The following is an 83,504-nucleotide window of genomic DNA, read 5'->3' on the forward strand; positions in this document are numbered from 1 at the left end:
GACTTTCGAAATCGATCCGTCCGCTTTCGTTTGATAGGCGATGCCGTCAAGCAGGATCAGTTCCCCTTCAAAATCATGGAAAGTCCCGATTCCGATATCCCCATGCTTCAATAGTTCTTCAAATGTCAGGGTTCCATCGAATACCCCCGCCATCAGGTCCCCCATCGTCTGATGCTGATACAACGTACTTTCGCCCATCTGCTCCCGCCCCTTCTGTGCCCTTACGTAATCATTTGTTATTTTGACTTATCTCATGATAGCCCATTATATCACAGCGGGAAGGCGCCAAACAATGAGGGCCGCCCCAAAACCGGGACAGCCCTCCATTCATACTATATTACGCTAATTTTGTTTCCAGATAGTCAACCAAAACATCTTTCGGATGGTAGCCTGTCAGTTTTTCAACCGGTTTTCCGTCTTTGAACAGGACCATTGTCGGAATGCTCATGATGCCGAATTGTGAAGCCGTCGCTTGGTTATCGTCGATGTTCAATTTGACGATTTTCACTTTGTTGTCCATCTCTTCTTCGATTTCTTCCAAAACGGGTCCGAGCATGCGGCAAGGTCCGCACCAAGGCGCCCAAAAATCCATCAACGTCAAACCATCTTGTACTTCACTCTGCCATGTTGTGTCTGTTACTTGTGTGCTCATTCTTTATCTATCCTTCCTTAAACTGTATATTTTTGCTTTAATTTCTTATCAACAAAACGTATTATACCCCACCCGGTATTATTAGTAAATATAAATGTATCGAAAGCAAGATGATTGACAATCCCTCTTAACAGGCATAATATAGTTAGGGCACGAACTATATGGGTGGTGAAAAATAATGAGCAACACAGACTTGCTGGGATTCCGGATCAGATCGCTTTGGCAACAAATAAAACGTCTCATGAATAGGCACTTGACCGAAAATGATGGTTATGGTTTGACCGGCATGCAATTTGCGATCGTTTCCTACATCGCCAAAGAATCCGCAACGCGGGATGTCTTTCAGAAAGATCTCGAGCAGAAATTCGACATCCGCAAATCGACCGTCACTGGCATCCTGAATACAATGGAAAGGGATGGCTTATTGCTGAGGGAAACCGTTCCTTACGACGCCAGACTGCGGAAAATGATGCTGACGGATAAAGCTTTGCAAGCAAAAAAAAATTCGGAACAAGTGATTGATACCGTGGAGAGCCAATTGTCCAAAGGTTTAACTGAAGAAGAAATCACCACTTTTTTGAGCATTCTCGAAAAAATCTCGAAAAACGCAGAAAGCTGATTGCCTCAACCATTTCAAAAGTCCCCCACTAATTATTTACGGAAAGGATTAACGCTATGATAAAAAAACTCATGGGCAGCATACGCGAGTATAAAAAGGATTCGATCCTTGCCCCTATATATGTCACTTTGGAAGTCGTCTTGGAAGTGCTTATCCCTTATCTAATGTCTATGATCATCGATAAAGGGATCGGAGAAGGAGATATGCCCTTCATCATCCGAATCGGTTTGATTCTAATCGTCTCCACGCTCTTTTCATTAGGGTTCGGAGTCCTGTCCGGTTTGCATGCGGCAAAAGCTTCGGCCGGATTCGCTAAAAATATCCGCAAGGACATGTACTACAACATCCAGGATTTCTCATTTTCGAATATCGATCAGTTTTCGACATCCAGTCTGATCACCCGTCTGACGACGGACATCACGAATGTCCAGAACTCTTACCAGATGATCATCCGAATCATGGTCCGGGCGCCGCTTATGCTCGTATTCTCATTGCTGATGGCTCTGAGCATCAACAGTGAACTCGGGATGGTCTTCCTTGGCGCGATCCCGTTCCTGGGCTTCGGTCTCTACCTGATCATGTCACAAGCCTTCCCGATTTTCCAGAAAGTGTTCCGCACCTATGACAAGCTGAACCGTGTCGTCCAGGAAAATCTTTATGGAATCCGGGTCGTCAAGTCCTTTGTGCGTGAAGAGCACGAAACCGAGAAATTCAAATCCGTCTCCAAAAAAATCTACACTGATTTCACTAAAGCCGAAAAAATCTTGGCCTTCAACAGCCCTTTGATGCAGTTCACGATGTACGCAAGCATTTTGACGTTGTCTCTATTGGGTGCACGCATGATCGTCTCCGGTTCGATGACGACAGGTCAACTGATGAGCCTGATCACATACGCTTCCCAAATTCTGATGAGTCTGATGATGATTTCGATGGTATTCGTCATGGTCACCATCTCCCGCGCTTCAGCGGAACGGATTGTGGAAGTGCTGAGCGAGGACAGCGACCTGAAGAACAACAGCAATCCGATCACGTTCATTCCTGACGGTTCGGTCTCCTTCGAGCAGGTGGACTTCAGTTACACCAACGATCCGAAGAAACTCGCCCTGAAAAATGTCAGTTTTTCCGTCAAACCAGGGGAGACGGTCGGCATCATCGGCGGTACCGGCAGTGCCAAAACTTCTCTGGTCCACCTCATCCCGCGTCTGTATGATGCCACTGGTGGTACGGTGAAAGTCGGCGGCATCGATGTACGCGATTATGATATGCAGACATTGCGCGGCGAAGTTGCAATGGTGCTCCAAAAAAACATCCTGTTCTCGGGAACGATCAAAGACAATCTGCGCTGGGGCAATCCTGCCGCTACCGATGAAGAGCTGATGCGTGCCGCCCGACAGGCTCAGGCCGATGAATTCATCCAACGCCTTCCCGATGGCTACGACACTTATATTGAAGAAGGCGGCACAAACGTCTCCGGTGGCCAAAGACAACGGCTCTGCATCGCGCGTGCTTTGGTCAAGCAACCGAAAATCCTGATTCTCGATGATTCGACCAGTGCCGTGGATACGCGGACAGATTCCTTGATCCGGACCGCTTTCAAGGAAGAAATCCCGAACACAACCAAATTCATCATCGCCCAGCGCGTCTCTTCCGTTCAGGATGCCGACAAAATCATCGTGATGGAGAGCGGCAGCGTCAATGGCATCGGAACGCACGATGAATTGCTGGCAACAAACACCATTTACCAAGAAGTGTACTATTCACAAACGAAAGGGGGAAAAATTGCTGATGAAGCCTAATCAACCAAAACGGCGCGGAGCCAAAGATGCCGGCAAAACGACAAAACGCCTCCTGTCCTATATTTCCAAAGGCCACAAATTCACCTTTAGCCTTGTATTGATCTGTATCCTCGTCAGTGCCCTTGCCAATGTCGCAGGCTCGCTTTTCCTGAAGACGCTGATCGATGAGTATATCACGCCTTTACTGGGCGTAACCAATCCGGTCTTCACCAGCATGTACCGGGCGATCGCGATGATGGCCGGTATTTACATGATTGGTGTCGTGGCGACGTATGTCTACAACATCCTGATGGTTTCCATTTCCCAAGGGATCCAGAAAAAGATCCGCGATGAGCTGTTCGCGCATATGCAGACCTTGCCGATCAAATATTTCGATACGCATGCGCATGGCGATGTCATGAGCCGCTATACCAATGACATCGATACTTTGCGCCAGATGTTGTCGCAAAGTATCCCGATGGCCTTTTCTTCCTTGGTTACGATCATCAGTGTATTCGCTGCGATGCTCGCAGTCAGCCTGCCATTGACGCTCATCGTCGTCCTTATGATAGCCTTGTCGATCACCGTCACGAAGACAATCGGCGGAAAAAGCTCTGTCAACTTCGTCAATCAGCAGCAGACGCTCGGTAAAGTAAACGGCTATATCGAGGAAATGATGCATGGTCAGAAAGAAGTTAAAGTTTTCGGACGCGAAACAGAATCCAAAGAGCGTTTCGACAAACTCAACGACGAATTGCGCGAAAGCGCGACGAACGCAAACATCTACGCGAATATCCTGATGCCGATTCTGGGGAATCTGGGATACCTGCAATATGCTCTGATCGCCATGTTCGGAGGAGCCATGGCTGTCTCAGGCATCGGCGGCCTGACCTTGGGGGCGATCGCTTCCTTCCTGCAGTTGAGCCGTTCCTTCACGATGCCGGTCAACCAGATTTCCCAACAAGTTTCATCGATCGTGATGGCTTTGGCAGGCGCTGAGCGGATCTTCGAACTGATGGATGAAAAGCCTGAATTGGATGAAGGCACCGTAACTTTGGTGAATGCAACCATGGTCGGTGATGAATTGAAGGAGGCCGAAAACCATACCGGACTTTGGGCATGGAAAGTGCCTCAGTCCGACGGGTCGGTCCGTTATACGCAGCTGACCGGTGATGTCCGATTCTTTGACGTCGACTTCTCCTACAATCCCGACAAACAGATTCTGCATGACATCAGCCTCTATGCCCATCCCGGTGAAAAAGTCGCTTTTGTGGGATCGACAGGTGCCGGCAAGACGACAATCACGAACCTGATCAATCGTTTCTACGATATCCAGGATGGAAAAATCGTTTATGACGGCATCGACATCGCAGACATCAAGAAAAATGACCTGCGCCGTTCCCTTGGTATCGTATTGCAGGACACCAACCTCTTTACCGGAACGATTCTGGAAAACATCCGTTACGGCAATCTGCAGGCTTCCGATGAAGAAATCTATGCCGCTGCGCGCTTGGCGAATGCCGATGACTTCATCTCTCGTCTGCCGCAAGGCTATCAGACGGTCATTGCCGGCGACGGCGAAGGGCTTTCCCAAGGGCAGAAACAATTGCTTTCGATTGCCCGTGCGGCTGTTGCCGATCCTCCCGTCATGATACTGGATGAAGCGACTTCCAGCATCGATACGCGGACGGAATCGATCGTCCAGCGCGGCATGGATGCGTTGATGCAAGGACGCACCGTTTTCGTCATCGCCCACCGCTTGTCCACGATCCAGAATGCGGATGTGATCATGCTGATGGAGCAAGGCCAGATCATCGAACGCGGCGATCATGAGAAATTGATAGGCGAACAAGGAAAATATTATCAGCTTTATACCGGAGCATTCGAGCTGGAATAAGCTTTGAAATCAAAACACCCCGCAGAATGGCGCTTCCGACCGGAGCGTCCATTCTGCGGGGTATTTTTGTATGCAGTCGATTTTTATTTTAATGCTGCCAGGGTCGACGCGTGGTAAAATGTTCACGAAGGATGCTTCATCCACCAAGCTTCTGCCGATTGCCAGTCCGAAAGAAAGAGGTCCTTGCGATGACTGAAAAGAGAGTTGTCCCATCCAATGCATTCGTCACCCGTTCCTTTGTTGCCGGCATCCCATTCGTTCTGTTGTTCGGCGGCCTCTCCCATTTCGCATTCGCATGGTTCGGAGAAGCAAGCTGGGCAGCACCTTTCGTCCCCGTGAATGAGAGTGTCTGGGAACACCTGAAAATGAGTTACTGGTCCACCTTCCTGTGGTTTTTCCTCATTTTCCTCTTTTTCGGTAAAACGCACCGGCTTTCGACATCCCGCTGGTTGTGGGCGGGGATCGTGTCCATGCTGTTCTGCCCACTCCTCATCGTCACCGGATTCTACACACTCAAAGGCGCTTTCGACATCGAATCCCTTTTCACTGACGGGATGCTGTTCTTTATCGGTATCATCAGCGGCCAACTGCTGGCTTCCCGCGCCTATCGCTTTGTCGAGCCTGGCCGCCTGTGGCTTGGAATGGCAGCTGTGCTCTGGCTTCTTTTCGCGATTGCCTTTGCTTTATTCAGTTTCCTGCCACCCGCCTTGCCGCTCTTTCTGGATACACCGACCGGAAGCTACGGGTTTTAGATTGCTCAGAAAGCGATACGGTTACGGGTTGGCTGCGTTCATCCCCCAAAAAATAACTATTAAAAACAGTAAAGAGCGTAAAAGCCCTCGCAGAGGATGGCTTTTACGCTCTTTTAATACAGGATATCGTTGCTGATCGTCGAATAGAACAGTTCCTTAATCCGGGCCGGATCCTTTGTCTGGCCCAGGATCCACATCAGTTTGCATAAGACCGCTTCCGTTATCATATCGTAGGCTTCCAAAATATTGACCCGGGATTTCAGTTCGTGTCCGACTTTGTAGATTTCCATGTCACTGCCTTCATTAGGAACCTGTGTCGTCATGACAACCGTCTTCCCTTGGCCGATCCAGTGATTGATGACCTCGAAATACCCGTACTCCGGTGCCGAAGGGATGCCCCCCACTCCATAGCTTTCGATAATGATTGCATCGTTCCGCTCAAGCATGTAAGAAAGAATGTCCGAATCCACTCCCGGCGTCAGCTTGAACAACGCGACCTTCGCATCGAGACTGTCATAGAAATGCGGTGCTTGCGCTTTTTCTTTTGTGATGTAAGAAATCACACGTCCATCCTGGATAATCGCCAAATAAGGGTAATTGATGCTGGAAAAAGCTTGGAAGCTCTTGGAATGCGTCTTTCTTGCCCGTGTTCCGAGGATGACCTTCCCGTTGAAGACGATCTGGACACCGCTGGCGGAATCGGATGATGCGTACAGGAAACTGTCGAAGAGATTCGTCTTCGAATCGGTAATTTCCATATTGATCGGTTTTTGGGCACCGGTAATGATGATCGGTTTGGGGGAATCCTGGATCATATAGGACAACGCGGCAGCCGTATAGGCCATCGTGTCGGTTCCATGGGTGACGACAAACCCGTCGTATTGTTCATACTTTTCCCGGATGGTATCCGTCATCAGCACCCAGATATCAGGCGCGATGTTGGTGCTGTCGATATTGCAGATCTGCAGGGTATCGACTTCGCATATTTCTGAGATACCGGGAATAAAGGCCAATATCTCTTCGGATGTCAGTTGGGGATCGAGCCCATTCGGAGTTATTTTGGAGGCGATCGTACCGCCCGTTCCGATCATTAATATTTTTTTCTTAGTCACACATTCACCTGCTTGATCATTATTTTTTTCATGGTTTTCTGCGTCTGGTGGTCAATAAACCACGACCGGCGTACCGACAGAATACGTATTGTAAAGCGTTTGGACCGCATAGTAAGGGGTATTGACGCAGCCGTGCGATCCAAAATAAAGATAAAGGTCGCCACCGAAGCCTTGGGTTTGCCAAGAGGCGTCATGCAAGCCGTAAGCATTCCCCAAAAACGGAATCCAATATTGGACAGGTGACTCGTAATCTTCTCCGACCAAGACACTCGGCGATTCCTTGTATGGTTGGATCGCGAACAGTCCTCTCGGCGTCGGCATCGAAGGTCGTCCGGTTATGACCGGAGCATTGACGATCTGTTGGTTGCCGATGTAGGCCCAGACACGCTGGTAGGCGATGCTGATGATAATATAACTGGAGCCGACATGATAGTTGGTGCCGGCATTCGTCCGGAAGGTGCCATCCTGGACCGTCCAATCGGGTCCCGTCGGATAGGTTGGGACAGGCGGGACAACCGGAACGGGCGGCGGTTTCGGTACGTATTTCATGAAGGCAACAGCCGTGTTTCCTGGTGCTTGTCCGTCTTTTTGAACCAATTGCATCTGGACGGCGCTGACTTCATAGTCGTAGCCTTGTGTTCCTGCTGTTTCGCCATTCTTGGCCCAATCCAACCAGCCCACGCCGGGCACATGGACCTGATAATAAATATCATAGTGCGCAGCCAGTTCATCCGTCAACTGCATTTCGATCCGCTCGATGCGTTGCCCTGTTCCTGGCAGTCCGGCTTCCAATCCGTCTTGTGTCCATTCAAACCAACCGTTTTCACTTGTGGCGGCGCGATAGGAAACCGAGCCCGGATAGGGTTGCGAGTCCAATTTCGCCTGCAAGCCTTCCAACGATTGCGAGGAATCCGGGGAGCCGCTTTGCGCCGGATTGAGGACCGGCTCCTGCCAGCCCGAATCTGTCAGATAGCTGCTGTAAGACAGGACCGGTTCGGTGCGTTTGATGAAGCCCTGCTCACGTTTGCCTAAAAACGTCTGTTCCTTGTTCATCAAAACGATTTCGACCCCTTCGATCGGATAGCGGAAACCGTCCGTTCCGGCTGTCTCGCCGTTTCCGGCCCAATCCAACCAACCGAATCGGCTCGTTTGGACCCGGTAATAAAGATTGTATTGAGCCGCCAAAGCACCCGTAAGCTTGAGTTGCACAGCCTCGATTGCTTCGCCGGCCCCTGTCGTTCCCGATGTCCCGCCGTTTTTGGCATAACCTGACCAACCGCTGTCCTGACGATAAGTTCGATAAGAAACGCTGCCTGCTTCGGCCAAATGGGTCAAGCGAACCTGGATGGCTTCGAGCGGCAAAGCCGCCCCACCACTGATTGCGCCTTCTTGGGTTTCGGACTGCCAGCCGCTGTCCTGTAAGTAAGTCGTATAAACTAATTCAGCATTGCCGGCCGTTGGCATTGAAGGCTGGCTAACCAGTGTCCTTGATAGGGCAGCAACGCTTCTTGTCTGTAATATGACATGATCCTTGCCGGTTTCGGCAAGCGTCACATCCAGATTTATGTACGCTGGATCGTAAAGATTCAGCAAACTTTGTTGGACAATAGCACCGTTCTCCAACGAATATGCTGGAGCCGCGATGCGGGCGGGGGCTAATCCGGCAACAATGAACAACCCCAGCAGAATAAACAAAATGTTCCTTCTCATGGTAATCCCTCCCGGCAGGACCGTAAGCGACAGGAAATGGGGGTCCATTCGTAATCGCTCTCTTTCCTCCATTATACCAAACAATACCCCGTTAAAAAAAACACAAGCAGTCAAAAGACCCGTATAACTGCCAAAAGTTCAGGGTCGCCTCAAAATGAAGCGACCCCAAACTTTTTCTAAGTCATTCTACTGTTCTCTTTTCCGGAAGGCCAGCACCATCCCGATCTGAAAATAGCTGTAGTCGTCCCCCAGCTTTTCCTTGAGTGGTTTCAGGTGCTGATCCTCGGCTTCTTCAATCGCTCTGGCGATGGCTTCTGCCTGTTCAGCTGTGACGAAATCCGTCAAATGCATTTCATAGGCCGGCAGCTCGGCCAACTGGCGGAAATGGTTTTCGATGGTCATCCGCGCCAATCCTCGGATGGCGATGATCTCTTCAACCGTTTTGCCTTCTTGATACAGGCGATAGGTCTCCTCAAAGGTGGTGCCGGCGTAATTCTTCTGCGCCGGTTTCGGGCGTTTTTCCGCGGTTTCCGGATTTCCTGCCAGCTCTTTATGCTCCGATAGTTTTTGTTTCAGGATCGCTTCGGCATCAGGGAATTCCTTCAAATAATCGGAAATGACACCCATGAAGACTTCGCCATAGCGCTCCAACTTCGTTTCGCCTACCCCTGACAAACGCAAGAAGCCGTCATCATCAGTCGGAAAGTTGCGGGCCATCTCATGCAGCGTGCTGTCCGAAAAGACGATATAGGAAGGGATCCCATGCTCGTTCGCCATTTCCGTACGCACACTGCGCAGACGGTCGAACAACTCGGTATCGTAAAAGCCGCCTCCGCTCTGTTTGGCGGTGCCCCTGCCGGTCTCGACCGCATAGGACATCCCAACTTTTTTCCCTTCCTTCAGGACTTCCAACGCTTTTGGGGTGACCTGGATCAACGGATACTGATCGCCCGTCACCTGCAGGTATTCATCAGCGATCAATACCCCGATCATTTCGCGGATTTCACCATCATTATAGGCGCTCATCAGTCCGTAGGTCTTCAACTTATCCAGCCCGAAATCGGTGATGCCCTTCTGTTTGCTCCCAGTCAGGATGCCGATGATTTTCTGGACGCCGTAACGTCCGCGCACCCGCACGACGCAGGACAGGATTTTTTGGGCTTCTTCGGTGATGTCTATCTGTTCCGTGCGGCGCAGGCAGTTGGAGCAATGCTGGCAATTCAGCTCGGCTGTCGTTTCGCCGAAATATTCCAGGATGTAGCGGCGCAGGCATTGGTTCGTGTAACAGTAATTGATCATCTTGTTCAATTTATTGGTCGCTTCGCTGTCATTCGTCTTGCTGTTCAGCAACTGGTTGATGATGATATCCTGCGTCGAAAACAGCAGGATGACACGCGCTTCCTCTCCGTCACGCCCCGCCCTTCCGGCTTCTTGGTAATAGCTTTCGATGTTTTTGGGCATGTTGTAGTGGTAAACGGTCCGCACATTGCTTTTGTCGATCCCCATGCCGAAAGCATTCGTAGCGACCATGATCGGTTTGCGGTCGAACAGGAAATCATCCTGGTTCCGCTGGCGCTCGTGTTCCGGCAGCCCTGCATGGTAAAGCGTCACGGCAAAGCCTTTTTGTTCCAATTTCTTCTGGACCGATTCCACATTTTTTCTGGTCGAACAATAGATGATGCTCGCTTCCTTCGGGTTGAGGTCCTTCACGAGGAACTTGAACTTGTCGGCGGGCTTTTCCACGCTGAAGGCCAAATTGCTGCGGTCGAAACCGGTCACCAACCGGAACGGATGCTGCAGGCGCAATTGGACCAGGATATCGTCCTGGACCGGTTCGGTTGCTGTGGCGGTGAAGGCGGCAACCATCGGACGTCTGTCGAACAGATCATACAGCCGGGCCACGCCTTGGTAGGCAGGACGGAAATCGCTGCCCCATTGCGAGATACAGTGGGCCTCATCGACCACCAGCAACGGCACCTTCACAAAGCGCAGAGCATTCATGAATGACTCGTTGTCTATCCGTTCCGGCGCGATGTAGAGCAGTTTGAGCTGGCCGGAGCGCATATCATCCATCAATTGCAGGAACTCTTCTCTGGAGAGCGTGCTGTTCAGGTATGCCGCGGGAATTCCCATTTCCCGCAAACTGTCTACCTGATCCTTCATTAAGGACACCAACGGGGAAACGACGATCGTCATGCCGTCCAGCAGCAACGCCGGCAGTTGGTAGCAGAGCGACTTTCCTCCGCTCGTCGGCATGATTCCGAGCACGTCCTTCCCTTGCAGGGTATTCGTGATCAATTCCTCTTGGCCTTCCCGGAAACTGTCATATCCGAAATATTTTTTTAGCGTACCGTACAGTAATTCTTTATCTACCACTTGCACCCATCCTTAACTGTTTATCTTTTCCCGTTAACCGAATATTCCTGAATGGCCTTACCTTCACTCAAGAAAGCCATGGCAAACCGTCAGAAATGACCCCCTCATCATATCACATCCGCGGCCTATTTTTTCACAGAAAAATAGTGCGGCGCGCACCTGAGCAAATCCCCTACTAATAAAATATGCAGATTATCCGCTTATGTTTTGACGTGTGGTATATAATTGTAGGGTGAACACGTCATGACCCACAGGAGTGAAAAATATGGAACAGGAATTATCAAATGAACTATTTATCTGCGGGGGGTGCAACGCAAAGATCGGCCCCGGCGTTCTGGGAGACCTACTAAGCCAATTTCCGAAACAGGAGAATCCGAATTTTTTGGTCGGTTTCGACTCGTCCGATGATGCGGCTGTGTTCCGGATAGACGCCGAAACGGCCATGATCCAGACGTTGGACTTCTTTCCCGCAATGGTGGCGGATGCCTCTCTTTTCGGGGAAATCGCCGCAGCCAACGCCTTGAGCGATGTATTTGCGATGGGCGGTGAAGTGTTGACTGCTATGAACATCGTCTGCTGGCCCGAAACAAAAAGCACCGATACACTCGGAAAAATTTTGGCGGGTGGCTTCAAGAAGGTCCAGGAGGCAGGCGGCGTTTTGGTCGGCGGACATTCGATCCATGACCCCCAGCCCAAATATGGTCTCTCGGTATTGGGAAGAGTCCATCCCGACCGGATCTACCGGAATGACACGTGCGTCCCGGGAGATGTCCTGCTGCTGACGAAACCGTTGGGGACCGGCATCATCACAACGGCCTACAGCGCCGGGGAAATGGCGCAAGAAGCCTTCAATCAGGCCGTCGTCTCGATGACGACGCTGAACCGTTATGCGGCGGAAGTCCTGAAAAAGTATACCATCCACAGCTGCACGGATATCACCGGTTTCGGCCTGTTGGGCCATCTGTCGGAAATGGTCAGCAATCGCTGTTCTGCGACTGTCTACGCCGATAGCGTACCTTGCCTGAGCGGAGCCTATCAGGGAGCAAAGGAATTCCTGATCACAGCCGGCGGGCAGCGCAACCGAAACCACTTGGAAGCCGATGTGGACTTCCAGATTGATGACTATGCCTTGGAGGAAATCCTCTTCGATCCGCAGACATCCGGCGGCCTGCTGGTGAGCGTCCCTGTCGAAGAAGCGGCCGCTCTGCTTGCCGAAATCGAAGCATTGGGATTGCCCTGCGGCATCATCGGCGAAGTGACCGAAAAGGACGCCAAGAAGATCATCGTGGTCCATTGAGCAACGAATTACAAAAATATGATTTAACCAGGAGGAAAAGAGCATGAAAAAAATAGATGCAGTCGGACAAGCTTGTCCGATGCCGGTCATTTTGACCAAACGGGCTTTGAAGGAGAGCAACGGGGAAACGGTGCTTATCAGTGTGGACAACGAGATCGCGACGCAGAACCTTGCCAAGATGGCGGAGCAGCTGAAACTTTCCGTCCAAATCGAAAAAATCAACAATTCCCTTTATGAAGTCCAGCTTTCGGATCCGAATTTCGGCAACGAATCACACACCGCCGAACACACTGTGCTTCCGGAGCAAGCCGCCGACACAGTCGCATCATCCGGAGTAAGTTATGTCGTCGTATTGAACAGCGACTTCATCGGCAACGGCAGCGAGGAATTGGGCCGTACACTGATGAAAAGCTTCCTTTTTTCCCTGACCGAACAGGAAGTCCTGCCTGACAAAGTATTGTGTTACAATGCCGGCGCGCTGCTAACGACTGAGGGATCGGCCGTGTTGAACGACCTAAAAGCGCTGGAGGAAGACGGCGTCGAGGTCCTCACGTGCGGCATCTGCGGGGAATTCTATGGCGTGAAGGACAAATTGGCGGTCGGCACTTACACAAATATGTACCGCATCGTTGAAATCCTGCGCACCGCCAAGACCGTATCGCCATGATCGACCGCAAACATTACGGCATCGTCGCGTTTCCGACTTCCCAGGCCGCTGCAGCCGCCGAAGTTGTTGTCCTGGATGCCGGTCGGGAATGCCGGTTGATCCCCATGCCGGAACAGATTTCGGCCGGATGTGGTCTTGTGCTGCAGACGCACCTCTACGAACTGAACGCTGTCCGCTTGTTGCTGTCCGAGCGTTCGATTTCCAATGATGGCTGCTACGAAGTTCGTTTTGAGAACCGGAAAAAATCCGTGGAGGCATGGCATGACTGAACTCTATTATTTCGACAACAGCGCAACCACACTGAAAAAACCGTCCATGGTGGCTGAAGCTGTCTATCACGCCATCGCCGATGGTCAGCTCGGCAACCCGGCCCGCGGCAGCCATACCGCTTCCCTGAATGCTTTGCGTTTGACGGAGATATTACGCAAAAAAACGGCTGCCCTATTCGGTGTGCCGGATGCGGCAAACGTCGCTTTCACAGCCAACGCCACCGCATCGTTGAACATGGTCCTGAAGGGTCTGCTGACGCCAGCAGACCACATCATCACAACCGTGACGGAGCACAATGCCGTCCTGCGTCCGCTTTACCAACTTGAAGAACAAGGAGGTGCCTTATCATTTGTAGGAGTCGATGAACTTGGCACGCTCCGCTATCCCGATTTCGAACGCCTGTTGCGGCCCGATACCCGTGCAGTCGTGGTCAACCATGCTTCGAATGTCACCGGCAATGCCGTAGATCTGGAATTGATCGGCAGCTTTTGCCGGGAGCACGACCTGGTTTTCATCGTCGATGCTTCCCAGAGCGCAGGCGTCTTCGCCATCGATGTAGTGAAGCAGCACATCGATATCCTCTGCTTCACCGGCCATAAAGGACTTTATGGCCCGCAAGGAACCGGGGGCATCTGCCTCGGAGACAGGCCCTTGGAATTCGGGCCGGTGTTCACCGGCGGCAGCGGCTTCCATTCTTTCGACAAGCAATACCCGACAGAGATGCCGACTTTGTTCGAGCCGGGCACCCAGAATGTTCATGGCTTGGCGGGCCTTTCCGCTGGTTTGGATTACATCAGCCAGAAAGGGCTGGCAGCAATCACTAAGCACCTGCAGGAACTGACTTTCCGCTTTCATGAACAGATCAAGGACATCCCGGGAATCATTCTCTACGGAAGTTTCGCTGAAAACATGGAACGCGCGCCGGTCGTTTCGCTGAATCTGGAGGGCTGGTCCTCAGGCGACCTCAGCGATGCGCTCTTCATGGATTACGCGATTGCGGTTCGCCCGGGCGCCCATTGCGCACCGCTCATCCATCAAGCTCTCGGAACAGAAAAAAGCGGCATGGTCCGCTTCAGCTTCTCCAGCTTCAATACGATGGAGGAAATCGACTACGCAGCCAAGGCGCTGCGGATTTTGGCGGAAGAAGAATAAAAATAAAACAGAGCAGCCACCCGCTTTCCACGGGCAGTTGCTCTGTTTTATTTTTTTGTAATCAAGCGTTACATTGCTTCATCCATTCCAGAATGGCTTCGGCCGTTGCTGCGGCGTCTTCGTTCCGAAAGATGGTGGAAAATTCCTTTTTGTTGAAGTTGTAGCGGGGATCATAGTATTTCATCAACAGATCCGCGATGACCGCGTCGAAATCATGCTGGCGCACCTGTTCCTTGTAACCCTCGACACGCGCTTCATTCAGGTAAGGTTTCAAACGGTCAAGCGCTGCGAGGAGCTCTGTTTCATTGCTGTGGAGATAATCCTTTTTGATCTGTCCGATTCGGTAATCCAATGAAGCCTCGATGTTCAGGTTTATGCCTTTGTGCATCGCATCAATCAACGAAGGCGGCAATACGGCCTGTCCGATTCGCTTGCTTTCGCCTTCAGTAAAGACGATCAGCGGTTCCTGCCAGCCAACGGTGCTCTCGACCAACAGACTTTCGAACATTTTTTGGTTATGCGGCTGTTTCTTCTTAAGGCCGACACCTCCAAAGACGGATCCTCTGTTGTTGGCGCAGGCTTCCAGATCCAACACATTGGCTCCACGCTTCTTCAGTTCCTCCAGGATCGCTGTTTTCCCGGTCCCGGTATTGCCGAAAAGGGTCACAAACTGGACCTTTTCGAACAACACTGGGATCAGGCTATTGATCGTGCTGCGGTAGTTTTTGTAGCCGCCTTCCATCCGGTAAACATTCATCCCCAAGGATTTGAGCAGGGAAAAAATCGAATTGCTGCGGAATCCCCCCCTGCTGCAGAAGATGACGACTTGGTCGTAGGCTTTTGTATACTCTTGGAAAAGGCTGAACATCTCAGGCAATCTCGGAGAAATGGCTCGGATGCCGTGCTTTTTCGCTTCATCGATTTTGCCGGAAACATAAAGCGTCCCCACTGTTTTACGGTCCTCATCATCCAGGACGGGTATGTTTATGGCGCCCGGTATGGTTGCCTTCGCAAATTCGGAAGGACTCCTGACGTCCACATATAAAATCGATTTGTCTCCGCGTTGCTGTTCTATTTCTTCATATGTTATAACTGGTTTCAATTGGTTCACCACTTTCTGTTTCTCAGTATAGCCCCTGTCGGACAGGAATGCCACCTGAAATCTTGAAGGAAGCGCATGAAAACGACCCAAAAAGCTCCTCATTTAGCGGAGACATGTGGGTCGTTGCGCATTCAATCGTTCAATTTTTCTGCAGCTATTTCTTTGCTTTATGCACTTTCAACGCTTTGCCTTTGACGGTGCGGTTCTGCATCTCAGAAATCACAAAGGGACCTTTGCCGTTTAGAATTTCGATGTAGGTCACATTTTCCTGGATCGTGATGATGCCGATATCATCCGCATCGATGCCGGGAATATTGGTCAGCGTGCCGACGAAATCGATGGCGCGCAATTTTTTCTTCTTGCCGCCATTGAAATAGACTTTGGTGATGTCCTTGTTCAATTCCCGGTTGCGTGCCTGTTTGATGACGGGGCGTTCCTGCAGTTTCTTTTCGAAAGTCGCTTTGTGATGCTGCACGAAGCGGGCGCTCGGCGGATTAATTTCGGTGATGTCCTGCTGAGCGAAGTCTTTCACTGCCTGCCAGCTTCTTTCCTCATTAGGCGTAACTAAGGTCAAGGCTATCCCGGTTTTACCGGCACGGCCAGTCCTGCCGGTACGGTGGATGAAGCTCTCTTTCTCCTCGGGGACATCATAATTGACGACATGTGTCACATTATCGACGTCAATCCCGCGCGCAGCCACATCCGTAGCCACCAAATAACGCAGCCTCCCTTTGCGGAAATCTTCCATGACGGCTGTGCGGTCATCCTGCACCATACCGCCGTGCATCTTATCAATCGGCAAACCGGCTTTGCTCAAGAATGTGTACAGTCCGTTTACGGCTTCCTGCGTATTGCAGAAGATGATGCAGCTGTCAGGATTCTCAACGGTCAGCAGATCCAATAATTGTTTGGGTTTGCCCGACTCTTGAACACGGATGAAGGATTGCAGAATCTTCGGCTTGGATGCCTCGTCGCTTTCCATTTTCACCGATACGCGGTCATGCTTCATATAGAAGCTGGCCAAACGCACCACTTCATTTGGCATTGTCGCGGAGAACAGCAATGTTTGTCTTTGTTTCGGAAGGAAATCGATGATGGCTTCCACTTGCTCAATGAAGCCCATATTCAGCATCTCATCCGCTTCATCAAGGACCAGGTAGCGTATCTTGTCAAATTTCATTGTCCCTTTTTGCAGATGATCCAATACCCTGCCCGGAGTTCCGACGACGATATGGCTTTTCTGTCTCAATTCCGATTTTTGCGTATCGAAGGAAGTCTTGCCGAAGACAGCAGTAGCCTTGATCCGCTTCAGTCGTCCGATGTTGGTGATGTCCTCTTTCACCTGCAAAGCCAGCTCCCTTGTCGGAACCAAAATTAGCGCCTGCGGACGGTTTTCTTCCCAACTCACACTTTCGCACAACGGTACGCCGAAACTGACTGTCTTGCCGCTGCCAGTCTGCGATTCCACAATGATATCTTTGCCCTTTAAGGTCATTGGGATGACCTCTTGTTGTACTTGCGTCGGTTTGAAATAACGCAATGCCTTTAGTGCTGTAACGATTTCTTCGCTGATTGCGAAGTCTTCAAATGTTGTATAATTCATCTTGTCCTACCTTCACTTTTGATTTGTCGTCTCAGTATAACAGGAAAACATTAATAAATCCGCGTTTTTGTGAAAACGAGTGTCCGGGACGGAATTAAAAACGGAACTGGATCGGAATCCCGCAAAGGGTTCCGCTTCCAGTTCCACCATCACCGTTTGCGCCAGTTCACTCTTCGCAGAACAGCCTGATCCGCTCAATTGCTTGCTGCGCCACTTCATCTCGTTTTTCTTGGTAAACTTCCTTGTCGAACGTATTATTCTTATCCACATATGGAATATTCTGTATGCTTTCCAAGTTTAAGGTCGTTCCGCCTTCTTCCGCTTTGGCCGTGTAATTTTGCCGTACGAAAGAATCTTCGGCTGGATCGACCGTATCGACCCGGATGGCTGCGCGCATGACGAACTCCTCAGGGAACAGTTCCGCCTGCTGCACTTCGATGTTCACCGGAACCATTTTCCCGAACATGTCGTATTCTGCCTTGTAGACACTGGACAGGCCGCCATCCCCGCTGATCTGCTTGACGATTTTCAGGCCCTGATGAATGTCTCCCCAGTTGCCCACATTTGCGGCGTATTGCCATACCTTTCCCAGTGGTGCTTCGATAAAAATACTTTTCTTGATGTGGCTTTTGATGTAGTCCATTTTATTCATCCTTCCTGCTGATTGAACGTACTGCCTTAATATGCAACTGTGATAGCGTTATCTTTATCTTCATTATAATAAAATAAATTCCCTTATACAAACTTAGCTCGCTAAACTTCGAAAACCACTCTTGGCAAGAACACCATTCTTTGTTAAACTGTTCGGGACAGTTCGTAACCATCCTGTCGTAAAATAAAACTAGGGTAATAGAATCATGCAATCAAAACGCAGGAATGTTTTTTGAGTTGGCTTGTTCTCTCCTTAGAGACAACCTTCTCGGCATCCGTGCGTCTTTTTTTGTGCATATTCTTGTAAGGCGTTGAAAAAAATATTAGGAGGTGGACCGATGCAAAAAACATTCACAAAAACACAAAAATTGACTTTCTCAGCAATGTATATCGCTATGTACATCGTCATCATGGCTCTGACGCAATCTTTCGCTTTTGGACAATATCAAATCCGCATCGCCACAACTCTTTACGCCCTAGCTTATTTTAACCCGTTTCTGATCATCCCGGCTGGTCTCGCCAATCTGATGTCTAACCTGTTCTTCGGCGGACTAGGGATCATCGACATGCTCGGAGGGACTTTAGTAGGCGTCATCACTGCTTCACTCGTCTACGCTGTCAGCAAATACAACCTGCCGAAGTGGTGTCTGATCCTACCGATTATCTTCATTCCGGGAATCGTTGTGCCGATCTACCTGTCGCAACTATTGGCTATCCCATTCCTGCCGCTTGTCGTCAGCCTCTGCATCGGCCAATCGGTACCGGCTTTCGTCGGCTACTTTTTGGTGCAGGCACTGGAAAAACGATCCTACAAAAGTGCACTTTTAAAACCCTGAGCGCAAGGAGGAACAACCATGACAGCAGGCAGAAATGAAGCCGATCTGAACGGCATCACCCAGTTGGGCAACCAACAGACTAAATACCCGCAGGACTACGATCCGAAAGTCCTCGAGACTTTTCCGAACAAGCATCCTGACAATGATTACTTTGTGAAATTCAACTGCCCCGAATTCACAAGCTTGTGCCCAATGACGGGACAGCCCGATTTTGCGACCATCTACATTTCCTACGTCCCAGGAGAGATCATGGTCGAAAGCAAATCGCTCAAGCTCTACCTTTTCAGTTTCCGCAACCACGGTGACTTCCACGAGGATTGCATGAACATCATCATGAAGGACCTGATTGCTTTGATGGCGCCGAAATACATCGAGGTATGGGGCAAATTCACACCTAGAGGTGGCATCTCGATCGATCCTTACTGCAACTACGGCAAGCCCGGCACGAAATGGGCAGACGTGGCTTGGCAACGATTGGCGCAGCACGATCTTTATCCTGAGAAAGTCGATAACCGCTAGATGGAAAATGTGAACGGAACAACACAAAAACAAGTATTGGTCGTCTTTTCGGGCGGACAGGATTCGACTACTTGCCTGATCCAAGCCATCCAAAAGTACGGCGCGGCAAACGCAGTGGCCCTTTCCTTCAGCTATGGCCAACGCCATGACATCGAACTGGAACGGGCGGCTTGGATCGCCAAAGATCTTGGGGTCGAACACCACACCCTGGACGCGAGCGTCATGGGCAAAGTCACGACGAATGCGTTGATGGACGAGTCGCAGACAATCAAGGAAGCCGATGCTGAAGACTACCCGAACACCTTCGTCGACGGCCGGAACGCCCTGTTCCTGTTGCTGGCCGGCATCTTTGCCAAATCCAAGGGGATCCGCACCATCATCCTGGGCGTGTGCGAAACGGACTTCAGCGGCTATCCGGACTGCCGGGACGTGTTCGTAAAATCGATGAACGTGACCCTGAACCTAGCCATGGACTACAATTTCAACGTCGAAACGCCGTTGATGTACCTGACCAAGGCGCAGACCTGGGAACTGGCTGATAAGTTGGGTTGCCTCGCCTACATCGAGGAACACACACATACCTGTTATATGGGCGTCCCTGGCGGTTGCGGCGAATGCCCTTCCTGCAAGCTCCGCAACGCCGGATTGGCAGAATACCTGAATAAGTAAGAAAAGCGGAACGGGTTCGCTCAGCCCTGAGTAAGGAAACACTGTGACCTAATCGGTCAAGTGTATCATGCCTCTAAGCGATTGAAATCGCAAGAGTCATGACAATTTAGGAAATCGTGCCGACTGAGCATCGAAGAGCGCAATAGGTGCGATTTATCTAATTTCCGAAGGGCTTACCCGTAAAGCTAGCCATCTAATCACTATATGTTCTGAAACAACCCGTTGACTATTCGGAAAAATCCGAACCAGTCAGCGGGTTGTTTTTTATTGTATGATTGAACATGCCGGACTCGCAAGCTCACCAAATGTAGGGAATCAGGCGGTATTTGACTCGCTGTGTATAGGCCGTGTAGCCTTCCAAGCCCGCCTTCAGCATCTCTTCCTCGTCCTTGATCCGCGCGATGAGTTCGAGACAGCTCAATGCCATCGGAATCACGGCATAGTAGGACCCGAGCATCAGCGGAATCGAAAGGTACAGGATGATGGAAGCCGAATACATCGGATGGCGGATGATCGCATAGAGACCGCTATCAATCAACTGCTGCCCTTCCTGGATTTCGACGACGCGGGAGGCATAGCTATTTTGGGCGAATACGGCGACCACCATCGCATAGGAGCACTCGAACACAATGACGCTGACAACAATCACCCAGAGAGGCACATCGGACCACTGGTAGCGGTAGTCCAATCCAGGCAGGAAAAAGCCCAAGAGCATGAACAACCCTGAAATTTGGACGATTTTGCGTTGCTCTTTGCGTGGTTCCTTCAGGTTCATCCGTTTTTCCAATAACACTGGGTCCTTCCGCAACAAAAAGACGAGCGTCATGACTAACGGAATCATCAATGCCGCAAGAAAAAGCCAAGCCTGCCAATACCGGAAGCTGCCCGCCAAAGCGAACAGGATGCCTCCGATCACAATCACCCCTGAAAATAGGCGAACAAGGACCACCCGTAGCAAGTTGCTCCTTTCCTGCCGAAACTGCTTTCTATCCATGAAATTCATCCCCAGTCTGATATTTCGGCATTCTTTTCAAATCCAGCGCCTCTTTTTTCAGCACGGCAACCTTATCGATCCGCTCCCAGGGAAGGTCCAATTCGGGCCTGCCAAAATGACCATAACAAGCAAGCTTTCTGTAGATCGGCTTCCGCAGATCGAAATCGCGGATGATTGCAGCTGGACGCAGGTCGAAGTGTTTCTTGATCAGTTCTTCGATATGTTCTTCGGCGATGCTGGCCGTCCGGAAGGTTTCGACTCGGACGGAAACGGGCCTAGCCACCCCGATGACATAGGCCAGCTGAATTTCGCAACTGTCTGCCAAGCCTGCTGCCACGACGTTCTTCGCCACATAACGGGCTGCATAGGCGGCGGAGCGGTCGACTTTTGTCGGGTCTTTACCGGAAAAGGAGCCTCCTCCGTGCCGTGCATAACCGCCATAAGTATCGACGATGATTTTTTTGCCGGTCCATCCCGAGTCGCCGGCAGGGCCGCCGATGACGAATCGGCCTGTCGCATTGACGAAATATTTCGTCTGGTCATCCAACAGCTCCGCCGGGATGACGGCCGGAATCACTTTCCGGAGCATATCCTCTCTTATTTTTTCCTGGTCGACCGCTTCGTCATGCTGACAGGCGATGACAACCGCTTCGACCCTTTTAACATGGCCTGCTTCATACTCCACGGTCACCTGTGTTTTGCCGTCCGGCCTCAGATAGGGCAGCTCCCCTGATTTCCGCAGCTCCGCAACTTTCTCGGCCAATTTATGCGCCAACGTAATCGGCAGCGGCATCAGCTCTGGCGTTTCCTTACAGGCATAGCCGAACATCAGCCCCTGATCGCCAGCTCCCAACCGGTCCGTTTCGTCATCTGAACCGAGCCGCTTTTCCAATGAGGAGCCGACCCCAGCAGCGATATCCGCTGATTGCTTGTCCAACCCGATCAGGACGGAGCAGGACTTCCCGTCGATGCCAAAGCTGCTGTCCGTATAGCCGACATCCTGGATGATCGTCCGGACAATAGCCGGAATGTCCACCGTGCTTACCGTCGTGATCTGTCCAAAAACCGTGATCAAACCGGTGCTGGCGGAAACGTCGCAAGCCACCCGCGCAAAAGCATCCTCATCCAGAATGGCATCCAATATTCCATCGGCTATCTGGTCACAGAGTTTATCCGGATGCCCCTCCATGACCGATTCCGAGGTGAAAAATGTTTTTTTCATGATCTATCGCCTCTTCTTTAATTAACAAAATGAATTATGCACGCTTTCCATAGCCAACCTTATCAAATTCGTGTGAGCTTTATTTGCTCTTTGGCTTCCGAAGGCGTGAAGGTTGCCACAAGGTAGCCGACCCCGAAAGGGCCTTCGTAGGAGAGCACTTCCGCTTCGTATTCCCTGCCTTCTAACGCTCCCATCAGGAACAGAATCGAGCGCAGCCCACATTCCGCAGCCCTTTCGAGGAACCCGGCATCCAGCCGCAACAGCTGCCCGGCATCCTTTTCCTTAATGGCTTTTATCACTAATTTATCAAACAGCGGCCCCGCCGAATGGTAGCCGTAAGGCCCGTCAGGCTTCAATACATGAGAAAGATCGGCAGAGGCGATGATGGCTGTGCGCTGATCCGACTGGTCGCAAGCTTCCCCATAGCGCTTTCCCCATTCGTAATAGTGCTCGTAGGAAGGCACCGTCACCAGGATCTTTTCCATCTGCAAGTTGGGCGGCAACTGTTTGCCGAGATAATGCAGCGGTACTTCAAAGCCATGGCCTTCATGCGGCGAGATGATGAGCAGGCGGTCCGGTTCTGCTGCAGCAAGTCTTTCGGCCGCAGCCTCCAAGGACGCCACTGTGCGCTTCACCCTTTCGATGTCCTTCCCGCCTATTTCCGGAATGATGAGCGGTGGATGCGGACTGATGACGCCAAAAACCAACATAACGAATCCCTCCTTTTCAGATGTTGCCGATGTGCACATGCTGTAATCCGTATTTTTTCCCGATGGCCGCGGCTGTTTCCAGTGTCTCCATCGGTGTGATGGACGAATCCATCATTTTCCAGCCTGGGAAGAAGCGGTTGACATGCCAAGGCACTTCCTTGCCGACCTCCTCGGCGATGAAACGCGCCATCCGTTCAAGCTGATCGATGCGGTCATTCACCCCAGGCACGACGAGTGTGGCGATTTCGAGGTGCACACCTGCTGCATGGAGCTGTTTGATGGTGTCCAATACCGGTTGCGCGGTTCCACCGCAATATTCTTTATAAACTTCGTCATCTGTGCCTTTCAGGTCGACATTGACCGCATCCAGATAAGGAATGATGGCATCCAAAGTTTCCTTCGACGCATAGCCAGCCGTCTTCCAGATATTCTTCAATCCCGCTTCACGGGCAAGCTTCATCGTGTCGAGCGCATACTCGACAAAGATGATTGGTTCCGTATAAGTATAGGCGATTGAAGGACAGCCGGCAGCCAATGCCCGCCGCACATGCTCTGCCGGGCTGATGTCCTCCCCATAAATCGGCCGATCCGGTTTGGAGGCCTGCGAAATCGCCCAGTTCTGGCACCAGAGACAGCGCAAATTGCAGCCGATTGTGGCGAACGAATACACCGTGGTGCCTGGAAGGAAATGGTTGAGCGGCTTCTTTTCGACAGGATCGATCGCAACCGCGATTGCTTTTCCGTAGTTCAATGCATACAACGTCCCCTCCCGGTTCTCCCTGACAGCGCAGATGCCCCGCTTGCCTTGCGCGATGACGCAATGATGCGGGCAGACGCCGCATCTGACTCTGCCGTCACCCAGTTTTTCGTACAACATAGCTTCCTTCATTCCATACACCCCTTTCATCCGCTTTGTAAATGTTATCGCTTACACATATCTTACTGCATTTTTGCTTTACAATCCAAAATTTAACAGGCTGATTTCCGAAAAGTCCAACATGCTTTGATACAGTCAAATTTTTTGGTAAATGCAAAAAGAAAATAGCGTACTATTCATTTCATAGATCCATTTAGTGAATATTGCGCTATAATTAGTAAAGATAACCAATAAATTTTACTACCCTATATGCAAGGAGAACCTAAAATGAAATCAGAACAAGAAAAAATGATCGCCGGCGAACTTTATTTTTCCAGTGATCCGGAACTTTCCTCGATGCGCCAAAGTTCCCGGGAAAAGATGCACCTTTTCAATAACGAAACGGATGCCCGCAAACGCAGTGAACTGTTGAAAAACTGGTTCGGAAAAACCGGGGAAAATATCTATATAGAACCGACATTTTCGCTGGACTACGGCTTTAATATTTTTGTCGGCGAGAATTTCTATGCGAACTTCAATTGCACGATACTCGATACTTGCCCGGTCATATTTGGAAACAACGTGATGATCGCGCCGAACGTCAGCTTCTATACTGCTACCCACCCGATCGATCCGGTCGAACGAAACAGCGGCTGGGAGTATGGCAAACCGATCACAATCGGTGACAATGTCTGGATTGGCGGCTCTTCCGTGATCGGTCCGGGTGTCACGCTGGGGGACAATGTTGTCGTCGGAATGGGTAGCGTTGTGACCAAATCCTTCCCGGAAAATGTCGTGATTGCAGGGAATCCGGCGCGCGTCATCCGTCACATCGAGCTTTCCGATTCCAAGTCCTGAATAAGATAATGCTAAAAAACGATAGCGCTCAGCATCCAGCTGACCGCTATCGTTTTTCACTTTAAACAGTTATTTCTCCGTCAACAAACGGTGGATGGCTTTATCGACCAAGGCGATCGGCAACCCGACGATTGTATTATAGTCCCCTTCGATTCCGGAAACCCAGAGCGCGGCTTCCTCCTGGATGCCGTATGCTCCGGCTTTGTCCATCGGCTTGCCCGATGCCACGTATGCCTTCACTTCCTCCTCCATCCGATCTTCCCATTCAAAGAAGCTTACTTTCGTCTCAGAAGCAAAGGTCACTTCCTTTTCGCCCCATAAAATGCTGACACCGGTCAGTACCGAATGCGTCTTGCCTGCCATTGCGCGCAGCATCGCATAGGCATCGGCTTCATCAACCGGTTTGCCGAGGATCTTTTCGTCCAACACGACCACAGTGTCCGAACCTATGACCATCGCTTCCCTGTTCCCGTGGTGGATGACCGCTGCTTTTTCCCGAGCCAACGTTTTCACCAGTTCCATGGCAGTGTCCAAAAATGTTCCCTGTCCCGCTTCAGCGAGGATGCGTTCTTCTATCGCTTTTTCATCGATATCCGCAGCCTGGACCGCGAAGTCCTTGATGGACAAGGACAGCAGTTCGCTGCGTCTTGGCGACTGACTCACCAAAATGATGTTCGGATCCATCTTTTCTCCCCTTTCTTCTTCAAAATGAAGTATCATGTCATACCAAACGGCGTTCCCATGCGTGGAACTCGATCTGCCGCTGTTCACCAATCCGAATTTCTCGTAGTAAGGGATCTTTTCCTCTTTGCAGCAAAGCGTCAAGCCTTTTCTGCCTGCTTGTCTGGCCGCATCGATCAGTGCAGTCAGCAACGTTTCAGCGATTCCCTGTCTTCTGTAGGCTGGACTCACATCCAATCCGAATACGCTTTGATAAGCGCCATCCGGATTATGCAGGGCAGCATCATGGTAATGGGCATCGCGGATAATCGGCTCATCGATGACCGCGCCGTTCACGAATCCTACCAGCACGCCCTCGGCTTCGGCGACCAGAAAACTCTCTGGGAACAGCTGCAGCCGCTTGCTGAGAGCCTCAAGCGTCGCCGCCTCGATTTCCGGAAAACACGCATCCTCGATTATTTTCAATGCAGCCAAATCCTGAAGATCCGCTTTCCTGATTTCAATTTCCATCCTCTGATTCCTCCTTCACTGTCCATAGTTCATATTACCGACAAATCTTCGATTTTTCCAGAAAATTCCGTCTGCGTAGCCTCCCAGGGAAAAACATTGTCCGGATTGGACAAACTGCCCTCTCCCACTGATCCAGAAAGCGATTGCATTACCTGTGAATCGATAGTATGATGACGATAGCTTGATAAAATATTCACGCAATCCATACTATCATTACCTAAGGGGGGGCTTCAAAATGAACAACATCGAAAATAAATGGATGCGTGCCGCTGTCCCGGCATTGCTGATCCATTGCAGCATCGGAACAGTCTACTGCTGGTCTTTGCTGAAGGGGGGCATCGCCGAATATATCGGTAGGCCGAAAGGTGAGGTCGAATGGGCGTTCAGCATCGCCATCTTCTTCCTTGGCATGTCGGCTGCCTTCGCGGGTAGGGTCGTGGAGAAGGACATCCACAAATCTTCCCTGATTGCGGCTGTATGTTTTGCCGCCGGGATGGCTGGAACCGGATTCTTCATCCAGCAGAAATCGCTGATTGGCATCTTTCTGACTTACGGTGTCCTGATGGGCATCGGTTGCGGCATCGGCTACCTCTCACCGGTCAAAACCCTGATGCTCTGGTTCAAAAACAATAAAGGCCTGGCTACGGGGATAGCGGTGGCCGGATTCGGATTGGCAAAGGTCATCGCCAGCCCGATCATTGAGATGCTTTTGGGTGCGACTAACGCTGATGGTACGCTCGTTGACCCGACCCGTCTCTACAAACTGTTCTATATCCTTGCGGTTGTCTATTTCCTCATGATGTTCTTAGGCCATCTACTATTAAAAAAACCGTCCGATTGGGTGGAAGTGCCCGTTCAGAAAAAGAGAGGTGAAAATATCCTCGACATCTTCAAGAACAAAACCTTCATTGGCATCTGGTTGATGTTCTTCATCAACATCACATGCGGCTTGGCGCTCATCTCGCAGGAAAAGGATCTGCTGCACTTCATCGGCTTCGGTGCTGTCGGAGTGATCAGCTCATTGACGGCGCTCTTCAACGCAAGTGGCCGGCTTGGCTTTGCATCCTTCGGGGATAGGTTGAAGGACAGGAACACCATTTATATCTGGATTTTCGGTCTGTCGATTGCTGCTACGGCAATGACGCTTTTGGCGAACGGCATCAACAACGCAATCGCTCCTTTAGTAATCATTACGCTTTGTGTCATCAATGCCGGCTACGGCGGCGGTTTCTCCAGCCTTCCACCACTGCTTGCTGACCGCTTCGGGATGAACAGCATCAGCACCATCCACGGACTGGCTTTATCGGCCTGGGCTTTTGCCGGGCTTTCGGGGAACCAATTGAGTGCCTTTATCATCGCTAAAACTGATTCTTACAACAATGTTCTTTATGTCGTCTTGGCTCTTTATACGGTCGCGCTCCTTATCAGCGCCTTCCTTCTAAGAAAAAAACCGGATGACGTGAATAAAACGAGACATCCAGCCTGACAGAAAAATCCCGGAAGATATCCATTTTGAATGGATCCTCTTCCGGGATTTTTTTTAATTTCAGGAAAATATAAAATATTTCGAACCCAAAAGTGCATCACCGTTGGTGTTTCACATGTTTGTAAATTGTTCCTAGCACCCAATAATGATGGCTAGCTTCACGGGTAAGCCCTTCGGAAATTAGATAAATCGTACCTATTGCGCTCTACGGTGCTCAGTCGGCACGATTTCCTAAATTTCTTTCAGGGCTAAGCGAACCCGTTCAGCTTTTCTTAATTTGTACTGAAGACTTCTTCAGCTACTGCGACGCCGGCTCGGGCGTCTTTGCAGTAATAGTCCGCACCGATAGCTTTGGCGTACTTTTCTGTCAGTACGGCACCACCGACGAAGACTTTCACGGGCAGACCCGCCTCGCGCAAGGCCGTGATCGTATCCTCCATCGCAGTGACGGTCGTCGTCATCAAAGCAGAAAGTCCGACCAATTTGACCTGGTGTTGCTTGGCGACAGCGACAACCTCCTCGATTGGGACATCTTTGCCCAGGTCGATGACGTCGTAGCCATAGTTTTCAAGCAGCACTTTCGCCAGATTCTTTCCGATATCGTGAATATCCCCTCTTACAGTGGCCATCACGATCGTCCCCTTCGATTCTAGCTTCTCATTGCCTGCAGCAAGTTTCGCACGGATCGTCTCAAAAGCTTTTCCGGCCGTTTCGGCGGCGCGGATCAGCTGAGGCAGGAAGATGTTCTTCTGTTCATAGAGCTTGCCGACTTCATCCAATGCCGGCACGATGTGATCGTCCACGACAGCCAACGGAGTATTGTCTTTAAGCAGCACATTTGTGGCCTTCATGATGCCTGTTTCGTCGCCCTCCAAGAGCATTTCCCGGTAGGAACGGGCCGCATTTTCCTGCTTGGGCCCATCGGATTTGACCACAGCCTTTTTGTTGTTGTAGTCGATATAGTCGATAGCGCCTTCGTCTTGCCCTGAAAGAACATTGAAGGCGCGCATCGTGTCGACGATTCCGTCGGCCCCTGGGTTGATGATGACCGTATCCAATCCCGAAGTCAGGGCCATCGCAAAATAGGTGCGGTTGATCAAGGCTCGGAAAGGCAGTCCATAGGAAACATTGCTCAGCCCCAAAGTGGTCAACGCTTTCGTGTTTTCCTTGACCCAACGCAATGCCTTCAACGTCTCCATGACCGCTTTCTGCTGGGCAGCTGCAGTGAGCACCAGGCAATCGACCAACAATCTTTCGGATCCGATGCCATATGCTCCCGCTCGATCAATCAGCTTCTGGGCGACCTTGGTCCGGCCGTCAGCGTCATCCGGGATGCCCGCCTCATCCAGACACAAGGCCACGACAAAGGCGCCATATTTCTGGACAATCGGATAGATTTCAGCCATCGAGGATTCTTTCCCGTTGACCGAATTGACGATTGCGACGCCGCTGTAGCGCCTCAAAGCTGCTTCAAGCACTTCCGGTTTGGTCGAATCGAACTGCAGCGGCGCTTCAACCAGGCCGCTCATGCCATCGATGATTTTTGTCATGTAATCCGTTTCGTCGATCATCGGCAAAGAGGTGTTGACGTCCAGCACATCCGCTCCTTTTTGGACCTGTTCGAAAGCGACTTTGATGGCCGCCAACGGATTGCCTGCCACGAATTGTTCCTTCAAAGCCTTGTTGCCTGACGGGTTGATCCGTTCACCGATGAGGGTGATCTGGCCATCCAAGCAAACCTTCTTCTGCGCGGAACAGACATACCGCTTCAGTTTGTTGGCTTCCCGTTTCACAAAAGACACCTTGGCCTGTTCCAGATCACGGATATATTCCGGGGTCGTACCGCAGCACCCGCCGATTACGGAAACCCCCAAAACGGCCAGTTCCTTCGCGACCTCCAGATAATCTGTGGAAGCGACGTTATATTTGGCGACTCCCGCTTCAGTCACAGGGATGCCGGCATTCGCCTGCACCATCACAGGTGTGTTCGTGAAGGCCAAAATCCTTTTGATGATGGGAATCAGTTCCTTTGGCCCCAATGAGCAGTTTACGCCCAGTACATCCACACCCAAAGCATCCAAAGAGAGCGCCATGATTTCCGGTTCGGTTCCGGTCAAGGTGTTGCCGTCCTCTGTAAATGTCATGGTCGCAAAGATCGGCAAGTTGCTGTTTTCTTTTGCAGCCAAAACGGCCGCGCGCATTTCCGCCAGATCCGACATCGTTTCGATGAGAATCAGATCGGCTCCGGCCGCGGCTCCGATCGTCACTTGTTCGCGGAAATAGTCGTAAGCCTGGTCGAAATCAAGCAATCCAATCGGTTTCATCATCTTCCCTACCGGTCCGATATCAAGCGCCACTTTCGCCCCGGTCCCTGCCGTTGCCGCTTTGGCGATTTCGACGGCAGCAGTAATCACTTCCGCAACGGAATAGCTGGTCTCTTGCAGTTTGTAGGCATTCGCACCGAATGTATTTGTAGTGATGAATTGTGCGCCGGCTTCGACGTATTCCCGATGGATCCGGCCGAGCAGCTCTGGATCCTCCAGATTCAACGCTTCCGGATTTTGGCCGGCTTTCATCCCGTATGTCTGGAGCATCGTGCCCATCGCTCCATCAAAGAGAAGCAGCTCTTCTCCAATTTGTTTCCTGATATCCATTCCTTTGCCTCCTAGCTTAACTTCTGGCCGTGCAGCTGGCGTTCAGATCGCACTCGTTGCAGCTGGTGTTCCCGCAGCGATGGTTCTCCCCTTTGGAGGTGCCTTCCTCCAGAACGCCCAATATCGCCACTATCGATTTTCTTGGCGTCATCAGCATAGAATCCGTTAGATGGACCCCGATCCGCTTATCGGATTGCAATTCCCCGAGCAGCGTTTTGTTGGTGGCCAATGGAAGGTCACCATACCCTGGCGCATAGCGGAACGTCAATGCGGATCCCGCCGGCAGTTGGCTTTCGATTTCCTGCTGGCAGCAGTCCGCGATCGTCTCGACGAATGCGGAGGCGCAGGAATCAGCGATCATGCCTAAGGTCGGCGACATCATTTTATTGCGTTCGATGAGGAGGTCTCCCTTGGCGCCTAACGTGCAGACCATGATGTAGACCTCTTTGCATCGTTTAAGCATGCGGGTGATGCTTTTTCCTTCCAGCACAACAGCAGTCCCTTTCAACGTAATTAAGCCTTCAACTGAGTGGTCCAGGAGATAGTGTCCATAAGTCCATTTCCCGGTGATCGCCTGCTCAAACTGGGCAGCGATGGCCTCCATATCGTGCTTTGTCCGTTCGTCCGGTTGTTTGTTGCCGAAGCCAAGATACTTTGCGACCAGCTTCAGATCCGTCTTCATCTTTGCGGCTCTTTTCTGCAGACTGCCTTGCGGACACAGGAGATGTTCTCCATAATTCTTCTTGTCGCGTCTGGCTTGTTCATCGTGTAGATATGGACGCCATCCACCCCGGAAGAAAGCAGATCGATGATCTGATCGACTGCGTAGGCGATGCCCGCTTCCTGCAGCGATGCCGGATCGTGCGCGTATCTATCAAGTATCCGCAGGAATTTTGGCGGCAGATTGCAGCCGGAAATTTCCTGGATCCGTTTCACTTGTTTGATGTTCAGAACCGGCAATATCCCGGCGATGACCGGTTGTTCGATGCCAACGAGATCCAATTTCTCCTTGAACTGATAGAAAAGATCATTGTCGTAGAAAAGCTGCGTGATCATGAAGTCGGCACCATGATCCATTTTTCTTTTCAGATTTTTCAGGTCATCCACTTTGTTAATGGAATCGACGTGCCCTTCCGGATAGCAAGCCGCTCCAATCGAAAAATCACCTGCTGCTTTGATATCGTCGATGAGTTCGGAAGCATAACGGTATTCCGGATGCCAGTTCTTGTCCGCCAATTTTTCTTGTGGGATATCACCCCGCAAAGCTAGGATGTTTTCGATGCCGCTTTCTTTGATTGATGCTAATGTCCGTTTCATGCCCTCTTTTGTGGAGGTGCAGCCTGTCAAATGGGCAATCGACTCGATGCCGAAATCCTTTTTAATACGCGATGCGATTTCAACCGTATTGCTTTGGGCGGTTCCGCCAGCGCCGTAAGTCACGGATATGAAATCGGGATGCAGGTCCTTCAGGTCATGCAAAGTGTCGAACACGGTGTCGAGGGAATAGCTGCTCTTCGGCGGAAAAATTTCAAACGAAACGGTAGGTTCCCCTTTACTGATCATATCTCTAATCTTCATAATCATGTCCTCCTTCAATTTGTTCAAAGTGGCAAATCCCAAGCGCACTTACTTTGTGTACAATTGATCATGTCAGTTGATGAATACCCGCAAGTAGTCATTTATTTCCAATAGTATGACACGGAATGAAGATATAGAGTAACACCAAAAAAATATACTTAGTTATAGTAAAAGACTATACCCAAAAAGGGCCGAACCCGTTAATTCCCGTAGGTCCGGATTACTGCTTTCAGCTCCTTGATGTAGGCTGCCGCCTGCCGGCTAATTCCGGCTTTCTTGTTGGCGATCCAACCGATCACCATCCGGTCCTCGACATCCAAAGGTACGGAAACGATGTCAGTTCCGTTCAACTCTTCACTAAGTACGCCGGTGGAGATAGTATAGCCGTCCAAGCCGATCACTAAGTTGAACAAAGTCGCGCGGTCGCTGACGAGGATGCTTTTTTTATGGAAGACGGTGCTGAGAATCTCTTCCGAAAAATAGAAGGAATTATGCTCGCCCTGTTCAAACGACAGGTAGGGATAATCCTCGAGATCCGCCAAGGTGACGCTCTGTTTGGACGCCAAGGGATTGCGGACGCTGACAAAGATGTGCGGTTCCGCTTCGAACAAAGGATGGAACTCCAATTGGCTTTCCTGCAGGATCTTTTTGAGCGCATTGCGGTTGAACGAATCGAGGTAGAGGATGCCGATTTCACTCTGGAAACTTTTGACGTCCTCAATGATTTCATGGGTGCGCGTCTCGCGCAAGGTGAACTTGTATTCATCCGCTCCACTCTTTTTGATCATGTTGACGAACGCGCTAACGGCGAACGCGTAGTGTTGGGTCGAAATGGAGCACAACTGCTTGGCCGGTTTCTTGTCGAGATAGCGCTGCTCCAGCAACTCCGCTTGCTCGATCACCTGCTGGGCATACTTCAGGAATTCGCTGCCTTCTGCGGTCAAGGTGATGCCTTTGGCGGTCCGGATGAACAGTTCCAAGCCAATTTCTTCCTCAAGGTCCTTGATGGCGTTCGATAGGCTAGGTTGCGAAATGAAGCATTTTTTTGCAGCTTCGTTGATCGATTTGTACTGCGCGACTGCCAGCATATATCTTAATTGTTTTAAGGTCATCTGTCTTCCCTCTCCTCTCGCTGCTTTGGCCGCCTCAGCGGTTATTTGGCATGTTTTTTTGATTCTGCCTCGATTATACCAGATGGGTTCCCGCACGGCCAAGGACGGGCTGATGCGCATCGGAAAAACGATGCCTGCTCCGGCCAGACTTGTCTTCATCGGAGCAAAAAAAGATCGGCGCGGCAGCATTTCAATATGCTTCCGCGCCGATCAGATGCTATTTTTTCCGGCTGACTTTTTCCTCTATCGTGCGTTCGAAGCTTTCTTGGTTGTCAACCACCGCGATAGGAGCGTACTCCGGCCATGCCTCTTCCAAGGCTTCCGCGGAGTCTCCGCTCAGCAGGAGCACCTCGATTTTCCGGCCGAAACGTTGCTCCAATTCTTCCGAATAGCCCATAATCGATGGCACTGCATCGATTGCGATCGCTGCACTGCCGTTCTTTTTGAATGTCCTTGCTACTACGAATTTCATAGATTCACCTCAGGGTCCATTATAGCAAAAAGGCCACGCTACCGGTGAAAAAAATTGGCGATTCCGTTGCTGATTCCACACTTTCGGATCGGCTCCTTATACGTCCAGCTCGGTCTGAACGCTGGTTTCTTCAGGCGTAGCCTTGTAGTGGGCCATCACTAAAGCACCTAAGCCCGCCATAACGGTCAGCAAGGAGCTGAGGAATTTGACAAACGGTGGCAGCCCCAAAAGCCCGAGGATAGCCAATCCCAAGAGCACCAGCCAGACTCCCTTATGCAGCTCTGGCCATTTGAAGCGCTTCGCCACCCACTGTCCGATGAAAACCGCCACGATGATCCGCGACAAATATAGCGAAAACGTGTAGACGGCACTTAACATGAAGCCTGCTGGTATCCCGATGACGGTGACCATCGCCAAGATGATCATCGGCGGCACGACCAGCAGCGTCAGTAAACCGACACCTAACGTCTTTAATGGCTTCTCAGCCAATGGGCGAGCCGTGTTGTTCCAGAAATTAGGCCGCCAGATCCGAATCAGGAACCAGATCAGCAAAGCGCTCGCCAAGCTCCAGAGGAACCAGAAAAATTTCCTTACCGGAGTTCTCGTCTCTTTCACCGCGACTTCTCTGTCCACGTTCGTCGTTTTGGCAAATTCCCAATCGGTGTCTCCGGCGATCGTTGCACCGGTTCCGATGTCAGCTTCGTTTTCACCCTTGTAGTTGAGGTCTCCCGCTATGTTCGCGCCGTCCTGGAGTTTCAGACTGTCCGTCTGAAGATTGACATCCCCGCCGATCTGCCCACTCAGGACAATCTCGGCTCCGCCGCCGAAGAGGTTGCGTTGGATGATCCCATCCTGCAGGATGGTAGCGCCAGCCGCAAATAAGTCCCTGCCAATGGACGCATCCTGTCCGATGGAGATACTCTGACCGGCAAAGAAAACATCGCTTTCCGACTGCCCATCAAAGGTAAGTGCTTGCCCAGCTCCATAAATATTGCCGGTCACTGTCCCGTTGATGGTAATCGTTTGGGAAGCAACAAAAAGATCACCGTTGATATTGCCGTTGATCCGGACATCCTGCCCGGACACAAACGTCGTCCCCTCCACATTTCCATCTACTTTCACCACATTACCCGCAAAGAAACCCGGTCCTTCAATCGTCTCACCTGCAGCCAAATGATCCAGATTTTCCGCATTCATGGTAGTGGCCGAAGCAACACCTGAAAATCCCAACAAAATCGCCAAAAATAACAAATTGATACTCCAGAAGAACCCTTTCCACCAAACCTTCTTATTCATCCTGCATCCTTCTTTCATGCAACCATGCAAAAAACAGTGACTAGGCTTCGTAAACTCTTCTAAGTTCCGCAAGGTCTAATTTTTTCATTTTCAGAGTTGCCTCTGTGACGCGTGCCAATTTTTCAGGATCCGCTGTCTGCATCATCTCGTTCATGTCCGTTGGAACGATCTGCCAGGATACCCCGTATTTATCCTTCAGCCATCCGCAATTTTCCGCTTCCGGGACATAAGATAGGGCTTCCCAATAGTAATCTATTTCTTCCTGATTTTCGCAATTGACGATGAAAGAGAAAGCTTCATTGAATTCAAAATCATGAGCCTGAGCGCTGTCCATGGCTGCGAACGCTTGGCCTTCCAGCTTGAACGAGGCGAACTTTACCGTCCCGGGCGCATCCGGTTCCTCCCCAACTCCGTAGTAATCCATTCCGTCGATTTCGGTATCCGAAAATACTGCCTCATAGAAACGGATTGCTTCCTCTGCTTTGCCACACTGTTTGTTGGTGAACATCAGTGTCGGCGTCAATTTCTGCTCTATCTCCCGTTCACCGACATGCATGACCTGCCAGGACAGGCCGTAGCGGTCTTCCGTCCAACCATACTTTTTGCTGAAGGGATAAGCATCCAACGGCATGAGCGCCGTGCCGCCATCCGAAAGTTTTTCCCAAAGGAAATCGATTTCTTTCATTGATGCGCAATCGATTCGGATGGAAATGGACGGATTGAGGCGGAAATATGGACCTGCCGAGATCGCCATGAAATCCTGACCGGCCAACGTCATCGAGACAATCTCGGCATCTCCGTATGGTGGTGGATTTTGGATTTGGCTGATGTTTGTGATTTTGGAATTATCGAACAATGAGGTATAGAATTCGGCTGCTTCTGTAGCCTGCGTATCAAACCAAAAATGCGGAACAATTCTATTCATAGATAAATTCCCCCTTAATCTTTTTCATACCGACCCCGACAGTGCAAATGGACAAAAAAACAGCGGCTGCACCGACCCGCCGAATATGTTCTTCGGCGCAGTCGGTGCTCTCCACTGCCATTATGCCACTTTTCGTTGGCGATGGAAAATGAGAACCATCGACGCTGAGCGGCTATTGCATTCTATTCAATTTATCGTTCAGCTTGGCGTAAATGATCCTCATGTAGGGTTCGCTGCACTTGGCGAGCGCCTCATCCAACCCCATCCAGGCAACTGCACTGTTCTCATCCGGTTTGATGCTCGTCTGTTGCATCTCGTCCGCTTCCAGCAGATAGGTCAGATTCAGATGCACATGCGTCCCTACCTGTTTGCCATTTTTGTCGTGCCCGTCCACACTCAATATTTCGAGCGAAAAGAGTTCCTGCGATAACGATGTTACCTGCTCGACACCCGTCTCTTCCTTCGTTTCCCGGATGGCTGTCGCCAGAAAGTCGGTTTCGCCATCCATGTGGCCACCCATCCAAGCCCAAGACTGATAGATGTTATGGTAGACCATCAGAACCTTGGTCCGCTCGCGATTGACGACCCAACTCGAAGCGGTGAAATGGGCGAACTCATTCTCACGCCTGAACAGATCATCGAACTGATCCAGATAGCGAAGCATCAACTCACGATCTTTTTCTTCCTGCGCATTGAAGGGAGAATAGTCCGCAAGCATTTGTCTGATTCCCATGACAGCCTTCCTTTCGCATGCGTTTGGCGGTTAATTGGTCCGCGAGAAACCTTCATCGTTCAGATAACCGACAGCCGCATCACGGGTCTTGAAGATCCCTTCCATTTGACCGTTCTTCAATGCAACCGACCACATCGGATTATCGTAGATCAGCAACAGAACATCTCCGGACCGATCCACCCATTTTTCCGAGTAGCCTTCCTCATAGCCATCTTCGGTTTTTTTCAGGAAGGAAATCGCCTTTTCCAGCAGGAAGCGGATTGTTCCTTCGTCGCTTTCCAATACGGAAATATAGCCTTTATCCGTCTCTTCTTTCGGCAGGTAGCCTGCATAAATGAAGGCATTGCCGTTTGGATGCAGGAAGCGGACGGCGATTTTGTGGTCCACCGCACTTGCATTGAAATGATAATTGATCCGGTTCATCGAGACCGGAACAGCCGTCAGTTCTTTATAATCATCAAATATCGCTTTTTTTTCTTCGAATGACAAGGTCATTTCATTCAACTCCCTATTAATGTTCTCCGATTTTTTGCGGAGGTTCGACTCATTCTACCATATCTGGGCGCGTCCTTTCAGCCCCATCCGCGTATTTTTCAAGAAAATGATGCCTTCCGTCCCGATCTCGGTAAGAAATGATTTTTTCGAGGTTCACGCTCTGCACACTCTGAAAGATATTCCCGTCGATGAGCGGACTCAGTTCGCGCAGTTGTCCGATCAACGCCTTCATCTCTTTGCGCTTGAAACCGCCGATACCACTTGGTTGATTCTCATGCATTTCCGTGAATCGGCAGGCGCACTGGAGGAATGTCAGTTGATGGTAATCCTTCCAGGCGATTATATCCGCTTCCTTCACATGATAAAGAGGCCGGATCAGCTCCATCCCTTCGAAGTTCCGGCTGCGCAGTTTCGGCATCATCGTCTCGATGGTCCCGCCGTAGAACATATTCATCAGGATCGTCTCGATTACATCATCGAAATGGTGGCCCAAAGCGATCTTGTTGCAGCCGAACTCCTGGGCTTTTTGGTACAGGCTGCCCCTGCGCATGCGCGCGCAAAGATAACAAGGGGAAGAGTCCACGTTCTCCACGACATCAAAAATGGCGGCCTTGAAAACGGTCAGCGGGATGTCTAGCAATGCGGCATTATCCAAAATCTGTTGTTGGTTCTGTTCGCTGTATCCCGGATTCATCGCCAAAAAGACCAGTTCGAAACTGATCGGACCATGCCGTTGCAGTTCCTGCATCAGTTTTGCCATCAGCATGGAATCCTTCCCGCCGGAGATGCAGACGGCTATCTTGTCGCCGTTCTGGATCAGGTCATATTCCTGGATTGCTTTGATGAATGGCCGCCATAAAGGTTTTCGGTATTTTTTTATGAGACTTCTTTCGATTTGATCGCACTTTTCCATCTATTCGGTTTTCCTTTCTTGCGGGCTGCCCGGTTGTGTTGTTATTCTTTTGCTCCGGGGAACGCAGGCTTCGCTGGAGTTCAACCTGCATTTCACAGGCATTCTCCGATATAGCGGGCTTCCTCGGAGTTGCAGCTAGGAATCAATAGAGCGCTCTGGTTAGCGCCTATTTTTCCGGAGCTGGGGCACCACTTGATAAGCACCGATATTAAAGTTCTTGTCTTCCAGAATACTCACCGGCATGACGTCCATAAGGGCATTGGTTAGGAACATTTCATCCGCCCTGAAAAGCTCTTCAAACCTGTAGGTCCCTTCGCGGACGGGGATTTGAAGTTCAGTGCATTTATGGATCACCCTCCCCCTTGCCGTACCTTCCAGAATGCCACAGTCCAGCGACGGGGTGTATACGATCCCGTCCTTCACCCAGAATACATTCGAAACGCACCCCTCAGCAACATGATCATGCGTGTTCAAAAATATGGCATCATCAAAACCTCTCTTCGTTGCCGCTTCCTTTTCTAGAATGTTTTCCGTGTAGTTCATGCTTTTGATGCCGACGATTTTGGAGAATTCGTTCCTTCTCGCATCCGCCAAACACACTTTTAAACCTGTTGCATATTCCTCTTTGTAGGTTTTCGTTCCTGTCAGGATCAGAATATCCGCTTCCTGATTATGCTGCATTTTCGAATCCGTTTTGCTGCAGACGACCTTTACGAATCCTTCAGAGACGCCATTCAAATCCAGCAATTTGTCGATGATCGGCTGGAGCTCGGTTTCTTGATAGGGGCTAGTCATCCCCAGAACCGAAAGCGCAAGAACCATGCGTGTGTGATGTTGGTCCAGAAACAGTGCTTGTTTGCCGGACACGCGGATCGTCTCAAAAACCCCGTATCCGTACATGAAGCCCGGGGATAGCGGACTGATCAGCGCTGCATCTTCCTCAAGATAGGCATCATTCAAAAATACTTTCATTCATTTTCCCCTTCCGGTAATTCCGCTTGCAGCGCCTCGATGAGTGCCTTGGCCTTCACAAGCGTCTCCTCGTATTCCATTTCCGCATCCGAATCCCAGACGATTCCGCCGCCGACCTGAAAATAGGCGGTGTCTCCTTTCTGCAGGATTGTCCGGATGACGATGTTCAGATCAGCATCGCCATTGAAGCCGACATAGCCGATTGAGCCGGTGTAGACGTTGCGTTGGGTCGGTTCGATTTCATCGATGATTTCCATCGCCCTGATTTTCGGAGCGCCAGTTATCGATCCGCCCGGAAAGGTGGCTTTGATGCAGTCGAGCGCATGGATGCCGTCTTCCAAATCCCCTTCGACTGTCGAAACGAGCTGAAAAACCGTGCTGTAGTCCTCGATATGGTACATTTCCGTAACCTTGACGCTGCCTGTCTTGCAGACACGGCCCAAATCATTGCGCATCAAATCGACAATCATCAGCAATTCAGCTCGGTCCTTCTCGCTTTCCAGCAACTCTTGGCGGTTCGCGCTATCCTCTTGCTCGGTGGCGCCTCGTGGACGGGTACCTTTGATTGGCCGAGTCTGAACCTTGCCTTTGCGGATCTGCAGGAACCGCTCAGGCGAACTGCTCAACAGCTGGCCCATGCCGAAGTCGATGTAGGCGGCGAAAGGCGCGGGGTTGATGTTACGCAAGCGCGTGTACAGCTCGTAGGGGGATGCTTCCGTCCGGCATTGGAAGCGTTGGGTCATGTTGACCTGGTAAATATCGCCGGAACGGATGTACTCCTTGATGCGCGCGATTGCCGACAAATAGTATGTTTTTGTCATGTTCGCGGTGAGTTTCGGTCTGGTTTCGCTGTCCAAATCCAAGCCCTGTACATTGAAATGCAGCCCTTCCGCCGCCATAATGACCTTTTCCGCCTCGGCCACCCACTTTTCTGGATCGCCGAAGAACCCGGGCGAGGCAAGATAAACTTTCCCCAAAAGATGGTCCACCACAATCGCCCCGTCATAGATGCCAAAGAAGCTGTCCGGAATCTGGACATCATCATACGCTTCCTTCGGCAACCGTTCCACCTGATGGCGCAGCTCATAGCCGAAGTAGCCGACAGCTCCGCCGATGAAAGGAAGCTCGCCTGCATACTCCAGCTGATATTCTTCCAATATTGCTTTCAGTTCTGCAAAAGCATCCACGCCCGCTTTGGCAGTCAGCGTCATTTCAGGATCGAACCCTATGAAGGAATAGCGTCCCAACTTTTCCGGATCCATCCCGCTGTCAAGGAAAAAACAATGCTTGCGGTCGCGGAACAAAGAGAACAGCTCGAAGCTCGAAAGTTCGGTGACGATTTCCTTGATCACGATCTCAGTCTTGCTTTTTTCCATCAAAAATCGCCCCTTCCTGCTTTTTTTTGGCGCGCTCATAAAAGTTGCGCAACATATCCAAGCCATGCTCCGTCAGGATCGCCTCGGGGTGGAACTGTACCCCCTCTATCAGCTCTTCCCGGTGAATAAAGCCCATGATTTCGCCAGCTTCTGTCCATGCTGTGACTTCCAGCGCTTCCGGAAGGCTCCCCTTTTCCACGATCAAAGAATGGTATCTTGTGACATTCAGTGGACTTTTCAAACCTTGGAAGACACCTTTCCCTGTGTGATGGATGGCGTGAACCTTCCCATGAACAGGCTCTTTCGCCTTAACGATTGCCGCGCCGAATAGCCCGGCGATTGTCTGATGCCCCAGGCAGATGCCCAGAATCGGGACAGTTCCTGAGAAATGTTTGACGACATCCAGACTGATTCCTGCTTCATTAGGCGTCTTCGGACCCGGGGAAATCAGGATCATCAGCGGATCAAGTGCTGCTATCTGTTCTATTGTTATCTCATCGTTCCGTTTCACCACAACGTTCTCATCCAATTGTCTCAGATATTGGACGAGATTGTAGGTGAAGGAATCATAATTATCTATTACAAGTATCATACGTATCCTCATCATTACTGTTATTTTTTCCAATCGCTTATCCTATTCCATATGTCGCGATGTCGCGCACTCTTTCCAGCTGGTTCGTCAGAACTTCTAAAAATGATAAGACCATCATACCAAAAGCTGAGACGCCAGCCTATAGTTTTGATAAAACTGACTTATTACGAAAAAATGACCCGGACAAGAGTCCTGGCCATTCTGTCTTTACCGAAAGCGGCAACTGCGCGGATACAGTCTGAAAGTCACTGCCGCCGCTCTATTCAGGGTTTGACATCCGCATCATTGTCAAACCCCCGCTGTTCCCAATAGCCTTCATAGTCCGCATCATCGGACAGTTCAATGCGGGTTATCCATTTGATCCATTTGTATCCCAGCTTATCTTCCGCTACCAGTTGGAACGGAAAGCCTCTTTCTGGTGGTAATACCACCCCATTCATTTTATAAGCTATCATCAGTTGCTTATCCATGATCGTCCGAAGCGGCAGTGCTGTGCTGTAACCATCCTCAGAATAAAAAATGACCGTATCAGCGGTTTTCTGAACGTCAACTCCTTCGAACAGGTCCGCAAGCAGCACCCCTTCCCAAAGGATGTCGACGCTCCATCCTTCCACGCAATGCAGCGTCACAACCTTTGTGTACTTCTGATTGTCCAACACTTCATCGTAGGATAAGGCAACCGGCTGCTCGACCAAGCCATCGATCGTCAGCGTGTAGTCATTTATGTCTATGTACTGAGGTCCTTTGATTGAGTTTTCCCGAAAATCGGTCAAAGAAGACAAATCTTGTCCTTCGTATTCGGTCACTTCGATTTTGGTCAGCTCTTCCAAATCAGTTTCACTTGTATTGTCATCATTGCTGGTTCCACAACCAAAGAGCAGCAGACTCAACAACAAAAACAGGTACTTGCCAGAAATACGATTGGCATGGCGGTCCTTCACTATGACTCTCCCCGCTTTTTTCATCAAAATGCCTTCTTTCCGAAACCCTTCCGATCAAAACCCACGTGTCTGCCCTTCCCACGGTTGCGGTTTTCCTTCCCGGTGTTCCTCCACACTTGGTCCATTAAGGTTGCGGAGGCGCCAAATGCCGTAGAGATAGCTGAGAATCAATCCTGCGATCGTGAACGGAAGTCCCAAGAGCGTATTGGTCCATGCTAACTCAACAATATCGCCGCGTCTGAAAAGAATGACCTGCAAAGCCAAGCGCATCAGAAAAAACAGAAACCAAATGACCGTCACTTCCTGATAGGCCGGTTTCACGTCCTTGCGCCAATACCACTCCAAATCCCACCCTCGCGTCAAATGGCTCGTCAAAGCGGCCATCGGTTTCCCAAGTACGATGCTTACCAGCGCTGAAAATACGAGCACCGCGCTGCTAACTATTTTAGGGAGATAATAATTGGCGGCATTATTCGAGAAATACGCGATTCCGGAGGCAAACATAACCCCAACCAACCCCCCCAGGGCATAACGCAACGGTTGCTTCCGGGTCAACCGGATGATTCCCAAAAGCAAAGCCAAAGCAATCGCCAAGATACTGGCGACAGTCAACTGATATCTGCCATTGACGACGGCAAACAACAAGGGGGGCAATAAAGCATCTAAAGTCTTTCCTGAGATGACCAATTTTAATTCTTCCGAAATTTCCTTGATTCTGGCTTTCAAATCATCAGCCCCTATCAGCGAATCTGTAGGCTACATACTCAATGATGACACCATAAGCGATGCCTGCCGCAAAACCCACGGCATCTTCGAATCCCGTTGAACTATAGAAAGCGAAGGAAACCAATAACCCCAGGATAGCTCCCCTTCCCAATGCTCGTTTCAATTCCTGCTTTTCTTTTGCAAAACCAATAACGACACCCATCAATAGCCGATTATACCAAAAGGCGAACAGATACAGTGCCTCCTTCTCAAATCCGGACCGCAACTGGGCACCTACTATGCAGACTACGCCCAAAAGAGCTCCCGCCACAATCGAAATTTTCATCCTCTTCGTCAACATGTGCCCAACTCCCCTCATTTGCCTCAATTATACTACTGCTGCCCAAAAAAGCGAAAATGACGGCTCCCGCCCGTTGAATCCCGGGTTGGAGCCGTCATAAATTTTATAAGCTGATGTAGTCGGAAAAGATTGGATCCGATAAGGGCCTGCTTGCATCTGCTGTCTCCTGACAGTAGATGCTCAGTCTGTTTCGTTCATTAACCCAGCTTTATCAAAAAGGTAGAACGATAAGCTCAAAATGATGCCGACCACACTCGCAAGCACCATTCCGCTTAATTCGATACCTGCAAATTGTACTTTCAGGCCGCTCAAACCCGTCACGAAAACGATGGATGTCAAGATCAGATTCTTGGACTTACTGTAGTCCACTTTTTCTTCAACCAATAAACGCAAGCCGCTGGTACCGATCATACCGTAAAGCAAGAACGTAACGCCACCGATGACGTCACCAGGAATTGTGGAAATAAGAGCTGCCAACGGCCCGAAGAAGGACATGACCATGGAGAAAATAGCAGCACCGGCAATGACACGCACGCTGTAGACACGTGTAATGGCCATTACCCCGATATTTTCACCATAAGTCGTTGTCGGAACACCCCCAATCAAACCAGATAAAGCAGATGCAAAGTAATCAGCAAACAGCGAACGGTGCAAGCCCGGATCTTTGATCAGGTCGCGGCCGACGACGTTGGAAGTGACTACTTGGTGTCCAATATGCTCCGAAGTCAACACAAGCAAAACCGGAAGCATCGTCAGGATGGCATTCATATCAAATTTTGCCAATTGGAAATGGGGCATCGTAAACAAGGATGCTTCCATTACTGGAGTGAAGTCTACCATGCCGAACGCAATCGCAGAAATGTATCCAACGACGATGGCGATCAGAATAGGTATAGTGGACAAGAAACCTTTGAATAGTACAGAACCTAGGACAGCCGTGCCCAAAGTAATGAAGAAGACGGCGAAGTTCTGTGCTGTCGCAGTGTCGGTCATCAAGTTCGCACCGATCGATCCTCCTTGAATCGTAAGGTGAGCCAGCTCCAGACCGATCAAGGCAACAACAGCCCCCATCGCTGCAGGCGGAAGGACAACATCGATCCACTTTGTGCCGACACGATAGATGACGAAGGCCATGATACAGCCAATAATACCTAAGACGACGAAACCACCCTGCGCATACTCAAAACCTTGGTTAGCGATGATGATGCTCGTCGGTCCGATGAAAGCAAAGCTTGAACCAAGATAGGCCGGCGATTTCCCTTTTGTGATCCAAATGAATAATAGCGTGGCGACCCCGTTCATCAATAATACGATGCTCGGATCAATACCAAAAATGATAGGCACAAGCACTGAAGCACCGAACATTGCGAAAGTATGTTGCAAACTAAGCGGAATCAGCATGTTTGCAGGAACCTTTTCGTCAACCTGAATAATTTTCTTTGAAGACATTCTATATTTCCTCCTATAGGCGCAAAAAAAAGCCCTTGAATTATGATATTCGCAAAAGGACCTAAGGTATCAAATATTCGATTTGTTACCCTTTTTAATCTCTCGGGATTAGTTTAAAGGACTTTGCTTCGCTTATTTTAGCAATAATAGTGATGGAATACAATTATAAATTGATTAGATAATCCCGGTTTCGGCTGATGAAGCTTGGTTCGAAAACTGCTGTTATTTATTAGGATTACAAATTTGGGACCGCCAAAAAGCCTTGAATCAACCTGTCAGGCTTTCTGGGGGCCCTCCAATTCAATTAGACAGCCTTGCTTGCCAGCGAGACTAGCTCTGCCGGTATGCCGGCCATGCGTTTAAGATCAAGGATGCTGTCCGTTTCCTCAACCGAGAATAGTCCTTTTTCAAGCACCAATTCCCTGACTGTTTTGCCAGTCTTCAGTGATTCTTTGGCGATTGCGCTGGCTTTTTGGTAGCCGATCATAGGGCAGAGGGCAGTCGCGATGCCAGCGCTCTCTTCCACCTGTTTGTAGCAGGCTATCTCATTGGCTTGGATGCCTTGGATGCAGTTGACAGTCAGCGTAGCGACCGCATGCGCTAAGCAATCAATCGATTCAAACAATGAATGGAAAATGATCGGCTCGAAGGCGTTCAGCTCCAACTGCCCGGATTCGGCAGCCATCGTGATGGTCAGATCATTTCCGATTACGCGGAAAGCGACTTGCGAAACGACTTCGGGTATCACCGGATTCACTTTTCCTGGCATGATCGAAGAGCCGTTTTGCTTGGCAGGCAAATTGATTTCTCCGATGCCCGCTCTCGGACCGCTCGACAATAAGCGCAGATCATTGCTCATCTTTGATAAATTTACGGCCGCCGTCTTGATTGCCGCCGACACCCTGACGAAGCCATCCACATTCTGGGTCGCATCGAAAAGATCCTCCGCCTGCATGAACTCAATCCCAACTTCTTTGCTCACAAAGGCGGTTATGTTCTCCACGTATTCCGGTGTCGCATTGATGGCATTGCCGATAGCTGTCCCGCCGATATTGAGGCTCTTCATCTCTTCTGCAGCGCCCCAGAGGTGGCGGATATCCCTTTTGACGAAGGACCGATAAGCCTGGAACGTCAGCCCTAGCGTAGTCGGAACCGCATCTTGCATTTGCGTCCGCCCCATTTTGATGACCCCGGCGAACTCTTCAGCCTTCTCGCCCAACGCGCTCTCCAACTTTTCCAGTTCAGCAATCAGCTCCGGCAGAAGTTGCAGGACAGTCATTTTCCCTGCAGTCGGGAAGACATCGTTGGTGGATTGACACAGATTCACATCGTCATTCGGATGAACGATGCGGTAGTCGCCCTTTCTCCCACCCAATATTTCGATGGCGCGATTGGCGATGACCTCATTGGCGTTCATATTGGCTGAAGTCCCGGCACCGCCTTGGATGGCATCCACGATGAAAGCTTCATGAAAATATCCCGCCACAATTTCGTCGCAGGCTTGGACAATCGCATCCTTTTTTCCGACTGCCAGGTTACCCGAATGAGCGTTCACAACAGCTGCGGCTTTCTTTATTCGCGCCAGATTGCTGATCAATTCCGGATGCAGTTTCGTGCCTGTGATGGAGAAATTTTCCTTTGCACGCGACGATTGCACACCATAATACGCTTCTGTGGGTACTGCTAACGTTCCGATCGAGTCTGCTTCAATTCTCATGTTCATCTCTGTTTGCCCCCTGAAATTTTTCTGTAATTCATAGTGCAAACAATACCACCCCTGCAAACTGAATGAAATAGCTCAAGGGAAGTTGCGAACAAAACCTGCATATTCGACATTTCCGCAGAAGAATCACACGCTATTCCCCGTGTAACTTTATTTTCTTAAGTCATGTCAGCATTCGTTTGCTTCCCTTAGTAGGTCTGATATAGAATCTTAAGAATACAAAGCAAATAAGAACTTGGAAAGGAGCCTCTGATGGATAAAATCGATAAGCAAATTTTGAACATTTTGCAGACAAATGCGCGGGCTTCCTTGAAAGAAATCGGTGAGGCCACCTTTTTGTCTTCTCCTGCGATTTCAGCACGGATCGCCCAGTTGGAAAGGAACGGCATCATCACAGATTACGGTGCACATGTGAACCTGCAGACGCTGGGCTATAATATCAAGGCTTTCATCAATCTGGAGGTTGATCCCAAGCAAAAGCCGGTTTTTTATCCTTTCGTGGAGAGCATTCCGAATGTGCTGGAATGCAACTGTGTAACCGGAGAATTCTCGATGCTGCTGAAGGTCGCCTTTCCGACGACGAATGAATTGGATACTTTCATCGGGGAACTGCAGCAATTCGGCAAGACCTACACTCAGGTTGTCTTCTCAACCTCGGTCGGTCCCCGAGGCATCCATTTTGAGGACCAATAACAAGCCATCGTGAAAAAAAAAAGACTATCCGTTCCCGAAACAGACAGGGAGCGGATAGCCTTTGAAATTGGTTTCTGATGTTTTATTGCGAATCAGAACACTCTATTTAAATGTGTTCTGAATCCCAGAAATCTCCGCCTAAGCTGACTACCACATGCGGACCAAAAGCGTCCGCTTCGTGGTAGTCCTCTTAGTGCTCGATTTCTATCCGGGATTCATCACACTCTATTATACGTAGTAAAGGTTTTCGGACGGGTAAACTGGATCACATGTGATGTCGAGGCCAAGATTCCGAAGGATCTGATCATCGTCTTTGTTCAGTATGACAGTCGAATGTGCCTGCACATCCTTCAGCTCGGAAAGTTTATCGTAAGCCAGCTGGGCAGTCGGATTTGTGACCGCTGAAATGGACAAGGCGATCAATATTTCATTCGCAGTCAAGGTCGGGATGCGTTTATGCAAGCCTTCGCTCTTAAGCTTTTTGATCGGCTCTAGAATGACCGGGGACAGCAACAGGATGTCGTCGGAAATGTTCGCCAAAGCTTTGATCGCATTCAGGATGGCGGAAGAAGAAGCATCCATCAAATCGGAAGTTCTGCCAGTGATGATCCGTCCATCGTTCAGTTCGAAAGCGATGACCGCAGGAATTTCGTTGTCCACAGCGTGTTTCATCAAACGCTTCGCATATTCGCGGGCAGGCTTGACGGGAGCCCGGTCTTCTTGCTTCAATTCGACCTCTTCCATGATCAGGCGCATATGGTTGCGCGTCTCTTCATCGCTCAGGCCTTTCTTGTAGTCGCATTCCGTGTCGAAGCTGCGGCGGATGATTTCCTGCTTCGACGCTTCCCGGATTGCTTCATCGTCGGTGATGCCGAAGCCTACTCGGTTCACGCCCATGTCAGTCGGTGATTGGTAGACGGATTCCTTGCCGGTGATGCGCTCGATGATGCGTTTGATGACCGGGAAAGTCTCCAGATCGCGGTTGTAGTTGACCGCCACTTCGTTGTAGGTCTCAAAATGATAGTTGTCCATCATGTTGACGTCCTTCAGATCGACTGTTGCTGCTTCATAGGCGATGTTCAACGGGTGCTTCAAAGGAACATTCCATACCGGGAAAGTCTCGAATTTGGAGTAACCGGCCGCGCGACCTTGACGACGCTCGTGGTACAGCTGGTTCAGGCAGGTAGCCAACTTACCGCTGCCTGGACCTGGAGCGGTCACGACGACAATCGGTTTCGTCGTCGGAATGTAAGTATTCTGACCGAAGCCCTCTTCGCTGACAATCGTTTCGATGTTGGAAGGATAGCCTTCGATGGCGCCATGGGTATAGACTTTGATGTCGCGTTTTTCGAGTTTGTTGATGAATACTTTCGTGGCCGGCTGTCCATTGTAGCGCGTGATGACAACACTGTTGACGGCCAATCCGTACTCCCTAAGCTCATCGATTAGGCGAAAGACATCCATGTCGTAGGTTATGCCGTAGTCGCCACGAATCTTGTTGCGTTCGATATCGCCTGCATACACACAAATCAAGATCTCCGCTTGGTCCTTCAATTTCTGCAGCAATTTGATTTTGGCATCTTCGTCGAACCCTGGCAATACACGTTTCGCGTGTTTGTCGCCGATCAGCTTGCCTCCAAACTCAAGATACAATTTATCGTAATTGTTGACCCGTTCCAGGATATATTTCGATTGTTCTTCAATGTATTTCTGTGGATCAAAGCCGATTTTCTTCATCTGTTTTCCTCCAATATCTGAATGGTATATCTGTATACTTGTGCCGTTACACGCCTCTTTCAGGATGCAAAACGGCTTCAGCTGACTCATCCGTAACGCTTTGATTTCAACTCTAACAATTATAGAGTATTTTTTTTTATTGGCAATACGTATTTTAAGCCCGAGACGATTTGTTCCACAACATGCGCGCCGTGACCCAAGCGGTGAGTGGGATGATTCCGGTCACTCCGATACCGATGACGAACATGGAGAGGACTTCGGAGACAAGCACCTTTGCGTTCAGTGCCTCCCCAAAAGAATAGGACAGATCCCTGAACCATAGGAAAAGAGCAAGGTAACTGCCGATGAATGAAAAATACAGCGTATTCGTCGTCGTTCCTATGATGTCCTTGCCGATCGTCATCCCTGACCGGAACAATTCCTTTTCGCTCAACTGCGGATTGCGGTGATGGACTTCATGTAACGAGGAGGAAATCGAGATGGCCGTATCCGTAATGGCCGATATCGTTCCTGTTACCATCGTGCAAATACCGATTTGGACAAAATCCACATTCACAAAAAAGGAAAGTGTGGTGTATTCCTCCACTTCCTCGGGACCGAAGCCCTGGATCATCGCAAACCGATGCACCAAAATAATCAACAATAGCAAGAAAAACGTTGTGACAATCGTGGCGATAAAAGCCGCCTTGGTTTTGATGTTCACGCCGTTTATGTAAAATAAATTGATGTAGCTGACCACCGAACAAGCCAACAAGGTAACAAAAAGAGCAGGAAAGCCATTGATCAACAGCAGCACCAATACATAGAGGACCGCAAAATTGAAAAACAATGAAAGGAAAGAAGAAATCCCTCGTCTGCCGCCCACCACCCCCATCAGCAGCACAAGCAACAGCGCCATTACCAACTGCACGCTCATGGACGATCACCTGCTTTCTTCGGAATCAGACGGACGGCTGTAACCATTGCTAACGGCACTGTCAAGACGATACCGATACTCCCCGCCAAGGCCCGGGTGATTTCCAAAGATAATTGCATCGAAAAGGTATGGAACACATCGGAGCCGTTCTCCAAATAAAATACGAGCGTCGGAATAGCTCCGCTGACATAGGCAAAAAGCAGCACATTCGCCATCGTCCCCATGATGTCCTTGCCAATTTCGCGTCCGGACCGCAATAAGGCTCCGGCGGATATCGCAGGGTCTTTTTCATACAGTTCCTGGATGGCTGCGGTCATCGTGATGGCGACATCCATCACCGCACCCAGCGAGCCAATCAGAATGCTCGACAGGAAGATGCGCCGCGGGTAATGCGTCACAAACTGCATTTCCTCATAGCGCAGGCCCTGCCCGTTCGTCCAGACAATGACCCCGTAGGCGATTATCAAAGTCATGAATGTTCCGATCAAAGTGGAAAGGATGGCTGCGTAAGTCTTTCTGTTTCTGCCGCTGACCAAGAGGAGCGTGAGGACGGTCCAACCGATCACTGCGGCACTGCTTATCCATAACAACTGTGCGTTATCTGCAATTTCATAGCTGTCCAAGGCGACACTGAACAGCAAAATATTCCCTGCAATACTGACGAGAGAAAGCAGGCCTTTTTTCCCCGCTACCGACACAAGCACGAAAAGAAACAAGGATCCAAAAAGGACAACATATTTATCCCGCTTTACTCCGGAAATTTTACCTGTCATGGCCCCCCCCCGAAGCACTATCGCTAAGTGAAAGGAAAACTTCATCGCCTGAACGGTACATCTGGCTATAGGCAAGTGAGTCGGAATAGTTGTTTTCTATCACGACTTGCGTCCCTTTCGACTCCCCGTTCATCAGTACAGCCGTCAGTTTTTGGTTGTATACGGGATAGCTTTCCCGACCTGCGCCGATCGTTTCATCGGTTCCAACAGCTTCCTCTGCAATGATTTTGGCGATCGGTTCTTCGTACCACGCGTAGTTATGGTAGCTGAATAGCGTCAGCATCCCCAACAACGCCGCAAACAAGGTCAATAATATAACTTTATGCCTAAACAACAACCATTTTTTCATCCGTTGTTTTTCCTCCCTTCAAAAGATTTCCGCATGGGGATTACCCTTGAACGGAACTGAGGATCTTCTCCATACGGATGTCGTCGCGCCATTCGCCTTGGGAATAGGTGAAGTGAGGGATGACGCCTATCTGTGTGAAACCAGATCTTTCGTACAATCTGATTGCGCCCGCATTGTGGGAAAAGACCCCCAGTTCGATTCGCTGATAGCCGATCCTCCGGCATTCTTCTTCATACAGGGCCATAACCGTTTTGCCGATGCCCTTGTTACGCCACTCCGGATTGCCAATGTAGATGCCCAGCCAGGCTGTATTTCCGTCCTTCTTCAGCAGGACAGGAAAGTTGCGGATAATCGACGCGATCCCGACCGGCTTTTCATCCACGCAGATGAAATAATTGCGTTTGTCCGGATTGCTGAGGCTTTCGCGGACGCCCTCTTCCGTCACCAAAGGCAATTCGCTTTCCTCATCATAGTGCGGGGTGATGAACGGTGAAATAGCCGAGTCATTTTCCCAACGGAGTACTGTCTGGATCAATTCCTCGTTCAACGGTAAATTTTTTAGTTTCAAATTCATCCTTTGCTTCGCTCCTTCGGTTTTATCGATCAGATGCTTGATTCCATGCGAAAAGGATTGCACCGCTAGGTCCGGGCGCAATCCTTTTCGCATATCCATAATTATTTTACAGCACTTTCTCATATGCCCAACGCATATCGCTTATGCTCGTCAGGATATGACCGCAGTACGCATACCCGGATTTCTGCAGGGCACGCTGCATGCTTTTGTTGTCCGGATGCGTATCGATACGCATGCTGGAATAGCCTTTTTTACGCGATTCATCCGCAGCCCATTCGACGATTTCCCCAAGGACGCCTTGCCCACGGAATGCGTCTTTGATCGTGATGCGATGGATGACACTGTAAGGATTATTCGTCAACCATTGGCCTTCGGTGATTACTTTATAGGTAGGATCCTCGCCGTAAAAAAATGCAAAAGTTGCCCCGGGAATGCCATCCCGCAGGTAAATATAGCTGTATCCTCCATTGATATCCTGAAGAATGACTGCTTCGTTCGGATATCCTTTTTGCCATTGATCGATACCGGACGCCTTTAGCGTGACTTTCGCCTCATTGATGATTTCCATAATTGCGGGAAGATCCGCTGGCGTTGCTTTTCTTATCATGCTTCCACCGCCTTTCATTCTTCTCATTTAAATAAGATTATACCGGAAACATGATTGTTTTCCTGCATTTTTATTGTTTTCATTCCGGATAATCTGGATTCTTATAGGTTGAACATCTTTCGGTATTGCTGGATATAGGATTGCTTTTGTTTTTTCAGCATGTAGAGCGCATTTTTAATTTGGTCCGGCTCATCCGCCATATCCAGGTCTTCCTTTTGTTTTTCGATGCCTTCTACTACAGGCTCACAGTAGGCAGCTTCTTTTATTTCATCCAAAATGGCGATGATTTCCTTGCGCATCCTTTCGACACGAGGGCCTTCACCTGCTTTTATTTCATCCAGACTTTCGACGAGTTCCCGGAACGGAAGGTTTCTTCTGACTTTTCCGTCCTTGATGCGGATATATTCTTTTTTGAATTCCGTGACGCCGGGCACCGTACCGTTCAGTTGATACCAGCCATCGTAGAGGATCCATCCACCTTCTGGTTCGGCTGGGATGAAGTCCCTTTTTAAAATGTACACTTCGTCCGCCCCGGTAATTTCCGCCACCCAACACTTGCTTTCACTGTCTGCCGGACTGAGCTGCAAACCTAACTTCGACATGGGAAAATCCTCTTTCTGATCATTATTTATTAGTGTTAATCCATTCCTCAGGCCGATTGCGCTGCGCCTGATTCCGTTCTTCCATTATACGCTATCTGCATTGTAGTGAAAAGGCATTGTCCGAAGTACGCAAAAGAGAGGAGCTCCAGATTTCCGCTCCCCTGCTCCAAAATACCCGTCCGTCAATCGGCAATATCACTGTCCTTGACCTTCACACCGGATACAATATCCTTGTTCGGATCAGCGACATATCGTTCCCCTTCCACCAGACCCTCCACTACTTCGATATCATATTCTGTTTCTAGCCCGGTTTCGATGTACCTTTTTTCGACTCGGTTTCCGCTGTCCACCACATATACATACGCTTTTCCGGATTCTGCTTCGATTTGGACGGCTTCAAAGTTAACGCGCAGAGCATCGAGCCTTTCGACCGTGATGATTTCCGCATCAGCTTCATAGCCTACCTTGATATTTTCGTCGGGATCGGTGATTGTGACTTTTACTGTAACTTTCGCATCCTGGTCCGCGGAGGTCGCGGATTTCTCAGCCGATTGGCCAATTTCCGAGACAACCCCTTCATATTCCGCAGTGACACCTTTTACCTTAACTGTCGCCTTTTGGCCTACCCGCATATTTACGCTGTCAAACTGGCTGACTGCCAAACTGATTACATATTCGGTCGCCCCGTCAACGATGATAGCATCGCCAGCCTCTGGATATTCATTCGCCACTACATCCATTTTCGTCACGATGCCGTCGACATTAGCTTTCAGATCGCACTCCTCGATTTTTTTGTTCAAATAGGCGATATCAGTCTTCAAGAGAGCAATCTGGTCGGCCTGATTGGAGATTCTTTCTTCCGCTGTTGCGCTTGAGAAGGTTGCCGTGGTGTTCAGATTCGAAAGAGCGATTCCGGCGCTACGGACGGCATTTTCGCCATCGCTGATCGCCTTGATAGCCGCTTCATACTTTACGGCTGCGCCGCTTCTGGCATTCGAAACGTTAATTTCCGCATTACGAACAGCGGCTTCGCTGTCATTGACGGCTTTTTCAGCTGCTGTATATTCAAGCGAACCCGCACTTTCGGCGTTCGAAAGTGCGATTTCCGCGTTGCGCACAGCTGCTTCACTGTCCGAGACCGCTTTTGCGGCTGCAGCATATTCAGCGTCGGCTGCGTTTTCGGCATTGGAAAGCGCAATTTCCGCGCTGCGGACAGCCGTTTCGGCATCGATCACCGCCAATTTTGCCGCATCATAGCCGGATTGATAGCCCAGTTTAGCGCTGTCCAAAGCCTGTTCAGCGTTCCACACCGCCGTTTCGGCAGAGGTGACAGCCTGCTGCGCCAACTGATAGTCCAAGGCGTACAAAATCGGATCTGCTTCATACAAAGCTTTGACGATATCCAAATTCAGTTTCGCGCTCTCATAGGTTGCTTTCGCAGTATCCAACGCACATTCGGCTTCATACAGGGTATTATCCAGATCGTCCAGATTCTTTTTTGCGATCCAGTAATGCGCCTTCGCATTTTCCAAAGTCAGTTCGGCTTGGCCGACCGCATTCTCGTTGGCTATTTCGACGTTATGCAGCTTATCCGCTAAAGAGGCCGCGTTCGATTGGGCACTCTCCAAGGCTATTTGAGCTTGGCTAACTGCATTGTCGTAGAGCGTTCCCCGCTCCGATAAATTGGAGTTGGCCGCGGCATAATTCGACTGGGCGTTCTCCAAGGCTATGTTCGCCTGGCTGATAGCATTCGCATTGAGCGTATTAATATCAGCCAGATTCCCTTGCGCCGCATTGTAATTTGATTGGGCATTTTCCAGTGCAATCCTCGCTTGGCTCACCGCATTTTGTGAGGATGCCTTGTCCATTTCTGCGCTACTCCCGGAAAGATAGGCAAGCGTCCCCTCTGCATTCGCAAGATTGATGGTCTGTTTATCCAATTGGGTACGGTACTCGGTCGAATCGATCCTCGCCAGTACGTCGCCTTTCTTGACTGCCTGGCCTTCCTCAGCAAACACTTCGACAATTTTAGCTGTGGGCGAGGGATAAAGGCTGCTCGTGCTGCTGGCCTCGATATCGCCGGTTATCGGCACATGCTTAGCCAACTGGCCTTTCCAAGCCGTATGCACCGACACTTCCCGGACCTGGGCATTCTGATACCACCAGTAGCCAGTACCTCCGCCCACCAGCAAAGTCAGCAGAAGGACCGCTGTGACAATGATCGATTTTTTTGATTTGAATATGATTGCTTTTAATTTCCCCATAAAGAAGACCCCCTCGCTCAATTTCCGGATAATCCCGACAAATCCATCGTTTCGGTATCTCAATTTTAACATATCGACCGATGCTTATGTGAAGATATTGTCAACGCATACAAAACCATTTCGGATAATTATATTTTGGGGTATTTTCTATATTCAGCAAAGGCTTTTCCATTCTCAATTTTTTGACAAAAAATCGAGACACAAATATACTTGAAGTGATTGAAGCGATCCCAAAGGAGTGTTTGTGATGATAACGATGTCCAACGTGACGAAGACATACAAAAGCGGTGATGTGGAAACGTATGCCCTAAAAGATGTCAACCTCACCATTGAAGAAGGCGAATTTGTCGTCATCCTCGGGCCCAGCGGCAGCGGCAAGAGCACCCTGCTGAACGTCATCAGCGGCTTGGACACCGTCACTTCGGGTGAAATCACCTTTCGGGGCGAAACGCTTACAAACCTGAACGAAGAGGAGATGACCGCCTTCAGAAGGAAACATTTGGGCTTCATCTTCCAGCAATACAACTTGCTACAGAACCTGAACGTCTACGAGAACATCCAGATCGGCTCGGACATCGGCACCGCTCCACTCGACATAACTGACCTGCTCGAAAAAGTCGGCCTGGAAAAAGCCCGCAACAAATATCCCAGTCAACTCTCAGGTGGGGAGCAGCAACGGGTTTCGATCGTCAGAAGCCTGGCCAAGAATCCCGACATCATCTTTTGCGACGAACCCACCGGCTCGCTGGATGAAGAAAATTCAAAAAAGATTCTGCAGCTGCTTCAGAATCTGAACGAGGACTACAACAAAACCATCATCGTGATCACCCATAACTTGGGCATCGCCGAAATGGCGGACAAGGTCATCAAGATGAACTCCGGTCAAATCACGGAAGTTACCCTCAACGAAGTCAAAAAAAATGCCCAGGATATCTCTTGGGGATAGGGGGAGGTGCGGATCATGCTGTTGAAAAATGTCATCAAAACCTTGCGAAAAAAATGGATGCAGCTGGTTGCCATCGGTTTCATCATCATCCTGAGCTCCGCCACTTACACCATGATGTTCTATGGATTGAGCGGCATCGAAGAACCCACGGAAACGTACCTTGCGGATCACAACCAAGAGGACTTTGCCGTCGAGATGCTGAATAGGGTCACGCTGGAAGAGGCGTCCTACCCCATCGCAGCAGCGCTGCTTGCCAGAGGTTTCTACTCTCTAAGCGACATAAAGAAAGTCGAACCTGCCACCTTCTACAAACTCATGGAAAACAGAATCACCGAGTTTGAAGCGAGCTACCGCGATGTCAGCCTCGAACTGAGGGAATACAAAAACACCTCCTACACTTACCAAGGGAAGTCGCATAAAGCGCTCCTCGTGAAGGATGGCAAAACAATCAATCTTTCCTATATGGAGGAAGGGCGCAAACCATCAGCTGACGATGAAGTCGCCGTCACCAAAGTCTATGCCGACAAAAACGGCCTCACCATCGGGGACTCACTCATCGTCAAAAACAAAAGCTACCGCGTGACGGGCTTTGTGCTTTTCCCGGACTACACCCTCCCCATGTTCGATGAAACCTTCAACTTGGATACCGGGCTGCAGACACTGCTGCTCATGTCCGATAAAGAATACGAGAACTTCGACGACAAAGAGAGTTTCCGTTTAGCCGGCATGAACCTGACCGGTGAGAGCATAGATACCGCCTACGATAAAGACGAGCTGCCCTTCGTCAGCCAGATTGCGGACACGCAGACCTCAATGAGGAGCGGAGCCATCTATGACGAACTGACCCAAGGGAAAGTCATGGCGTTGGGACTCAGCATTTTTATCGCGGCTATCGCGGTCATCATCGTATCGATCCTGATCTACAACCTGCTCCATGCTGAGAGAGGCCAGATCGGCATCCTCAAGGCGCTCGGCTACCGCCGTTCGGAAATAGCCCGGCCTTATTTCGTCGCGATGATGGTCTTCGCCGCCCTTATGCTGATCCTGGGCTACTTCATCGGATCGCTCTTTTCCGAGCCATTGAAGCGTTTATATCTGGATTTCTATCTCCTGCCCCAAGTCAAAATCGCCCAGAGCTTCACCGTCTTCGCCACGGCAATTCTTGTGCCGCTCCTGTTCTTCTCCTTGGTTTCCGGGAGCATCATCTACCGGATCCTCGGCGAGAATGCTTTGGAACTGCTGAAGCCGCATCAGGCCAAGTCGATCAACCGGATCGGCAGATACCTCAGCCGGGTCCTTTCAAAGGCGAAAGGCAGCACAAAATTCAAATATCTGCATGCCATCAAGAGCACCGGCAGCTTCTTCATTTTCTTTCTGGGCATCATGTTCTCGACAATCCTGATGAGCTTTTCTTTCATGATGGGCGGCATGGTCGATCGGATGACGGTCGATTATCTGAACAAAGTAGACTACGAATACGAGGCCTATCTCGACGTCACGGAAAGGCTGCCCGAAACGCGGCCAGGGGACGAAAAATTCCTGATCTATCCCTTCGCTTCCCTCGACGGCAATGTTGTTTCGCTGCAAGGGCTGTCTTCACGGAACAAGCTTTACAGCCTGTACGATGTGGAAGGCAATGACATCACCGTAAACATCCAGAACGGCGCCGTGATCACAAAACGGCTCAGCCTCAAGCTCGGTGTTGAAGAAGGCGATACCATCCGACTGGAAGTGAACGACGACACTTTCCCCTTCCTTGTCAAAGGCGTGACCGATGAATATATTTCCGACAAGGTGTACCTGAACATCGAAAAGCTCAGCAATATATTGTCGGAAAACAGCACTTCGCGCCTATACAGCGGCATCTATTCGCTCAAAAAACCGTCTGACGCCTACTACAGCACAATCATCAGCAAGTCTGGGCTAATCGAACAATCGAAGGCGATGTCCAACTACACGCAGTTCATCTCGAACGTCATGATCGGCGGATCTGCAATCATCGCCGCGAGCATCCTCTTCGTGCTCACTTCCTTCACCGTAGAAAAAAATTACTATGTGATTTCGTTGCTCAAAGTGATGGGTTACAAACGCCGGGAAGTCAATTCGATGATTTTGAACAGCTATTTCTTTTACGCCCTGATTTCCTATCTGATCAGTATCCCCATCGCTTTGGGTATACTGAACCTGATGATGCGGTTCTTCACAGAGGAATACGGCGTCATCCTGCCACTACAGTACAAACCGATTTTCCTGTTGCAGACATTGGTGATTCTGGTACTCATCTTCTTCGCCGGCACCTACATAAGCAGGCGAAAAATTGCCAAAATCCCGCTTCAGGAAGTACTCAAATCCTATCAGGAATAAGCGTGACCGCAAGCTTTTCATTAGTCGCTTACCCACTCCTGTAGTAATATATTAGAAAAGCTGAACGGCTCATTTAAATATTCAACTCGGGAAGTGATACTATGGAAAAGAATAAGGGAAAGACAAAGAAAGTCATCAGCCTCGCACTGATCGGCATCACCATGACAGGGGTGGTCACGCTTGGCCTCCTCACAAAGAACGGCAAGATCGAACGGGTGGCTTTTGCCGAAGAAACGAACACGGAAGCCAGTGTCGGCTCACTCGAGGAACTAAAGGAGGGATTGTCCGACTATCCTGAACTGTACCGAGCGGCTTTTGAAGAGGAAGGCGTCGAACTAGGAGAGAACATTTTCATCATCCCGGGAATGGATGCCACTTTGACGCTGCATCATGAACATGAAGAGGACGAAATCTGCACTACGATGACGCCACAAGGTTTGGCCGTCAATACAGATTATCTGTTCATTTCGGCCTATTGCCAAACCAAAGAACACAATTCCGTTATCTATGTATTGGACAAGAAAACCGGTTCCTTCATCAAGGAAATCGTTCTGGACGGCATCCCTCATGCAGGTGGCCTCGCCTTTGACAACAATCACAAGCTGCTCTGGGTAACCTCAGAAAAAGGCGACACCGCGCAGGTCATCACTCTTTCTTTGAAAGACATTGAAGCCTATGACTTCACGGATTCCGCTGAACCGATTACCTATACGGACAGCATCGAACTGCCTGACATCAAACGGGCTTCAACAATCACGGTCCACGGCGATGACCTCTACGTGGCGCATTTCGATGACGAAGAGACGAGTGTCATGCACCGCTACCTGATCTCCACAACAGAAAACGATGACGGAGAGAAAGTCCATGCGCTAGATACCGGAAAAAGTACGGAAGAAGCTTCTCCTGACGATGTCGATAAAATAGGCAAAGAGATCCAAGGGCTGGCTTTTTATCAGGAAAAGCTGATGCTGTCACGCTCTTCTGGCAGAAAGTATGACTCAACCCTACTTTCCTTTGATCGTCTTAAGGAAAATGAGGACTTCACGGACAAAAATGCGAATATCGAACTCACGATGCCTTCTTACATGGAACAGGTCGTTGTGGATGGGGACCAACTCTATATCCTCTTCGAATCTGGGGCGTATCCTTATCGCGACCACGGCAATCCGAGCATAGATCGCGTCATGCGGGTGGAAATCGACACGTTGTTCGCGGAATGAACAGCCTACCCCAATTGAAAAAAGCATAATAGGAGGGGCTATCTCGCAATGAGAAAGCCTCTCCTATTTACTTATGTGCTTACCCTCGTGCGCCCTGAGTTTCAGTCCAAATGATCAGTCAACTCGATGCGTTGGTCTCCCTCCAACAGTTCCCTTACGATTTCCATGTAGCGCTTGGAGATTGCGCTGAGCGGACGCACTTTTGAATAGATGAAGCCGATCGTATTTTTTTGATCGACATCCATCGGCACCACGACGATATGGTCCTGCGTGTTCGATTTCAGGAGACCTGAACCCACCAAGTAGCCATTCGTCACGGACAATAGATTCAACACGGTCGCGCGGTCGCTTGCGCTGATCCGTTGGACATTCTGGTCGACCTGGATTGATTCCTCCATCAGCTGCAGCGTGCTGTTTTTGCTTTGATCGAAGGAAATGACGGGGTACGGATGGAGTTCCTCCTGCGTTATTCTCTCCTTCTTCGCTAAAGGATGGAACTCGCTGAGGAATACATGTGGTTGAAACGCAATCAGTGGATCGAACTTCAGGTCGAACGCTTCGAGATACTGTTTGATGACCTTCCCGTTGAAATCATTCAGATAGATGAACCCGACTTCACTGACGGCATCCCGCACGTCTTCCATCACTTTCGAGGTGCTCGTCTCCAGGAAACGGAAATTCAATGATTCTTCTTTCTTTTCCGAAACCAGTCGGGCAAAGCCTTCCGAAGCAAAATCATAGTGCTGGCTCGACACGGAAAACAGTCTCCTGTTCTCCGTTGCAGATAGATAGCGGTAATCCAATTGATCCGCTTGAGCTACTATCTGATCGGCGAATTCCAAAAGCATAGCCCCTTCTTTGGTTATTTCGATGCCTTTTTTGGAACGCTCGAAGATCTGGATGCCATATTCTTCCTCCAGATCTTTGATGCTTGACGAAAGACTGGACTGCGCCATATATAATTGCCTTGCGGCTTCTCGAAAAGTTCCGTATTTCGCCACTGTTATGACATATCGCAATTGCTGAAGATTCATATTTTTGCCACCTCGCTCTATTTTCCGATGGGTTCCCATCAATTCCACAAAAAAAGTGCATGCGCGTCAACAAACCACACATGCACAAGTATTCATCATCATTTCAGCGCTTCACTTGGATGCGGATGCACAATCTGCCCCATAATCCCCTTTACAGAGCCGGCAAAAAAACTCGGTTGTGGAGATCAAAAGATGATAAGAATATTCCTGCATGTTTCTTACATCCGCCCATACAACACATCATCTTCCGCATGGTTCTGCCTCCCCCTTCTATCCTCATCGCTTTCTAATAAGATAGCGATTTTATTGGCTCCTGTCAATCATTTTCACTTTTGCCGGATCAAATGAATTTTCCCGTCACCGAATTTTTGTCTTTTCGGATGTCGGACGGCGTTCCTTCTGCAATGACCCTACCACCTGCATCCCCGCCTCCAGGACCAAGGTCGATGATCCAATCCGCCGCCCCGATAATCTGTTGATTGTGTTCCACAACAATCACCGTGCTTCCGGAATCGACCATCCGATCCAACAGTTTCAGGAATTTTTCGACATCGAGCGGGTGCAGACCGGTAGTCGGTTCATCGATCAGATACAGATTCTTTTTCCCCCGATTTGCAAGGAGTTCCGCTGCCAACTTAAGCCGTTGCGCTTCGCCGCCAGATAAAGTCGTAGTCGTCTGGCTGAGTTCGAGGTATCCGAGGCCTACATCCTGCAACAGATTAAGAATGACACTGATTTTAGGCGAATCCGAAAACAATTCCGCGCTTTCCTCGACCGACAACCCCAGCACCGCCGTGATCGAATGCCCGCGGTAGGTCACAGACAAAACTTCGTCCTTGAAGCGTTTACCCAAACAGACCGGACAAGGAACTTCCTGATCTTCAAAAAACAACAGGTTGGTCGTGACGACACCCAAGCCTTCGCAATGATCGCAGCGTCCCCCTTTCACATTGAAGGAGAAGTGATTGGCGGTCATTCCCTTTTCAATGGCAGTCTGCTGCTGGCCAAAGATTTTCCGGATTTCCGTAAAGGCATCCGAGTAGGTCGCTACATTCGAGCGTTTCATTCGGGTGAGAGGTGCCTGTTCCACGACGACGATCCGGTCGAACGAGGCGGTCCCGCTCACCTGACTAGTTTTCTGCGAGTATCCAGTATCCCCTTTCGCCAGCACATCGAACACGAGCGTCGATTTCCCGGAACCCGATACACCGGCGACACAAACAAGGCAGCCGATGGGGAAACGGACTGTCAGGTTCTGGAGATTGTGCTTGTCCGCTTGCCTCACTTCGATGAAATCACCGGTTCCTTTGCGGAAAATCCCGCGCGGTTCTGCTTTGCTGTTCAGATAGGCACCAGTGACGGATGTTGCTTGCCCCTTCAGTTGCTGCAACGTTCCCGTTCCGATGATTTCGCCCCCGTATTTCCCGGCTCCCGGGCCGATATCGACCAGGTAGTCCGCAGCCACCATTACGGCTATGTCATGTTCGATGACGAGCACCGTATTCCCTTTATCCCTCAGCGACCGCAGAACAGCCAGGAGTCCTTCTGTATCTTTTGGATGCAGACTGATCGTCGGTTCATCCAGAATGTAGATGACCCCCGTGAGATCCGAATCAAGGACCGCGGCCAAACGCAGCCGCTGCGCTTCCCCTCCAGACAGCGTCATCGTCTGCCTGTCCAACGATAGATAGCCTAGTCCCAGCTTCAGGATTCGCTTCAATTTTGTATTTAGATCCGCCACATAGACGCCCGCCAACAATTTCTCCGTTTGTTGCAGGCTATCTTCGAGCTTACCGACCCAATCAATGAGACCAGTCAAGGATGCCCCGGACAGTTCAGGCAAGCGCGTTCCATTCACCGTCATGCTCCTGCTCAGCTCGTTCAACCGTTCGCCATGGCATTCCGGGCAGACAGCAGATTCAAAGTAAGCTTCCTGGAGTTTGGAAGCCCCTTTTTGATCCGCCATTCTGCGCCAAAGGTTCGGCAACACGCCTTCGTAGCGGCCTTCCGCAACCGTCCGGGGTACCGGCACATCCGGGAACAACCGACGCACCGTTTCACTTTCGGTCCCCTGCAGCAACAGCACGCGCTGTGCCGGCGTAAAGTCCTTCACAGGCGTATTTTTTTCTAGCGGAATTCCGTAATGGGCGTAAGCGGCATAGAGAGACTCCAACTGGTAATCCCGGTAGCGTTTTTCCCAAAAAACGACCGCGCCCTCTTCAGGTGTCAGCTCTTCATTGAACACCTTCTCTTCAGCAACCGTCAGCACTTCCCCCATGCCCTGGCAAGTTGCGCAGGCTCCTTCTCGGGTATTGTAGGAAAAATGGGTGCGGGTCAGCTTCTCCATCCGGTGGTCGCAGTGTGGGCAATACTGGAACACCCTGAAGTCATCGGCAGTCTTTTCGGTTTCCTCACGGCAATCCGCCGAGCTGAATTTCTTCCCGCAATTTGGGCAGTCCCGTGTGCTCAGCTTCTCAAACAGCATCCGGAGATCGGTATAGATGTCGGTGACAGTTCCCACAGTCGACCGCGGATTTTTGTTGTAGGCCTGCTGCTGGATTTTGACAGCGGGGGACACGTTGCGGATTGCATCGATATCCGGTTTGCGGATGCCTTGGTAGCCGATCGCCTCCAGGTATTGGCGCTGGCATTCCTGATAGAGCACATCCATCGCCAGAGTCGTTTTCCCGGAACCGGATACCCCTGTGAGGACGATCCATTTGTTCCTGGGCAAGTCCACTGTGATGTTTTTCAGATTCCCTTCCTTGGCGCCTATGATGCTGATATGGTCCATGCCTGCTCCCTCGCTTCCTTTTGGTTCTTCTGTTTTAATTATATGCCACTTGCTGCGTTTTTGTCCCGATTATGCGGGATGGATGCCCGGTTTTCTGTTATACTTCAGAAGAGACGACCGCTACAATCAGGCGGCGAACAGAGTCAGGAGCGAACGATATGAAAAAAACAAACCAAAAGAAACCCATCACTAATAAACGCAATCGCCAGGACAAGGCGATAGAACCCCAAAAAACCCCCTCCACAAAAGGGGTTACGCAATACCCCGTGACCGAACCAAGCGAATTGTTGCCATTTTTGCTGCAGATCCTCAGCAAGCAAAGTCGCAATTCGGTCAAATCGATCCTTACCCGCGGACAAGTGACGGTCGACGGCAAGTCCATCACCAAACACAACCACCCATTGGAACCCGGACAGACTGTCGGCATTTTGGCAAACAAGGAAGCCATCAAAAAAACGTCCCTTTCAGGCCTCAAAATCCTGTTTGAGGACGAATCGATCATCGTGATCAATAAGGATGCCGGCCTGTTGTCGATGGCAACGGACGATCCAAAGGAACCGACCGCTTATCGCCAATTGAGCCAGTACGTCAAAGAAGACAACAAAGCGAACCGAATTTTCGTCGTGCATCGTCTGGACCGTGATACCTCCGGCGTCATGCTGTTCGCAAAATCCGAAGAGCTGAAAGAGAAGCTACAAGATAATTGGAAAGAAATCGTCAAAGAACGCATCTATACCGCTCTGGTCGAGGGCGAAATCAAGAAGGAGGCAGGCACGATTTCCTCGTGGCTGACCGAGAGCAAAGCGATGAAGGTCCATTCCAGTCCGAAAGACAACGGCGGCCAGCATGCCGTGACCCATTACCGAAAAATCCGCGCAAACAAGGAATATTCGCTCTTGGAGGTGCAATTGGAGACCGGCCGGAAGAATCAGATCCGCGTCCACATGGAATCCTTGGGCCATCCGGTTGCCGGAGACAAGAAGTACGGTGCCCGCACCAATCCGATGAAGCGTTTAGGGCTGCACGCTACCACACTCGCGTTCATCCATCCCGCAACCGGCGAACTCGTCCGCTTCAGCGCGCCGGTTCCGAAAGCCTTCCTGCTTTATTCGAAATAACAAAAAACATGATTCCCCTTTGCGGGGAATCATGTTTTTATTTTTAATGTGGGATTCTGCGGAACAGAAATAGCCCGCCAAAAGCTGTTTGGCGGGCTAAAACACAGCTTATCCGCGGTAGCGCAGCGCCAGCCCTTTCAGGAAATTTCGTGCATAACGGTCGCCGCAAGGCTTGTAGTTGCGGTGCCCTTCTTTGCGCAAGACAGCACTCAGTTCGCTTTTTGATACGGTGACGCCTGCCGATTCCAGAATTTCAAGCATATCTTCGTTCGTCAAAGTCAGCGCAATTTTGACTTTCTTCAGCAGCAGATTGTTGACGTTCCCGTTGTTCAGCACAAATTCCGGCTTTGTTTCTGGTTCGCCGGGCTTCGCTTGCGGTTTGCCGCGTTGGGAAGTGATGAGTCCGTTCAAGAACGATTCAAGTGTCGCGTTGTCGCAAGCCAATTGCTCATCGTCTGAAGCTGCCCCTGCCTCACTGGCATCCGTCGTTTCCTCTTTTTTCGATTTCAGCAACATTTTTTGCACTGCTTCCTTCGTCAATTCGAGTCCGCCCAAGCGGAACACTTCGACCATATCCGTATCCTTAATGTCCAGCGCATAGCGCAAGCGGATCAATATATCATTGTTGTCCATAGTAAACCTCCAAATTTTCCTGTGAAATTATCCTTTTCCAGTATACCTTGTTGTCTGATGGAATGCATGCCTTATTCGTTCCTCATTTTTTTAATTTCCCCTCTTCACTTATCACGCAAATATGTTATAATCAAATATACGAGCAGGTGATTCATCTGTTTAACGGTTCCTTAGCTCAGCGGGAGAGCACTACCTTGACATGGTAGGGGTCGCTGGTTCAATCCCAGTAGGGACCATCAAGATTCAGCACATTATAGTAAGTAAAGAGGCACGATCGAAAAAAATTCGATTGTGCCTCTTTTTATGTTCATTTCCGTAAGAGCCTGTCCATCATTCAGCCGCTTCCGGAGCCTCACTCATTGTTGCATCCAAAAGGTATTCGCCTTTACTGCTGTTTTCCTCGGTGGCGAAACGCGCATCAAGATCATTGAAATGCCACCATTCCGAAGCCAACGGAGTGAGGCCGGCATCCGTGCTATAGCGCTGAAGGAGGATGGCTGCCTCATTCATCGTATCAGCCAAAGTGGCTTGGAGCCAAGCAGTCTGCGAACTTGATTTGACTGGTCCGGTGAATGTTGCCGAAGCCATGCTCAATTCATGGATGGTTGTCGGCATCGTGTATTCCGTGTAGCCCGTAATGGCAGTCGCGGCGTAATCACCGATGACGATTTCCTGCTGTTCCGTTATTTTCGCCAGAGTGACATCGATGGCATAGCCCATCTGATGATTCGAAACGCTTGTCGCGATGAACCAGTTGGTGTCCCAAGGATGGGTATTGATCCCGGCCATCACTTCAGGATCGGCTGCAGCCAGATTCGTCAAAGCAGCCACCGTCATCTGTTGGACGGAATAAGGACGATACCCCTCATAGATGACCAAGGTGTTCCCCTCCGCCAAGGCGGCTTGTTGCGCTAAATTGATTTTCTTTGACATGCTGTAAAGCACCGGCACGATATCGGACACCTTACCCAGACGCATGTTGTATGCTTTCCCGTCATAAAGCGCTTGACCCGTTATGCCAGGGATCGCTTTTCCGGAAGAAACGAACTTGGATGCGTACGTGTTGGTATTATCATAAATGATGGAAGGGATCACATCCGGAAGATTGATGAAACAATAAAGATGTTGCACCCATCCTGATTCAGTCGCGGTCTGGATATACCACCAATCGCCCACTTCCTCCACCACCTCAAAAGCGGTTCCCGCTTCCAATACCAAAGTCGTCTCGGATCCGGCATCGGCAGTCGCCTTCAGATCCATCAGCACAGATGCATAACCGGTCGCCCCGTTGATGGGAAGTTCCAGGTCCCCTTCATACACCAACGGCTCCGGCTCTGTCAGCTGGGCAACCGCGGTGTCCTCTTCTTGAATCGAAGCTTCATTCGAAGTCGCCGCTTCGGCAGCCGAATTCGCCGAAGCGCTCTCTGACTCCTCCGTTTCCGTCTGTTCATCCGAGCCGGAGCAAGCGGACAGCACCACAGCCGTCAGGATGCCGATGATCGTGCGGCGCCAATTTCTTTTGATTCTCATTTATCTTCATTCCTCCATTACGCGGATACAATCATTTTCACTAGTTCCAATAGCAACAGATGGAACGGATAGAAAGCATAGAAGCCCCACTTCATCACATTGGATTTCTTCCCTTGACGGCCTTTGTAGAAAAGCAGCAGCGGTACAGCCAGAAAAATGCCGACTTGGTAGGATTGCGTCCAACCGTTTTCGCTGATGGAAGGGATGATGTGGAACAGAATTCCTATGACCGCAAAGCTCAGCAGCTGCTTTTCGGTTTGTCCCCTGAACAGTCCAAAAAACAGGATCCACAAGACCGCAACATAATTCCAATCAGCCGGGACCGCCAGCAGACAGCACACAAAAACGATGAAGGCTTTAAGCGTAAGGGACCAGTTCTCCCGTTTTGCCGCTGCCAATGCGACCAACCCGAGCGCCAATCCCCATATGACGCTCGTGGCTTGCCACCAAGGGAGTCCGAAATACCAGACATACGGAAAATGCGAGACCGCGGCGAACAACAGCAACCGCACTATATATTTTTTCAGATTGGATGTGTAATGATAGCCTTCCGCAATCATATAACACATGATCGGAGCAGCGATCCGCCCCGCTATCCGCAGCACAACACCTTCAAGACTGTCCTGCGGCACAAATACCGCAAAGATATGATCGAAAAACATTGCGAATATGGCAAGGTTCTTCAATGTATAGGATGATAGGTCTTTTTGAATCTCGCTAATGCCTTGCATCGGAGTGCTCCTCACTGTACTTGGTTTCACAGCGATTGCTGTAAGCTGATCGACAGGCCTGTTTGCCTGTCCTTTTCCACAGTATAGGCTTCCGGGAGTCCGCCAATCCCCGAAAAAAAGCAAGATATTTGCGGGAAAACTTACGCAATCCGAAATTGGATGCGTTCACATTTGAAAAACGCATGCGTAAAGCCATTTCTGGCCAAATTGGACCCCTCATTTTATGTCGGATTGGACGGTTTCATAGCCCTTTTCATTTGCTAAAATTATCAGCAATATACTAAACGATAAGGAGGACGTCCTGATGAGATACAAACCGAATTACGCCCCGGGTCCGACAGAGGTACGCGAAAATGTGCGTTTGGCCCGCGCAAAAAGAGCCAACAACAGCGACTTTGACAAAACGTTCATCCGCTATTACCGGGAGGTCAGCCAAAAAATGGGTCACGTCATGGGCACCACGAATGAGGTCCTGTTGCTTGCCGGCGAAGGGATCCTGGCTCTTGAGGCCGCTTGTGCGAGCCTAACGGAGCCAGGCGACCGCGTGCTCGTGCTGGACAACGGCATCTATGGCGAAGGCTTCAAGGATTTCGTCAGCATCTATGGCGGCGTGCCGGTCGTCCTGAGTTTCGATCACCGCAGCGGCATCCCTACCGAAGCGGTCCGCGCCTATCTGGAGCAGGATTCCGACTTCAAATATGCCACCCTAGTCCATTGTGACACGCCGACATCGGTGCTGAACAACGTGGCTGAGTTATGTCCTTTACTGAAGGAATACGACATCTTGACCGTTGTCGATTCCGTCGCAGGAATGGTCGGCGAGCCGATCAATGTGGATGAAAATAAAATCGATATCTGTTGCGGTGGAACCCAAAAAGCCATTTCGGCACCGGTCGGTCTGGCCATCGTTTCGGTCAGTGAAGACGCCCAAAAAGCGATGGACAACCGCAAAACGCCTATCGCTTCCTTTTATGCCAATCTGCAGGTCTTCAAAGGCTACGTGGAAAAGGAATACCTGCCTTATACGACTTCTGCCGGCGATGTCGCGGCGCTCGATACCGCTTTGGACAACATCCTGGAGGAAGGCATCGAGACCGTTTTTGGACGCCATAACAGGATCGCTTCCGCAGTGCGCGAAGCCGCCCAAGCGTATGGATTGGAGTTGTTCCTGAATTCCGACTGTTCCAATACCGTCACGGCCATCCGGATACCGGAAGCTATCGGCGCCTTGCACCTGCAGGAGCACCTCAGCGAACACTACGATCTCTTGGTCGCCACTTCGCTAACGCAATATGCAGATGTGATCCTGCGCATCGGCCATATGGGCGAAAATGCCTTCATCGACAAACTTGTCTATGTTTTGGCCATCATCGACAATGGGCTGCGCGATCTGGGTTTTCCAGGACAAGGCGATTTAGCACAGCTATTCATCGAAAGCTATAAACAAAACAAATAGGAGGCTTCACTATGCAAAAAGCACAAGGTTATTCAAACACACGCACTTATGATTTGGTTTTGACGGCAATTTTAATTGCACTCGTATTCGTTGCGACGGTCTTCCTGAATATCAAATTGCCTATCACGGCAAACGGCGGATTGATCCACCTCGGCACTGCGATGCTCTTCCTCGCATCCATCCTGTTCGGGCCGAAAAAAGGTGCCATCGCCGGAGCGGTCGGCATGGCCATCTTCGACCTGATGGCCGGTTGGGTTTTGTGGGCTCCCTTCACGTTTGTTACGCGTGGGCTTCAAGGCTATCTGGTCGGAAAATTGGCATGGTCGAAGGGCCGCCAAGGGAACAGCTTTGCCGTGAATCTTTTGGCCACACTGCTTTCGATTCCCATCATGCTGATCGGTTATTATCTGTGCGAATGGATTCTTTACGGAAATGCCATCACACCGTTCGCTTCAATTCCCGGTAACCTCGTCCAGAACGCGGTCGGAATCGCCATTTCTTTGCCGCTGTCGGCAATTTTAAAAAAGATGAATATCGCTGGAACATAAATGGAAAAGGAAGGCTCGGTCTCGGGATGAGACAGAGCCTTCCTTTTTTTAATAGTCCTCGGGATGTCCGATTCTTCCGCATTATCGGACATCTTTTGATATGTCTGTGCCTACAACACGAAAAGACTGTCCAAAAGAGACAGCCTTCCGTTTTTGTTATGCTATTTTGCATTCAGGTCCGGTTGATGGATTCCGAACATGTTCCCTTCCGTATCGAAGTAGTAACCCTGCCAAGCCATCCCCGCCAGAGCGTTCTTCGGTATCGCGACTTTGCCGCCCTTCTCCAGAATCAGCGCTTCGGTCGCATCGTAATCTTCGGTCCCCATCGTGCACACAAAAGCGTTCAGAGCTTGATTTGCCTCGGGCGGAGCACTTTGGCGCTGCAACAAAGCGCCGTTGATGCCCGGCTCGCTCGTGTCCCCTGTGATCGCCCCAAAATAAGGCGCACCTACATAAGCGGTCCAATCTTCGAACTCCCATCCGAAAACAGCCCCGTAGAATAGCATAGCCCGTTCCATATCGTCCACATGTATTTCAAAATGAATGACTCTTCCCATAATACATTGACCTCCTATTTTTCGCAAATCAGTTGCTGCGGATAGCTCTTGTAGCGTGTAATTGGCAAAATCGTTCGTTCGAAAGGAAAATTATCTGTGCTGGTCGACGAGGATCGGATTGCCATCGGGATCCTCGATGATGAAGCTGCCCGGCCCTTTAGTGTCCGGATCTGCTTCCGAAACAAAAGTGATGCCTTTCTCCTGCAATTCCTCCTGCAGTTGGCGGACATCCTTGAACGGATTCACTTCTTCCGCATCGCTGTTCCAGCCGGGATTGAACGTCAGCATGTTTTTCTCGAACATGCCTTGGAATAGCCCGATGATGCAGTCCTCATTCTTCATGATCAGCCAATTTTGGTCAATGTCCCCACCGAATGTGCTGAAGCCCAATTTTTCGTAAAATGCCTTTGATGTATGCATGTCCTTGACCGTCAAACTGAGGGAAAATGCTCCGATGCCCATGCTTATTCTCCGTTCTGTTTTGGAATTTTTCCGATTCTGATCTGGGTGCTGCTGAAGAATGTCTCTTTATAAACCATTATAATTTCGTCGTATGCGAAAAGCTAATTTTAGCGGATCGGGGGGGTTCGAGAAACTGAAATTGCGTGTGGGAATCGCGGAACTGCATTGCATTAAAAAATGCAAAAAGACTGTCTCATTTTAGAGACGGCCTGCATCGAAAGTATAGGTAACCCTGATTTTTCCGACTGACTATTGCAAATAATCGCTCTCGGATTTTTCCTGCGCATAGATGGAATGCCCGCTATTGAACACGTAGGCGACCGACACGATTGCAAAAAAATACGGCAGCGTGTCATATCCGAATACCTCAGCACCTATGAAGACGGGAGCGATGAAGGTGTTCGTCGCCGAAGCGAAGACACTTGCGTACCCCAAGGCGGCCACTAACTCCGGCGGTAAGCCGAACAACGGCGCCAACCAATAGCCCAAACTTGCGCCGATCGAGAACAACGGTGTGACTTCCCCGCCCTGGAATCCTGCTGCCAGAGTCACAATAGTCAGTACAAGCTTCAATACCCAGTCGTATCCATAAATTGTGCCCTCCTGGAAGCTGGCGCTGATCAGATTGGTGCCCAAGCCCGAGTAGTGCCCCATATGCAACGCAAATAGCGCGATCGTCAGCAGCACGCCCACCACCAAAATCCTTCTGTAAGGATCAGCTATCTTTTGCGCCAGCCAGCCTTTCGCGTTCTTCAGCAGCTTGGCGAACAACCCGCCGACAGCTCCGAAGACAATTCCCAAGAGGACAATCTTTCCCGCGAAAAGCAAATCAACCGGGACAGCCACATTCAAATCCACCGAAAATTTTTCCAACCCGAGGAAATGCGAGGTATAGGATGCCACAAAGGCGCTTAACGCTGCGGGGAAAAGCGCGCGGTATTCGATCATGCCGACCATCAGCACCTCCAAGGCGAAAAAGGTCGCCGCCATCGGTGTCTGGAACAAGCCCGCGAAACCGGCCGCCATCCCGGCAACCAACAGGATTTTTTTCGAATCTTGGTAAGGGAGCTTTTTCCCGAAGGTATAGCCTACGGTCGCGCCGATCTGCACGGCTACGCCCTCACGGCCGGCGCTGCCGCCGAATAAATGGGTCAGCCACGTGCCGGCGATGACTAGCGGAACCAGCCGTTTCGGAATCTCTTCATCCTGCCTGTTCCCCGCGGAGAAGATTAACCCCATTCCCTTGCTGCTGTTTTTGCCGAATTTTTGGTAGACATAGACGATCGCCAAGCCAGCGACTGCGAGGAACGGAAACAATACTGCGATGTGCTGCTCGCGGAACTGAGTGATCAGAATGAGTACTTCGCCAAACAAAGCGTCCAAGGCCCCCACCAATATGCCCATCAGGATTGCCGCAATCCCGTAAAACAGTATTTCTTGATAAACCGCTGATTTCTTTTTATCCATTGTTATATTCCTTCTTCTAATCTGATATTTTTCACTTCGCCTCTAGTAAGGCATCTTCCAATGATGATACCATGAAACCGCTGGGAATAACTGGAAATTATTGTCCGAACCGCACGCAATATTAGGGTACAGAAACCCGAATCCCTCAGGAAACGGAAACATGAAAAAAAAGCTCGGAAGCCGCTGACTCATCAATTGTGAGTCAGGGTTCCCGAGCTTTTTGATTTGCAGCTATCCGATCATGGAGAGCCGCTTAGACCTTATTTGCCGCTTGTCTGCGCTTGTTTTTTCTTCAAACGCTCTTGTTTGCGCATGTCGATCTCTTTGTAATACGCTTCCCATGATATTTCAATAGTCACGTTCTGCGAATTCGTATAGACGATGTTCTTCATATATTTATTGCTCCTTCTTTAGCGTAACCATATGCGTACGCTACTATCTTTCAACCTCCTCATATATCCTTTTTTTCTATATTTAGAGAAATCAAAAAGGCACTCAATCGAGTACCTTTCCGTCTCTACTTATTATCATAAGAAAGAAAAAGGTATTCCTGTACAGGAATCGCGGCTTTTTCACTATCAAATCTAAATCTTGGAAATTCATGTTGCGGGCACCACAGTGTGGCGCTACATATAAATTTAACTTCGCTTATTTTTGGTTCCGTTTGCCTGCAGCATCCGCTGCAGAATAGAGAAAAGCCATGGTTCCATACATATCAGTTGCATATGTTCTTGGACGTTGAAAAATAACTATAACACGAATATCCGTTCGATGCAAGAGAAAAGATTAATTCATGATAAGCTAAGGTGAAATGTTATTTGAAAAACCAAATTCCGGTTGAGTGTTTCAAAATACGGAATTCACTTCTGCAAAGCTCAAAACAGTCAATGCTTGTTCATCCCTTGCTTTTCGACGAAATCATGCATGTACATGCGTTGTGGATGGGAGAGCATCTCTGCCATCTGTCCGGTCCACGTATCGCAGCGTTCGCCTTCGGTCCGCGACCGATAGTACTCTTGGATTTCTTCGTTGTACTTCTCCAGTTGTTCCTTATAGGCTGCATTATCCTGTTGATACTCGTTCTCATGATAAATATGTTCAAAAGGTAGGCGCGGCTTCTGATCGTTAACGCTGTTCGGGTATCCTACCGCCAGTCCGAAGAGCGGCAGCACTTTATCGGGAATCTTCAGGAGTTCGCTGACTTTTTCTAGGTCATTCCGCAAGCCGCCGACGTAACAGATCCCGAGACCCATCGCTTCAGCGGCCAGAGCGGCATTTTGGGCCGCAAGGGATGCATCAACCACGCTGACCATGAACTTTTCGGTGCTCTCGAGCGAGGCTGCAACATCCTTCCCTTCCATCTTCCCGATCACATCGTGGCGATGCAAGTCGGCGCAAAATACGAAGAAATGGCCATTCTCGGCAACGAACTGTTGGTTGCGCGCGATTTTCGCCAATTCGCGTTTTTTGTCAGGATCCGTGACTCCGATGATGGAGTAGGCCTGCACAAAACTCGAGGTGGAAGCCGCTTGGGCACTGCGGACTATCGTCTCTATCTGTTCTGGGCTCAAAGCCCGGTCTTCAAAATCCCTTACTGTGCGGTGCGCCATAATGCGCTCTATCATTTCATTCATCTATTGTTTTCCTCGCCTTCAGAATAGCTTATATTGAATCCATATGATCATTCTAAAGGAATCCAAAATCCGCGTCCATCCAAACGGATCATTGCCTCTGTATTCAGAGCATAAAAAAAGTCCCACCCTTTTGCCGCATAAGCTAAGAGTGGAACTTTATCGTTCAAAACATTCAAGTTGAAATCCAACGGACTAAGTGGTTTGGCTATAGATTATATTTTTTTTGCTTCTTTGATTGGGCGTTCGTTTCCTTCAATCGCTCCGTCGCTCAATATTTTTTCAGCGACCAAAAACAGGATCGGCAACAGCACATCATCCGCATAACCGGCCATCGGGATAAAATCCGGGATAATGTCGATTGGACTGATGATGTAAAGAATGATCCCCAACACCAGCCATTTTTTCTTGCCGTCGACTTTGGAATCGAACAGAGAAAGGATAAGCGACTTGACTTTACTAAACGGTGTCAGACTGATTTTCTTTTTTACTTTCATTATGCATTTTCCTTTGCTGATTGATTTGGACAACCCTTCTTTGCTTAAAGCCTTCTTAACGGGCTCTGTCTGGTTATCGTGAACAAAGTATACTGCTTATTTAAAGTATATGAATCAGTCTCAAGGATGATTTTTCCGCCTGCCGAAATGCCTCAGTTATGCCCGACAATCAAATGCGGGACATACGGTTCTTCCAAAAAAGCGACTTCGTCATCGGTCAGCCTGACCGCCACAGCATCCACCGGTCTATCCAGATGCTCAAGCTTGGTGGCCCCTATGATGGGCGCTACGACCGGTTCCTTCTGTAGAAGCCAAGCCAAGGCGATTTCGACGCGGGAAAAACCTCTGTCGGCTGCTATCTGAGCCAACCGTTCGACGATGATCCGGTCCTTATCGGCAGTGGCCTCGTACTTCGAACGCGCCACGTTATCCATTTCCATCCGTTTGGACGTCTCCGACCAGTCGCGCGTCAGACGGCCGGATGCCATCGGACTGTATGGGGTCACAGCGATTTTTTCTTCCCGGCAAAGCGGCAGCATTTCCCGTTCCTCTTCACGGTAAAGCAGGTTCAGATGGTCCTGCATCGACACAAAGCGCGTCCAGCCGTTCTTTTCCGCAACGTGCAGGGCTTTTTGGAACTGCCACGCATACATCGCGGAAGCCCCGATGTAACGGGATTTCCCTGATTTCACCACATCGTGCAGGGCTTCCATCGTTTCCTCGATTGGTGTATTGTAGTCCCAGCGGTGGATGATGTAGAGGTCCACATAATCCATATCCAGGCGCTTCAGACTATGGTCGATTTCGCTCAGGATAGACTTGCGGGACAGCCCGGAACCGTTCGGGCCCTCGTGCATCTTGCCGTGGACTTTCGTCGCGATGACCACTTCGTCACGCTTCGCAAAGTCCTTGATGGCGCGTCCGAGGATCTCCTCGCTTCTACCCAAGGAATAGACATTGGCAGTGTCAAAGAAATTGATGCCCAATTCCAAGGCGCGCTTGATGATTGGCCTGCTCTCCTCTTCTTTCAGCGCCCATTTGTGCAGCCACGTATCAGGATCTCCGAAGCTCATGCAGCCCAAACAAATCCGCGATACGTCCATTCCTGTATTTCCGAATTTCACATACTCCATTGTTATGCTCCTCCTTTGATTACCCTTTTTTCATAGTGAAAGGCTGTCCGGGTGCGTAGGCATGGATCCTTTCCGGATTCACAACCCGGTCGAACAATGATTGCGGATCGGCGTTGAATACGTTCAAATCAGGTGCATCCACCGTGCCCCAATGGCAAAGAATCAGATGCGCATCGGGATAGGTGTTCGCCATTTGGATGGCCCCTGCCAATCCGATGTGCCATTCGTTGTCGGAAAAGTCGAACAGGATCGCATCCGGTTGCGGCATCTCCAAGTGTTCATTCATCAAACGAGAATCGCCCGGAGCCCAGATGATTCCATCCGGCGTTTCAATCCAAAAGCCGCAGTAATCCTCCAACCGGAATACCCGAAAATTGTATTTGGCTTTTTCGTTCTGCCAGGCATGGTCCGCCGGCGTCAGCATTATTTTGGCCGGTCCAATTTCGAATGTGTCCCCGATGTCATGTCCTTCTGCCGGAAACCCTTCCGCTTGCATCAATTCCGCCACATAGTGCGGTCCGTGGAATGCCTTGGAGACATGCTCCAGCGCGTGCAGCGTCGGCACGCTGTAATGGTCGTTGTCGCAGTGCGTGATCAAGACCGCATCCAAGTGCGGAACCTTTTCCGGCGCAATCGGCATGCCAATCAAAAGCGGCATATCGAAGTCCTTCAGCATCGGATCCATCATCAGGCAGGTGCCGCGGGTATTCACGAACATCCCGCCGCTGCCCAGCCAACGAACTTCCGTGTGGTCGATCAGTTGAAAGGCTTCTTCTCCAAATAACACGGTAGGTGGTGGAACGGCTTGTTTGTATTTTGCCATTTGCTTTTCCTCCTTCTGGCCCGGTCGATCCGAACCGCTGCAAACTATCTTATTACTGCTTATCTTAACGCTGTTTAAGCGCCAATACCAATAGTTGTTTTGCATTCTGAATTATGCCTTGAAGGCATTCTTTAATTCCTCGATGAACTTCGCGACGACAGCCGGAAAAGTCTGGTATTTTTTCCAAGCAATCACGACACCCGTTTCCAAGACGGGATTCAACAGTCTGAAGCAAAGCTGACTGGCCGCGCTGTCCGGAATAAGTTTTTCCAGACAAAGTGCATATCCCAGATCCGCCTCCACCATGATGGCGGCGTTATAGATCAGATTATAGCTGCCGATGATGTTCAAGCTGTCATAAGTATCGTCGAACCAGTTCACCAATTCATTGCGGACAATCGATCTTCCAGCGACCAAAATCGGATAAGTCAGGAGATCGTCCGGATTGATTTCCGCTTTTTGCGCCAGCGGACTGTCTTTCCTCATAAGGACGCCCCATTTTTCTTTTTGCGGAATCCGGATAAAGTCGAACTTTTCGACATCCACCGGTTCCGTCAACAGACAGATGTCCAACAATCCTTTATTGGCACGGTCCTTGATTTCGTCGGCATCCGCACTATAAAACTTGTAGGTGACCTGCGGATAATCCAGACTGAATCGCTTGATATGCTCAGCCAGCAGCCGCATAAATTGCGTTTCGCCACCACCAATCGCAATTTCACCATTCATGAGCGGCTTCTGCTGCTTTAGTTCTTTCTCGGTCCGATTGGTCAAATCAAGGATCTCTTCCGCCCTGCGCTTCAGGAGCAGTCCCTCGCTCGTCAAAGCGATTTTCCGCTTTCCGCGCCTGAACAACTGGACGCCCAATTCCTCCTCCAGTTGCATCATCTGCCGGGACAACGTCGGCTGCGTAATATGCAATTTCTCGGCAGCGCTGGTGATGTTTTCCTCATAGACTACCGTTAAAAAATAATGTATGACCCTTAATTCCATATGTATTATGCTCCATTTGCTGATTATTCCGCCACTGAAGGCGTTCACACTTCCATGATGACACAAGCAGCCCCATCCGACAAGCGGGAACATCTATCAAAAAAACGCTGCAGAATCGCATCCATAGCGCGACTCTTCAGCGTTTCCCATTATCCTGAATATTCTTTTTTGTACAGTTCTACGCCTTCGACGAAGCGCTTGATGCCGTCCTCCAGAAGCCCCTTTGGACAGGCATAATTCCAGCGGACAAAACGCGAGCCATTTCCGCCAAAGATATCCCCTTCCGAAAGGTACAATCCGGTTTTCTCCCGGATGAATGCGCAAAGTTTCTTCGTATCCTCCGTCATCGCTGTGCAATCGATCCAAGCCAGATAGGTTGCTTCAGCCTCGATCACATGGACTTCGGGCACAAGTTGCTTCAATGAACCAATCAGAAATATTCGGTTCTGTCCCAGATAGTATCGCAGTTCCTCGAGCCATTCTTCCCCGTCTTCAAAAGCCGCTTCAGCCGTTTTGATCGCGAAGGTATTGGGCTCCGCCACTTCATCCGTGTTGATCCCTCTGTCCACCATTTTTCGGATTTCAGGATTCGGGATGACGATCGCCGCTGTCTGCAGTCCGGCGAGATTGAACGCTTTCGTTGGCGCAACGCAAGTGATTGTCCGATCTGCAATCTCCTCGGAAACGGAGGCAAATGGAATGTATGAGTGGCTGATGTGCGTCAGATCGCAATGGATTTCGTCGCTTACGACCAGCACATCATGCTTGATGCACAGTTCGGCGATCCGTTCCAGCGTCGGCCGATCCCAAACTTTCCCGATCGGATTGTGCGGGTTACAGAAAATGAACAGCGAAGTAGTGCTTCGGGCCAGTTTTTCCTCGAGGTCCGCGAAAGCGATGGCATAACTTCCGTCTTCATAGTGCAATTCGCTTGCCAAGACTTTCCGGCTGTTGTTCAGTATGGAATTGTAGAAGATGTTGTAGACCGGTGAAAGCACCACGATGTCATCGCCTATCTCAGTCATTTTCCTGACGATAGAAGAGATGGCTGGGACGACGCCTGTGCAATAGACGATCCATTCTTTTTCCATCGTGAACTGATGCCGCCTCTGCCACCACCTGATGATGCTTTCCCGGAAACTGTCCGGGACGGTATTGTAGCCGAAAGCGCCTAGCTTCAGACGTTTTTCGATGGCGTCGACAACAGCCGGCGCTGTCCCGAAGTCCATGTCCGCCACCCACATCGGCAATTCATCCGTTTTGACGTCCCACTTATAAGCGTTTGTGTTCCGTCTGTCGATGACGTGATCAAAATCGAATGGCATATTCCCGGTCCTCCGCAAGCTGGTATTTGGTGTTCTCGGCGGCGATTTCCGGATCGTCAACGATCAGCTCGCCGATTCCTGTAGCGGTTATCGTGCCGCTGATCGGATTTTTGATGCTGTCGATACGGCTGTTCGCTTGAATGTCGACCGTCGAATATTCGAAAGCCAGATCGGTGTTGATGAGCGTGCAATTCTCCATTCTCACGTTCTCCATATAGCACATGCCCTGATTGCTCTCGATGACGCAGTCGATGAAGGTGATGTTTTTCGAATTCCAGCCCAGATATTCGCCGACGATCATCGAATCCCTGACGACCACATTCTCGCAGTTCCAAAAAGCATCTTTTGAAAGCAATTTGGCATGCAAAATCTCGATATTTTTGCCACCGTCAAAGGCATAGTTGCCCGACAGCGTAAAGTGCTCAATTTGGATGTTTTCGCTGTTCATCGCAAAATAATCGCCTGCTGCGTTTACATGTTGCAACGTAATATCGTTGCAATTCCATAATGTCTCTTGGGCATTTGGCATTTCCACTCGTTCCAGCTTAATATCGGTGGCTTTCCTGAATGTCTTGGGCGCTTGGATCATGCTGTCGGTGATGGTGATGCCATTGGTGTACCAAATGCCGGAACGCGCAGTCTCCACTAAAGTGATGTCATTTGCCTGGATGTTCTGCGCATACCATAACGGATATTTCCAACGGAAGATTGTTTTTTTGAGTGCGATATTGCTGCTTTCCTTCAATGGAGACTCCCCATCAGCAAAGACTGAATGGCTGATTTGCAAGTCTTTCGCTTTGAATAGGGCCCGCTCCCCGGTGAATAGCTGTTGATTTAGATGTTCCATATTTTTTGACCCCTCTCTGATACAATCAGAGCGTACACCTTAACCTTGACGTTAAGTCAAGCAATAAAAATAAGCCCACCAAGCGGCGGGCTTATTTCGTGCTTTTTTCCTTCTCGGCTTCCGGTTGGGAGCTGAAGTCCCCTGTTTCCCCTTGAAGGCGATCTTCGTAAAAATTGATTTTGTTTTCGATCACTTCAAGATTGTGCATCAAGGCTTGGATATTTTTTTCCAACAAACGCCGCCGCTTCTCCAAGAGTTCCATCCGTTCCAGCATCGTTGCATCCCCTTCGGTACGCCAAATGGTGTACTGCTTCAGTTCCGCCATAGACATGCTGGTGCCTTTCAGATGCAGGAGAAAAGTTACCCATTTTAAATCCTGATCGGTGTAGACACGCAGGTTATTCTCATCGCGATCCGGTTTCAGAAGACCTTCATTTTCATAATAGCGCAGCGTCGACACAGGTAGACCGATCATTTTCGAAAATTCTCCGATTGAATAGGACATGCCATCCCACCTCCATTTATTACGCATACTATAGCCCTATTTTTTAGTGAAAGGAAAAAGCATTGGAACTCTTTTGGTGTACTCTTCCCATCCATCGTATTTCTCCATATTTTTCTCCAGTAATGGAGTTGATATTTTGATTAATACGGTACTCATCAAAATAGGTGAGATCACTAATAATAGATAATAATAAGGGTTGATGGAATCAGTAAAGAACAATGTAATGCCACTAGCATATAATCCAATCCAGATCAGGATTTCACCAAAATAGTTTGGATGACGTGTGACTGACCATAATCCTGATTGCAGAAGCGAATGTGTTTTTTTATTGATGTGTCGTCTTAGTTGTTCATCACCCACCACTTCAAAGAACAGTCCTACCAGCGCAATGAATAATGCAGCATAAACAAAATAGCGGTGAGCTGAATCAAAACTAAATTCGTTGTATTTGATCACCACATAGCTCGCAGATCCAACGATAAAGTTAATGATACCTTGAACCACAAATACTCTAAAAAAGGCGGTGACAACTACTTTATCACCCCACTCTTTACGCCACTGCGCATATCTGAAATCTTCGGGTTTTCCATAATTTCTTTTTAATAAACGGAGTGATAACCTAAGGCCCCACACACTGATAAATCCAACAATAGCATACGATAAAACTGTGGGATTTTCAGTCACAAGCAGTGTAAGCCAGCTCCCCACAACAAACCCCATCCCCCAACCAATATCGACAATTGAATTGTTTTTAATTACTGTTGCGATAATAAAGATTATCGTAAAATAAACAAAGGTAAAAATTAATGGGACCAGTAGTCCATCCAAACCTATATTCGTGAATCCTTGCGTCGCTATTGCTAACGTTGCTATAAATAATAGCGTATAAATTACAATCCTTTTCTTATCCATATTCCACCTCTTTCAAATTTTTATACATCGTACCTTACCCAAAAAAAGCAAAAAAATTTAGCTAGTTCTATCAATAAAATGTAATACTCTCATTATACACTAATATATAATAAGCAATCGAATCAAAGCTTCAAACTGAAGCCCGAATTTTTTATCCTTTTAATTGGAACGCGTTCTCATTAGAATCTTATCTCCGATAAAGTAAATGCTTGCACCTAATACGGCCGACAAGTAGATAATTAAATTATTAAAACTAACGCCCCCAAAGATAAACAGCAAAAGAACCGTGGCACTATAAAAAAGTTGACTTGCCAATAGTTTGGATCTATTTACGCTGTTCCCTTTATCATCTTTGGTCTCATCATTTGATAAAAGCCAAAATAGTATAAGCGATAGACCTAATGCGGTAATTACAAATAGGGTTACAGCATTTGAATAATCTATACTGTCGACTGATAAATTGTTCATAAAAAACCGATCCACTGCAACAATCCCTATACTGATTGCACTAGCTATCCATGCTTTTCTCGTCTTTGCTCCCTTTTTCATGCTACAAACCATAGCTAATACGAATATCATCAAATATATACTGTTTTTGTTATTGAATGATAGGTAGGTAGTAAGTCCCAGCACTGAAAATATATCAAACATAGTCAGCTCTTTTCCTGTAATCCCATTTATGATCCTCATAAGTAAAAGTATCCAAACAACCACTAAAAGCTGAACATTTCCATAATAAAGTAAATTTAAAAGTGAAAATGCAGCAGCTAGAAATGCTGAGTACTCATGGTTTGGATCCACTTCTCTAACAAGTGCCCACGTCAAAAAAACTCCAAGGCCTACATAAACCCCTGATAAAACATTGCTGGTTAACAACCATCCACTAGCAGCTGCTATTACTGATGATAGTACTATCATTTGATTTGTTTTATAACTAAAATCTATATTTCTTCCCAATGTAAACATATGTCCACCCCTCAATAAATACATTATATCCTAATTTGAGATAACCAATCAGCTAACACACTAGGCGGCCTGTCAAATGGTGTTGATGAGGTAAATTTCATCAACACCATTTATTGTAGAACCAAATTCCATTCGCTCCTCTATCGTCGCATCCATTTCCGAGAACGCTCCAATTGAATTGTCCATGCGCTCCCACCTCCATTTTCTAAGATACAACAGCACGATATTTTGAGAACGAAAAATAATTATGAGCTTGCACTTGACTTAAAGTGCACTCTAGGGAGTATGCTGAGTCTAACATTCCTAAGGAGATGATTTTATGGCAAAAGTTACAGCAGGAAGAGATTTATTAGGCGATTTTGCGCCAAAATTTGCTGAATTGAATGACGATGTCCTGTTTGGGCAAGTCTGGTCGCGGGAAAAGGAATTCGCGCCGCGTGATCGTTCCATCGTCACTATCACAGCGCTGATCACAGGCGGAAACTTTGAACAGCTTCCGTTCCATTTGAGCAAAGCGAAGGAAAACGGCGTGACAAAAGAGGAGCTTGTGGAAATCATCACCCAACTCGCGTTCTATGTCGGCTGGCCAAAAGCTTGGTCCGCTTTCAACATCGCCAAAGAAATATACAAAGATTAATTTACAGGAGGAATAAAATATGTCAAAAAACGAAGAAGTAAAAAATGGCGTCATCTTCCCGATCGGTGATGAAAACACAGCTTACGCGCAGTACTTTGTCGGCCAAAGCTATTTTAATTCACTGGTGGCCGATCCCGAAGTGGCTGTCGGCGTCGGCAATGTGACCTTTGAACCGGGTTGCCGCAACAACTGGCATATCCATCATGACGGCTACCAAATCCTTTTGGTCACAGGCGGAGAGGGCTGGTATCAGGAAGACGGAAAACGCGCCCAATCATTGAAACCTGGGGATGTCATCGTTACCCATGACGGCGTGAAACACTGGCACGGTGCCGCCAAGGATAGCTGGTTCGAGCACATCGCCATCACCGCAGGAAAACCGGAATGGCTTGAACCCGTTGCTGATGAGTTGTATGAGGGTCTGCATCACTAATTGCACAAAAAAGAATGTCCAGCCCTGAAAATGGGGCCGGACATTCTTTTTTGATTGTATTGTATTAGTGAAAAAGATTAACAGTGGCTGTTAGTCGGAGGAAATCTTGGTTTTTACCCTCCAGCTCCGGAGAGGCCGCTGCCCGCCGGAGGACACTATTCAGAACCGGCCTCAGCTCCTACGAAGCGGACCTCACCGAAGATCACAAGCAATAATGTTGGCCGAACTCCGGCGAAGCCTCCGTTCACCGGAGGAGAACAATCAGATGTCCTGTCCTCCCGTTGGTCATCGTTCACCGTCGCCTCAATCTTCCACTACATAGACAGCAGCTTCATTGCCTGTGTGGTTGGCGGCTACGATGATGTCCCGGTCCGCCTCGTTCACAACCATGATATTGGATGGGCCGCAGCCCTTATCGATGATTTCGGTTTTAAACTCCCCGTCCACATATTGAATATAGAACAGATCGCAGTTTTCGCGACGGATGCCGCCGACAAAACTCGGCACGCCCCTGAGCGTTGTGCCCACCAAGGTGTGGGCAAAATCGATTTTATGCGGATATTCATAGACGGCCTCGTAACCGGCTTCCGTTTTTTTTGTAGATTTTGATGCTGTCGCCGTGGAAGGGCTCGATCGTGATCATTTCCTTCGTGCCATCGGAATCGATGTCCAGCAAGGCAACTTCGCCGATTGGAGTATCCAAAATCTGTTCGATTTCCCATTCTTTATCCGCAAAAGGAGTCACTTTGATGATCCCTTGATCGCTGGTGAAGTAGCCGACCGGTTTGTCGCCTTCATAATCTTTGTAGTAGCCGTGGTTACGGAAATAGCCTTTCCCCAAAACCTTCAGCTCGACGCCTCCGGTAGGGTCTTCCGGCAGTACACCATAATAGATGCTGCCTGATCTCGACCAATCATCCTTGAAATCCTTGTCATCCGCTATCGTGGCGCCGACAAAGTAATTCACGCCATCCACATCATAGATGTCGAAACGGTGCAGATAAGGCAGGTAAAGCACATCCTTGATTTCCCAGCCGGTCTCCGGATCGTATTTGCCCCAGACGACTTTCGACTTGCTTGGGCTGACCTTCAGGTAAAAATCGACGATGGCCAAAAATTCATTATTTTTGTTCGGTATGGGGATGATGGACATGCAGCCGCCGCCCTTTTCCCAAACGGTTTCCCTTTTTTCGAAGTCCTTGCCCGAATACATGTAGCAAGGGTAGCCTTCCTCTTCGCTTGCGATCAGCGCGCACGTTTCGCCTCCGATCGTGATGTAGCTAGCGCAGTAGCTTCGGTACATATCATCCAATTTCTTCTTGGTTATTTTCATCATTAATGTGCTCCCTTCATCATTTGCCCCGCACAGTTGCAGCAGGATTCCGTTTACTTTACGAACTTCGCTTGATAGGCCGCAACCACTTTTTCGGTCGTAAAGCCGAACTCAGCCATTACCACGTTGCCATTGCCGCTTGCGCCGTAAGTGTCGATGCCGTAAGCTAGGCCATCCAAGCCGACATAACGTTCCCAACCGAAGGTCGCGCCCATCTCGATGGACATGCGGTTGCGGACTGCGCCAGGCAGGACTGTTTCTTTGTAGGCTGCATCCTGGGCTTCGAACAGATCAAAACTCGGCATGGACACAACAGAGACGTCCACTCCAGCTTCACGCAATTGTTTTTGCGCTTCCACAGCCAAGCTCACCTCCGAACCCGTTGCGATCAGGATGCCGGCAGGCGTTTCGCCTTGTTGCGGCGAAAGCACGTAAGCACCTTTCTTCACGCCTTCACGGGCCAATGTTGGCGTTCCTTCAAGGACAGGCAAGTTTTGGCGCGTCAGCACCAACATCGTTGGTTTATCTACTGAAGACACGGCGATTTCCCAAGCAGCGCTGACTTCGTTGCCGTCAGCCGGACGCAGAACCGTCAAGTTCGGCATGCCGCGGTAGCTGGATAAGTGTTCCACTGGCTCATGCGTCGGGCCGTCTTCGCCTACGGCGATTGAGTCATGCGTCATCACGTAAGTGCCAGGCAAGTGCGAAATGGCAGCCAAACGCATCGCTGGACGCAAGTAGTCGGTGAAGACGAAGAATGTCCCTACATACGTTCTCGTTCCGCCATGCAGAACGATGCCGTTCATGATAGCGGCCATCGC

The 83,504-nt window shown here is 49.6% G+C and carries 82 protein-coding genes, 1 tRNA gene and 1 pseudogene (1 of these 84 cut by a window edge); 23 read left to right on the forward strand and 61 right to left on the reverse strand.

Translation table 11 applies throughout. The features are described 5' to 3' along the window. Both budA and trxA read right to left on the reverse strand, forming a co-directional pair. Positions 1-198: the start of an acetolactate decarboxylase gene (gene budA, locus BLV66_RS07070; protein WP_086987178.1), read on the reverse strand. 516 nt of this gene lie to the left of the window's left edge; only the first 198 of its 714 coding nucleotides appear in the window; it begins with the start codon at positions 196-198; its stop codon lies off the left edge, out of view. Positions 199-337: 139 nt separating this feature from the next. Continuing rightward, positions 338-652: a thioredoxin gene (trxA, locus tag BLV66_RS07075; protein ID WP_086987177.1), complete on the reverse strand. Its 315-nt coding sequence runs from the start codon at positions 650-652 to the stop codon at positions 338-340. Positions 653-830: 178 nt separating this feature from the next. Here trxA and BLV66_RS07080 point away from each other — a divergent pair, with 178 nt between their 5' ends. The 4 genes from BLV66_RS07080 to BLV66_RS07095 all read left to right on the forward strand — a co-directional run bounded on the left by BLV66_RS07080 (position 831) and on the right by BLV66_RS07095 (position 5,695). Further along, positions 831-1,271, forward strand: coding sequence for a MarR family winged helix-turn-helix transcriptional regulator (locus BLV66_RS07080; RefSeq protein WP_086987176.1), 441 nt, complete (start codon positions 831-833; stop codon positions 1,269-1,271). A 56-nt stretch (positions 1,272-1,327) separates the two neighbouring features. Continuing rightward, entirely contained in the window at positions 1,328-3,067 is a 1,740-nt protein-coding gene (locus BLV66_RS07085) for an ABC transporter ATP-binding protein (protein WP_086987175.1), read from the forward strand. Beyond that, complete coding sequence (locus BLV66_RS07090; RefSeq protein WP_086987174.1) at positions 3,057-4,943, forward strand: ABC transporter ATP-binding protein; 1,887 nt, start codon at positions 3,057-3,059, stop codon at positions 4,941-4,943. The genes BLV66_RS07085 and BLV66_RS07090 overlap by 11 nt, the downstream gene beginning before the upstream one ends. A 188-nt stretch (positions 4,944-5,131) precedes the next feature. Further along, complete coding sequence (locus BLV66_RS07095) at positions 5,132-5,695, forward strand: DUF6512 family protein (protein WP_086987173.1); 564 nt, start codon at positions 5,132-5,134, stop codon at positions 5,693-5,695. A gap of 113 nt (positions 5,696-5,808) precedes the next feature. Here BLV66_RS07095 and BLV66_RS07100 read toward each other — a convergent pair whose 3' ends face one another. The 3 genes from BLV66_RS07100 to recQ all read right to left on the reverse strand — a co-directional run bounded on the left by BLV66_RS07100 (position 5,809) and on the right by recQ (position 10,893). Further along, positions 5,809-6,807: an asparaginase gene (locus tag BLV66_RS07100; protein WP_245826734.1), complete on the reverse strand. Its 999-nt coding sequence runs from the start codon at positions 6,805-6,807 to the stop codon at positions 5,809-5,811. A 51-nt stretch (positions 6,808-6,858) separates the two neighbouring features. Next, entirely contained in the window at positions 6,859-8,517 is a 1,659-nt protein-coding gene (locus BLV66_RS07105; RefSeq protein ID WP_176974166.1) for a L,D-transpeptidase family protein, read from the reverse strand. Between the two features lie 186 nt (positions 8,518-8,703). Beyond that, complete coding sequence (gene recQ, locus BLV66_RS07110) at positions 8,704-10,893, reverse strand: DNA helicase RecQ (RefSeq protein WP_218131808.1); 2,190 nt, start codon at positions 10,891-10,893, stop codon at positions 8,704-8,706. 265 nt (positions 10,894-11,158) lie between these two features. On the opposite strand from recQ, the gene selD reads away from it, so the two are divergent. The 4 genes from selD to BLV66_RS07130 are packed head-to-tail and all read left to right on the forward strand — an operon-like array spanning position 11,159 to position 14,279. Continuing rightward, positions 11,159-12,190: a selenide, water dikinase SelD gene (gene selD, locus BLV66_RS07115; protein WP_086987170.1), complete on the forward strand. Its 1,032-nt coding sequence runs from the start codon at positions 11,159-11,161 to the stop codon at positions 12,188-12,190. A 43-nt stretch (positions 12,191-12,233) separates the two neighbouring features. Then, positions 12,234-12,857: a sulfurtransferase-like selenium metabolism protein YedF gene (gene yedF, locus BLV66_RS07120; RefSeq protein ID WP_086987169.1), complete on the forward strand. Its 624-nt coding sequence runs from the start codon at positions 12,234-12,236 to the stop codon at positions 12,855-12,857. Beyond that, positions 12,854-13,126, forward strand: coding sequence for a putative Se/S carrier protein (locus BLV66_RS07125; RefSeq protein ID WP_086987168.1), 273 nt, complete (start codon positions 12,854-12,856; stop codon positions 13,124-13,126). Before yedF ends, BLV66_RS07125 begins: the two co-directional genes overlap by 4 nt. Then, positions 13,119-14,279: an aminotransferase class V-fold PLP-dependent enzyme gene (locus tag BLV66_RS07130; RefSeq protein ID WP_086987167.1), complete on the forward strand. Its 1,161-nt coding sequence runs from the start codon at positions 13,119-13,121 to the stop codon at positions 14,277-14,279. The genes BLV66_RS07125 and BLV66_RS07130 overlap by 8 nt, the downstream gene beginning before the upstream one ends. A gap of 61 nt (positions 14,280-14,340) precedes the next feature. On the opposite strand, the gene mnmH is transcribed toward BLV66_RS07130, so the two are convergent. The 3 genes from mnmH to BLV66_RS07145 form a co-directional block, all read right to left on the reverse strand. Beyond that, positions 14,341-15,471, reverse strand: coding sequence for a tRNA 2-selenouridine(34) synthase MnmH (gene mnmH, locus BLV66_RS07135; protein ID WP_176974167.1), 1,131 nt, complete (start codon positions 15,469-15,471; stop codon positions 14,341-14,343). Positions 15,472-15,535: 64 nt separating this feature from the next. Next, positions 15,536-16,984, reverse strand: coding sequence for a DEAD/DEAH box helicase (locus tag BLV66_RS07140; protein WP_086987165.1), 1,449 nt, complete (start codon positions 16,982-16,984; stop codon positions 15,536-15,538). Positions 16,985-17,150: 166 nt separating this feature from the next. Beyond that, positions 17,151-17,627: an SRPBCC family protein gene (locus tag BLV66_RS07145; protein ID WP_086987164.1), complete on the reverse strand. Its 477-nt coding sequence runs from the start codon at positions 17,625-17,627 to the stop codon at positions 17,151-17,153. A gap of 346 nt (positions 17,628-17,973) precedes the next feature. Here BLV66_RS07145 and BLV66_RS07150 point away from each other — a divergent pair, with 346 nt between their 5' ends. Genes BLV66_RS07150 through queC form a run of 3 tightly spaced genes read left to right on the forward strand, consistent with a single transcriptional unit; the run spans position 17,974 to position 19,659 of the window. Then, on the forward strand, positions 17,974-18,471 hold the full coding sequence (locus tag BLV66_RS07150) for a QueT transporter family protein (protein ID WP_086987163.1): 498 nt from the start codon (positions 17,974-17,976) through the stop codon (positions 18,469-18,471). Positions 18,472-18,489: 18 nt separating this feature from the next. Continuing rightward, entirely contained in the window at positions 18,490-18,990 is a 501-nt protein-coding gene (queF, locus tag BLV66_RS07155; RefSeq protein ID WP_086987162.1) for a preQ(1) synthase, read from the forward strand. Positions 18,991-18,999: 9 nt separating this feature from the next. Next, positions 19,000-19,659: a 7-cyano-7-deazaguanine synthase QueC gene (queC, locus tag BLV66_RS07160; protein ID WP_245826733.1), complete on the forward strand. Its 660-nt coding sequence runs from the start codon at positions 19,000-19,002 to the stop codon at positions 19,657-19,659. Positions 19,660-19,957: 298 nt separating this feature from the next. On the opposite strand, the gene BLV66_RS07165 is transcribed toward queC, so the two are convergent. The 4 genes from BLV66_RS07165 to amrS are packed head-to-tail and all read right to left on the reverse strand — an operon-like array spanning position 19,958 to position 23,474. Next, positions 19,958-20,653 (reverse strand): methyltransferase family protein, encoded by a 696-nt coding sequence (locus BLV66_RS07165; RefSeq protein ID WP_176974168.1) that lies wholly within the window; start codon positions 20,651-20,653, stop codon positions 19,958-19,960. Beyond that, complete coding sequence (gene metK, locus BLV66_RS07170) at positions 20,646-21,878, reverse strand: methionine adenosyltransferase (protein WP_218131816.1); 1,233 nt, start codon at positions 21,876-21,878, stop codon at positions 20,646-20,648. The genes BLV66_RS07165 and metK overlap by 8 nt, the downstream gene beginning before the upstream one ends. A 59-nt stretch (positions 21,879-21,937) precedes the next feature. Continuing rightward, entirely contained in the window at positions 21,938-22,585 is a 648-nt protein-coding gene (gene amrB / locus BLV66_RS07175) for an AmmeMemoRadiSam system protein B (protein WP_176974169.1), read from the reverse strand. A gap of 16 nt (positions 22,586-22,601) precedes the next feature. Continuing rightward, the gene (gene amrS, locus BLV66_RS07180) at positions 22,602-23,474 is read right to left on the reverse strand and encodes an AmmeMemoRadiSam system radical SAM enzyme (RefSeq protein ID WP_086987157.1); all 873 of its coding nucleotides are present in this window, start codon (positions 23,472-23,474) and stop codon (positions 22,602-22,604) included. Between the two features lie 255 nt (positions 23,475-23,729). On the opposite strand from amrS, the pseudogene BLV66_RS07185 reads away from it, so the two are divergent. Next, positions 23,730-24,281, forward strand: a pseudogene (locus tag BLV66_RS07185) (sugar O-acetyltransferase); the annotation flags it as partial. Positions 24,282-24,368: 87 nt separating this feature from the next. Here the strand turns inward: BLV66_RS07185 and BLV66_RS15570 are convergent. Beyond that, entirely contained in the window at positions 24,369-25,490 is a 1,122-nt protein-coding gene (locus BLV66_RS15570; RefSeq protein WP_176974170.1) for a Maf family nucleotide pyrophosphatase, read from the reverse strand. Between the two features lie 244 nt (positions 25,491-25,734). Here BLV66_RS15570 and BLV66_RS07200 point away from each other — a divergent pair, with 244 nt between their 5' ends. After that, complete coding sequence (locus BLV66_RS07200; RefSeq protein WP_218131817.1) at positions 25,735-26,976, forward strand: OFA family MFS transporter; 1,242 nt, start codon at positions 25,735-25,737, stop codon at positions 26,974-26,976. A gap of 272 nt (positions 26,977-27,248) precedes the next feature. On the opposite strand, the gene BLV66_RS07205 is transcribed toward BLV66_RS07200, so the two are convergent. The 18 genes from BLV66_RS07205 to BLV66_RS07290 form a co-directional block, all read right to left on the reverse strand. Further along, positions 27,249-29,630 carry a homocysteine S-methyltransferase family protein gene (locus BLV66_RS07205; RefSeq protein WP_086987154.1) on the reverse strand — a complete coding sequence of 794 codons (2,382 nt, stop codon included), beginning with the start codon at positions 29,628-29,630 and terminating at the stop codon, positions 27,249-27,251. Positions 29,631-29,646: 16 nt separating this feature from the next. Continuing rightward, the gene (locus BLV66_RS07210) at positions 29,647-30,312 is read right to left on the reverse strand and encodes a vitamin B12 dependent-methionine synthase activation domain-containing protein (protein ID WP_086987153.1); all 666 of its coding nucleotides are present in this window, start codon (positions 30,310-30,312) and stop codon (positions 29,647-29,649) included. Beyond that, positions 30,309-31,208 (reverse strand): methylenetetrahydrofolate reductase [NAD(P)H], encoded by a 900-nt coding sequence (gene metF, locus BLV66_RS07215; RefSeq protein WP_086987152.1) that lies wholly within the window; start codon positions 31,206-31,208, stop codon positions 30,309-30,311. The genes BLV66_RS07210 and metF overlap by 4 nt, the downstream gene beginning before the upstream one ends. Before the next feature lie 200 nt (positions 31,209-31,408). After that, positions 31,409-32,320 (reverse strand): LysR family transcriptional regulator, encoded by a 912-nt coding sequence (locus BLV66_RS07220; protein ID WP_086626731.1) that lies wholly within the window; start codon positions 32,318-32,320, stop codon positions 31,409-31,411. A gap of 217 nt (positions 32,321-32,537) precedes the next feature. Continuing rightward, a complete protein-coding gene (locus tag BLV66_RS07225) occupies positions 32,538-32,792 on the reverse strand; it encodes a DUF6718 family protein (RefSeq protein WP_086987151.1) in 255 nt (84 codons plus the stop codon). A 96-nt stretch (positions 32,793-32,888) separates the two neighbouring features. After that, the gene (locus BLV66_RS07230) at positions 32,889-34,088 is read right to left on the reverse strand and encodes a hypothetical protein (RefSeq protein WP_086987150.1); all 1,200 of its coding nucleotides are present in this window, start codon (positions 34,086-34,088) and stop codon (positions 32,889-32,891) included. 40 nt (positions 34,089-34,128) lie between these two features. Then, a complete protein-coding gene (locus tag BLV66_RS07235; RefSeq protein WP_086987149.1) occupies positions 34,129-35,013 on the reverse strand; it encodes a VOC family protein in 885 nt (294 codons plus the stop codon). Positions 35,014-35,185: 172 nt separating this feature from the next. Further along, entirely contained in the window at positions 35,186-35,746 is a 561-nt protein-coding gene (locus BLV66_RS07240; protein ID WP_086987148.1) for an NUDIX hydrolase, read from the reverse strand. 30 nt (positions 35,747-35,776) lie between these two features. Continuing rightward, positions 35,777-36,241, reverse strand: a complete 465-nt coding sequence (locus tag BLV66_RS07245; RefSeq protein ID WP_086987147.1) for a hypothetical protein — start codon at positions 36,239-36,241, stop codon at positions 35,777-35,779. A gap of 49 nt (positions 36,242-36,290) precedes the next feature. Next, complete coding sequence (locus BLV66_RS07250; protein WP_086987146.1) at positions 36,291-37,154, reverse strand: tRNA 2-thiocytidine biosynthesis TtcA family protein; 864 nt, start codon at positions 37,152-37,154, stop codon at positions 36,291-36,293. 159 nt (positions 37,155-37,313) lie between these two features. After that, on the reverse strand, positions 37,314-38,126 hold the full coding sequence (locus BLV66_RS07255) for an aminotransferase class IV (protein ID WP_086987145.1): 813 nt from the start codon (positions 38,124-38,126) through the stop codon (positions 37,314-37,316). Further along, positions 38,123-39,502 carry an aminodeoxychorismate synthase component I gene (gene pabB / locus BLV66_RS07260; protein WP_176974171.1) on the reverse strand — a complete coding sequence of 460 codons (1,380 nt, stop codon included), beginning with the start codon at positions 39,500-39,502 and terminating at the stop codon, positions 38,123-38,125. The genes BLV66_RS07255 and pabB overlap by 4 nt, the downstream gene beginning before the upstream one ends. Further along, positions 39,483-40,094 carry an anthranilate synthase component II gene (locus BLV66_RS07265; protein WP_086987144.1) on the reverse strand — a complete coding sequence of 204 codons (612 nt, stop codon included), beginning with the start codon at positions 40,092-40,094 and terminating at the stop codon, positions 39,483-39,485. The genes pabB and BLV66_RS07265 overlap by 20 nt, the downstream gene beginning before the upstream one ends. 263 nt (positions 40,095-40,357) lie before the next feature. Continuing rightward, complete coding sequence (locus BLV66_RS07270; RefSeq protein WP_086987143.1) at positions 40,358-41,059, reverse strand: molybdopterin-dependent oxidoreductase; 702 nt, start codon at positions 41,057-41,059, stop codon at positions 40,358-40,360. 30 nt (positions 41,060-41,089) lie between these two features. After that, a complete protein-coding gene (locus BLV66_RS07275) occupies positions 41,090-41,761 on the reverse strand; it encodes a DUF3159 domain-containing protein (protein ID WP_086987142.1) in 672 nt (223 codons plus the stop codon). 4 nt (positions 41,762-41,765) lie between these two features. Beyond that, on the reverse strand, positions 41,766-42,101 hold the full coding sequence (locus BLV66_RS07280; RefSeq protein ID WP_086987141.1) for a hypothetical protein: 336 nt from the start codon (positions 42,099-42,101) through the stop codon (positions 41,766-41,768). 180 nt (positions 42,102-42,281) lie between these two features. Next, a complete protein-coding gene (gene uraA / locus BLV66_RS07285) occupies positions 42,282-43,550 on the reverse strand; it encodes a uracil permease (protein ID WP_086987140.1) in 1,269 nt (422 codons plus the stop codon). 304 nt (positions 43,551-43,854) lie between these two features. After that, positions 43,855-45,273 carry an aspartate ammonia-lyase gene (locus tag BLV66_RS07290; RefSeq protein ID WP_086987139.1) on the reverse strand — a complete coding sequence of 473 codons (1,419 nt, stop codon included), beginning with the start codon at positions 45,271-45,273 and terminating at the stop codon, positions 43,855-43,857. A 252-nt stretch (positions 45,274-45,525) separates the two neighbouring features. Between BLV66_RS07290 and BLV66_RS07295 the strand changes: the two genes are divergently transcribed. Next, a complete protein-coding gene (locus BLV66_RS07295) occupies positions 45,526-45,966 on the forward strand; it encodes an Lrp/AsnC family transcriptional regulator (protein WP_086987138.1) in 441 nt (146 codons plus the stop codon). Between the two features lie 228 nt (positions 45,967-46,194). Here BLV66_RS07295 and BLV66_RS07300 read toward each other — a convergent pair whose 3' ends face one another. From BLV66_RS07300 to BLV66_RS07330, 8 genes are all read right to left on the reverse strand, one after another. Continuing rightward, positions 46,195-47,703, reverse strand: a complete 1,509-nt coding sequence (locus BLV66_RS07300) for a DUF1846 domain-containing protein (RefSeq protein WP_086987137.1) — start codon at positions 47,701-47,703, stop codon at positions 46,195-46,197. Positions 47,704-47,857: 154 nt separating this feature from the next. Further along, complete coding sequence (locus tag BLV66_RS07305) at positions 47,858-48,619, reverse strand: YibE/F family protein (RefSeq protein WP_086987136.1); 762 nt, start codon at positions 48,617-48,619, stop codon at positions 47,858-47,860. Then, positions 48,616-49,392: a YibE/F family protein gene (locus BLV66_RS07310; RefSeq protein WP_218131809.1), complete on the reverse strand. Its 777-nt coding sequence runs from the start codon at positions 49,390-49,392 to the stop codon at positions 48,616-48,618. The genes BLV66_RS07305 and BLV66_RS07310 overlap by 4 nt, the downstream gene beginning before the upstream one ends. Continuing rightward, the gene (locus tag BLV66_RS15685) at positions 49,382-49,741 is read right to left on the reverse strand and encodes a hypothetical protein (RefSeq protein ID WP_218131810.1); all 360 of its coding nucleotides are present in this window, start codon (positions 49,739-49,741) and stop codon (positions 49,382-49,384) included. The genes BLV66_RS07310 and BLV66_RS15685 overlap by 11 nt, the downstream gene beginning before the upstream one ends. A 40-nt stretch (positions 49,742-49,781) precedes the next feature. Beyond that, entirely contained in the window at positions 49,782-50,315 is a 534-nt protein-coding gene (locus BLV66_RS07315; RefSeq protein ID WP_176974172.1) for a GNAT family N-acetyltransferase, read from the reverse strand. Positions 50,316-50,421: 106 nt separating this feature from the next. Further along, a complete protein-coding gene (locus tag BLV66_RS07320) occupies positions 50,422-50,922 on the reverse strand; it encodes a GNAT family N-acetyltransferase (protein WP_086987134.1) in 501 nt (166 codons plus the stop codon). Positions 50,923-51,023: 101 nt separating this feature from the next. Beyond that, positions 51,024-51,524: a hypothetical protein gene (locus BLV66_RS07325; protein ID WP_086987133.1), complete on the reverse strand. Its 501-nt coding sequence runs from the start codon at positions 51,522-51,524 to the stop codon at positions 51,024-51,026. A gap of 182 nt (positions 51,525-51,706) precedes the next feature. After that, positions 51,707-53,788, reverse strand: coding sequence for a permuted SH3 domain-containing protein (locus tag BLV66_RS07330; protein ID WP_176974173.1), 2,082 nt, complete (start codon positions 53,786-53,788; stop codon positions 51,707-51,709). Positions 53,789-54,035: 247 nt separating this feature from the next. Here BLV66_RS07330 and BLV66_RS07335 point away from each other — a divergent pair, with 247 nt between their 5' ends. The 3 genes from BLV66_RS07335 (at position 54,036) to BLV66_RS07345 (ending at position 58,318) form a co-directional block, all read left to right on the forward strand. Further along, positions 54,036-54,734 (forward strand): ABC transporter ATP-binding protein, encoded by a 699-nt coding sequence (locus tag BLV66_RS07335; RefSeq protein ID WP_176974174.1) that lies wholly within the window; start codon positions 54,036-54,038, stop codon positions 54,732-54,734. Positions 54,735-54,749: 15 nt separating this feature from the next. After that, the gene (locus BLV66_RS07340) at positions 54,750-57,098 is read left to right on the forward strand and encodes an ABC transporter permease (protein WP_086987130.1); all 2,349 of its coding nucleotides are present in this window, start codon (positions 54,750-54,752) and stop codon (positions 57,096-57,098) included. A gap of 101 nt (positions 57,099-57,199) precedes the next feature. Continuing rightward, positions 57,200-58,318 carry a YncE family protein gene (locus BLV66_RS07345; RefSeq protein ID WP_086987129.1) on the forward strand — a complete coding sequence of 373 codons (1,119 nt, stop codon included), beginning with the start codon at positions 57,200-57,202 and terminating at the stop codon, positions 58,316-58,318. Positions 58,319-58,419: 101 nt separating this feature from the next. Here BLV66_RS07345 and BLV66_RS07350 read toward each other — a convergent pair whose 3' ends face one another. Next, on the reverse strand, positions 58,420-59,352 hold the full coding sequence (locus tag BLV66_RS07350; RefSeq protein ID WP_086987128.1) for a LysR family transcriptional regulator: 933 nt from the start codon (positions 59,350-59,352) through the stop codon (positions 58,420-58,422). Between the two features lie 340 nt (positions 59,353-59,692). After that, positions 59,693-62,146 (reverse strand): ATP-binding cassette domain-containing protein, encoded by a 2,454-nt coding sequence (locus tag BLV66_RS07355; protein WP_086987127.1) that lies wholly within the window; start codon positions 62,144-62,146, stop codon positions 59,693-59,695. A 158-nt stretch (positions 62,147-62,304) separates the two neighbouring features. On the opposite strand from BLV66_RS07355, the gene BLV66_RS07360 reads away from it, so the two are divergent. Further along, the gene (locus BLV66_RS07360; protein ID WP_086987126.1) at positions 62,305-63,264 is read left to right on the forward strand and encodes an RluA family pseudouridine synthase; all 960 of its coding nucleotides are present in this window, start codon (positions 62,305-62,307) and stop codon (positions 63,262-63,264) included. 108 nt (positions 63,265-63,372) lie between these two features. Here BLV66_RS07360 and BLV66_RS07365 read toward each other — a convergent pair whose 3' ends face one another. Continuing rightward, positions 63,373-63,897: a YehS family protein gene (locus BLV66_RS07365; RefSeq protein ID WP_086987125.1), complete on the reverse strand. Its 525-nt coding sequence runs from the start codon at positions 63,895-63,897 to the stop codon at positions 63,373-63,375. 164 nt (positions 63,898-64,061) lie between these two features. On the opposite strand from BLV66_RS07365, the gene BLV66_RS07370 reads away from it, so the two are divergent. Continuing rightward, positions 64,062-64,133: transfer RNA gene (locus BLV66_RS07370), tRNA-Val, on the forward strand. A 94-nt stretch (positions 64,134-64,227) separates the two neighbouring features. Here BLV66_RS07370 and BLV66_RS07375 read toward each other — a convergent pair. Together BLV66_RS07375 and BLV66_RS07380 are read right to left on the reverse strand one after the other, a co-directional pair. Continuing rightward, positions 64,228-65,427: a M15 family metallopeptidase gene (locus BLV66_RS07375; RefSeq protein WP_086987124.1), complete on the reverse strand. Its 1,200-nt coding sequence runs from the start codon at positions 65,425-65,427 to the stop codon at positions 64,228-64,230. Positions 65,428-65,444: 17 nt separating this feature from the next. Continuing rightward, positions 65,445-66,158 carry a TraX family protein gene (locus tag BLV66_RS07380; RefSeq protein WP_086987123.1) on the reverse strand — a complete coding sequence of 238 codons (714 nt, stop codon included), beginning with the start codon at positions 66,156-66,158 and terminating at the stop codon, positions 65,445-65,447. A 304-nt stretch (positions 66,159-66,462) separates the two neighbouring features. Here BLV66_RS07380 and BLV66_RS07385 point away from each other — a divergent pair, with 304 nt between their 5' ends. Together BLV66_RS07385 and BLV66_RS07390 are read left to right on the forward strand one after the other, a co-directional pair. After that, complete coding sequence (locus BLV66_RS07385) at positions 66,463-67,614, forward strand: pyridoxal-phosphate-dependent aminotransferase family protein (RefSeq protein WP_086987122.1); 1,152 nt, start codon at positions 66,463-66,465, stop codon at positions 67,612-67,614. An 11-nt stretch (positions 67,615-67,625) separates the two neighbouring features. Next, complete coding sequence (locus BLV66_RS07390; RefSeq protein WP_086987121.1) at positions 67,626-68,162, forward strand: ECF transporter S component; 537 nt, start codon at positions 67,626-67,628, stop codon at positions 68,160-68,162. Positions 68,163-68,323: 161 nt separating this feature from the next. On the opposite strand, the gene BLV66_RS07395 is transcribed toward BLV66_RS07390, so the two are convergent. The 14 genes from BLV66_RS07395 to BLV66_RS07455 form a co-directional block, all read right to left on the reverse strand. Next, entirely contained in the window at positions 68,324-68,719 is a 396-nt protein-coding gene (locus BLV66_RS07395) for a VOC family protein (protein WP_086987120.1), read from the reverse strand. Between the two features lie 90 nt (positions 68,720-68,809). Then, entirely contained in the window at positions 68,810-69,181 is a 372-nt protein-coding gene (locus tag BLV66_RS07400) for a VOC family protein (RefSeq protein ID WP_086987119.1), read from the reverse strand. Between the two features lie 249 nt (positions 69,182-69,430). Beyond that, on the reverse strand, positions 69,431-70,648 hold the full coding sequence (locus BLV66_RS07405) for a chloride channel protein (protein ID WP_086987118.1): 1,218 nt from the start codon (positions 70,646-70,648) through the stop codon (positions 69,431-69,433). Positions 70,649-70,908: 260 nt separating this feature from the next. Continuing rightward, entirely contained in the window at positions 70,909-71,040 is a 132-nt protein-coding gene (locus tag BLV66_RS15780) for a hypothetical protein (RefSeq protein WP_255356057.1), read from the reverse strand. Positions 71,041-71,532: 492 nt separating this feature from the next. Continuing rightward, the gene (gene nfsA, locus BLV66_RS07410; RefSeq protein WP_086987117.1) at positions 71,533-72,282 is read right to left on the reverse strand and encodes an oxygen-insensitive NADPH nitroreductase; all 750 of its coding nucleotides are present in this window, start codon (positions 72,280-72,282) and stop codon (positions 71,533-71,535) included. Between the two features lie 212 nt (positions 72,283-72,494). Next, positions 72,495-72,776 (reverse strand): DUF1232 domain-containing protein, encoded by a 282-nt coding sequence (locus BLV66_RS07415; protein WP_086987116.1) that lies wholly within the window; start codon positions 72,774-72,776, stop codon positions 72,495-72,497. Between the two features lie 152 nt (positions 72,777-72,928). Beyond that, on the reverse strand, positions 72,929-73,909 hold the full coding sequence (locus BLV66_RS07420) for an aldo/keto reductase (RefSeq protein ID WP_086987115.1): 981 nt from the start codon (positions 73,907-73,909) through the stop codon (positions 72,929-72,931). A gap of 19 nt (positions 73,910-73,928) precedes the next feature. Then, the gene (locus tag BLV66_RS07425) at positions 73,929-74,732 is read right to left on the reverse strand and encodes an MBL fold metallo-hydrolase (protein ID WP_086987114.1); all 804 of its coding nucleotides are present in this window, start codon (positions 74,730-74,732) and stop codon (positions 73,929-73,931) included. A 111-nt stretch (positions 74,733-74,843) separates the two neighbouring features. Next, positions 74,844-75,725, reverse strand: coding sequence for a LysR family transcriptional regulator (locus BLV66_RS07430; protein WP_086987113.1), 882 nt, complete (start codon positions 75,723-75,725; stop codon positions 74,844-74,846). A gap of 149 nt (positions 75,726-75,874) precedes the next feature. Next, positions 75,875-77,050 carry a MalY/PatB family protein gene (locus BLV66_RS07435; RefSeq protein ID WP_086987112.1) on the reverse strand — a complete coding sequence of 392 codons (1,176 nt, stop codon included), beginning with the start codon at positions 77,048-77,050 and terminating at the stop codon, positions 75,875-75,877. Then, positions 77,034-77,897: a DUF3737 family protein gene (locus BLV66_RS07440; RefSeq protein ID WP_086987111.1), complete on the reverse strand. Its 864-nt coding sequence runs from the start codon at positions 77,895-77,897 to the stop codon at positions 77,034-77,036. Before BLV66_RS07440 ends, BLV66_RS07435 begins: the two co-directional genes overlap by 17 nt. 91 nt (positions 77,898-77,988) lie before the next feature. After that, positions 77,989-78,402, reverse strand: coding sequence for a MerR family transcriptional regulator (locus BLV66_RS07445; protein ID WP_086987110.1), 414 nt, complete (start codon positions 78,400-78,402; stop codon positions 77,989-77,991). A gap of 36 nt (positions 78,403-78,438) precedes the next feature. After that, entirely contained in the window at positions 78,439-79,314 is an 876-nt protein-coding gene (locus BLV66_RS07450; RefSeq protein WP_086987109.1) for a DUF1295 domain-containing protein, read from the reverse strand. A 159-nt stretch (positions 79,315-79,473) separates the two neighbouring features. Beyond that, the gene (locus BLV66_RS07455; RefSeq protein ID WP_086987108.1) at positions 79,474-80,280 is read right to left on the reverse strand and encodes a hypothetical protein; all 807 of its coding nucleotides are present in this window, start codon (positions 80,278-80,280) and stop codon (positions 79,474-79,476) included. 319 nt (positions 80,281-80,599) lie between these two features. Here BLV66_RS07455 and BLV66_RS07460 point away from each other — a divergent pair, with 319 nt between their 5' ends. Together BLV66_RS07460 and BLV66_RS07465 are read left to right on the forward strand one after the other, a co-directional pair. Beyond that, the gene (locus BLV66_RS07460) at positions 80,600-80,917 is read left to right on the forward strand and encodes a carboxymuconolactone decarboxylase family protein (RefSeq protein WP_086987107.1); all 318 of its coding nucleotides are present in this window, start codon (positions 80,600-80,602) and stop codon (positions 80,915-80,917) included. 19 nt (positions 80,918-80,936) lie between these two features. Then, the gene (locus BLV66_RS07465; RefSeq protein ID WP_086987106.1) at positions 80,937-81,350 is read left to right on the forward strand and encodes a cupin domain-containing protein; all 414 of its coding nucleotides are present in this window, start codon (positions 80,937-80,939) and stop codon (positions 81,348-81,350) included. 303 nt (positions 81,351-81,653) lie between these two features. On the opposite strand, the gene BLV66_RS15690 is transcribed toward BLV66_RS07465, so the two are convergent. The 3 genes from BLV66_RS15690 to BLV66_RS07475 form a co-directional block, all read right to left on the reverse strand. After that, positions 81,654-81,857 carry a hypothetical protein gene (locus BLV66_RS15690; protein WP_218131811.1) on the reverse strand — a complete coding sequence of 68 codons (204 nt, stop codon included), beginning with the start codon at positions 81,855-81,857 and terminating at the stop codon, positions 81,654-81,656. A 55-nt stretch (positions 81,858-81,912) separates the two neighbouring features. After that, a complete protein-coding gene (locus BLV66_RS07470; protein WP_218131812.1) occupies positions 81,913-82,686 on the reverse strand; it encodes a hypothetical protein in 774 nt (257 codons plus the stop codon). Between the two features lie 50 nt (positions 82,687-82,736). Further along, the coding region (locus BLV66_RS07475; protein ID WP_305367266.1) for a transketolase-like TK C-terminal-containing protein at positions 82,737-83,504 on the reverse strand (768 nt) is incomplete at its 5' end.

This window comes from Trichococcus collinsii, assembly GCF_900107505.1.
Lineage (GTDB): Bacteria > Bacillota > Bacilli > Lactobacillales > Aerococcaceae > Trichococcus > Trichococcus collinsii.

What these genes read in the sequence shown, in the direction of transcription:
- BLV66_RS07145 (WP_086987164.1), bottom strand. Translation starts at nt 17,627, where the DNA reads ATGGACTACATCAAAAGCCACATCAAGAAAAGTATTTTTATCGAAGCA.
- selD (WP_086987170.1), top strand. Translation starts at nt 11,159, where the DNA reads ATGGAACAGGAATTATCAAATGAACTATTTATCTGCGGGGGGTGCAAC.
- BLV66_RS07445 (WP_086987110.1), bottom strand. Translation starts at nt 78,402, where the DNA reads ATGTCCTATTCAATCGGAGAATTTTCGAAAATGATCGGTCTACCTGTG.
- BLV66_RS07305 (WP_086987136.1), bottom strand. Translation starts at nt 48,619, where the DNA reads ATGAGCGTGCAGTTGGTAATGGCGCTGTTGCTTGTGCTGCTGATGGGG.
- BLV66_RS07430 (WP_086987113.1), bottom strand. Translation starts at nt 75,725, where the DNA reads ATGGAATTAAGGGTCATACATTATTTTTTAACGGTAGTCTATGAGGAA.
- metF (WP_086987152.1), bottom strand. Translation starts at nt 31,208, where the DNA reads ATGAAGATTAGAGATATGATCAGTAAAGGGGAACCTACCGTTTCGTTT.
- BLV66_RS07240 (WP_086987148.1), bottom strand. Translation starts at nt 35,746, where the DNA reads ATGGGAATCAGACAAATGCTTGCGGACTATTCTCCCTTCAATGCGCAG.
- BLV66_RS07280 (WP_086987141.1), bottom strand. Translation starts at nt 42,101, where the DNA reads ATGTTGACGAAGAGGATGAAAATTTCGATTGTGGCGGGAGCTCTTTTG.
- trxA (WP_086987177.1), bottom strand. Translation starts at nt 652, where the DNA reads ATGAGCACACAAGTAACAGACACAACATGGCAGAGTGAAGTACAAGAT.
- nfsA (WP_086987117.1), bottom strand. Translation starts at nt 72,282, where the DNA reads ATGAATGAAATGATAGAGCGCATTATGGCGCACCGCACAGTAAGGGAT.
- BLV66_RS07420 (WP_086987115.1), bottom strand. Translation starts at nt 73,909, where the DNA reads ATGGAGTATGTGAAATTCGGAAATACAGGAATGGACGTATCGCGGATT.
- BLV66_RS07165 (WP_176974168.1), bottom strand. Translation starts at nt 20,653, where the DNA reads ATGGATAGAAAGCAGTTTCGGCAGGAAAGGAGCAACTTGCTACGGGTG.
- BLV66_RS07245 (WP_086987147.1), bottom strand. Translation starts at nt 36,241, where the DNA reads ATGACCTTGTCATTCGAAGAAAAAAAAGCGATATTTGATGATTATAAA.
- BLV66_RS15685 (WP_218131810.1), bottom strand. Translation starts at nt 49,741, where the DNA reads ATGAAAAAATGGTTGTTGTTTAGGCATAAAGTTATATTATTGACCTTG.
- BLV66_RS07220 (WP_086626731.1), bottom strand. Translation starts at nt 32,320, where the DNA reads ATGACCTTAAAACAATTAAGATATATGCTGGCAGTCGCGCAGTACAAA.
- BLV66_RS07395 (WP_086987120.1), bottom strand. Translation starts at nt 68,719, where the DNA reads ATGGGAAGAGTCATTCATTTTGAAATACATGTGGACGATATGGAACGG.
- BLV66_RS07455 (WP_086987108.1), bottom strand. Translation starts at nt 80,280, where the DNA reads ATGTTTACATTGGGAAGAAATATAGATTTTAGTTATAAAACAAATCAA.
- BLV66_RS07265 (WP_086987144.1), bottom strand. Translation starts at nt 40,094, where the DNA reads ATGATACTTGTAATAGATAATTATGATTCCTTCACCTACAATCTCGTC.
- BLV66_RS07080 (WP_086987176.1), top strand. Translation starts at nt 831, where the DNA reads ATGAGCAACACAGACTTGCTGGGATTCCGGATCAGATCGCTTTGGCAA.
- BLV66_RS07330 (WP_176974173.1), bottom strand. Translation starts at nt 53,788, where the DNA reads ATGGGGAAATTAAAAGCAATCATATTCAAATCAAAAAAATCGATCATT.
- BLV66_RS07210 (WP_086987153.1), bottom strand. Translation starts at nt 30,312, where the DNA reads ATGAAGACGGATCTGAAGCTGGTCGCAAAGTATCTTGGCTTCGGCAAC.
- BLV66_RS07310 (WP_218131809.1), bottom strand. Translation starts at nt 49,392, where the DNA reads ATGACAGGTAAAATTTCCGGAGTAAAGCGGGATAAATATGTTGTCCTT.
- queF (WP_086987162.1), top strand. Translation starts at nt 18,490, where the DNA reads ATGACAGCAGGCAGAAATGAAGCCGATCTGAACGGCATCACCCAGTTG.
- BLV66_RS07460 (WP_086987107.1), top strand. Translation starts at nt 80,600, where the DNA reads ATGGCAAAAGTTACAGCAGGAAGAGATTTATTAGGCGATTTTGCGCCA.
- BLV66_RS07315 (WP_176974172.1), bottom strand. Translation starts at nt 50,315, where the DNA reads ATGAATTTGAAACTAAAAAATTTACCGTTGAACGAGGAATTGATCCAG.
- BLV66_RS07375 (WP_086987124.1), bottom strand. Translation starts at nt 65,427, where the DNA reads ATGAGAATCAAAAGAAATTGGCGCCGCACGATCATCGGCATCCTGACG.
- BLV66_RS07360 (WP_086987126.1), top strand. Translation starts at nt 62,305, where the DNA reads ATGAAAAAAACAAACCAAAAGAAACCCATCACTAATAAACGCAATCGC.
- BLV66_RS07400 (WP_086987119.1), bottom strand. Translation starts at nt 69,181, where the DNA reads ATGGGCATCGGAGCATTTTCCCTCAGTTTGACGGTCAAGGACATGCAT.
- BLV66_RS07290 (WP_086987139.1), bottom strand. Translation starts at nt 45,273, where the DNA reads ATGAACATGAGAATTGAAGCAGACTCGATCGGAACGTTAGCAGTACCC.
- BLV66_RS07350 (WP_086987128.1), bottom strand. Translation starts at nt 59,352, where the DNA reads ATGAATCTTCAGCAATTGCGATATGTCATAACAGTGGCGAAATACGGA.
- BLV66_RS07340 (WP_086987130.1), top strand. Translation starts at nt 54,750, where the DNA reads ATGCTGTTGAAAAATGTCATCAAAACCTTGCGAAAAAAATGGATGCAG.
- BLV66_RS07385 (WP_086987122.1), top strand. Translation starts at nt 66,463, where the DNA reads ATGAGATACAAACCGAATTACGCCCCGGGTCCGACAGAGGTACGCGAA.
- BLV66_RS07450 (WP_086987109.1), bottom strand. Translation starts at nt 79,314, where the DNA reads ATGGATAAGAAAAGGATTGTAATTTATACGCTATTATTTATAGCAACG.
- BLV66_RS07470 (WP_218131812.1), bottom strand. Translation starts at nt 82,686, where the DNA reads ATGATGAAAATAACCAAGAAGAAATTGGATGATATGTACCGAAGCTAC.
- BLV66_RS07320 (WP_086987134.1), bottom strand. Translation starts at nt 50,922, where the DNA reads ATGATAAGAAAAGCAACGCCAGCGGATCTTCCCGCAATTATGGAAATC.
- BLV66_RS07205 (WP_086987154.1), bottom strand. Translation starts at nt 29,630, where the DNA reads ATGGATATCAGGAAACAAATTGGAGAAGAGCTGCTTCTCTTTGATGGA.
- BLV66_RS07390 (WP_086987121.1), top strand. Translation starts at nt 67,626, where the DNA reads ATGCAAAAAGCACAAGGTTATTCAAACACACGCACTTATGATTTGGTT.
- BLV66_RS07345 (WP_086987129.1), top strand. Translation starts at nt 57,200, where the DNA reads ATGGAAAAGAATAAGGGAAAGACAAAGAAAGTCATCAGCCTCGCACTG.
- BLV66_RS07405 (WP_086987118.1), bottom strand. Translation starts at nt 70,648, where the DNA reads ATGGATAAAAAGAAATCAGCGGTTTATCAAGAAATACTGTTTTACGGG.
- BLV66_RS07225 (WP_086987151.1), bottom strand. Translation starts at nt 32,792, where the DNA reads ATGAAATTCGTAGTAGCAAGGACATTCAAAAAGAACGGCAGTGCAGCG.
- yedF (WP_086987169.1), top strand. Translation starts at nt 12,234, where the DNA reads ATGAAAAAAATAGATGCAGTCGGACAAGCTTGTCCGATGCCGGTCATT.
- BLV66_RS07150 (WP_086987163.1), top strand. Translation starts at nt 17,974, where the DNA reads ATGCAAAAAACATTCACAAAAACACAAAAATTGACTTTCTCAGCAATG.
- BLV66_RS07125 (WP_086987168.1), top strand. Translation starts at nt 12,854, where the DNA reads ATGATCGACCGCAAACATTACGGCATCGTCGCGTTTCCGACTTCCCAG.
- pabB (WP_176974171.1), bottom strand. Translation starts at nt 39,502, where the DNA reads ATGGAAAAAAGCAAGACTGAGATCGTGATCAAGGAAATCGTCACCGAA.
- BLV66_RS07355 (WP_086987127.1), bottom strand. Translation starts at nt 62,146, where the DNA reads ATGGACCATATCAGCATCATAGGCGCCAAGGAAGGGAATCTGAAAAAC.
- BLV66_RS07440 (WP_086987111.1), bottom strand. Translation starts at nt 77,897, where the DNA reads ATGGAACATCTAAATCAACAGCTATTCACCGGGGAGCGGGCCCTATTC.
- BLV66_RS07250 (WP_086987146.1), bottom strand. Translation starts at nt 37,154, where the DNA reads ATGGAAAAGTGCGATCAAATCGAAAGAAGTCTCATAAAAAAATACCGA.
- BLV66_RS07380 (WP_086987123.1), bottom strand. Translation starts at nt 66,158, where the DNA reads ATGCAAGGCATTAGCGAGATTCAAAAAGACCTATCATCCTATACATTG.
- BLV66_RS07465 (WP_086987106.1), top strand. Translation starts at nt 80,937, where the DNA reads ATGTCAAAAAACGAAGAAGTAAAAAATGGCGTCATCTTCCCGATCGGT.
- amrB (WP_176974169.1), bottom strand. Translation starts at nt 22,585, where the DNA reads ATGTTGGTTTTTGGCGTCATCAGTCCGCATCCACCGCTCATCATTCCG.
- BLV66_RS15570 (WP_176974170.1), bottom strand. Translation starts at nt 25,490, where the DNA reads ATGGAAATTGAAATCAGGAAAGCGGATCTTCAGGATTTGGCTGCATTG.
- BLV66_RS15780 (WP_255356057.1), bottom strand. Translation starts at nt 71,040, where the DNA reads ATGAAGAACATCGTCTATACGAATTCGCAGAACGTGACTATTGAAATA.
- BLV66_RS07335 (WP_176974174.1), top strand. Translation starts at nt 54,036, where the DNA reads ATGATAACGATGTCCAACGTGACGAAGACATACAAAAGCGGTGATGTG.
- BLV66_RS07090 (WP_086987174.1), top strand. Translation starts at nt 3,057, where the DNA reads ATGAAGCCTAATCAACCAAAACGGCGCGGAGCCAAAGATGCCGGCAAA.
- BLV66_RS07425 (WP_086987114.1), bottom strand. Translation starts at nt 74,732, where the DNA reads ATGGCAAAATACAAACAAGCCGTTCCACCACCTACCGTGTTATTTGGA.
- BLV66_RS07105 (WP_176974166.1), bottom strand. Translation starts at nt 8,517, where the DNA reads ATGAGAAGGAACATTTTGTTTATTCTGCTGGGGTTGTTCATTGTTGCC.
- BLV66_RS07140 (WP_086987165.1), bottom strand. Translation starts at nt 16,984, where the DNA reads ATGAATTATACAACATTTGAAGACTTCGCAATCAGCGAAGAAATCGTT.
- BLV66_RS07085 (WP_086987175.1), top strand. Translation starts at nt 1,328, where the DNA reads ATGATAAAAAAACTCATGGGCAGCATACGCGAGTATAAAAAGGATTCG.
- BLV66_RS07255 (WP_086987145.1), bottom strand. Translation starts at nt 38,126, where the DNA reads ATGAAAGTATTTTTGAATGATGCCTATCTTGAGGAAGATGCAGCGCTG.
- BLV66_RS07295 (WP_086987138.1), top strand. Translation starts at nt 45,526, where the DNA reads ATGGATAAAATCGATAAGCAAATTTTGAACATTTTGCAGACAAATGCG.
- BLV66_RS07435 (WP_086987112.1), bottom strand. Translation starts at nt 77,050, where the DNA reads ATGCCATTCGATTTTGATCACGTCATCGACAGACGGAACACAAACGCT.
- BLV66_RS07095 (WP_086987173.1), top strand. Translation starts at nt 5,132, where the DNA reads ATGACTGAAAAGAGAGTTGTCCCATCCAATGCATTCGTCACCCGTTCC.
- BLV66_RS07415 (WP_086987116.1), bottom strand. Translation starts at nt 72,776, where the DNA reads ATGAAAGTAAAAAAGAAAATCAGTCTGACACCGTTTAGTAAAGTCAAG.
- BLV66_RS07235 (WP_086987149.1), bottom strand. Translation starts at nt 35,013, where the DNA reads ATGAATAGAATTGTTCCGCATTTTTGGTTTGATACGCAGGCTACAGAA.
- BLV66_RS07365 (WP_086987125.1), bottom strand. Translation starts at nt 63,897, where the DNA reads ATGGACAACAATGATATATTGATCCGCTTGCGCTATGCGCTGGACATT.
- uraA (WP_086987140.1), bottom strand. Translation starts at nt 43,550, where the DNA reads ATGTCTTCAAAGAAAATTATTCAGGTTGACGAAAAGGTTCCTGCAAAC.
- BLV66_RS07325 (WP_086987133.1), bottom strand. Translation starts at nt 51,524, where the DNA reads ATGTCGAAGTTAGGTTTGCAGCTCAGTCCGGCAGACAGTGAAAGCAAG.
- BLV66_RS07300 (WP_086987137.1), bottom strand. Translation starts at nt 47,703, where the DNA reads ATGAAGAAAATCGGCTTTGATCCACAGAAATACATTGAAGAACAATCG.
- BLV66_RS07230 (WP_086987150.1), bottom strand. Translation starts at nt 34,088, where the DNA reads ATGAATAAGAAGGTTTGGTGGAAAGGGTTCTTCTGGAGTATCAATTTG.
- BLV66_RS07130 (WP_086987167.1), top strand. Translation starts at nt 13,119, where the DNA reads ATGACTGAACTCTATTATTTCGACAACAGCGCAACCACACTGAAAAAA.
- BLV66_RS07270 (WP_086987143.1), bottom strand. Translation starts at nt 41,059, where the DNA reads ATGAAAAAAGCGGGGAGAGTCATAGTGAAGGACCGCCATGCCAATCGT.
- amrS (WP_086987157.1), bottom strand. Translation starts at nt 23,474, where the DNA reads ATGAAGGAAGCTATGTTGTACGAAAAACTGGGTGACGGCAGAGTCAGA.